The organism is Burkholderia puraquae (assembly GCF_002099195.1).
In the GTDB taxonomy this organism is placed as follows: domain Bacteria; phylum Pseudomonadota; class Gammaproteobacteria; order Burkholderiales; family Burkholderiaceae; genus Burkholderia; species Burkholderia puraquae.
Genome location: NZ_NBYX01000013.1, coordinates 114,017 through 228,985, shown reverse-complemented (window position 1 = coordinate 228,985; position 114,969 = coordinate 114,017). Strand labels below are relative to the sequence as shown.

The 114,969-nt window shown below is 66.1% G+C and carries 102 protein-coding genes, 2 tRNA genes, 1 pseudogene and 3 riboswitches (2 of these 108 only partly in view); of the genes and pseudogenes, 39 read left to right on the top strand and 66 right to left on the bottom strand.

Annotation, left to right across the window (positions count from 1 at the left end; translation table 11 throughout):
- Positions 1-750, bottom strand: the beginning of a protein-coding gene (locus B7G54_RS24345; protein ID WP_165765611.1) for a hemagglutinin repeat-containing protein. Its footprint begins 9,708 nt before the window's first position; 750 of the gene's 10,458 nt are visible here — the first part of the coding sequence; it begins with the start codon at positions 748-750; its stop codon lies beyond the left edge, outside the window.
- A gap of 385 nt (positions 751-1,135) precedes the next feature.
- Between B7G54_RS24345 and B7G54_RS39815 the strand changes: the two genes are divergently transcribed.
- The gene (locus B7G54_RS39815; RefSeq protein ID WP_244289407.1) at positions 1,136-2,011 is read left to right on the top strand and encodes a hypothetical protein; all 876 of its coding nucleotides are present in this window, start codon (positions 1,136-1,138) and stop codon (positions 2,009-2,011) included.
- Between the two features lie 144 nt (positions 2,012-2,155).
- Here the strand turns inward: B7G54_RS39815 and B7G54_RS24335 are convergent, their stop codons facing one another.
- The gene (locus tag B7G54_RS24335) at positions 2,156-3,217 is read right to left on the bottom strand and encodes a GIY-YIG nuclease family protein (RefSeq protein WP_085041382.1); all 1,062 of its coding nucleotides are present in this window, start codon (positions 3,215-3,217) and stop codon (positions 2,156-2,158) included.
- Positions 3,218-3,304: 87 nt separating this feature from the next.
- Here B7G54_RS24335 and B7G54_RS24330 point away from each other — a divergent pair, with 87 nt between their 5' ends.
- The 4 genes from B7G54_RS24330 to B7G54_RS38735 all read left to right on the top strand — a co-directional run bounded on the left by B7G54_RS24330 (position 3,305) and on the right by B7G54_RS38735 (position 10,499).
- Positions 3,305-5,656, top strand: a complete 2,352-nt coding sequence (locus B7G54_RS24330) for an ATP-dependent nuclease (protein WP_085041381.1) — start codon at positions 3,305-3,307, stop codon at positions 5,654-5,656.
- Entirely contained in the window at positions 5,653-7,548 is a 1,896-nt protein-coding gene (locus B7G54_RS24325) for a UvrD-helicase domain-containing protein (RefSeq protein ID WP_085041380.1), read from the top strand. The genes B7G54_RS24330 and B7G54_RS24325 overlap by 4 nt, the downstream gene beginning before the upstream one ends.
- A 528-nt stretch (positions 7,549-8,076) precedes the next feature.
- Positions 8,077-9,627 carry an AAA family ATPase gene (locus B7G54_RS24320; protein WP_085041379.1) on the top strand — a complete coding sequence of 517 codons (1,551 nt, stop codon included), beginning with the start codon at positions 8,077-8,079 and terminating at the stop codon, positions 9,625-9,627.
- Positions 9,624-10,499, top strand: coding sequence for an HNH endonuclease (locus tag B7G54_RS38735; RefSeq protein WP_133059206.1), 876 nt, complete (start codon positions 9,624-9,626; stop codon positions 10,497-10,499). Before B7G54_RS24320 ends, B7G54_RS38735 begins: the two co-directional genes overlap by 4 nt.
- Positions 10,500-10,731: 232 nt before the next feature.
- Here B7G54_RS38735 and B7G54_RS24315 read toward each other — a convergent pair whose 3' ends face one another.
- The 4 genes from B7G54_RS24315 to B7G54_RS24300 all read right to left on the bottom strand — a co-directional run bounded on the left by B7G54_RS24315 (position 10,732) and on the right by B7G54_RS24300 (position 14,082).
- Complete coding sequence (locus tag B7G54_RS24315) at positions 10,732-11,700, bottom strand: tyrosine-type recombinase/integrase (protein WP_085041378.1); 969 nt, start codon at positions 11,698-11,700, stop codon at positions 10,732-10,734.
- On the bottom strand, positions 11,687-12,091 hold the full coding sequence (locus B7G54_RS24310; RefSeq protein WP_085041377.1) for a DUF2513 domain-containing protein: 405 nt from the start codon (positions 12,089-12,091) through the stop codon (positions 11,687-11,689). The genes B7G54_RS24315 and B7G54_RS24310 overlap by 14 nt, the downstream gene beginning before the upstream one ends.
- Positions 12,088-12,393, bottom strand: coding sequence for a hypothetical protein (locus B7G54_RS24305; protein ID WP_085041405.1), 306 nt, complete (start codon positions 12,391-12,393; stop codon positions 12,088-12,090). Before B7G54_RS24305 ends, B7G54_RS24310 begins: the two co-directional genes overlap by 4 nt.
- A 486-nt stretch (positions 12,394-12,879) precedes the next feature.
- Positions 12,880-14,082 (bottom strand): hypothetical protein, encoded by a 1,203-nt coding sequence (locus tag B7G54_RS24300; RefSeq protein WP_244289406.1) that lies wholly within the window; start codon positions 14,080-14,082, stop codon positions 12,880-12,882.
- Between the two features lie 443 nt (positions 14,083-14,525).
- Here B7G54_RS24300 and B7G54_RS24295 point away from each other — a divergent pair, with 443 nt between their 5' ends.
- Together B7G54_RS24295 and B7G54_RS24290 are read left to right on the top strand one after the other, a co-directional pair.
- Entirely contained in the window at positions 14,526-14,753 is a 228-nt protein-coding gene (locus tag B7G54_RS24295) for a hypothetical protein (protein WP_085041376.1), read from the top strand.
- Between the two features lie 56 nt (positions 14,754-14,809).
- A complete protein-coding gene (locus B7G54_RS24290) occupies positions 14,810-15,037 on the top strand; it encodes a ribbon-helix-helix protein, CopG family (protein ID WP_244289405.1) in 228 nt (75 codons plus the stop codon).
- 238 nt (positions 15,038-15,275) lie between these two features.
- Here B7G54_RS24290 and B7G54_RS24285 read toward each other — a convergent pair.
- The 5 genes from B7G54_RS24285 to B7G54_RS24265 all read right to left on the bottom strand — a co-directional run bounded on the left by B7G54_RS24285 (position 15,276) and on the right by B7G54_RS24265 (position 17,734).
- Positions 15,276-15,351: transfer RNA gene (locus B7G54_RS24285), tRNA-Ala, on the bottom strand.
- Positions 15,352-15,417: 66 nt separating this feature from the next.
- Positions 15,418-15,765 carry a c-type cytochrome gene (locus tag B7G54_RS24280; protein WP_425266518.1) on the bottom strand — a complete coding sequence of 116 codons (348 nt, stop codon included), beginning with the start codon at positions 15,763-15,765 and terminating at the stop codon, positions 15,418-15,420.
- Between the two features lie 11 nt (positions 15,766-15,776).
- Positions 15,777-16,577, bottom strand: coding sequence for a BON domain-containing protein (locus B7G54_RS24275; RefSeq protein WP_085041373.1), 801 nt, complete (start codon positions 16,575-16,577; stop codon positions 15,777-15,779).
- Between the two features lie 17 nt (positions 16,578-16,594).
- Positions 16,595-17,179, bottom strand: a complete 585-nt coding sequence (locus tag B7G54_RS24270) for an SIS domain-containing protein (protein ID WP_085041372.1) — start codon at positions 17,177-17,179, stop codon at positions 16,595-16,597.
- Between the two features lie 126 nt (positions 17,180-17,305).
- On the bottom strand, positions 17,306-17,734 hold the full coding sequence (locus tag B7G54_RS24265; RefSeq protein WP_175130501.1) for a YraN family protein: 429 nt from the start codon (positions 17,732-17,734) through the stop codon (positions 17,306-17,308).
- A gap of 46 nt (positions 17,735-17,780) precedes the next feature.
- On the opposite strand from B7G54_RS24265, the gene rsmI reads away from it, so the two are divergent.
- Positions 17,781-18,662 (top strand): 16S rRNA (cytidine(1402)-2'-O)-methyltransferase, encoded by an 882-nt coding sequence (gene rsmI, locus B7G54_RS24260; RefSeq protein WP_085041370.1) that lies wholly within the window; start codon positions 17,781-17,783, stop codon positions 18,660-18,662.
- Between the two features lie 108 nt (positions 18,663-18,770).
- Here rsmI and B7G54_RS24255 read toward each other — a convergent pair whose 3' ends face one another.
- Positions 18,771-19,379 carry a septal ring lytic transglycosylase RlpA family protein gene (locus B7G54_RS24255; protein ID WP_085041369.1) on the bottom strand — a complete coding sequence of 203 codons (609 nt, stop codon included), beginning with the start codon at positions 19,377-19,379 and terminating at the stop codon, positions 18,771-18,773.
- A gap of 656 nt (positions 19,380-20,035) precedes the next feature.
- Between B7G54_RS24255 and B7G54_RS24250 the strand changes: the two genes are divergently transcribed.
- The 3 genes from B7G54_RS24250 (at position 20,036) to B7G54_RS24240 (ending at position 21,886) form a co-directional block, all read left to right on the top strand.
- Entirely contained in the window at positions 20,036-20,680 is a 645-nt protein-coding gene (locus B7G54_RS24250) for an MBL fold metallo-hydrolase (RefSeq protein ID WP_085041368.1), read from the top strand.
- Positions 20,677-21,336 (top strand): 3'-5' exonuclease family protein, encoded by a 660-nt coding sequence (locus B7G54_RS24245; RefSeq protein ID WP_085041367.1) that lies wholly within the window; start codon positions 20,677-20,679, stop codon positions 21,334-21,336. The genes B7G54_RS24250 and B7G54_RS24245 overlap by 4 nt, the downstream gene beginning before the upstream one ends.
- Before the next feature lie 79 nt (positions 21,337-21,415).
- Positions 21,416-21,886, top strand: a complete 471-nt coding sequence (locus B7G54_RS24240; protein WP_006477376.1) for an Lrp/AsnC family transcriptional regulator — start codon at positions 21,416-21,418, stop codon at positions 21,884-21,886.
- Between the two features lie 48 nt (positions 21,887-21,934).
- Here B7G54_RS24240 and B7G54_RS24235 read toward each other — a convergent pair whose 3' ends face one another.
- The 3 genes from B7G54_RS24235 to B7G54_RS24225 all read right to left on the bottom strand — a co-directional run bounded on the left by B7G54_RS24235 (position 21,935) and on the right by B7G54_RS24225 (position 24,653).
- Positions 21,935-23,092 carry a cation diffusion facilitator family transporter gene (locus B7G54_RS24235; protein ID WP_085041366.1) on the bottom strand — a complete coding sequence of 386 codons (1,158 nt, stop codon included), beginning with the start codon at positions 23,090-23,092 and terminating at the stop codon, positions 21,935-21,937.
- Between the two features lie 241 nt (positions 23,093-23,333).
- Positions 23,334-23,627 (bottom strand): H-NS histone family protein, encoded by a 294-nt coding sequence (locus tag B7G54_RS24230; RefSeq protein WP_006491875.1) that lies wholly within the window; start codon positions 23,625-23,627, stop codon positions 23,334-23,336.
- 366 nt (positions 23,628-23,993) lie between these two features.
- Positions 23,994-24,653 carry a HugZ family pyridoxamine 5'-phosphate oxidase gene (locus tag B7G54_RS24225; protein ID WP_085041365.1) on the bottom strand — a complete coding sequence of 220 codons (660 nt, stop codon included), beginning with the start codon at positions 24,651-24,653 and terminating at the stop codon, positions 23,994-23,996.
- 237 nt (positions 24,654-24,890) lie between these two features.
- Between B7G54_RS24225 and B7G54_RS24220 the strand changes: the two genes are divergently transcribed.
- Positions 24,891-26,120 carry an MFS transporter gene (locus tag B7G54_RS24220; protein WP_279628084.1) on the top strand — a complete coding sequence of 410 codons (1,230 nt, stop codon included), beginning with the start codon at positions 24,891-24,893 and terminating at the stop codon, positions 26,118-26,120.
- An 86-nt stretch (positions 26,121-26,206) separates the two neighbouring features.
- Here the strand turns inward: B7G54_RS24220 and B7G54_RS24215 are convergent, their stop codons facing one another.
- Entirely contained in the window at positions 26,207-27,349 is a 1,143-nt protein-coding gene (locus B7G54_RS24215) for a branched-chain amino acid ABC transporter substrate-binding protein (protein WP_085041364.1), read from the bottom strand.
- A 417-nt stretch (positions 27,350-27,766) separates the two neighbouring features.
- The gene (locus tag B7G54_RS24210; protein ID WP_085041363.1) at positions 27,767-28,846 is read right to left on the bottom strand and encodes an NAD(P)H-dependent flavin oxidoreductase; all 1,080 of its coding nucleotides are present in this window, start codon (positions 28,844-28,846) and stop codon (positions 27,767-27,769) included.
- Positions 28,847-29,069: 223 nt separating this feature from the next.
- Here B7G54_RS24210 and B7G54_RS24205 point away from each other — a divergent pair, with 223 nt between their 5' ends.
- Together B7G54_RS24205 and B7G54_RS24200 are read left to right on the top strand one after the other, a co-directional pair.
- Positions 29,070-29,762 carry a dienelactone hydrolase family protein gene (locus B7G54_RS24205; protein ID WP_085041362.1) on the top strand — a complete coding sequence of 231 codons (693 nt, stop codon included), beginning with the start codon at positions 29,070-29,072 and terminating at the stop codon, positions 29,760-29,762.
- An 81-nt stretch (positions 29,763-29,843) separates the two neighbouring features.
- Positions 29,844-31,322 (top strand): amidase, encoded by a 1,479-nt coding sequence (locus B7G54_RS24200; protein ID WP_085041361.1) that lies wholly within the window; start codon positions 29,844-29,846, stop codon positions 31,320-31,322.
- A gap of 89 nt (positions 31,323-31,411) precedes the next feature.
- On the opposite strand, the gene metF is transcribed toward B7G54_RS24200, so the two are convergent.
- The 9 genes from metF to B7G54_RS24155 form a co-directional block, all read right to left on the bottom strand.
- The gene (gene metF, locus B7G54_RS24195; protein WP_085041360.1) at positions 31,412-32,242 is read right to left on the bottom strand and encodes a methylenetetrahydrofolate reductase [NAD(P)H]; all 831 of its coding nucleotides are present in this window, start codon (positions 32,240-32,242) and stop codon (positions 31,412-31,414) included.
- A gap of 24 nt (positions 32,243-32,266) precedes the next feature.
- Positions 32,267-32,620: a phage holin family protein gene (locus tag B7G54_RS24190; protein WP_006477367.1), complete on the bottom strand. Its 354-nt coding sequence runs from the start codon at positions 32,618-32,620 to the stop codon at positions 32,267-32,269.
- Between the two features lie 162 nt (positions 32,621-32,782).
- Positions 32,783-34,201: an adenosylhomocysteinase gene (gene ahcY, locus B7G54_RS24185; RefSeq protein WP_085041359.1), complete on the bottom strand. Its 1,419-nt coding sequence runs from the start codon at positions 34,199-34,201 to the stop codon at positions 32,783-32,785.
- Between the two features lie 32 nt (positions 34,202-34,233).
- Positions 34,234-34,349, bottom strand: a riboswitch (S-adenosyl-L-homocysteine riboswitch).
- Between the two features lie 109 nt (positions 34,350-34,458).
- Positions 34,459-35,193, bottom strand: coding sequence for an RNA polymerase sigma factor FliA (locus B7G54_RS24180; RefSeq protein WP_085041358.1), 735 nt, complete (start codon positions 35,191-35,193; stop codon positions 34,459-34,461).
- 22 nt (positions 35,194-35,215) lie between these two features.
- A complete protein-coding gene (locus B7G54_RS24175; protein ID WP_085041357.1) occupies positions 35,216-36,034 on the bottom strand; it encodes a nucleotide-binding protein in 819 nt (272 codons plus the stop codon).
- On the bottom strand, positions 36,027-37,787 hold the full coding sequence (flhF, locus tag B7G54_RS24170; RefSeq protein WP_085041356.1) for a flagellar biosynthesis GTPase FlhF: 1,761 nt from the start codon (positions 37,785-37,787) through the stop codon (positions 36,027-36,029). Before flhF ends, B7G54_RS24175 begins: the two co-directional genes overlap by 8 nt.
- Positions 37,784-39,883 (bottom strand): flagellar biosynthesis protein FlhA, encoded by a 2,100-nt coding sequence (gene flhA / locus B7G54_RS24165; protein WP_085041355.1) that lies wholly within the window; start codon positions 39,881-39,883, stop codon positions 37,784-37,786. Before flhA ends, flhF begins: the two co-directional genes overlap by 4 nt.
- A complete protein-coding gene (gene flhB / locus B7G54_RS24160) occupies positions 39,880-41,076 on the bottom strand; it encodes a flagellar biosynthesis protein FlhB (RefSeq protein WP_085041354.1) in 1,197 nt (398 codons plus the stop codon). Before flhB ends, flhA begins: the two co-directional genes overlap by 4 nt.
- A 340-nt stretch (positions 41,077-41,416) precedes the next feature.
- Positions 41,417-41,797 carry a DUF805 domain-containing protein gene (locus B7G54_RS24155; protein WP_085041353.1) on the bottom strand — a complete coding sequence of 127 codons (381 nt, stop codon included), beginning with the start codon at positions 41,795-41,797 and terminating at the stop codon, positions 41,417-41,419.
- Between the two features lie 375 nt (positions 41,798-42,172).
- On the opposite strand from B7G54_RS24155, the gene B7G54_RS24150 reads away from it, so the two are divergent.
- The gene (locus B7G54_RS24150; RefSeq protein ID WP_085041352.1) at positions 42,173-42,577 is read left to right on the top strand and encodes a hypothetical protein; all 405 of its coding nucleotides are present in this window, start codon (positions 42,173-42,175) and stop codon (positions 42,575-42,577) included.
- 72 nt (positions 42,578-42,649) lie between these two features.
- Here B7G54_RS24150 and B7G54_RS24145 read toward each other — a convergent pair whose 3' ends face one another.
- From B7G54_RS24145 to flhD, 16 genes are all read right to left on the bottom strand, one after another.
- A complete protein-coding gene (locus B7G54_RS24145; protein ID WP_085041351.1) occupies positions 42,650-43,147 on the bottom strand; it encodes a VOC family protein in 498 nt (165 codons plus the stop codon).
- Positions 43,148-43,314: 167 nt separating this feature from the next.
- A complete protein-coding gene (locus B7G54_RS24140) occupies positions 43,315-44,553 on the bottom strand; it encodes a DUF3443 family protein (RefSeq protein WP_085041350.1) in 1,239 nt (412 codons plus the stop codon).
- Between the two features lie 16 nt (positions 44,554-44,569).
- Positions 44,570-45,073 (bottom strand): DUF2844 domain-containing protein, encoded by a 504-nt coding sequence (locus B7G54_RS24135; RefSeq protein ID WP_085041402.1) that lies wholly within the window; start codon positions 45,071-45,073, stop codon positions 44,570-44,572.
- 265 nt (positions 45,074-45,338) lie between these two features.
- Positions 45,339-46,070, bottom strand: a complete 732-nt coding sequence (gene cheZ / locus B7G54_RS24130; RefSeq protein WP_085041349.1) for a protein phosphatase CheZ — start codon at positions 46,068-46,070, stop codon at positions 45,339-45,341.
- Between the two features lies 1 nt (position 46,071).
- On the bottom strand, positions 46,072-46,467 hold the full coding sequence (cheY, locus tag B7G54_RS24125) for a chemotaxis response regulator CheY (protein WP_006485893.1): 396 nt from the start codon (positions 46,465-46,467) through the stop codon (positions 46,072-46,074).
- Positions 46,468-46,534: 67 nt separating this feature from the next.
- On the bottom strand, positions 46,535-47,626 hold the full coding sequence (locus B7G54_RS24120; RefSeq protein ID WP_085041348.1) for a protein-glutamate methylesterase/protein-glutamine glutaminase: 1,092 nt from the start codon (positions 47,624-47,626) through the stop codon (positions 46,535-46,537).
- Positions 47,623-48,348 (bottom strand): chemoreceptor glutamine deamidase CheD, encoded by a 726-nt coding sequence (gene cheD / locus B7G54_RS24115; RefSeq protein ID WP_085041347.1) that lies wholly within the window; start codon positions 48,346-48,348, stop codon positions 47,623-47,625. The genes B7G54_RS24120 and cheD overlap by 4 nt, the downstream gene beginning before the upstream one ends.
- A complete protein-coding gene (locus tag B7G54_RS24110; RefSeq protein WP_085041346.1) occupies positions 48,345-49,328 on the bottom strand; it encodes a CheR family methyltransferase in 984 nt (327 codons plus the stop codon). The genes cheD and B7G54_RS24110 overlap by 4 nt, the downstream gene beginning before the upstream one ends.
- Positions 49,329-49,331: 3 nt before the next feature.
- Complete coding sequence (locus B7G54_RS24105) at positions 49,332-51,311, bottom strand: methyl-accepting chemotaxis protein (protein WP_085041345.1); 1,980 nt, start codon at positions 51,309-51,311, stop codon at positions 49,332-49,334.
- A 37-nt stretch (positions 51,312-51,348) separates the two neighbouring features.
- Positions 51,349-51,864 carry a chemotaxis protein CheW gene (cheW, locus tag B7G54_RS24100; RefSeq protein WP_085041344.1) on the bottom strand — a complete coding sequence of 172 codons (516 nt, stop codon included), beginning with the start codon at positions 51,862-51,864 and terminating at the stop codon, positions 51,349-51,351.
- Between the two features lie 51 nt (positions 51,865-51,915).
- Positions 51,916-54,171: a chemotaxis protein CheA gene (gene cheA / locus B7G54_RS24095; protein WP_085041343.1), complete on the bottom strand. Its 2,256-nt coding sequence runs from the start codon at positions 54,169-54,171 to the stop codon at positions 51,916-51,918.
- A 33-nt stretch (positions 54,172-54,204) separates the two neighbouring features.
- Positions 54,205-54,582 (bottom strand): response regulator, encoded by a 378-nt coding sequence (locus tag B7G54_RS24090; protein ID WP_021164383.1) that lies wholly within the window; start codon positions 54,580-54,582, stop codon positions 54,205-54,207.
- Between the two features lie 24 nt (positions 54,583-54,606).
- On the bottom strand, positions 54,607-55,635 hold the full coding sequence (motB, locus tag B7G54_RS24085) for a flagellar motor protein MotB (RefSeq protein WP_085041342.1): 1,029 nt from the start codon (positions 55,633-55,635) through the stop codon (positions 54,607-54,609).
- Positions 55,636-55,648: 13 nt separating this feature from the next.
- The gene (gene motA / locus B7G54_RS24080; RefSeq protein ID WP_011350592.1) at positions 55,649-56,509 is read right to left on the bottom strand and encodes a flagellar motor stator protein MotA; all 861 of its coding nucleotides are present in this window, start codon (positions 56,507-56,509) and stop codon (positions 55,649-55,651) included.
- A gap of 180 nt (positions 56,510-56,689) precedes the next feature.
- On the bottom strand, positions 56,690-57,244 hold the full coding sequence (gene flhC, locus B7G54_RS24075; protein WP_085041341.1) for a flagellar transcriptional regulator FlhC: 555 nt from the start codon (positions 57,242-57,244) through the stop codon (positions 56,690-56,692).
- 92 nt (positions 57,245-57,336) lie between these two features.
- Positions 57,337-57,657, bottom strand: coding sequence for a flagellar transcriptional regulator FlhD (gene flhD / locus B7G54_RS24070; protein WP_069746442.1), 321 nt, complete (start codon positions 57,655-57,657; stop codon positions 57,337-57,339).
- Positions 57,658-58,322: 665 nt separating this feature from the next.
- On the opposite strand from flhD, the gene B7G54_RS24060 reads away from it, so the two are divergent.
- Entirely contained in the window at positions 58,323-59,387 is a 1,065-nt protein-coding gene (locus B7G54_RS24060; RefSeq protein WP_085041339.1) for a glycosyltransferase family 4 protein, read from the top strand.
- A gap of 105 nt (positions 59,388-59,492) precedes the next feature.
- Here the strand turns inward: B7G54_RS24060 and B7G54_RS24055 are convergent, their stop codons facing one another.
- Positions 59,493-59,789, bottom strand: coding sequence for an H-NS histone family protein (locus B7G54_RS24055; protein ID WP_021162849.1), 297 nt, complete (start codon positions 59,787-59,789; stop codon positions 59,493-59,495).
- Between the two features lie 299 nt (positions 59,790-60,088).
- Between B7G54_RS24055 and aqpZ the strand changes: the two genes are divergently transcribed.
- On the top strand, positions 60,089-60,829 hold the full coding sequence (aqpZ, locus tag B7G54_RS24050) for an aquaporin Z (RefSeq protein WP_085041338.1): 741 nt from the start codon (positions 60,089-60,091) through the stop codon (positions 60,827-60,829).
- Between the two features lie 117 nt (positions 60,830-60,946).
- On the opposite strand, the gene B7G54_RS24045 is transcribed toward aqpZ, so the two are convergent.
- Together B7G54_RS24045 and B7G54_RS24040 are read right to left on the bottom strand one after the other, a co-directional pair.
- On the bottom strand, positions 60,947-61,771 hold the full coding sequence (locus B7G54_RS24045; protein WP_085041337.1) for a Cof-type HAD-IIB family hydrolase: 825 nt from the start codon (positions 61,769-61,771) through the stop codon (positions 60,947-60,949).
- Positions 61,772-61,907: 136 nt separating this feature from the next.
- The gene (locus B7G54_RS24040; protein ID WP_085041336.1) at positions 61,908-62,789 is read right to left on the bottom strand and encodes a glucosamine kinase nucleotide-binding domain-containing protein; all 882 of its coding nucleotides are present in this window, start codon (positions 62,787-62,789) and stop codon (positions 61,908-61,910) included.
- 142 nt (positions 62,790-62,931) lie between these two features.
- Between B7G54_RS24040 and B7G54_RS24035 the strand changes: the two genes are divergently transcribed.
- Positions 62,932-63,534, top strand: coding sequence for a DNA-3-methyladenine glycosylase I (locus B7G54_RS24035; RefSeq protein ID WP_085041335.1), 603 nt, complete (start codon positions 62,932-62,934; stop codon positions 63,532-63,534).
- A gap of 121 nt (positions 63,535-63,655) precedes the next feature.
- Here B7G54_RS24035 and rpsU read toward each other — a convergent pair whose 3' ends face one another.
- Entirely contained in the window at positions 63,656-63,868 is a 213-nt protein-coding gene (rpsU, locus tag B7G54_RS24030; protein WP_006401410.1) for a 30S ribosomal protein S21, read from the bottom strand.
- A 519-nt stretch (positions 63,869-64,387) separates the two neighbouring features.
- Between rpsU and B7G54_RS24025 the strand changes: the two genes are divergently transcribed.
- From B7G54_RS24025 to vioA, 5 genes are all read left to right on the top strand, one after another.
- A complete protein-coding gene (locus B7G54_RS24025; RefSeq protein ID WP_085041334.1) occupies positions 64,388-65,542 on the top strand; it encodes a flagellin in 1,155 nt (384 codons plus the stop codon).
- A 132-nt stretch (positions 65,543-65,674) separates the two neighbouring features.
- Positions 65,675-67,177, top strand: coding sequence for a flagellar filament capping protein FliD (gene fliD / locus B7G54_RS24020; RefSeq protein ID WP_085041333.1), 1,503 nt, complete (start codon positions 65,675-65,677; stop codon positions 67,175-67,177).
- Positions 67,178-67,201: 24 nt separating this feature from the next.
- Entirely contained in the window at positions 67,202-67,501 is a 300-nt protein-coding gene (fliT, locus tag B7G54_RS24015) for a flagellar protein FliT (protein WP_085041332.1), read from the top strand.
- Between the two features lie 266 nt (positions 67,502-67,767).
- Entirely contained in the window at positions 67,768-70,110 is a 2,343-nt protein-coding gene (locus B7G54_RS24010) for a tetratricopeptide repeat protein (protein ID WP_085041331.1), read from the top strand.
- A gap of 29 nt (positions 70,111-70,139) precedes the next feature.
- Positions 70,140-71,282, top strand: coding sequence for a dTDP-4-amino-4,6-dideoxy-D-glucose aminotransferase VioA (vioA, locus tag B7G54_RS24005; protein WP_085041330.1), 1,143 nt, complete (start codon positions 70,140-70,142; stop codon positions 71,280-71,282).
- A 10-nt stretch (positions 71,283-71,292) separates the two neighbouring features.
- On the opposite strand, the gene B7G54_RS24000 is transcribed toward vioA, so the two are convergent.
- The 6 genes from B7G54_RS24000 to B7G54_RS23975 all read right to left on the bottom strand — a co-directional run bounded on the left by B7G54_RS24000 (position 71,293) and on the right by B7G54_RS23975 (position 77,553).
- Positions 71,293-71,997, bottom strand: coding sequence for an acetyltransferase (locus B7G54_RS24000; RefSeq protein ID WP_244289404.1), 705 nt, complete (start codon positions 71,995-71,997; stop codon positions 71,293-71,295).
- 57 nt (positions 71,998-72,054) lie between these two features.
- Positions 72,055-73,995 carry a tetratricopeptide repeat protein gene (locus tag B7G54_RS23995; RefSeq protein WP_085041328.1) on the bottom strand — a complete coding sequence of 647 codons (1,941 nt, stop codon included), beginning with the start codon at positions 73,993-73,995 and terminating at the stop codon, positions 72,055-72,057.
- A 39-nt stretch (positions 73,996-74,034) separates the two neighbouring features.
- The gene (locus B7G54_RS23990; protein WP_085041327.1) at positions 74,035-74,778 is read right to left on the bottom strand and encodes an LbetaH domain-containing protein; all 744 of its coding nucleotides are present in this window, start codon (positions 74,776-74,778) and stop codon (positions 74,035-74,037) included.
- A 351-nt stretch (positions 74,779-75,129) separates the two neighbouring features.
- Positions 75,130-76,773, bottom strand: coding sequence for a TIGR04222 domain-containing membrane protein (locus B7G54_RS23985; RefSeq protein WP_085041326.1), 1,644 nt, complete (start codon positions 76,771-76,773; stop codon positions 75,130-75,132).
- 153 nt (positions 76,774-76,926) lie between these two features.
- Positions 76,927-77,256: a helix-turn-helix domain-containing protein gene (locus B7G54_RS23980; protein WP_085041325.1), complete on the bottom strand. Its 330-nt coding sequence runs from the start codon at positions 77,254-77,256 to the stop codon at positions 76,927-76,929.
- Positions 77,257-77,477: 221 nt separating this feature from the next.
- Positions 77,478-77,553, bottom strand: a tRNA-Arg gene (locus B7G54_RS23975).
- Positions 77,554-77,805: 252 nt separating this feature from the next.
- Between B7G54_RS23975 and B7G54_RS23970 the strand changes: the two genes are divergently transcribed.
- Positions 77,806-78,699 (top strand): c-type cytochrome, encoded by an 894-nt coding sequence (locus tag B7G54_RS23970; RefSeq protein ID WP_085041324.1) that lies wholly within the window; start codon positions 77,806-77,808, stop codon positions 78,697-78,699.
- A 106-nt stretch (positions 78,700-78,805) separates the two neighbouring features.
- Here B7G54_RS23970 and B7G54_RS23965 read toward each other — a convergent pair whose 3' ends face one another.
- On the bottom strand, positions 78,806-80,893 hold the full coding sequence (locus B7G54_RS23965) for a UvrD-helicase domain-containing protein (RefSeq protein ID WP_085041323.1): 2,088 nt from the start codon (positions 80,891-80,893) through the stop codon (positions 78,806-78,808).
- 287 nt (positions 80,894-81,180) lie between these two features.
- Here B7G54_RS23965 and B7G54_RS23960 point away from each other — a divergent pair, with 287 nt between their 5' ends.
- From B7G54_RS23960 to B7G54_RS23915, 10 genes are all read left to right on the top strand, one after another.
- Complete coding sequence (locus B7G54_RS23960) at positions 81,181-81,888, top strand: SGNH/GDSL hydrolase family protein (RefSeq protein WP_085041322.1); 708 nt, start codon at positions 81,181-81,183, stop codon at positions 81,886-81,888.
- A 212-nt stretch (positions 81,889-82,100) separates the two neighbouring features.
- Positions 82,101-83,153, top strand: coding sequence for an oxidoreductase (locus B7G54_RS23955; RefSeq protein ID WP_085041321.1), 1,053 nt, complete (start codon positions 82,101-82,103; stop codon positions 83,151-83,153).
- 158 nt (positions 83,154-83,311) lie between these two features.
- On the top strand, positions 83,312-83,674 hold the full coding sequence (locus tag B7G54_RS23950) for a hypothetical protein (RefSeq protein WP_027788671.1): 363 nt from the start codon (positions 83,312-83,314) through the stop codon (positions 83,672-83,674).
- A gap of 112 nt (positions 83,675-83,786) precedes the next feature.
- Positions 83,787-83,889: riboswitch (glycine riboswitch) on the top strand.
- A 35-nt stretch (positions 83,890-83,924) separates the two neighbouring features.
- Positions 83,925-84,058, top strand: a riboswitch (glycine riboswitch).
- 84 nt (positions 84,059-84,142) lie between these two features.
- Complete coding sequence (gene gcvT / locus B7G54_RS23945; RefSeq protein ID WP_085041320.1) at positions 84,143-85,261, top strand: glycine cleavage system aminomethyltransferase GcvT; 1,119 nt, start codon at positions 84,143-84,145, stop codon at positions 85,259-85,261.
- Between the two features lie 114 nt (positions 85,262-85,375).
- Positions 85,376-85,756, top strand: coding sequence for a glycine cleavage system protein GcvH (gene gcvH / locus B7G54_RS23940; RefSeq protein WP_006754103.1), 381 nt, complete (start codon positions 85,376-85,378; stop codon positions 85,754-85,756).
- Positions 85,757-85,817: 61 nt separating this feature from the next.
- Positions 85,818-88,745 carry an aminomethyl-transferring glycine dehydrogenase gene (gcvP, locus tag B7G54_RS23935; RefSeq protein WP_085041319.1) on the top strand — a complete coding sequence of 976 codons (2,928 nt, stop codon included), beginning with the start codon at positions 85,818-85,820 and terminating at the stop codon, positions 88,743-88,745.
- Positions 88,746-88,896: 151 nt separating this feature from the next.
- The gene (locus tag B7G54_RS23930; RefSeq protein WP_085041401.1) at positions 88,897-90,033 is read left to right on the top strand and encodes an alginate lyase family protein; all 1,137 of its coding nucleotides are present in this window, start codon (positions 88,897-88,899) and stop codon (positions 90,031-90,033) included.
- A gap of 30 nt (positions 90,034-90,063) precedes the next feature.
- The gene (locus B7G54_RS23925; protein WP_085041318.1) at positions 90,064-91,452 is read left to right on the top strand and encodes an L-serine ammonia-lyase; all 1,389 of its coding nucleotides are present in this window, start codon (positions 90,064-90,066) and stop codon (positions 91,450-91,452) included.
- 123 nt (positions 91,453-91,575) lie between these two features.
- The gene (locus tag B7G54_RS23920; protein WP_085041317.1) at positions 91,576-93,279 is read left to right on the top strand and encodes a thiamine pyrophosphate-binding protein; all 1,704 of its coding nucleotides are present in this window, start codon (positions 91,576-91,578) and stop codon (positions 93,277-93,279) included.
- Positions 93,276-94,373, top strand: a complete 1,098-nt coding sequence (locus tag B7G54_RS23915; protein ID WP_085041316.1) for a glycosyltransferase family protein — start codon at positions 93,276-93,278, stop codon at positions 94,371-94,373. The genes B7G54_RS23920 and B7G54_RS23915 overlap by 4 nt, the downstream gene beginning before the upstream one ends.
- A 130-nt stretch (positions 94,374-94,503) precedes the next feature.
- Here the strand turns inward: B7G54_RS23915 and B7G54_RS23910 are convergent, their stop codons facing one another.
- The 3 genes from B7G54_RS23910 to exaC form a co-directional block, all read right to left on the bottom strand.
- Positions 94,504-95,538: a helix-turn-helix domain-containing protein gene (locus B7G54_RS23910; RefSeq protein WP_085041315.1), complete on the bottom strand. Its 1,035-nt coding sequence runs from the start codon at positions 95,536-95,538 to the stop codon at positions 94,504-94,506.
- Positions 95,539-95,737: 199 nt separating this feature from the next.
- Positions 95,738-96,280, bottom strand: a complete 543-nt coding sequence (locus tag B7G54_RS23905) for a hypothetical protein (protein ID WP_085041314.1) — start codon at positions 96,278-96,280, stop codon at positions 95,738-95,740.
- A 258-nt stretch (positions 96,281-96,538) separates the two neighbouring features.
- Entirely contained in the window at positions 96,539-98,065 is a 1,527-nt protein-coding gene (gene exaC, locus B7G54_RS23900) for an acetaldehyde dehydrogenase ExaC (protein WP_085041313.1), read from the bottom strand.
- 272 nt (positions 98,066-98,337) lie between these two features.
- Between exaC and B7G54_RS23895 the strand changes: the two genes are divergently transcribed.
- Positions 98,338-98,814 (top strand): pyridoxamine 5'-phosphate oxidase family protein, encoded by a 477-nt coding sequence (locus B7G54_RS23895; RefSeq protein ID WP_341866389.1) that lies wholly within the window; start codon positions 98,338-98,340, stop codon positions 98,812-98,814.
- A gap of 99 nt (positions 98,815-98,913) precedes the next feature.
- Here B7G54_RS23895 and B7G54_RS23890 read toward each other — a convergent pair whose 3' ends face one another.
- Complete coding sequence (locus B7G54_RS23890) at positions 98,914-100,512, bottom strand: MFS transporter (protein ID WP_085041311.1); 1,599 nt, start codon at positions 100,510-100,512, stop codon at positions 98,914-98,916.
- A gap of 155 nt (positions 100,513-100,667) precedes the next feature.
- Between B7G54_RS23890 and B7G54_RS23885 the strand changes: the two genes are divergently transcribed.
- The gene (locus tag B7G54_RS23885) at positions 100,668-101,552 is read left to right on the top strand and encodes a LysR family transcriptional regulator (RefSeq protein WP_085041310.1); all 885 of its coding nucleotides are present in this window, start codon (positions 100,668-100,670) and stop codon (positions 101,550-101,552) included.
- 89 nt (positions 101,553-101,641) lie between these two features.
- Here the strand turns inward: B7G54_RS23885 and eutC are convergent, their stop codons facing one another.
- The 4 genes from eutC to B7G54_RS23865 form a co-directional block, all read right to left on the bottom strand.
- Complete coding sequence (gene eutC / locus B7G54_RS23880) at positions 101,642-102,436, bottom strand: ethanolamine ammonia-lyase subunit EutC (protein ID WP_085041309.1); 795 nt, start codon at positions 102,434-102,436, stop codon at positions 101,642-101,644.
- Positions 102,433-103,830, bottom strand: coding sequence for an ethanolamine ammonia-lyase subunit EutB (locus tag B7G54_RS23875; protein ID WP_085041308.1), 1,398 nt, complete (start codon positions 103,828-103,830; stop codon positions 102,433-102,435). The genes eutC and B7G54_RS23875 overlap by 4 nt, the downstream gene beginning before the upstream one ends.
- 106 nt (positions 103,831-103,936) lie before the next feature.
- Positions 103,937-105,349, bottom strand: coding sequence for an ethanolamine permease (gene eat / locus B7G54_RS23870; protein ID WP_085041307.1), 1,413 nt, complete (start codon positions 105,347-105,349; stop codon positions 103,937-103,939).
- 186 nt (positions 105,350-105,535) lie between these two features.
- Positions 105,536-106,999 (bottom strand): mechanosensitive ion channel, encoded by a 1,464-nt coding sequence (locus B7G54_RS23865; protein ID WP_085041306.1) that lies wholly within the window; start codon positions 106,997-106,999, stop codon positions 105,536-105,538.
- Between the two features lie 253 nt (positions 107,000-107,252).
- Here B7G54_RS23865 and B7G54_RS23860 point away from each other — a divergent pair.
- Positions 107,253-107,477: pseudogene (locus tag B7G54_RS23860) on the top strand (AraC family transcriptional regulator); the annotation flags it as partial.
- Positions 107,478-107,559: 82 nt separating this feature from the next.
- Here B7G54_RS23860 and B7G54_RS23855 read toward each other — a convergent pair.
- Together B7G54_RS23855 and B7G54_RS23850 are read right to left on the bottom strand one after the other, a co-directional pair.
- Positions 107,560-107,928: a zinc ribbon domain-containing protein gene (locus B7G54_RS23855; protein WP_085041305.1), complete on the bottom strand. Its 369-nt coding sequence runs from the start codon at positions 107,926-107,928 to the stop codon at positions 107,560-107,562.
- Between the two features lie 10 nt (positions 107,929-107,938).
- Complete coding sequence (locus B7G54_RS23850; protein WP_085041304.1) at positions 107,939-110,497, bottom strand: heavy metal translocating P-type ATPase; 2,559 nt, start codon at positions 110,495-110,497, stop codon at positions 107,939-107,941.
- Positions 110,498-110,579: 82 nt separating this feature from the next.
- Between B7G54_RS23850 and cadR the strand changes: the two genes are divergently transcribed.
- A complete protein-coding gene (gene cadR, locus B7G54_RS23845; protein WP_085041303.1) occupies positions 110,580-111,011 on the top strand; it encodes a Cd(II)/Pb(II)-responsive transcriptional regulator in 432 nt (143 codons plus the stop codon).
- Positions 111,012-111,080: 69 nt separating this feature from the next.
- Positions 111,081-111,653: a PadR family transcriptional regulator gene (locus B7G54_RS23840; protein ID WP_085041302.1), complete on the top strand. Its 573-nt coding sequence runs from the start codon at positions 111,081-111,083 to the stop codon at positions 111,651-111,653.
- Between the two features lie 45 nt (positions 111,654-111,698).
- Here the strand turns inward: B7G54_RS23840 and B7G54_RS23835 are convergent, their stop codons facing one another.
- The 3 genes from B7G54_RS23835 to B7G54_RS23825 form a co-directional block, all read right to left on the bottom strand.
- Entirely contained in the window at positions 111,699-113,129 is a 1,431-nt protein-coding gene (locus B7G54_RS23835; RefSeq protein ID WP_085041301.1) for an FAD-binding oxidoreductase, read from the bottom strand.
- Positions 113,130-113,144: 15 nt separating this feature from the next.
- On the bottom strand, positions 113,145-113,933 hold the full coding sequence (locus B7G54_RS23830; protein WP_085041300.1) for an ABC transporter substrate-binding protein: 789 nt from the start codon (positions 113,931-113,933) through the stop codon (positions 113,145-113,147).
- Positions 113,934-114,004: 71 nt separating this feature from the next.
- Positions 114,005-114,969, bottom strand: partial view of a pyridoxal phosphate-dependent aminotransferase gene (locus B7G54_RS23825; RefSeq protein ID WP_085041299.1) — the 3' portion only. It continues 190 nt past the right edge of the window; only the last 965 of its 1,155 coding nucleotides appear in the window; its start codon lies off the right edge, out of view — the gene reads right to left on this strand; its stop codon occupies positions 114,005-114,007.

Here is a 114,969-nt window from a genome sequence, read left to right as displayed (position 1 = left end):
CGCACCGGTCACGACGTTGAGCTGATTCGCGTAAAGCGCCGCGTTCAGTTGTACCGCACGTGCGAGCACGTCGACCCGTTCGACGTTCGAGGCGTTCATGCCCGAACCGGTGAATGAGACCGTGCCGCCCGTCACGCGGAAAGACGAGAGATTACCGGCCGAATCGATGACCGGCGTACCGGTCGTCAAGACTGCCTTGTTCGTGTTGATGAATCCGCAACCCGAACAGGTGATGCCATTTCCGTTTGCGATCACCACCTGTGCCCTGGCACCCGCCACCTCCAGGGGACCGCCGAGCATGCTGGGCGACGTACCCGTCACCTGATTGAGAATAATCTTTGCGCCCGACGTGAGATTCGCATTGCCGGGCACCCAACCAGCGAGTTGGGTTTGAGCCGATGTCGGCGAGTTGTTGAGGATGGCCCCAGCGGATCCTGTGGAGAATTGCGAGTAATGGTTGTCGGATACGCCCGCAGCGGACGGTCGATTGATCTGGACGAGGGGAACACCCGATGGGGTAGTCGAGACCGACGGCCCCTTGCCGTCAGCGGCCGGATTAATCTGTGCCGCGGCGGGTATGGACATGGTGGCGAGGACGACTGCCAAGACGAAGGCCGTCATACGCATCCACAGTGGCCGCGAATGCTTCGCGAGCAGCGGCACGGTTGAATCGCAACGCATCCAATTTTCAGGGCGCACGATTACGCCCAGGACGTCGCGCGTGGCCGACGTCCGTCGTGTGGTCTTCACTCGCATTCTTATTCGCTTGGTATTCTTTTCGGGATTTTCTAGCGCGGACGGCAGGAACGATACTCGAAAGATCTCGGCCAGAAAAACGTTTGCGACGACGTTAGCATGACGCAACTTCGTTGCGACACCACGTTGATAAAATTTGACAATAGTTGATAGTAGTCAGACGCAAAATTCCAACGTTTTGCTGACCATTCATACAAATGTCTTTCTGCTTTTATGGGGGCCGCCCATTCATCCTGACACAATTGACAGTCCCATTTCCGGACGCACAACCTGAATCGCTATCGCGAGGCCACCTCCAACCGACTGAAGCCGCGCGATACCTGAGAAGGTGTGAGACTATCGCAGCGTACGGCATGTTGTAGTTTTTGGAGATGGAACATTGCGCGACGAATTGATGACTGAAGCTTTGTGTTGGCAGCTCGATTCAAAAGTCACAGCGGAGTATGCGTATGCGGCCAGGACGACGTATGAGTTCACCTGTTATTGTCCGCACGAAGCCTGCCTCGTGAGGGTGTACCCAAAGCAGAGGGTGAACACATACTTCTATGCTCCCGATAGACATGCCGAAGGCTGCCCCGATGAGGCTCGCTCTACAGAATCTTCGCTCCACCCAAGCTTGCCTAAAGCAAGACCCGCAGACGTACCGGCAAAGCCGATCCCGAATGTTCTCGGTCCGGGACCTACGATAAAACAAAAATCACATGTTCCGACAAAAGACGAACTGCTACAGCTAGCTGTAGCAGTTCGGGCGCGCCCCGCACTGCATCCGGGGACACTCGAAGAAGTGATTGATGCCTGGAGGCGCATGACGCCCGACGAACGTGCCGCGCAACCGTTAGCTGTCGCTAACAGCAACTTGACGTACGCAACCGCGTTTACATTCCTAGGTAACGCACCCGACGATATCGACGCACTGAATGTGAATGAGCGAATCATCTTCGGCGCAGCCACTGTCGTCGAACTTGAATTTTGCTATCTCATCGACAGCAGAAAGAGGTTTCAACACGAAGCAAAAAAATTCCCTCTGCGCACTGTGTTGAACAAACGGCATTTGACACCTGACTATCTCTCGGGAATGGTCGACAAGACAGCGACTTTTTTTTGGCATGGTGTAGCTGCCAAGTTCGACAGCAAAGGACGCATGTTCCGCGCCACCGTTGATTCCGGTTCGCCTTACACTGGAATCGTCTTGAAAGAGGGTGAACTCGCACCTGGGACAACAGCCGTATCCAAGAACGCGTCTACCGACCGATAGGCGCCGCACGCGAGTCCTCTGCGTCTTTCGGAACTGAGATCGCGTAGCTCGTTGAGCAAGTGCATGCACTGGTCATGACAGGGCCGCTCTCCTTACGGTTAAACGCAAAGGTCAACGGCCTAGCCGACACGACAGAGAGCCATCTCACTCTCTTAGCAAATTTCTTGTTTCCGGGAGCAAAACAGACACGAAATCATCGTACCTGCGATCGTACTCTTCATCCTCGGCGAGGTATTCCATGAATCGCTCAACTGTCTCGGCCTGCTTGTCGGTTGTCGGAGGTTGGTATGCCTTCCAAGCCAAGAGAAACAACCGTCGCAACGGATGATTTCCGCCTCGCCCTCGGTTTAGCGCGGCGGCTAGCACGTCATATGACGAGGGTAACCCACTGGACACTGGGCGCTGGTATTTGAACGATAGCAGCACTGGCAGTACACCCTTGGGATTCCAAAAATCCCAAGCCAGTCCGGGAGCCAACTCCTCTCGCCAAAAGCGGTATCGCGTCAAACGATAGGCCGCGCCAAACACGCCGTCACGCAAGGCTCCCGGAGCGCCAGCATCGTAATATTGCACGGCGATATTCAAAAACTCATCGAGTGCGTCACTCCAAGATGCGTCCACGTTCCAAGCAATTTTCGGTGCTTGAGCTTGTTTGATGCGATCCCATGCCCCTGTTGCTCGTAGGGCCGTCTCGGTATTTACTTGATCGGATTGGCAATAATGCCCGCCGCGCACTCGTTCAATGCCGTGTTCCGACATCAACGCTATGGTGGCCTCGTCCTCCATTGCCTCAGCTGTACGTGTGTCTTGTGTGCCGGTGTTGATGGTAAAAATACGTCGCAGTGGCCGGTATCGCTTGGTCCACTCTGCGCCAGCACCGGACTTGTGCTCTTCCCATCGACGGTCTAGGTCGTCGCTCAGGCCAACATAAAGTCGTCCTTCCTCAAGTTCGAGGACATAAAGATAGATATCCCTCGGTGTGGCAGCCCCGCACCAGTTGACTGGCCCGACTCCGAGTTTTTCTTTCTTGCTACCTGAGCCGACGAGATCTCTGAACTCCTGTGCAGCTTCATCGGAAATTTCGGTGCCTATTACCGCCTTCTTCCATCCCGCCACCTGCTTCACCCCGAGCAACTCCAATTGTCGGCGTGTGTAGCCCCCACCCGCACTTGCCCCGGCTACTAGCAATTCTTCCGTGATCAGCATATGGTTTCATTCGTTCGAGTTGGAATCGCGGCAGTAAAAGCACGTCCTATGCACAATACAATATGAAGAAAAAGATCGGGGAAAGTGATGCACATTGAGACCGTTTGGATCCGCAACTTCCGGCGCCTTAAAGACGCCCGCATAGACCTAGCATCAGATATTTCTATCTTTGTTGGGTCAAACAATAGTGGCAAAACTTCAGCTGGGCATGCTCTTCAACTTTTCACTGCGGCGTCGAGAGACCGATTTTCGCTGCATGACTTCAGTTCGGACTGTTGGGACGATATAAACGCCTTCGGTGAAGGAGCGGAAGGCTCAGAGTTGCCAAGCATCTCGATCGACATCTGGCTGTGCGTGGGCGCCATTGATTTGCACCGCGTCGTGGACCTCTTGCCGAGCCTGGCATGGGAAGGAACCCGTGTCGGAATTCGCGTCGAGTTCGCGGCGATCGATGCACCAGCGCTAAGAACGAGTTTCCGGGAAGCTCGAAATCGTGCCGGGCGTGCGCCGGCGCCCCCGAATCAGGCAAACGCGCTACAGCAAGCGGTTCCGCGCCCCCAGGCAGCCGAAGCGCCCCCAGAACAACGGCAAGCCAATGGTGAGTACCTGCCACAACCTCGCACACTCTGCGACTATTTAGCTGACAGCATTGGCGATCATTTAAGGCGTAATTTTGAGCTACGTTACTACGTTCTCGATAGCGCTCAGTTCGGTCCCGATCTCCGCCCCGCTGCTGGCTATACACCTTTGCGTATGACGCACGACAAAGGTCGCGGCGGCCGAGAGATACTGTCCAGTTTGATCAAGGTCGATTTCCTGCATGCACAGCGACATCTGTCGGACTCTAGTGGTGGAGCTCGATCCGAAGATTTGTCGCGGTGCTTGAGTCGTTTCTATGAAAGAAACCTCGAGAAACACGAGGAGGACTATGACGCCCAACGCGCGCTCTATCAGTCGGAGGCACTGCTCAACGACCATCTCGAACGTGTTTTCGGCCCGACACTCGAGCGGCTCTCGCATCTCGGCTATCCAGGCCTCAATAATCCCAAGCTGTTGATCAAGACCGCACTGAATCCTGCAACGATTTTGAGCAGCCATGATGGTGCTCGGGTGCATTACGCGGTTGGACCAGAAGTAGGCATAGACACGCAGACGACACTGCCGGACCGCTACAACGGCCTGGGGTTCAAGAACCTTATCTATATGGTGGTAGAGCTTCTAGACGCGCATGCCAGATGGCTAGATATAGAAGAGAACCGTCCGCCTTTGCATCTGATCTTCATCGAAGAACCCGAAGCACATCTGCACGCTCAGTTGCAGCAGGTGTTCATTCGGAAAGTTCTGGACATCCTCGAAATTCCCGATGAAGATGCACCGCACTGCACCAGTCAGATTGTTGTTTCGACACATTCCCCGCACGTGCTCTTCGAGCGTGGCTTCCAACCGATTCGCTATTTCCGCCGCGTTCGCGAGGCCGGAGTTCAGCGATCGGAGGTTCTCAGCATGGCTTCGTTCTATGAAACAGCTAACGACCCGAACGACCCTACTGACCGTACCCGGGATTTCCTCGAGCGCTATCTAAGACTCACGCATTGCGATCTATTTTTCGCAGATGCTGCCATTCTGGTAGAAGGTAACGTTGAACGCTTGCTGATGCCGCAGATGATTGCCAAGGTTGCGCCCGGCCTTCTGTCCACCTATGTGAGCATTCTAGAAGTCGGAGGAGCATTCGGCCATCGATTCAAAGGTCTTATCGAGTTCCTGGGGCTCACGACCCTGATCGTCACCGACATCGATAGTGTTATGGCGCCGGCGGCAGCCGATCCAGCAGCACCCGACGATGAAGATGATCCCGATGCCGATCCCGACCTTGAAGAAGCAGCCGAAGATCGAGCCGCAGTTCGAGGCGGACGCAAAGCATGCATGGTCAATGAGCCCGGAGCATTGACGTCAAATCAAACGCTAATCCAATGGCTTCCCGGCCGCAGCACCATCGCCGATTTGCTCAACGCGACCGTCGAACAGCGCATTCAAGCCCGCACTGTTGCTAGCGATGCGTTGATCCGCGTCTCATATCAGACATCGGTGAACGCAAGTTGGGGTGGGACGGCAGCGGCCATGGTCGGTCGAACATTGGAGGAAGCCTTCGCGCTAGAGAATCTCGCCTGGTGTCAGGATGCGGCACGCGCTGAAATCCGCCTGCGCGTTCGAGGCTGCAACAGATTGTCCCTTGAACAGATCGCACAAAGTCTGCATCGCAAAATCAAGAGCGCGAATTTCCGCAAGACCGACTTTGCATTGGCGCTTCTCTCACAGGACCCATCCGCGTGGACGGTGCCAGCCTACATCTCGGAAGGTCTTCTCTGGCTCGAGCATGAGGTGGTTCCACATCCTCCCGAAATCGCGGCTCCTCCGATCAACGCAGGAGCAGTAGCATGACACTCCGTGCTAGCCAACCTGATACACCGGCAGATCTGGAACTGAGAGCGTGTCTGGATGAACGTCCTCAACGAAGCTTTGTCATGGTCGCAGGAGCTGGATCAGGAAAGACGACGTCGCTCGTCAAAGCCCTCACTCATCTTGCGCAGACACGGCGACGCGAACTCAAGATGCGCGGTCAGCGGATTGCCTGCATTACGTACACCGAGGTTGCGACCAGGGAAATTAGCGGAGATGTCGGAGATGACGAGTTATTCCATGTCTCGACCATACATAGCTTTATGTGGTCGGTTGTACGCCCGTTCCAAATCGACCTCAAGACGTGGGTGATATCGCGCATTCACGAACAGATCGCTGAGGCACGAGAACACTACAACAGACCGCGCACACGCCCCGCCACTCGGCAACGTTTGGAGAGAGAAGTTGCTCGCCATGAGCGCCACCTAGAGGAGGTAGCACACCGAACGCACTTTTCGTATGGGGCGGGACGCGACTTCGCGCGAGGCGTCTTGGGCCATCCAGACGTCATTGCGGTTGCGGTGGAATTAATCGAGCAAAGCCAGTTACTACGCGACCTCATCGCCAGTCACTATCCGGTTCTCTTTGTCGACGAGAGCCAAGATACCCGTGCGGATGTTGTGGCCGCATTTCGCCTCATCGCCGAAACTACTCCTCTTGAGTTTTGCCTAGGCTTCTTTGGCGACCCAATGCAGAAGATCTATGCCGATGGTGCTGGCGCGATAGATGCCCCTGCTACGTGGAGCCAAATCACCAAGCCGGAGAACTTCCGGTGCCCGCAACAAGTACTCAGGATAGTGAATGGAATCCGCAGAGCCGGTGATGGATTGGAGCAGACGCGCGGCAGGATGACGCGCGTTGATGATGTTTTGATCCCAGTCGCCGGGACTGCGAGATTGTTCCTACTGCTGGCAGATGAGCGTCGGTCGGCGAAGCTATCCAGGGTTCGCGAATGGCTCCGACGGACGAACAATGATGAGCTCTGGGTTAGCGAGGATCGCGCCGCAGACGTTCGAACATTGGTTGTCGTTCATCGTATGGCCGCGTCGCGCCTAAACTTTCCCAACTTGTATGCGGCCTTGAACGACAACTCTCCGCAGAATTTCAAAGAGGGTTTGAAAGATGGTAGTGCTTGGCCACTCCGTCCATTCTTGACATACCTACTACCGCTAGCAATGGCTGTCCGAGATCGCCGCGACTTTGACGCAATGACGTTGTTGCGTTCACAGTGTTTGCTGTTGAGCTCGGTGGGCCTGGCTGGCAATGATGCGCCCGAAGTACTAAGAAATCTACGAGCGGCCACCGAGGGCCTTACAACGCTCATGTACTCAAACGATGCGACGCTCAGGATCGCGCTGATTTTCGCATCCAACACGGGGGTGCTGCAGCTTGACGAGGCCTGGTCCAAGTATCTTGATGACGATGCAGAGGCCCTCGCTGCCGACGACGACCCCGAAGTGCCTTCCATCATCGCCTTCCTGAACTGCCAAGTTAGCGAGCTGAGAGGATATCGTCACTACCTCGAGGACCTTTCTCCATTTGCCACTCAGCAGGGTGTCAAGGGCGCTGAATTCGAACGTGTCCTTGTGTTGATCGACGACGACGAAGGAAGAGGCCAACGTCTCTTCTCATACGAAAAATACTTCAACATTGCTCCGCTCTCGGAGACGGATCAAGAGAACATCGATGCAGGCGACGACAACGTGATCGATCGGACCAGGCGCCTCTTTTATGTCTGCTGTTCACGCGCGAAACGGGATCTGGCGGTTGTAATGTTCGTTGGCGATCTCGCGGCCGCCCGGGGGAAGATAGAGGAAAGCGGGATTTTTATGCCGGACGACATCGTGGATGAGGCCGCCCTAGAACTCGACTGACTTATGCAAAGGCATGCGACTCGCAGATCAACTATACCGGCCGCACGTTGCCGGCTGGCCAAGAGGACAACCGAAAAAGCACAGGTGAAAACTTGTGTTGGATATCAATCTGCTCACATCCTATATGGTGTACAAGTCTGGACTAGACCAAACAGACAGCGTCAGATCGTCTAGCTGAGGTCGGCCATCATGGGACGCTTGATGGGCGTTCGCGCCAGACATTCGACCGTCAGTGAGTGCCCGTCAGCAGACGTTCTCAGTTGTCGACTAAAGTTTCTGGCTCTCTTGTCGTAGTATGACGGATATGTTCCTGCGGCCGGACAAAAGAGACTGCCCAAAATGAAGCGATCGCTGCTCGTATCTTCGTGCGCTTTCATTTTCCGTCAGTGGAGCAAATTTCGGGGAATGCATTTGACAAGAACTCTTCCTCCAGGAAAGATCCCAAATAAATGATGCTGCAATGGGATATATTCACTACACAGACGACTCAAATCCCGATTTCGCCAATTGAAAAATAAAAAGTGAATCATGGAAATCCAGTTTAAGATAATCAGCAGAAGCGAGCATCCGAAAAGCGGCCATCCAAATACCGTCTACCTGAAAGTAGATCATTGGAATGATTACTCTTTTGTTACGATGTTCGAGGTTTATGCCAACGATGAAAATGGGCAGGAGCACATTTTACCAAACATAAAAATAGGCTTTGTTGGTCAAACGACGGAAGTAAGCACCTATAGCACCCTAGGCAAAGGATTCTCTGAGCTCCCCCTCAATTACTTTTCCGTTGCCACGGATGTCGAATTCTACAGGAAGCTATGGAAAGATTTCTCACCTCAATGGCGGGATACATTTTTGGGGAAATTGAGGGACGTTGTAAAAAATCCCACAATACTTGACATTGCCAAAGATGAGGATGTTTTCAAAATATCCCATCTTCGCGGCGTTAGTATCAACGCAATTAAAACTCAGTTCACAAGAGTATTAAATGGCAACGTTCCCGCAACTGACTTTCATTTTCACTTTTTACTTCCAGCATCCACAACCTTTGCCGGATTTGATCTCGAATTTAAAGTTGAAGCCGGATCACTACCAAGCACCAACATTCACGCAATCATTGGCAGAAATGGAGTCGGCAAAACAACACTTTTGAAAAATATGGTGAAAGCCATCTCCGGCCACTCAAATGACGGCGCGGAATTTTACGCAAAACACAGCCTCTTTTCCACAAGAATAAACTTGGGAAAGGGTTTTTTTTCCAATCTTGTCTCTGTAGCCTTCAGTGCTTTTGACCCATTCGATCTTCCGGCATCCGACGAAAATCCGGCAGATGGAACTCCTTACAGCTATATTGGATTAACTGACTATTCCGGCGACGATGGGGCAATCCTAAAGTCACGCACGCAACTCCATGAGGAGTTTATCGAAGCATTGAAGTTCTGTCTAAGCGAATCGCCACGGAAACAACGCTGGCGTGATGCGATTTCCATTCTGGAAAGCGATAGCAATTTCGCTGAAATGAAGCTCCTTGATCTGCTCCAATATGACTTAGGCAATGACCCTGAGCCAGCCAGGCGCATTATCGCAAGAATGAGCTCTGGACATGCAATCACGATTCTTACGGTAACACAACTGGTTGCAAAGGTAGAGGAGAAAACTCTCGTGCTGATTGATGAGCCTGAGAGCCACCTCCATCCACCGCTTCTGTCAGCTCTGGTTAGAAGCCTAAGTCAGCTCTTACACAGACAAAATGGGGTTGCAATTATTGCCACGCATTCGCCCGTCGTTCTTCAAGAGATTCCCAAATCTTGCGTATGGAAGCTCTATCGGGAAAGAATATCATCTGAAAAGTTCAGACCAGAGATAGAAACATTTGGCGAAAACGTTGGAACTCTTACCAGAGAAGTCTTTCGGCTCGAGGTAGAGAAATCGGGATTTCATACTCTATTACGTGAGGCAGTTGCCTCCGGTGGAACATATGAGGAGATTCTGTCTCAATTTCAAGGGAACCTCGGATTTGAGGCGCGGGGCATCCTGCGTGCAATGACTATTAACCGTGATTCTGATTCGGCTAATAAATGAAGAGACTGCCAACTCCCGCTTTCGACGACCTAGAACTATTTGATGCCTGCATCGGCGAAATGGATGAAGCTGCGGAGAATACATTCACCAAAAATCGACCTCATATTCAGGCGGCCGCAAATGATTTTAGAGCTCAATCAGTCGCACGGACGTGGTGTCACCTTCCGAGGTCACGGCATGGCCACAGAGAAGACCTGATCGCAGGAGACCTGTCGAAGGGGGAATTAATGGATTTATATGACAAAGGTGTCGTAAAATCTAATGGGCGCCCGCGTGACATTTATGACAAGCTTCTGGTTGCTGCACAGAGGCGATGTCCTTACTGCGCGGAAATCGGTACTGCTCGAACACTTGACCACTATTTACCAAAGGCCAGGTTCCCGGCGCTCTCAGTTCTTCCGAGCAACCTTATTCCGGCCTGTCGAGATTGCAATACCGATGCTGGGGCTGGCTTCCCAACATCACTTCACTTGCAGCCTATTCACCCTTATTTGGATAATGATTGTTTCTTCGTAGAACGCTGGGTACGCGCGAAAGTTGTTCGCTGTGATCCCGTTGTGATAACGTTTTTCGCGAGCCCCCCTGTTCATTGGTCGGCTGTTGATCAGCAGCGGGCGACGCAGCACTTTGTGGATTGCGGGCTGAGTGATCGATTTTCTAATCAGGTCGCTGGTGAGCTGGCGCCGTTGATTCAACAACGCAAATCAAGTTTGTCAGTATTCTCATCGGCGCAATTCGAAGCGCATTTGCGTGTCATTGCGGATAACGATAATCTTCTACTCAATGGCTGGAAGCGGACGATGTATCTCGCCTTATGCGAGAGCAAGTGGTTCTGTTCAGCAGATTTCAATGGTGATTGGCTCGGCCAATAATTGGAAAGTAGCTTACCACCAGATCGAGATTCACCGGGTGGACTGTAGTTCGGTTTTGAAGAGGGGCATGGATGATAACGCCCCACCGATTCAGTGATCGCAGTCCGACAGACACGCGGCCGGCGGTTTTTCCTAGGCAAACGGCTGTTCGGGGTCGATCACGGCCCTTACTGCGAGCACGGTGAGGAATCTTGGTCCTGATCTGACGCTGACTGGGAGTCTAGGTCTTGACTCACTCATATAAGGATATGCGCTCGATCTCCTCAATCTCGATTGCCCTTGAGGGATCGCCATAACGCTGCGTAGTGCGTGTCGATGCGTGATTCGCTATTGCCGCAGCGTTCTCAAGCCTGCCGCCGTTCCGCAAGTACGTGGTTATGCCCGTCGCACGGAGCGCGTGACTGCCAATCTTCGTCGCAATGCCTGCGGCCGCTGCCCGACGCCGCACCATCGCGTAGGCATTGGCCTGTGCCAATGTGGTCTCGCTCAGTTGTCCAGTGCCACGCGCGATCGTGCGGAACAGTGCTCCCCTCGGATCAAACGCTATGCCGGTACCGTCCAAATAAGCGCGCAGGGCCATCTCAAGTGTGTGGTGGCACGGCATCGCATGTGCCTTGCCACCTTTTTCGCGCAGACGTATCCAAAGCCGTCGTTGCTGCACATAGACGTCATCGACCCGCATCGCAAGCGCCGCGCCGATCCGCGCGAACGAAAACACCATCAGCGCGATTAGCGCGCGGTCACGCAGACCCACGGGCGTGCTCACGTCGATACTGTCGAGCAGCTGCCGCGCCTCGGCCGCCTCGAGTACCGGTGTCTTGCCGATGCGGACCGTATGGCTGGGCCCCCGTACCGACGCGGCGGGGTTCACGGGCACGACCTGGCTCATCACCAGCCAGTCGAACAGGTGACGGATCGCCGCCAAGCGCTGCTTGGCAGTCGGTGCCGCGTGCGCAGTCGTTTGAAGCTCGATCCACGCGGCAACGTGCCGCGGCTGCACGGCCGAGAGCGAGGTCACGCCGGCGCCAGCGCACCAGGTTAGGAAATCGCCGGCCGCGTGCGAATACGCGCGCCGGGTGTGCAAGTTGTGGATCTGCGACGCGAACAACTCGACGATACGCACGCTGGCACGCTCGCCGGCGGCCGTGACCAGCGCCGGCACCGCGATACCGATCGGAACGATCAGGTCAGTGTGGGCCACTCAAGAACTCCGTGAACTTTCGCTGCACATAGGCCTTGGCCGCCGTGACCAGAATATCGACCGTAAATCCGCCGACCTTGGCCGCCGCTACCTTGGTCTGATCCCAGACATCTTTGCTTCTCACGGAGTCAATGAAGTCGTGGCCGGCCCAAGTCAGGCCGCGAAAGGCAGTACCTCCGATGTCAATCCCCATGCCGAAATCGAGCCCGCCCGCGTGAATGAAGCCCGCCTGGTCCAGCAACGACAGGTGATAGTCGATCTCCTCGACTGTATAGCCGTCGATCCGCACCTCGTCCTCGTGGCCGTGAATCATGCGAAAGGTCGTCGTCGGCACAGGCAATACCTCGAGCTTCAGCATCAGCTCGCGAAGCAAATCCATGTTGCGCTTCATGTTCGCCTCGTTATGACAGCCCCGTGCGCAATCACGGTCCGGGACGACGGCGCGGTATCCACGACAGCGCCGACCATGCCATGAATCTCGACATGCCCGCCCTGATTGATCACCGTTCCGTTGACCATGCCGTGAACCGCCGCGTATGCACCCGGCTCGATTACCAGATCGCTTGTCACCGTTCCACGCAGTACAAGCCTACAGCCAGATCGCACCGTTGCCTGACCGGCAACCATTCCGTGTATCGTCAAATCCCGGTCGACCGCAAAAGGCCCCTCGATCTTCCCACCATGCGATTCCATAGATCTTCCTTTATATATGATAAAGAACATTATCATATATAACGAAGCCACCGAGAGCTGGTGACAGGTCAGTGGCCAAAAAATCACCGACCCGTCACGAACTGCAGGGTGACGGTAAGACTGCTCGGGATTTGGCGCTTAGCTGGAATGCGGATGGGTGATCAAGGCCACGATGATCGCAGCGATCGCACGAATCGCCGCGACTACGACCTTGGTCCAATCGATCTTCTTCATTTGCTGAGGCCATAAAAAAACCCGCCTCGATGGGCGGGTCAGAAATGCAAAAGGCCGCACGAGGCGGCCTTTTGCGCAAAGCGGGGGCGCACGAAGGCCCCATGCGAGATCCTACACTAAGGCCAGCCCAAGCGCCGGCCGAGAAAGCCCAGGAATCACAATCCTAGGCCCTACATATAAGGTGGTACTTTTTTTTGGGTGCAAAGACCACACCATAACGACAGAATAATACCACCACGCCACGAAATACCACTACTCCCAAAATTTTTTACGACCACTTAGCGTAGTGGGCGGATTTTTTTCTCTATCGATCGCCTTCAGCGCAAGCGCCATCTTTAAAGTTCGATAACAAGGGAGGCAATATCTTCTAGGAATCCCCCCTAAATTGAGTCGCTTGCTCGCATCGGAGAACACCCAGTTCTGGCAATGCTCACATTGGAGCGTCCGCGGGGTTCGAAGTAGGCCCTTGCCTGTCTTGGTTTCCTTCCGGATCCGCCATGCTTGGCAAGTTTTCCCGAAGTCATCCCATTCGTACGCCTGCGGTTGCGGCAGCACATCCGCTAAGGTCAAAAACGTTCGAGCTCGTGGCCAGTGACAACTCATGGCCACGCGCCATTGAAAACCGTTTCTGAGGCGCCATCCGTCCGGACTCCAAAGGCGCTCATAGGTGAGCACCATGCCACGCCACGGGAAAGTGCCAAGCAGCAACAGCTGCCTTTTGCGCTCCGTCGTCAGTGTCCCGTCCGGTTGGTGGTGCGCTGACGCCGGCACCCCTATCAATTCAATCAGATCCGGAAAAAAATGACGCTGGCGTAACCGCTCAAACGCTCGGCGATGTGCGTCAAGTCCAACAATATGCCGATACCCCGACTGGGCGCCCCATACGGCCTCCACGAACGCGTCGATCCGTTCTCTTTCGTTCTTAGGATCCTCCGCTGGCTCGGCCGACCATGACAGGAATTTACTCACTTGCTGCTGCCGCATCAGGAGCTCGCTCGCGCGATCGGTTGTAGGCAGGCAGTCGAGCATCAGCTGCGTCGACACTTTTTGTCCAAGGGATCGCCCTCGCTCCCTTTGCCGTTGCATGTAGTTACTACCGCCCCAGTTCCCCTTCCGCCAGGCCTCCTGATCCTTCTGCCACTCGTATTCGTCAAGCAGCCCTCGATGGGTCCACTTGCGGCTGCTTTTCCTCAGCAGATAGCGCTCGTCATCGGAAAATGAATCCAAGTAGGCGAAAATTCGCCTTTCGAGCGAGTCGATCAATCCGTCGTCGCCCAAGGCCAAGACCGGGACGCTTTCCACGTCCATCGGCTTTAGAAAACCCATATGTGCGGCGTCCTCATCCAAGCGTGCTCGCTGCTGCCGCCGAGCCTTTTCCAGCCGATCCAGCGCCTCAATCGCAAGAAAATAGCCGTTCGTGGACCTGATCCGTCCTCGAGGTACTTTTTTCGCCATCGCACCCTCATATGCACCGAAGCCCCAAACAGTATGCCTCACGGGGAGTTATGGCCCGACTACCTCTTCTCCCACTACGTCTTTGCAACCCCCGCTTTTTATGTGTATATTATGAACACGCCTCCCGACAGGGCGAGAAGTTTCATCTGTCGAGTCAGAGTCAAAGCAATATTGAAAGTGTTCGCGGCGTGGGCGCGAGGTCATGCGTCCTCTTACTACCCACTAGCGAGCCAGTAACAAAGCATGTCTGTTGTCGCAGTACGCAGTACGGCCCCGTAGATTCTCCACCTGACCGGAAACCAAGCTATCAACGCAGTTTCCGAGGACGCACCGGAGACGCGGAGCGCAATGCCTCATGAGCCCTGCGATGCCTCGCCGGGGCCTGCTCATGTGCGCGTGCGCTCCGTTGTTCTCCGAGGCAGCAAATGCCTTGGAGAACAACGATGGATCCGCAAAAAGACTTCGAACGATTTCTTGAGAAATACGCAGATCTCGACGTTCAAGAGTCTGCACGCTGGCCGGCCTTGGTGGCTTGCCTTCTAGCCCGGCTCAAGAGGCCCAACCTGGCAATCGTTGCCGTTGCCTACAAGAGCCTACCGGCACCGATCATGCTCGCATTCCTCGGTGCCATCACATTGCTAGGCGTTGTCGGTGGGCTTCGCGACGGCTAGCAGCGGACAGCACACTTGCTGCGACGGCCACGTTCCGTCCAGCTATTGGAAATGAAATGCGCCCAGCTCGAAAGCAACCGAAGGTCCGTCTCAATCTGGATATGTCCGTCGAGGTCAAAGAACAGATCGAGGCGCTTCGTGATCGGATGCACGCTGACAGCATGTCTGAAGTCATCCGGCGGGCGCTCGCTGTCTGCGATTTCGTGATGACACAACAGGAGCACGGCGCTACCGTGGTTCTCCGCTCCGTGGACGGTACCGATACGCGACTGCCCCTTTTTTGAGCCACGCTCCGGCTTGAGCCGACGCCCAAAACTCAATCTGAGATTCGCACGCTCGCCTGTGCCATTCGCTGAAGCGCCACGGCGCCCCCTCTAGTCGCGCCCAAACAACAAAGCCGGCACAAGGCCGGCTTTGTTGTTCGAGAAGCATAACGTTGCACTTTGTCAGGGAAGCATATCTTTGCACTTGGGGCAAAAATATGCTTCCTGTCTCAAGTGACCGGTTTTAAAGGAATTCCGTTGGTGGAGCGGAGGAGGATCGAACTCCCGACCTTCGCATTGCGAACGCGACGCTCTCCCAGCTGAGCTACCGCCCCATCAGTCGACCATCATACACACGCGTTTCCGCGCTTGGCAATAGGGGTTGAGTCACCCCTGAGCCGTTACTTTGACGGCGCGCCGGCCAGCACCCATTCGACCACCGAACGCACGTCGGCGTCGCTCATGCGCGGATGCGCGGGCATCGGAATCGCGCCCCAGACGCCCGAACCACCCTCCTTCACCTTCTTCGACAACTTCGCGACGGCTTGCGGATCGGACTTGTAGCGCGCGGCGATGTCCTTGAACGACGGGCCGACGAGCTTGCGGTCGACCGCGTGGCAGCCCATGCAGGCGTTGCTGCGCGCCACCTTCAGGCCGTCGCCGACGTCCGCGTGCGCGGCGCCCAGCGTTCCAGCCACGACCGCCGCGGCCGCGGCACCCTGCACCATCCAGCGCTTCATCTGCTTCATCCGCACGCTCATCATTGCTTCGGCGCCTTCGGGTTGCCCGGGTGCACGCTCGACGAATTCGAAATCGGGGCCGGCGACTGCAGCGGCGCGGACTGCACCGACGCGTCGGGCACGGCGCCGACCGTCGCGCTGTCGGCCGGCGCGGCGGCAGCCGGCACGCCGGACGCGCCGCTCGCGGGCGACGCATCCTGCAGCGCCTGCGCGTCCTGCGGCTTCACGTACTGGAACACCTTCACGACCTTCTCGACGCCCGGCACCTGGCTCGCGGCTTCCGCGCCGCGATTGCCTTCGTCCACCGTCACGAGGCCCATCAGGTAAAGGTTGCCGCGTTCGCTGACGACCTTGTAGTAGTTCGCCGAGATGCCCTTCGTCGCGATCAGCTCGGACTTCACGCGCCCTTCGAGGTACGAGTCGTTCGCGCGCGACGACAGCGACGACGCCGGCTCGACCGACAGCTCGTTGACGATGCCGTTCACGTTGTTGATGCCGCGCACGATTTCCTCGGCGCGCTGCTTCGATGCATCGTTCGGCACTTCGCCCGTCAGCAACACGCGGCGGTTGTACACCGTCACGTTCACGTGCGACTGGTCGGGCAGCCCGTTGTTGATCTGCGTGAGCGACTTGACCTGGATCTCGCGATCCTCCGTCTGCGCACCGAGCGTACGGCGATCGGTCGCGATCAGCGCGCCACCGCCGGCCGCTGCGCCCACGACCCCGAGCACACAACCCTGCAGCGACACGGCGAGGCCCGCCGTCAGCGCAGCGAGCAGCGTGGTTCTGACGAGCGTCTGTTTGACGCGGCTTTGATTCATCGACGGCTCTCCTTCGTTCAATCCTCACCCAGCAGCATCGCGTCGATGCCGTCGCACAGGCAGTGGATGGTCAGCAGATGGACTTCGTGGATGCGCGCCGCGCGAACGGCGGGCACGCTGATCGGTATATCGGTATCGGACAGCGCGGCCGCGACCTTATGGCCGTCGCCGCCTGTCAGCGCGACGACAGTCATCTCGCGCTCGTGTGCTTCGTCGATCGCCGCCAGCACGCGCGGCGACGCGCCGCCCGGATCGAGCACCAGCAGGATGTCGCCGGTCTGGCCGAGTACGCGCACCTGCTGCGCGAACAGTTGCTCGGCGGACACTGCGCCCGCGAGGCCGCCCTGCGACGCATCGGTGGCCAGCGCGATCGCGGGCAGGCCCGGGCGCTCGCGCTCGAAGCCGCCGACGAGCGACACGGCGAGGTAGTGCGCGGCGGCGGCCGACGGGCCGTCACCGCAGGCAACGATCTTGTTGCCGTTCGCCAGCGCGGCGAACATCGCATCGACCGCGGCTGCGATCGGCAGCGACAGTGCGCCGGCCGCTTCGGCGTGAAGCGCGGCGCTGTCGCGAAAATGTTGCTGAATACGTTCGACTGACATCGATTCCTGGTGAACTGGGCGCGTGGCACGCATCGCGCGACATCGTGGGTGCGGCGAGTTTACCGTACTCCGGCACCCTCTCCGGGGGTCCGGCAAGAACTCTTTACATCTCGTCACAGCTCGCCGCTACGCATCGTCGGCGCGAAATGCGTCGCGCAGCCACACGAGCCGCCCGGCCTCGAACGCGACGACATCGAAGCGGCACGCGGCACCGGCACCGTGCCGCGCCCAGAACTGGAGCGCGGCCGCCACCAGGCGACGCCGCTTGCGCCAGCCGACGCTCGCGGCCGCGCCGCCATGCCGGACGCTGCGCCGCGCGCGCACCTCGACGAACACGAGCATGCCGTCGGGCTCGCGCATCACGAGATCGAGCTCGCCGCCGCGCATCGTCACGTTCGCCGCGACGAACACGAGGCCGCGGCGCTCGAGAAACTGCCGCGCACGCTGCTCGAACGCCGCGCCGACCGGTTTGGATCGCGCCGCGCCGGAAAAGTTGTCGCCCGCGCACGGCAAACCGCGGCCGTCGCCCGGCCCCGCCGGCGCCGCGTGGCACAATGCCGTCCTTGTTCCGTTTGCGCCGCGATTGCGTGCATTGCCTGCCATGACTGCCCTCCTCGAACTCGCGCACACGCAGCACTACCCGAACGCCGCGCTCTACGTGGTCGCCACGCCGATCGGCAACACCGCCGACATCACGCTGCGCGCGCTGCACGTGCTCGGCCTCGCCGACCGCATCGCGGCCGAAGACACCCGCAACACGGGCCAGCTGCTCGCCCGCTACGGGATCTCGAAGCCGCTCGTCGCCGTGCACGAGCACAACGAACGCGAAGCCGCGCAGCGCGTGATCGAACTGCTGCGCGGCGGCGAACGCGTGGCGTACGTATCGGACGCCGGCACGCCCGGCATCTCGGACCCCGGCGCGCGGCTCGTCGACGCGGTGCGCGCCGCCGGCTTCGCCGTGATTCCGCTGCCCGGCGCGAGCGCGGCCGTGACCGCGCTGAGCGTGGCCGGCGACTGGGCCGGCGCGTTCACGTTCGCGGGCTTCCTGCCGCCGAAAACGAAGCAGCGCGCGACCGCGCTGCAGGCGCTGGTGTCGCACCCGTATGCACTGGTGTTCTACGAGGCACCGCACCGGATCGTCGAAACCGTCGCCGCGCTCGCCGATGCATTCGGCCCCGCGCGCCGGCTGCTGATCGCGCGCGAGCTCACCAAGCTACACGAGCAGTTGTTCCAGGGCACCCTGGCCGAAGGACAGACCTGGCTCGCCGGCGATGCGAACCGGCAGCGCGGCGAATTCGTGCTGGTCGTCGAAGGCGCGCCGGCGGCGAGCGGCGAAGCCGACGACACCGCGCACGACGCACTGCTCAGGCTGCTGCTGGAAGAGGTGCCGGTGAAGAGCGCGGCAAAGCTCGCGGCAGCGCTGACGGGCGCGTCGCGCAACACGCTGTATGCGCGCGCACTTGCGCTGAAGGATGAAAGCTGACGCGCGAGCCGGCCGGCACCGGGAAGCCGGCGCCGGCATCGTGCCGTGCAGGAAAGACAAAGGGCTGCCCGAGGGCAGCCCTTTTGCATGAGCGGTCGATCCGCTGCGTTACTTCGTCGAGATCGACGCGAACATTTCGTCGCGTGCCTCGCGCGCTTCCTGCGGCGAGAGCCCTTCGATCTTCACGCGGCCCGTGCCGGCGTGCACGAGGCCGATCAACTTCGCGGCGGCATACGACAGGTCGAGCACGCGGCCGCGCTTGAACGGCCCGCGATCGTTGACCTTCACGACGACCCACTTGCCGGTCGACGCGTTCGTCACCTTGATGTACGACGACAGCGGCAGCGTGCGGTGCGCGGCGGTGAGCGCGTTCATGTTGAAGCGCTCGCCGTTCGCGGTGCGGCGGCCGTGGAAATCCCGCCCGTACCACGATGCGCGGCCCGTCTGGCGGAAATCGGACACATCCTTGCCGTCGATCGGCTCGGCATCCGCCAGCGACGACTTCTTCGCGTCCTTGTTGTCCGCAGCCGGCATCGACGCCAGCGCGGAATCGAAATTCAACTGCTTGTCGCTATCCGCTTTCGCGGCGGCAGCCGTCTTGTCGACGGCGTTCTTCTGGTTCGCGCTACCGGTAGTCTGGCTGGGTGGCACCGCACAGCCCGTCAGCGCAAAAAACAATGCAATGGTCCCGAATCGACTCGGAAAACGTAAATTCATCGACGTGTCGCCTTCTGGTTCGGGCCGCTCCGTTACAACGCTGCTTCGCAAAGCAGACACGCGGCCCGGACGGCAAATGCGTGCACGCCCCGCTCGGATGCGAGCAGGCGGCTAGCATGGGCGCGGCTTTCGTCTATGCCGCAACCGTCCTGATTAGTTTTCACGTCTGGCGCAACCTGTCCCCAACAGCCTGACCAGACCCCACATGCCGCCATCGAACATGGCTTCACGTTCGCGCGCGTCGAATACGACCGACGCACAGGAACGGCGGCACAGGCCTCATCCGGCGGCGCGGCAGCAGGGCCGCAGGCGGGCGCGCAGCGCCCGGCCGGACAAGACGTGAGCACCGAATATCGGTGCTGGATACACCGCCGGACTCCCCGGCGGCTGATGCTTGACGGTGCTTCCAACACCCCTTTTCAACGGGGCCGAAACACCAGCGAATTGCGTGAAATTCACGCGCAATGGGGCGCATTATACATAAATCAAAACGCCATCTCGAAAAGGCGCCCCTGCGGACCATTGATTCTCACTATGGCCGTAACAATCGGCATGCTCCGGGAATGCCCGCAGCTGTGCGCGGCGGCGTGCGTCGCGCGACCGGCAAGCGGCCCGCGCGACCGGTACAATCGCTCCTTTTAGCCGCCGGTGCCTCCATGAAAGTCACGCTCATCCCGGTCACGCCGTTCCAGCAGAACTGCTCGCTGCTCGTCTGCGAGAAGACGGGCCGCGCCGCCGTCGTCGATCCGGGCGGCGATCTCGACCGGATCGAACAGGAAGTCGCGCGGCAGAACGTGCAGGTCGAGAAGGTGCTGCTCACGCACGGGCACATCGATCACTGTGCGGGCGCGAAGACGCTCGCGACGCACTACGGCGTGCCGATCGAGGGGCCGCAGGAAGAAGAACGCTTCTGGATCGAGAAGCTGCCGATGCAGAGCGAACGCTTCGGCTTTCCGGCCGCCGAAACCTTCGAGCCGGACCGCTGGCTGAACGACGGCGACACCGTGCAGTTCGGCGACGAGACGCTCGAGGTGTATCACTGCCCGGGCCACACGCCCGGCCACGTCGTGTTCTTCAGCCGCGCGCATCGCGTCGCGATCGTCGGCGACGTGCTGTTCGCGGGCTCGATCGGCCGTACCGACTTCCCGCGCGGCAATCACGAGGATCTCGTCCGGTCGATCAAGGAGAAGCTGTGGCCGCTTGGCGACGACGTGACGTTCGTGCCGGGCCACGGCCCCGTATCGACGTTCGGCGACGAGCGCCGCACGAACCCCTTTGTGTCCGACAAGGTATTCGGATGAACCAGACCGCCATCCCGGAAATCTACGTCAGCACCGATGTCGAGGCCGACGGCCCGATTCCCGGCCCGCACTCGATGCTGAGCTTTGCGTCGGCCGCCTATACCGAGGACAAGCAGCTGATCGCGACGTTCTCGGCCAACCTCGAAACGCTGCCGGGCGCGCAGGCGCACCCGGTGCAGGAAGCGTGGTGGAAGACCGAGCCCGAAGCATGGGCCGCGTGCCGGCGCGACCTGCAGGCGCCCGAGGCGGCACTGATTGCGTACGTCGACTGGGTCGAGGCGCTGCCCGGCAAGCCGGTGTTCGTCGCGATGCCGGCCGGCTTCGACTTCACGTTCATGTTCTGGTACATGATGCGCTTTGCGGGGCGCTGCCCGTTCTCGTGGTCGGCGCTCGACATCAAGACGCTCGCGTTCGCGATGACGGGCCTGCCGTACCGCAAGGCAATCAAGCCGCGTTTTCCGAAGCATTGGTTCGACGACCATCCGCACACGCACGTCGCGCTCGACGACGCGATCGAGCAAGGCGCCCTGTTCTGCAACATGCTCGCCGACCTGCGCCGCCAGCAGGCTGCGCTCGCGGGCCTCGCGGTGTCGGACACCGATCGGTCGGAAAACGCAGGGGCGGGACAAAACCCCACAGATCCGCGAGCAAATTAGCGAATCTCGCTCAATAACGCGACGCCAGATTGCCTTTCCTTTCCCGGCCCTCTAACATTCAGCGTGTTGTTGCTGCCACATGGAGGCGCAGGTGACGCTCGATTCCTTTTCGCAAAAAATCCTTCGCCTGTTGCAGCTCGACGCGCGCCGTTCGGTACAGGAAATCTCCGACCAGGTCGGCCTGTCGAGCACGCCGTGCTGGCGCCGCATCAAGGACATGGAACAGTCCGGCGTGATCCAGCGCTACACGGCGCTGCTCGATCGCGAGAAGCTCGGGCTGCACGTCTGCGCGCTCGCGCACGTGCACCTGACCCGCCACAACGAAGGCGGCGTCGAACAGTTCGAGCGCGAGATCGCGACCTGTCCGGAAGTCACCGAGTGCTACAGCACGACCGGCGAAGCCGATTACATCCTCAAGATCGTCGCGCCGGACATCAAGGCCTACGACGTGTTCCTGCACGAACGCATCTTCAAGATCCCCGCTGTGTCGCAGGTGCGCACGAGCGTCGTGCTGCGCGAGATCAAGTTCGACACGCAACTGCCGCTGTAGCGCGCAGGCACGCGCGGACGGCCTGACGGCGCGGCGAGCGGCGGCGGGTCACGCCTGCGCAGGCATCGTGCGCGTGAAGCCGATCCGGCGTGCGCCGAACTCGCGCTTCAGCGCGTCGGCGTCGAGCCGGCCGACCAGCGCCGCATCGGTGTCGTGCGGATCGCAGGCAAGCGTCACGTCGATCTCGAGCCCCGTACTCAGGTAATGCAGGTTGATGGCCGCCGCTTGCAGCCCGCGCTGCGCGAGCGCGGCCTCGAGCCGTGCCGCGATCTCGCCGCGTGGCGGCAGCGCGAGCGCCGGACGGCGCGCCGCGTCGTTCTCGGGGTCGACGTGGATCAGCGCGTCGAGCACGCGCGGGTCGGTCAGCACGCGCGCACGCGCGGTCTCGGCGATGTAGTGCCCTTCGGAGACGGAGATCTTCGGGTCGACGAGGATGTGCGCGTCGACGAGCGCGGCATCGCCCATCTTGCGCGTGCGCAGGTCGTGCACGTCGCGCACGCCGGGCGTCTCCGCAAGCAGCGCGCGGATCTCGGCCGTATCGGTCGTATCGAGCGCGCGGTCGGAGAGGTCCTGCAGCGCGTCATAGCCGAACGTCCAGCCCATGCGCGCGACCATGAAGCCGACGATCGCCGCCGCGATCGGGTCGAGCAGCCGCACGCCGGCCAGGCTGCCGACGATGCCGATCGCGACGACGAGCGACGATGCGGCATCCGAACGGGCATGCCATGCGTTCGCGACGAGCATCGCCGAGCGGACGCGCCGCGCTTCGCGCAGCATGTAGCGAAACAGCGCCTCTTTCGACACGAGCACCGTCAGCGCGACGACCAGCGCGGAAAAATGTACCGCCGGAATGTTTTCGAGATTAACGAGACGGTCGCCGGCCCGCCAGAGCATGCCGACGCCGACCGCAATCAGGATCGCGCCGAGAAACAGCGATGCGACGGTCTCGTAGCGGCTGTGTCCGTAATTGTGGTCGGCATCCGGCGATGCGCCGCTATGCCGATTCGCAACCAGCACGACAAAATCCGAGATCAAATCGGAAATCGAATGCACCCCGTCGGCAATCAATGCCTGCGAATGCGCAATCGTGCCGACGACGATCTGAAATGTCGCAAGCACGACATTCAGCACAATACTGACGAATGTGCTCTTGCGCGCAACCGCGTGTTTATCTGCGCTCTGCGCGTCGCCGGAAAACGTGGACATGAAATATGAGATATCGATGTGCGATGCCCAATTCTATCAAGGGCGCCGAGCGAATCCCGCCAATACCCACAAATTTCTTATTTAAATCAACCGCTTATGCGAACAGGTCGCATTTCCATTCACACCGGATTATTACATTTCCATGACAGGACAGTGTGCGTGGTGAGCGCCGAATACAAAAAAGCCGCGCTCCTTAACGGACACGCGGCTCTTTTGAACGGCAGGCAACTTAAACGAACGCTTAAATCGCAAACTGCTCGCGGTTCTTGCCTGCGATCCAGCGCGGCGGCTTGCCGCGGCCCGACCACGTCGCGCCCGTTTCCGGATCGCGGTATTTTGCGGCAACGCCTGCGCGCGGACGGCCAACCTTGCCTGCCTTCGCGCGGCTGAGACCGAGTTCGGCGAGCGAAAAGCCGTAGTCGGCAATTTTCTGCTTCACGTCATTCAGCACTTCAGCGTATTCACGCGACTTCGCTTCTTCGATTTGCTTCTCCAGCTTCTCCCGCTGGGCCAGCAGGTCCTTGTAAGAAGACATAGTTTCCCTTTCGATCTGACTAATGGCGCCGGTCTGTAGCCAGCTCACCATTCATGAAATATATGTGCCTCGGATTTTCGAAGGCAGAGATTAGCACAAAAAAGATTTGATAGAAGCGAGATTCATGAAAATCCCGAGATCAATTGAAATTCACTCGTGTCACTTTGACCGGTCACGGCCTTTTCTCAATTTTTTACCTTCTTGTACAGAGATTAGGACATTAGCCATTGCCTATTAGGTCTATCAACATACGCAATTACCCTGCATTCAGAAAAATCAAAGCTTTCATCGGACGACAGTTTTACGAAAATCGGATGGCGCGGATCGCTAAACGGACAAACTGCGGACAAGCCGGCATCCGCGACGTCACGTCACATCCCGCGCACACGCAATCAGCCGCTCGCGCAGCGCGCCCGCATCGGCCAATGGCGTATCGAACGGCGTGCGCACGCGGCGGCCGTCATGTCGCCAGTCGGCGCCGTGCCGATCGACGCCGAGCAGTTCGAGCCCGTCGCGGCGCGCATCGCCGGCTTCGTACGCGTCCCACAACGCCTGTTCCTCGTCGAACGCGAGCGGCGGCAGCGCATCGAGAAGCGCGCCGTCGACCCAGCCCATGCGCCCGAAACCGCCGATATAGCGCAGCCGCTCGACGTCGAGCGCCCAGAACGTGAAATCGCCGAGCGCGAGATAGCGCGCGGCGTCCGGCTCGTAGCGCCGGTAGCGCGCGGTGACGTGCGGATCGGCGCCGAGCGGTACGAACCGGCCGAGCAGCGTCGCGCGTTCCGCGTTCAGCACGTCGCCGTCGGGCGCGTCGACGACGAGGAAGCCCGCGCGCGGATCGGCGGCGAGATTGCGCGTGTGCTCCGCGAGGCCGCTCACGAGGATCACGGGACGATGGCTTGCATCGGGTGCAAACGGGACGACCGTCGGATACGGGAAGCCCTGCGGATCGCGCGCATGGGTGGCGAGCGTGCCGAGCGCGCAGCGGTGCAGCAGATGCAGGGCGAAAGCGGGATCGATGTTCAAGAGGACTCCTGCGGTCGAAGGGCGGCGCGCCGGGCACGCCATGCGCTTCGATGTTACCCGCGGGCGCGTTGCGCCGCGCATCGGCCGAACGGCCTATGCCGTCGATGCGGCCGAACGCGGGGCACCGGGTAATCGCCGGACCATCGGCCGAACGGCCATCGCCCGGCACGATCGTAAGCGGTTCGATAGAATCGGACGGATCCGACGGGCGCCGCGTGCGTCCGCGCATTTCCTTTGATGAGCCTTTCCGTGTCCGAATCCTCCTCCCCCGAATCGTCGTCCCCGTTCGCCGCGCCGCCCGACGCGCATCGCGTGCTGTCGCTGCCGGCCCGCCAGCGGGCGCGCGTGGCGTCGATGGCGCTGTTCTTCGTCGCCGGCATGATGTTCGCGTCGTGGGGCGTGCACGTGCCGACCGTGCGCGACAAGTTCGCGCTGAGCCCCGGGCTGCTGTCGATCGCGCTGTTCGCGGTCGCCGTCGGCTCGATCGCCGCGATGCTGACCATCGCGCGCTGGATCGCACGCGTCGGCTCGCGCACCGCGTGCCTCGCGGGCGGGCTCGTGATGTCGGCCTGCGCGGCGCTGATCCTCGTCGTGCCCGACTTTCCCGTGCTGCTCGCCGTGCTCGCGCTGTTCGGCTTCTCGATGGCGACGCTCGACGTCGCGATGAACGCCGAGGCCAGCGCGGTCGAGATCGCGCTCGGCAAGCCGATCATGTCGTCGCTGCACGGCATGTTCAGTGTCGGCGGGATGGCAGGCGCGGCCGCCGGTGGCGCGCTGCTGTCGGCCGGCATGGCGCCGGCCGTGCATCTCGCGCTCGCGGCGGCGACGAGCGCGACGGTGCTCGTGGTCGCGAGCCCATCCGTGCTGCCGCACGTGCCGCACCACGAACACGCGCACGGCGGCGGCAACCGCTGGCGCTCGCCCGCCCTGTGGATGCTCGGCGGCATCGCGCTCGTCGCGCTGATCGCCGAAGGCGCGATGTACGACTGGGCGACGGTCTACATGCGCGACGTCGTCGCGGCGAGCCCCGCGCTCGCGAGCGCCGCCTATGCCGCGTTCTCGGGCGGGATGGCCATCGCGCGCTTCGCGGGCGACGCCGTGCGCGCCCGCTTCGGCGCGCCGCAGCTCGTGTTCGCAAGCGCGTCGCTTGCCTGCGCGGGCATGATCGGCGCGCTGCTGCTGCCGTATCCGGCCGCGGTGCTGACCGGTTTCACGCTGATGGGCCTCGGCCTCGCGAACATGATGCCGGTGCTGTTCGCGGCCGCCGCGCGCGTGAAAGGCATCCATGCGGCCGAAGGGCTCGCGCATGTGGCCGGGCTCGCATATTTCGGCATGCTGTTCGGGCCGGTCGCGATCGGCGCGGTCGCGCAGGCCGCGAACCTGACGATCGGCCTGTCCGTCGTCGCGCTGTGCGCGGCGCTCGTCGCGGCCGTCGCGCCGAAGGTGCTCGCACGGCTGAAGATCTGACGGCGCGGCAGGCGTTCGCCCAAAAAGAAAGCGCGCATGCGTTGCCGCATGCGCGCTTCCACCCCTTCTGTTGACCGCTTGATGCGTTACATCTTCACTTCGTCGAGCAGCGACTTCTTGCCGTTCTTGTAGTTGTACAGCGAGATCACGCCGTGCTGCAGGTCGCCCTTCGAGTCGAAGGTCGTCGTGCCGATCACGCCCGAGTAGTTCGTCGTCGGCATCGCGGCGAGGATCTTCGCCGGATCCGTCGAGTTCGCGCGCTTCATCGCATCGGCGATGATGTACACGGCGTCATACGTGAACGGTGCGTAGATCTGGATCGGCTGGCCGAAGCGCTTCTCGTACTTCGCCTTGAACGCTGCGCCGCCCGCCATCTTCTCGAGCGAAGCACCGGCTTCCGAGCACACCACGTTGTCGGTCGCGTCGCCGGCCAGGTCGGCCAGCTTTTCCGTGCACACGCCGTCGCCCGCGAGGATCTTCGCGCGCAGGCCGAGCTGCTTCGCCTGTTTCGCGAACGGGCCGCCGGTCGCGTCCATGCCGCCGTACATGATCGCGTCCGGATTCTCACCCTTGATCTTGGTCAGAATCGCGCGGAAGTCGACCGCCTTGTCGTTCGTCGCGTCATGCGACATCACCTTCAGGCCGAGCGCCTTGGCTTTCTTCTCGAACTCATTCGCGAGACCCTGGCCGTACGCGGTCGAATCGTCGACCACCGCCACGCTCTTGATGCCCTTCGAGTGCGCGTAGTTCGCGAGCGCCGGACCCTGCTGCGCATCGGTGGCCACCACGCGGTACGTGGTCTTGAAGCCCTGCTGCGTGTAGGCCGGGTTGGTCGCCGACGGCGAGATCTGCACGATGCCCGCATCGCTGTAGATCTTCGAGGCCGGGATCGACGTGCCCGAGTTCAGGTGGCCGACCACCGCGACGACCTTGTCGTCGACGAGCTTCTGCGCAACCTGCGTGGCCTGCCGCGGGTCGGCCGCGTCATCCTGCGGATCGAGTTGCAGCGTGATTTTCTGGCCGCCGACCGTGAGACCCTTGGCGTTGATCTCCTCGACTGCGAGACGCGCACCGTTTTCGTTGTCCTTGCCCAGGTGTGCAATGCCGCCCGTCAAGGGCGCGACGTGGCCGATCTTGACGACTTGATCGGCCGCTGCGTTGCCTGCAGCTGCAGCGCACAGCATCGCGGCCGCGGTGATCGGCAACAGCTTTTGCATCTTGATATTCATGTAAGTCTCCAGTTTCGGTCCCAATAAACGCCATCGCCCGGTGCCCCGCTGCCATCCCTGTGTTTGCAATCACTGGACGATTCGCCGGTTGCATCGTTCATGCACTTGGCCTCAAGCACGTGAAAACCGCCGCTTTTAGCAGCTGCCCCGTCCGTACTTGCGCGCAAGTGTAGGTGATCAAATTAATTTGTGGGACTTTTTTGGGGTAGTGGTAACACTACCGATATGCGCACTTTGGAATGACTACTCGAATATCGCTGCAAGCCCCGCCGGATAAGGGTTTCCGCTAATTCCTGACGACTTGATGAAAGGTCGTTTCAAAACATTCCCGGGGCATTTCGATTCGGTATTTTGTGCCCGCGATCGTTGAATGAAACGCGCGTGACAACGCGCGTTTCGTCGTTCGACAAGCACCGTTCAGGCAGCCGCCGCACGCCATTCGGCATCGAGCGCCGCAACGAGCTGCGACGTCGTCAGCGCATCGCCGCGCCGCCGCGCGAGCGGCGCGCCCTGCCCGGCCCACAGCGACAGGTAGTCGCCATTGTTCGCGCGCGCGGCGGCCTGGCGCAGCGGCTGCGTCAGCGCGTTCTGCACCGGATACGGCGCGGCGTCGGCCACGCGCTCGCCGAGCCGGGCCATCAACGTGTTGCGCAGCCCGCGCGCGTGGCGGCCAGTGATCGCGCGCGTGACCTGCGTCGACGTATCGGTGCTCGCAAGCAGGCGCGCCTTCCAGTCCGCCGCGATCGCGCTTTCCGTGCAGGTGAGGAACGCGGTGCCCAGCTGCGCGCCCTGCGCGCCGAGCGCCAGCGCGGCCGCGATCCCGCGGCCGTCCATGATGCCGCCTGCGGCAAGCACGGGCAGGCCCGTCGCATCGACCAGTTGCGGCACGAGCGCGAGCGTGCCGATCAGCGCGTCGTCGGCGGAACCGATGAACGTGCCGCGATGGCCGCCCGCCTCGGCGCCCTGCGCGGACAGCGCGTCGGCGCCGGCCGCCTGCCAGGCGAGCCCCTCGGCCACGTGCGTCGCCGTGCCGATCACGTAGGTGCCGGCGGCCTTCAGGCGGGCGACGTCGGCCGCATCGAGCACGCCGAACGTGAAACTCGCAACGGGCACCCGCAACGCCACCAGCGCATCGAGTTGCGCTCGGAAGTCGGGGGCATAGCGCGCGGGCGCAGTGCCCGGCGGCAACCCGAGTGTGGCGTTCAGCGGGTCGATCGCGGCCAGCGCGCGGGTGATGGTCGCCGCGTCGGGTGTGGCGTCCGGCAGCACGAACAGGTTGATCGCGAATGGGCGATCGGTCGCCGCACGGATGGCTTCGACTTCCGCCGCGAGGCGCTCGGGTGCGAACGCGGCGGCGCCGAGACTGCCGAGCGCGCCGGCATTCGATGCGGCGGCGACCATCGCGGTCGTGGTCGCGCCGACCATCGGCGCCTGCACGAGCGGCAGGCGCAGGCCGAAGCGTTCGGAAAAGGGCGTGGAAAACAGACGGGCAGACATGGCGAATCCTTCGATGACGATGCGCGAAAGCGCTTTGTAAAGGCCGGCACGTCGACTCTATCGAAGCGGCACAGCGCCGAAAAATGAATAATCGAGATCGAAACGATCGCTGCGCGAGAAGCGGGCGTGTGCGCTGCAGCGCCACACGATCGATGGCACACTAGGCCGCCCTCTTCCACCCCGGGGCGCGCATCGCGCACCCCGTTCGCCAGGAGTTCAGAACATGACTGCCCAATGGATCGACATCCCGACCGGTAACGACAGCTTCGGCGGCTATCTCGCGCTGCCCAAGGGCGGCAAAGGCCCTGCCGTCATCATCATCCAGGAGATCTTCGGCGTGAACTCGCACATCCGCGCGGTCGCCGACCAGTACGCGTCCGACGGCTTCGTCGCGCTCGCACCGGATGTGTTCTGGCGCACGCAGCCGCGCGTCGAGCTGACCTACGAAGGCGCGGATCGCGACAAGGGCATCGAGCTGATGAAAAAGACCGACGTGGGTCTCGCGGTCGCGGACATCGGCGCGGCAGCCGATGCACTGCGCGCGCGCCCCGAAGTGGCCGGCAAGATCGCCGCGATCGGCTACTGCTTCGGCGGCCAGCTTGCGTACCGCGCGGCCGCGACCGGCAAGATCGACGCGGCAGTGGCCTACTACGGCGGTGGCATCCAGAACGCGCTCGACCTCGCCGGCAAGGTCACGAAGCCGATCCTGTTCCACTACGCGGAAAACGACCACGGCATCCCGCTCACGGCTGTCGACCAGGTGAAGGCCGCATTCGCCGGCCACGGCCATGCGTCGTTCCACGTGTACCCGGGCGCCGAGCACGGCTTCAACTGCACGGACCGCGCGTCGTACAACCAGCGCGCGTCGGCGCTTGCGCACGGCCGCACGCTGACCTTCCTCGCCGAGCACCTCTAAATACGGCCGGCCGCGGGCCCGTCGCACCGGGCCCGCGTTATGCTCCCACCATCGCCACGCGTCACAACGGGGGTGACTGCGATGCACTCGGACTATCTCGCGCATGACGCGATCGGCCTCGCCGCACTGGTACGCGAACGCAAGGCGAGCCCGCGCGAACTGCTCGACGCCGCGATCGGCCAGGCCGAAGCGGTCAACGGCGCGATCAACGCGATCGTGCTGCAGGACTACGAAGCCGCCCGCGAGCGTGCGGCTGCCACACCCGGCGGCAGCGCCGACGCGCCGTTCGCCGGCGTTCCGTATCTCGTCAAGGATCTCGGCGCGGCGGTCGCCGGGCTGCCGCTGTCGATGGGCAGCCGGCACTACCGTTATTTCGTGCCCGCCGACGATTCGCCGGTGATCGCGCGAAGCCGCGCGGCCGGCCTCAACGTGTTCGGCAAGACCAACACGTCGGAAATCGGCCAGATGCCATACACGGAACCCGAGCTGTTCGGCGCGTGCCGCAACCCGTGGAATCTCGACCATACGCCCGGCGGCTCGAGCGGCGGCGCGGCGGCGGCCGTCGCGGCCGGCATCGTGCCGCTCGCGCATGCGTCCGACGGCGGCGGCTCGATCCGCATTCCGGCGTCGTGCTGCGGGCTGTTCGGCCTGAAGCCGAGCCGCAACCCGGTACTCGTCGACCTGCCGTCGAACGGCGACCTGGTCGTCCAGCATGCGGTCACGCGCAGCGTGCGCGACAGCGCGCTGCTGCTCGACGTGACGACCGGCCAGACCTTGCCGGCCGGCGCGCCCGGCACGTTCCTCGGCGAGCTCGACACACCGCCCGGCCCGCTGCGGATCGGCCTCGTGCTCGACCCGATGCTCGCGCCGGCGCTCGCCGACGACACGCGCGCAGCGCTCGACGACGCCGCCGCGCTGCTCGAATCGCTCGGCCACCATGTCGAGCCGGCGACGCTGCACGTCGACTACGCGCGCGTGGCCGAGACCTTCCTGACGCTATGGGCGACGATCGCCGAGGAGATGGTGCTCGGTGCGCGCGCGCTGACCGGCCGCACGCCGAAGCGCGGCGAATTCGAAGCCGCGAGCTGGGCGATGGCCGTGGTCGGCCGTCGCCTCGCGCGCACGCGCCTGCCGGACGTGCTCGAATGGCAGCGCCAGCTCACCGTGCAGGTGGCCGGCCTCGTGTCGCGCTACGACGCGATCCTGTGCGCATCGCTCGCGGGGCCGCCGGTGAAGATCGGCGAATTGCAGCCGACGCCGTTCGAATCGGCGCAGATGAAGGTGCTCGCCGCACTGCCGGTGAAGCCGCTGCTGAAGGAAATGCTCGCGAGATCGTCGGAAAAGGCGTTCACGTGGGCCGGCTGCACCGAGCTGTTCAACCTGACCGGCCAGCCGGCGATGTCGGTGCCGCTCTACTGGAACGCGCGCGGGCTGCCGATCGGCGTGCAGTTCGTCGCGCGCCACACCGACGACGGTCTGCTGCTCAGGCTCGCACGGCAGCTCGAACAGGCGCGGCCGTGGTTCGACCGCCGCCCGCCGCTGATGCAGGCGCAGCGCTGACGCAAGCGGCCCCGCTCCGCAGGCGTCGAAAAAAAGCCCCGCCGGCAAGAACCGGCAGGGCTTTTACGCATGCAATCGCGTGACCGCGCTTACATGACGAGCCGTTCACAGATCGTCCGCGTCGCGGCCGCCGTGTTCAGCGTGTAGAAGTGCAGACCCGGCACGCCCGCGTCGACCAGACGCTGGCACAGGCTCGTGACGACGTCCGCGCCGAACGCGCGGATCGACTCGCGATCGTCGCCGAAGCTCTCGAGCCGGCGCGCCACCCAGCGCGGCACTTCGGCGCCGCACATCTCGGAGAAGCGCATCAGCTGCGAGAAATTCGTGATCGGCATGATGCCCGGCACGATCGGCACGTCCACGCCCAGCTTGCGCGCATCGTCGACGAAGCGGAAATACGCGTCGGCGTTGAAGAAGTACTGCGTGATCGCGGAATTCGCGCCGGCTTTCACCTTGCGCGCGAAATTCTCGAGATCGGCCTTCGGCGAGCGCGATTGCGGGTGGTACTCCGGATAGCCGGCGACCTCGATGTGGAACCAGTCGCCATGCTCGGCGCGGATGAAGCTGACGAGCTCGGACGCGTAGCGCAGCTCGCCGACCGCGCCCATCCCGGACGGCAGGTCGCCGCGCAGCGCGACGATGTGCCGGATGCCGTACGAGCGGTACTGGTCGAGGATCGCGCGCAGGCTGTCGCGCGACGAGCCGATGCACGACAGGTGAGGCGCGGCCTCGAGGCCGTCCTTCTGCATGTCGAGCACGGTATCGAGCGTGCCCTGCTGCGTCGAGCCGCCGGCGCCGAACGTCACGGAGACGAATTTCGGCTTCAGCGGCATCAGCTGCGCACGCGTGGCGCGCAGCTTCTCGACGCCTTCCGCCGTCTTCGGCGGGAAGAATTCAAACGAGAGTTCGATCGGTTTCATGATTCGGTGAGAACAGGCCAGGCCTCAGCCGATGTCGCGCTGACCGAAGATCAGTGCGGACAGCAGCCACGACACGATGCTGTACAGGATCGAACCGAAGAACGCGGACCAGAAGCCCGACACCTCGAAGCCCTTCAGCAGCGACGATGCGAACCAGAAGCACAACGCGTTCACGACGAGGATGAACACCCCGAGCGTGACGATCGTGACGGGCAGCGTCAGCAGGATCAGCACCGGGCGGATCACCGTGTTGATCAGGCCGAGCACGACCGCGATGATCAGCGCCGTGCCGAAGCTCTTGATGTGGATCGACGGCACGAGGTACGTGATGATCAGCAGCGCGAGCGCGTTGATGACCCAGGTGAGGATGACGCTCATGGAGTGCTCCGGTTCGGTTGTCGATCGGTACGATCAATGGCCGCCGCCGGCCGCCGCGGGTGCCCGAGGGCGCGCCGCGAAGGCCGGCGATCCGGCGCCGGGCCGCAGTACCGTGTGCGCGTCGTCGACGCGCGCACGGCACCGCGGCGGCGGCGCTTCGGATCAGTAGCGGTAGTGGTTGGGCTTGAACGGGCCGTCCTTCTGCACGCCGATGTACGAAGCCTGCTCGTCCGACAGCACGGACAGGTTCGCGCCGATGCGCGCGAGGTGCAGGCGCGCGACCTTTTCATCGAGGTGCTTCGGCAGCACGTACACCTTGTTCTCGTACTCGGCGCCGCGCACGAACAGCTCGATCTGCGCGAGCGTCTGGTTCGCGAACGAGTTCGACATCACGAACGACGGGTGGCCGGTCGCGCAGCCGAGGTTCACGAGGCGGCCTTCCGCCAGCAGGATCACGCGCTTGCCGTCCGGGAAGATGATGTGGTCGACCTGCGGCTTGATGTTTTCCCACTGGTACTGGCGGGTCGACGCGACGTCGATTTCCGAGTCGAAGTGACCGATGTTGCAGACGATCGCGTTGTGGCGCATGGCCTTCATGTGATCGTGGTTGATCACGTGGTAGTTGCCGGTCGCCGTCACGAAGATGTCGGCCTTGTCGGCCGCGTATTCCATCGTCACGACGCGGTAACCTTCCATCGCTGCCTGCAGCGCGCAGATCGGGTCGATTTCGGTGACCCACACGGTCGCACCGAGGCCGCGCAGCGATTGCGCGCAGCCCTTGCCCACGTCGCCGTAGCCCGCGACGACCGCAACCTTGCCCGCGATCATCACGTCGGTCGCGCGCTTGATGCCGTCGACCAGCGATTCACGGCAGCCGTACAGGTTGTCGAATTTCGACTTCGTGACCGAATCGTTCACGTTGAACGCCGGGAACGGCAGGCGGCCGTCCTTTTCCATCTGGTACAGGCGGTGCACGCCGGTCGTGGTTTCTTCGGTCACGCCCTTGATGTGCGCGAGGCGCGTCGAGTACCAGGTCGGGTCCGCGTCGAGGTGCTTCGCGATCGACTTGTACAGCGCGACTTCTTCCTCGTTGGTCGGCTTCGCGATCACCGAACGGTCCTTCTCGGCCTTCGCGCCGAGGATCAGCAGCAGCGTTGCGTCGCCGCCGTCGTCCAGGATCATGTTCGCGAATTCGCCGTTCGGCCATTCGAAGATGCGGTGCGAGAACTCCCAGTATTCGTCGAGCGATTCGCCCTTGAACGCAAATACCGGCGTGCCGGCTTCGACGATCGCGGCGGCCGCGTGGTCCTGCGTCGAGAAGATGTTGCACGACGCCCAGCGGACGTCCGCGCCGAGCGCCTTCAGCGTCTCGATCAGCACGCCCGTCTGGATCGTCATGTGCAGCGAACCGGCAATGCGCGCGCCCTTCAGCGGCTGCTGCGCCTTGTATTCGTCGCGGATCTGCACGAGGCCCGGCATTTCGGTCTCGGCGATGTTCAGTTCCTTGCGGCCCCAGCCGGCCAGCGCCATGTCGGCGACGACGTAATCGTGGGAAGCTTTGGAATCGATAATGGCGTTCATCACGCCCTCCTTTCTAAAAAGTTTCTAGATTGGTGACGTGAGCGCCGTTCAGGAAGCGGGGCCGGTGCGGTTTTGCCGCACGGCTGCTTGGTGAAGCCTTCCGAGCCTGGCGGACGCAGAATGGTCCGTCGCAACGCTCCTCGGAAAACGGAGGGGATTGTAGCAAATCGGCGCGCGAAATGCGCAAGCACGGCGCACACACTGCGCACGCACGGCACCCGCGCGCGGCGTCGACGCGCGCGGCCGTCAGGAAAGGGTCAGGATTCCGCGCCGACCCACGCCTGTTCGCGCAGCCGCGCGCGCAGCCGTGCGACGGCCTGGCTGTGCAGCTGGCACACGCGCGATTCGCTCACTTCGAGCACCGCGCCGATCTCGCGCAGATTCAGACCCCGTTCGTAATACAGCGACATCAGCAGCTTCTCGCGCTCCGGCAGCCGCTCGATTGCCTCGACGAGCGCTTCGCGCAGGTGCTCGTCGAGCAGCGACGACAGCGGATCGGCGTGATCGACGCGGTAGCGGTCGAGGAACGGCTCGTCGTCGGCCGCGCGATCGAAATCCTCGTAGTAGATCAGCTGGCTGCCGTGCAGGTCCTGCAGCATCCCCTGATATTCGTCGAGCGGCATGTTCAGGTGCTGCGCGATCTCGGTCTCGCTCGCCGAGCGGCCGAGATGCTGCTCGACCTGGTGCACCGCGTGCTCGACCTCGCGCGACGTCTTGCGCAGGCTGCGCGGCAGCCAGTCATTGCTGCGCAGCTCGTCGAGCATCGCGCCGCGGATGCGCTGCGTCGCGTAGGTCTCGAACTGCGCGCCCTGGTCTTCCTTGTAGCGGCCGGCCGCGTCCATCAGGCCGATCATGCCGGCCTGGATCAGGTCGTCGAGGTCGACGCTCGCCGGCATCTTCGCGACGAGCTGCAGCCCGAGGCGTCGCACGAGCGGCGCATATTGCGCGAGCACGTCGGCCTGGGACATCTTTCCTTGAGCGTTGTACATCATGGCTCTCTCCTTCCGATGGCGCTCACGCGGCGTGTGCCGCGCCCGCCTCATACGACGGCTTGCCGCCCGCGTGCACGGCGCGGCCCGCACCCGAACGCGGGCGCATCGGCCAGTACAGCAGGTCGGCGGCAATCTGCCGGTAGTCGCGTGCGGCAGCCGACGACGGGAACGCGTCGACCGCGGCACGCATCAGCTCGCGCGCATGCTCGACGAGCGGATCGGCGCTCACGCAGCCCGCGTCGGCAATCGACACCGTCAGGTAGCGGCTCGCGACGCCCGCGAGGTTGTCGAACGCGACCTTCGCGTCCGCGTGGCTGCCGACGTGATTGGTCAGCACGCGGAACTGCGCGAGCGCATGCGCGAAATGCAGCCGCTTCATGCACGCGTACGCCTCGGTGATCGCCTGTGCGGCGACCCGCGTGACGACCAGCACGTCGTGCGCTTCGCGTGCGAGCGCCGAGAACGAACCGTCGGCGCCGAGCTGCGCGTCGACGAGGACGATATCGGCCGGCCCGTCGATGAAATCGCTCAGTTGCGCGTCGGTGTAGCCGGTGCGCGCGAGCCGCGCGGCGCCGCACAGGCCGAAGCCGGCCGCAACCCGCGTGCGTTCGCCGTCGCGCAGCCACGCGCCCGCAAGCGTCGCGCTGGCCGAATGCACGTCGGCGCGCTCGTCGACGACGAGCACATCCTTGCCGAGCGACGCGAGCGCCGCCGCCAGGTTCACGACGGTGGACGTGCAGCCGACACCCGCCGGCCCGCCCGTCACCGCGACGATGCGCGACGCGCGCCCGGCCAGCAGGCGCCGCAGCCCTTCGGCCTGGTCGATGATTCGTTTATCCAAATCGCACCTCGTGCAGCTCGGCGGTGGAACGTGCGGTCAGTGCGGAGAGCAGCGTCGGCATGTCCTCGTCTTGCGGCACGAAGGGCGAGCCGTCGCGCGGTACACAGAACGCGCTCTTCAGCAGGAATTTGGTCGAGGCGACGTACAGGTTCTCCGGCACCTTCTGGCCGGTCGACACGTAATGGATCGGCAGCTTGTAGCGGATCACCGTGTCGAGCACGCCGCCGAGGTGGGTCGCCTCGTCGAGCTTCGTGAGGATGCAGCCGGCAAGATCCGGATGCTCGCCCGCGCTGCGGTACGCCTGCACGACTTCGTTGAGCGTGTCGCCATGGCTCGTCGCGTTGAGCAGCAGCAGGCGCTGCACCGGCGCGTTCGCGCCGTGCAGCATCGCGATCTGGTCGGATACCGCGCGGTCGCGCTGGCTCATGCCGATCGTGTCGATCAGCACGATGTGCTTGTTGCGCAGCTCGGACAGCGCCAGCGCGAGATCGCCCGCGTCCTTCACCGCGTGCACGGGCACGCCGAGGATCTTGCCGAAGATGCGCAGCTGCTCGTGGCCGCCGATCCGGTAGCTGTCGGTGGTCAGCAGCGCGACCTTGCTCGCGCCGAAGCGCATCACGCAGCGTGCGGCCAGCTTCGCGGTGGTGGTCGTCTTGCCGACGCCCGTCGGCCCCATCAGCGCGAACACGCCGCCGCGCTCCATCAGCGCGTCCTCGCTGTCGAGCACCGGCAGGTTCGCCGCGAGCACCGACTGCGCCCATTCGGCGGCCTGCTCGAAAGTCTGCGCGCCGTCGCCGGACGGCAGGTTGTCGACCAGCATCCGCACGAGCTGCGCGGAGAAACCGGCCGCGAACAGGTGCTTCGTCAGCGCGCCGTGCACGGCGCTGCGACGCTGGCGGTCGTGCCACATCAGGCTGTCGAACTGCTCTTCCATCATCCCGCGCAGCTCGCCGAGTTCCTGCATCACCGTATCGTTGACGATCCGCTCAATGCGCGACTTCACCGCGTCGGCCACTGCGGCGGCGGCGTCGGCGGACAGGCGCGTGCGCTCGGCCGCCTTCGCGGCATGCATGGCGCTCGTGTCCGGCGCGCGGGTGGCGGCGGCCGGCATCCGGCGTTCGGCATCGCGCACGATGTCGCGCGCCCAGTCGGGCGGCGTCGCGCTCGCGCCGGCCTGCGGGGCAGGCGCGCTCGCCTGCGGCGCGGCGCGCGTTGCCTGCGCACGCGCCATCAGCGCATCGCGCTGCTGCGTCAGGCGCTTCGCGTGCTCGACCAGCCACGGTGCGGGTTCGGAGGCGGCGGCCGGCGCACCGGCGGCGGCGGCGGAAGGCTGCGCTGCCACGGCCTGCGGTACGCCGTCCGGCGCGTCCGCATCGATCGCAGAGGATTGCGCCGGCGTGTCGTCTGCGTCAGCACTTGCGCCGAACACCGACGAGAACACGTCCGGCAGCCCGCCTTCGCCTGCCGCATACGGATTGGCGGCCGGGCGGGCCAGCGCCGCGCCCGGGCGCGACACGATGCCCGGCACCGCGGCCGCCGGCACGGATTCCGGCGCGCGCGATGCGGCGATGCGCGGCCGCGCGGCAGCCGGCGGCGCCACGGCGGCCAGGTCCGAATCGGCGAGTGCAACGATTTCCACGCTGCCGTCATCGAGCGTGCGGTTCGACAGCACGACCGCGTCGGCGCCAAGTGCCTCGCGCACGAGACGAAGTGCGTCGCGGCTCGTTGCGCCGGTAAATTTGCGAATGTTCAAGCGGAACCCCCGATGACGTTAACGACTTTGATCGTGCGTGTGTCCGGCACTTCGGCATACGACAGCACTTTCAATTGCGGCAGGCTGCGGCGCAGGAAACGCGCGAGCATCGCGCGCAGCGCGTGCTGCACGAGCAGCACGGGCGGCAGCCCGAGATTCTGTTGACGCAGCATCGCCTGTTGCGTGCCGGTCAGAAGGTTGTGCGCGAGGCCGGGTTCGAGGCCCGGGTTCGCGCCGGTGGCGAGCGCCTGCGACAGCACGCGCTCGAGATTCGAGTCGAGGCCCATCACCTGCATCTCGCCCGCGCCCGGATACCACTGCTGCGTGATCGCGCGACCGAGCGAGAGCCGCACCGCGGCCGTGATCTCGAACGCGTCGCCGCGGCCTGCGTGTTCGGACACGGCCTCGAGGATCGTGCGCATGTCGCGGATCGGCACGCCTTCCTCGAGCAGGTTCTGCAGCACCTTCTGCAGCGTCGTCAGCGAGATCGTCTTCGGCACGAGGTCCTCGACGAGCGACGGCGCATCCTTGCCGGTGCGCTCGACGAGCGCCTGCACTTCCTGGCGGCCGAGCAGCTCGGCCGCATGCTGGACGACCAGATGGTTCAGGTGCGTCGCGACCACCGTGCTCGCGTCGACCACCGTGTAGCCGTACACCTGCGCCTGTTCGCGCATCGCGACGTCGATCCACACGGCCGGCAGCCCGAACGCGGGATCCTGCGTGACGGCGCCCGGCAGCGCGGCCGTCACCTGGCCGGGGTTGATCGCGAGCCACTGGCCCGGGAACACCTCGCCGACGCCGATCTCGACGCCCTTCAGCGCGATCCGGTATGCGTTCGGCCGCAATTCGAGGTTGTCGCGGATATGGATCACCGGCGGCAGGAAGCCGATTTCCTGCGCGAATTTCTTGCGGATGCTCTTGATGCGCTTGAGCAGTTCGCCGTCGCTGTTCTTGTCGACGAGCGGAATCAGCCGGTAGCCGACTTCGAGGCCGAGCGGGTCGATCAGCTGCACGTCGTCCCACGTCGCCTCGTGGCTGTCGGACGGCAGCACGGCGGGCGGTGCGATGTCGGTCAGGTCGCCGGCCGCCTTGCGGGCCGCCGCGCGCTTGGTCTGCGTGCGGGCCAGCCAGATCGCGCCGCCGCCGAGCGCGAGGAACGCGAAGTGCGGCATCCCCGGGATCAGCCCCATCAGCACGATGATCGCGCCGGTGATGTTCAGCACGCGCGGGTTCGTGAACAGCTGGCCGGTGATCTGCGTGCCGATGTCCTCGTCGGTCGCCACGCGCGACACGATCACGCCGGCCGCGGTCGAGATCACGAGCGACGGGATCTGCGCGACGAGGCCGTCGCCGATCGTCAGCAGCGTGTAGTTCGTGCCGGCCGCGGCGAACGTCATGTCGTGCTGGACCATCCCGACGATCAGCCCGCCGATCACGTTGATCGCCATGATGATCAGGCCGGCGATCGCGTCGCCGCGCACGAACTTCGACGCGCCGTCCATCGACCCGTAGAACTCGGCCTCCTGCGACACGGCCAGGCGGCGCTTGCGCGCCTGCTCTTCGTTGATGAGGCCCGCGTTCAGATCGGCGTCGATCGCCATCTGCTTGCCGGGCATCGCGTCGAGCGTGAAGCGCGCGGACACTTCGGCGATCCGCCCCGCGCCCTTCGTGATCACCATGAAGTTGATGATCATCAGGATCACGAACACGACGATGCCGACCGCGAAGTTGCCGCCGACGAGGAAGTGGCCGAACGCCTCGATCACCTGGCCGGCCGCGTCGGGGCCCGTGTGGCCTTCGAGCAGCACGACGCGCGTCGACGCGACGTTCAGCGACAGGCGCAACAGCGTCGAGAACAGCAGCACGCTCGGGAACGCCGCGAAGTCGAGCGGCTTCATCGTGTACATGCTGACGAGCAGCACCATCACGGACAGCGCGATGTTGAACGTGAACAGCAGATCCAGCAGCATCGGCGGCAGCGGCAGGATCATCATCCCCAAGATCATGCAGATGAGGATCGGGCCCGCGAGCGCACGCAGGTTGGTGCCCGCGAGCATGTTCGGGCGCTTCGCGAACAGGCCGGTCGGGGTGCTCATGCCGTGCCTCCCTTACCGAGCGTGTCTTCGACTTCCTCGCGCTCGTCGTCGGCGGACACCGACGCGCCCTTGTCGAGGTCGGCCGGCACCTCCAGGTCGACCGGCACCGCCGGGAACGCACCGCCTTCCGAACGGAAGCGCTTGAGCTGGTAGACCCACGCGAGCACTTCGGCGACGGCCGAGTACAGCGAGCCGGGAATCTCGCGTTCGATTTCGACGTTGTGATACAGCGCACGCGCGAGCGGCGGCGCTTCGAGCAGCGGCACGTTGTGTTCGGCCGCGAGTTCGCGGATGCGCGCGGCGACGAGGTTCACGCCCTTCGCGACGACCTTCGGCGCGCGCATCTCGCCGTCCGTGTATTGCAGCGCAACGGCGAAGTGCGTCGGGTTCGTCACGACCACGTCGGCCTTCGGCACGGCCGCCATCATCCGGCGGCGCGCGATCGCGCGCTGCTGCTGGCGGATCCGCCCCTTCACGTGCGGATCGCCTTCGTTCTCGCGATGCTCGCGCTTCACTTCTTCCTTCGTCATGCGCAACTTCTTGTTGTACTGCCAGATTTGGTAAGGCACATCGAGCGCGGCGACCACCAGCATCCCGGCGACCGTCGTGCCGCAGCACACGGCAACCAGGTGCAGCGCATCGGGCAGCGCCACGCCGAGCGGCTGCGTCGCGAGGCCAAGCAGCTCGTCCTTGCTGCGCCAGATCGCGATGCCGCCGATTCCGCCGACGACCAGCGTCTTCGCGAGCGACATCAGGAGCTGGATCGGCCCCTGGATCGAGAAGATCCGGCCGAGGCCCGAGATCGGGTTCAGCCGGTCGAACTTCAGCTCGAACGTCTTCTGCGAGATCAGCCAGCCGCCGAGCGCCATCGGCGCGAGCAGCGCGGCGATGCCGGTGAGCGCGAGGATCGGCAGCAGTGCGGCGAAGCCTTCGAGGCTCGCGCTGCCGGCCGCCGACAGCATCCGGTTCGTGTCGAAGGCGGTCGCGCGATCGAACGTGAACGCGCCGCGCAGCATCGCCTGCAGATGTCCGCCCGACGGGCCCGCGAGCAGCCAGGCGCCGTAGAACCCGGCCGCGAGCAGCGCGAACGAAGCCAGTTCGCGCGAACGCGCGACCTGCCCCTCCTCGCGCGCCTTCTCGCGGCGCCTGGGAGTGGCGGCTTCGGTCTTGTCGAGATCGCTCTCGTCTGCCACGGGGCCTCCAGTCGGGTACGGCGGAATGCCGCTTTCCAGTGACACCGATTATTCATGGACGCGTCAAACGCCGATCGGTCGAGCAAAGCCGGGAAAGGGGGGTATTTCGGGGAATCGGGCAAGCCGGTGCGAACGGGGCTGGACGGGGGACGGAACGGTGTGCGGCGCGGCGGAAAAACCTGCCGGTGCGCGCGATGGCGGGTGTCGGCTCCGGACGGAGCGGCGACGGCGTGAAGCGAGGAAAAAAGCGCGGAGAGGGTGAAGCAGTGAAACGGCGCAGCGGGCGCGACGCGAAATCAGGCCCCGACGCGACGGCTTCGCGCGTCGGGGCGGGTGCCGGTCAGGCCGCCGGGATCGGATCCGCGCCGAAGCGATTCGGCCCTTCGGTGCCGCGCGAGCACATCCACACGAGCAGCAGGATGCCGCCGACGATCGGAATCAGCGCGAGCAGCAGGAACCAGCCCGAGCGGCCCGTGTCGTGCAGCCGGCGCACGCTGACCGCGATGCTCGGAATGATCAGCGCGAGCGAAATCAGGCCGATCACGACGAGCAGCAGCAGCGTGATCAGGCCCGAGTCGTGGCCCGCCGCGCCGATGATCTGCGCAGCGATCGACAGCGCACAGGTCAACAGCGCGAAATACCAGTATTCGGCACGACGCGCACGGCCTTCGAATGTCGCGTATTTATTGAGTGCGGAACGAACGGCTTCTGAAAAATTCATCTTATTACCCTCCTGTTTTATATTGACGACCCCGGAAACAACGCCGGCATTATATGTTTGAATTTCGACGGGCTCCATCTATTTTCACATGCCGGGTAGTGCACGAACCTGGCCGCATCGCCCGCCAGCACGGCGCGGGAACGGCTGCAACAGCGGAATGCGGCGCCATCGGCTTGCATGCCGCGTCACTTTGATAATCTTGAATTCCTGACAGAAACTACAGCCCCGGATAATCCAGCATTTGATTACAACCGAATGAAATCGGGTGCGATCGATAATCGGCGAGAGTGTGTCGCATTCGATTAACCGGCCGGCATTACGCAGGCGCGCAAAGCGCGTTACCCTTCGCCATTTCCGATTCCGGTCGAACCGATCATGCTCCGTCATCCGCTCGTCCCGTCGCTGTTGCTTGCCTGCGCACTGGCCGCCGGCTGCGCGGGCACGCCGGTCCTGCCGCCCGGTGCGCAGGCGCCTGACGCGCCGCACCCCGGCACGATCTCCGTGCACCATGCGTGGAACGGATCGACGCAAACCCTGCGCGCGCAGGATTTCCCCGCGAGCTTCATATTCCGCTGCGTCGACACGCGCGGCGAACCGGCGGAACGTGCCCGCGCGGCCTGGTGCGTGCCGGTCGTCGAGATCGAATCGGTGTCGGTCGATGGCGCCGGGCGCCCGATCGCACCGGCCGCCGCCGTACGGATCGAAAGCACCACGTACGGGCCCGGCCACCGCTTCCTCGACCATACGCGCCTGATGCGCGACGGCGGGCCACCGGTCTAGCGCCCGTTCCGGCCGCTGACGGGCTTGCGCGGCCCCTAGCCCGTTCCCGCCGCTGACGGGCTTGCGCGGCCCCTAGCCCGCCGCCGCCCGCTGCAGCGCGCCGAGGTCGAGCTTTTTCATCGTCATCACCTGCGCCATCACACGATCCGCACGGGCCGGGTCGCCTGCCATCAGTTCCGGCAACTGCACCGGCACGACCTGCCACGACACGCCGAACCGGTCGCGCAGCCAGCCGCACTGCTGCGCACGCTCGTCGCCGCCTTCGGACAGGCGCGCCCAGTAGCGGTCGATTTCGTCCTGGTCGCGGCAGTTGACGACGAACGACACGGCCGGCGTGATCTGGAACACGGGGCCGCCGTTCAGCGCGACGAACGCCTGCCCGTCGAGCTCGAACGCGACGGTCATCACCGCGCCCTCCGCGCTGCGGGAGGCGTGCGCGCCAGCCTTGCCGTAGCGTGCGACGTGCACGATGCGCGCGTTGTCGAACACCGACACGTAGAAACCGGCGGCCGCCTCGGCGTCGCGGTCGAACCACAGGAACGGCGTGATGCGTTGGATGCGCGGGCTCATGGCGCTGTCTCCTCGATCTCGTGCCGGCACGAGTGCCGGTATTACATCGTAGGCGCTGGGCCTGCGCGCGGCGGCGCGCCGGTCCGACCCGTCGTGCCACGCGCGGCCGTCGAATAAAAAAGGGGGCGATCGCTCGCCCCCTCGCTTCAGCCTACTGCCGCGCCGTGTCAGAACGCGACGAAAGGCTGCGCGCCGCCGCTTGCGGTCTTGTCCATCCCGAAGTAGATCGTCCGGTTGTAGAAGTGCGGCATGCCGAGGTCGAGCCAGCTGGACGAACCGAACGGGCCCGCGATGTCGTTGAACGCGAACGTCGACGGGTTCGAGAACAGCGCATCCGCGTTCGCGACGGACATCGACACGGTGGCGGCCACGCCGTTCTGGCCGGTCAGCGTCGCCGAGTAGCTGGCCGGCGGCGATGCCGGGCAGTAGAACTGCGTGTTCTTCGAGCAGGCCGTCGATGTGGTCGTCGAATCGTTGAAGAAATACGCGTTCGAGCCCGTATCGAAGAACGCCATCACGTTGCGCCCCTGGAACGTCGCGCTGACGTCGCCCGTCGTGGTCGACGTCATCACGGTCTTCCCGGTCATGTCGGGCAACCCGAACGTCAGCGTCCCGGTAGCGCTGGCCTGCCCGTTGTCCGAAATGCCCGGCATCGTCACGCTCACGCCGCTGCTGTCGGCGAAACGATGCACCGGGTTGGTCACCTGCTGCGCCACCGGCACGAGCGCAACCGCGCAATTCGCGTTGTCGCCGTTCGGACAGGCGTAGTAGTTGTTGTTCGACGACGTCGACGTCGCGCAGGTCGTACCGCAATCGACCGGCGCCGGCCCGACACCGAGGATCCCGTTCGCGCCGAGCGCGCTCGCCGAGTTGGCCGACGCGCCGCCGTTCGTGCATGAACTCGGCACGTTCGCCGTGCCGAGGTCGCCGATGATCTGCACGGGCAGCGCGCTCGCCTGCTCGGAACCGATCGACAGGTCGACCGTGCGCACCGAACCCCATGTATAGCTCGACACGAACTTGCCGCATTCGGCGACCGGCGCGCCGCCGCTCGTCACCTGCGGGAGGCTGCCGAGCACGCCCGACACCGCGCTGCCGACGAGCCGCAGCCCGTAGGACGCGGTATCGACGAGCACGTTGTTGACCACCTGGCAGTTCGACGTGCCCGGCGCGCAGATCTTCACGCTGACGGTCGGGATGTTGATCACGTTCGCGACGCCGGAGCTGACCGTGATGACGGCCTTGTTCCCGGAATTGCCGTCCGAGCCGCCGTTGCCGTTGCCGTTGTTGCCCGAGTTGCTGCCGCCACCGCCGTCGCCGCCGCCGCATGCCGTCACGAGTACGGCCGTTGCCGCCGCAAGGCCCAGCACGCCGAGCCAGCGCTTGAATGTACGAGGAATTCTCAAGATCGCTCTCCCGCTGTCACTGGATGTCGGTGCCGGCCAGGCCGGCAGGCAGCGCCGCCGGCAGCCACGCCTGGCCCGAGAAGGCGCCCATGTGGCCGCCTGTCCGGATCACGAGGCCGCTCGTATCGACGGACACGGGCGCGCGCCAGCCGCGCGCCTTGTGCGCCGCCTGGACGCCAGCGGTGTACTGCGGGAAATAGCTGCCGAGCAGCGACGCGAGATCCGGCATCGTCGGCCCTTGCCACGCCAGGCCGAACACGCTGCCGGCGGCCGACGTGTATTCGTGGATAACGGTGCCCGATCCGAGCGTGATCTCGCGGACGGTGTAGGCGGCCGTGCTCGTCTGCATGCCGTCTGCCGAACGCATCGCGCGCTGCAACGCGCGCACGGTCGCGGCCTGATCGTCCGCCGGCGGCGACATCGGCGCGCCGCCCAGTTCCGCGTGTGCGCAGACGCTCCACAGCACACCCATTGCAGCCGTCGCGTGCGCGACAGCCCAGCCCAAGCGTTTCAGCTTCACGTTCCCCCCCAAGGGACTGGCTTCGTTGCGGGCGGCGCGGCCATCCATCGGGCCCGCGCCACCTGGCAACATATGAAATCGTACGAATGACGCTACGTTGCTGCTGACGCGTAGTATGCCTGCTGAGTGTGTCGAAGTGTCAATTTGACGCAGGATCGCCGTGGGCCGTACGTGTGCAGCAGGTGGGGGGAAACGGTACGGACGCAGCATGACGCGTGCATCGGGCGCCCTCGCGAAACACGGCGCGCCGATGCATGCGGCTGGGTCAGAAGCCCAGGCTGGCGAGCAGGTCGTCCACCTGCCCCTGGTCCTGGACCACGTCGGATTTGCCTTCCGGTGCGATCTGCGGGCCGTTCAGCAGCGACTCGGGGCTGCCGGTCGGGCTGATCTGCTCGGCCGCGAGCGCGGCTGCGGTGGCTGCGAACTGCTCCCGCCGCTCGGGCGCGATGTTCTCGACGAGCACGGTGAGGAGCTGCTGCTCGATCAGGTAGACCATGTCCATGATCTTCTTGATCACCTGCCCGGTCAGGTCCTGGAAATCCTGCGCGAGCATGATCTCGAGCAGTTGCGCGCTGGTCGCCGACGTCGATTCGGGCAGCGTGCGCAGGAACGTGCGCGTGTCGTCCATCAGCTCGCGCACTTCAGCGTGCTCGATCGGCGTCGCGTACCACTGCGCCCAGCGCGCGTCGAGCGCCTCGGCCTCGTTCTGGACGCGCGCCTGTATCGGCTTCGCGACCTCGATCGCATTCAGCACGCGCACGGCGGCCTGCTCGGTCATCGTCGCGACGTAGCGCAGCCGGTCGCGCGCATCGGGCACGGCTTCCGCCGCCCGCTCGACATGCTTGTCGAGCCCGAGCTCGCGCATCGAATCGCGCAGCGTGCGCGTGACATGCCCGATGCGCGCGAGGATGCGGTCGCTCGCGTAATCGGCGCCTTCGGCGTGGCCGTCGGCGCTGAACCCGGCGCCCGTCAGCGCGGCATGGATCGGCTCGTTCACGTCAGCTCCCGGCCTTCGCCATCTTGTCGATGATCTTGTTCAGCTTCTCGTCGAGCGTCGCGGCCGTGAACGGTTTCACGACGTAGCCGCTCGCGCCGGCCTGCGCCGCCGCGATGATGTTCTCCTTCTTCGACTCGGCCGTGACCATCAGCACCGGCAGGTGCGTGAGCGTCGCATCCGCGCGGATTTCCTTCAGCATCGCGAGGCCGTCGAGGTTCGGCATGTTCCAGTCCGAGATCACGAAGTCGTAGCCGCCGCCGCGCAGCCGCGCGAGGCCGGCGAGACCGTCCTCTGCTTCGTCGACGTTCGAGTAGCCCAGTTCCTTGAGCAGGTTGCGGACGATCCGGCGCATCGTCGGGAAATCGTCCACCACCAGGATTTTCATGCTCTTGTCCATCGTCGTTCCTTTCCAGATTCGTTTCCGTCGGGACGCATATCGTGGCACGCGCCCCGTGACATTCCATTCAAACGCGCTGCACGCGGTCGCCCATCGTCGCCAGGCGCGCCATCACGCGTCGGCTCATCTCGGCGAGCGGCACGATCTCGTCCGCGCCGCCGAGCGCAATCGCCTCGCGCGGCATCCCGAACACGATGCAGCTTGCTTCATCCTGCGCGAACGTGTGGGCGCCCGCGCGTTTCATTTCCAGCAGGCCGGCCGCGCCGTCGCGGCCCATCCCGGTCAGGATCACCCCGATCGCGTTCTTGCCCGCGTGCGTCGCCGCCGAGCGGAACAGCACGTCGACCGACGGGCGGTGCCGGTTCACCGGCGGCTCGTCCGACAGTTGCGCAATATAGTTCGCCCCGCTTCTCGCAAGCAACAGGTGCGCGTGGCCCGGCGCGATATACGCGTGGCCCGGCAGCACGCGCTCGCCGTGCTCCGCTTCCTTCACCGCGATCCGGCACAGGCCGTTCAGCCGCTGCGCGAACGACTTCGTGAAGCCGGGCGGCATGTGCTGCGCGATCAGCACGGCCGGCGCATCCGGCGGCAGCGGCGTCAGCACTTCGCGGATCGCCTCGGTGCCGCCCGTCGATGCGCCGATGATGATCAGCTTCTCGGTACTGACGAGCGGGTTGTTGATCATCGGCGCGGCCGGATGGCTGTCCGCCGCGCGCGCGACGGCCTGCGGCTGCGGCGCCTGGCGCACGCGCGCACGGGATGCCGCGCGGATCTTGTCGGCGAGCTTTTCCGCGTAGTCGAGCATCCCGTCGCGAATCCCGACGCGCGGCTTCGTGACGAAATCGACCGCGCCGAGTTCGAGCGCGCGCAGCGTGATCTCCGAGCCGCGCTCGGTCAGCGACGACACCATCACGACCGGCATCGGCCGCAGGCGCATCAGCTTCTCGAGGAAGTCGAGCCCGTCCATGCGCGGCATTTCGACGTCGAGCGTGAGCACGTCGGGGTTGTGCTGCTTGATGAGCTCGCGCGCGACGAGCGGATCGGGCGCGGTCGCGCACACCGTCATGTCGGGCTGCGTGTTGATGATCTCCGTCATCAGGCTGCGGATCAGCGCCGAATCGTCGACGCACAATACTTTGATCTTCTGCACTGCGGTCATGCCTCCTGCTTTCTTGATAGATTCGCCGCCCGCACGCCGCCGGCCGGCGCCGCGCTGCGCGCGCCGAACAGCTCGATGCGCGGCCGAGCCGGCTGCGGCGGGGCCGGACGCTTCGCCGCGAACAGCTCGACCTGCGGACGCGGCCGTGCGGCGCGGGCGCGATCGGCCTCGCGGGCGAGCGCGGCTTCGCGCTCGGTGACGCCCGGCACCTGCAGCCGCAGCTTCTTCACCATCGCGCGCCCGCTGTTCGGCATGAACGCGACCTTGCGCGGGTGCACGCCCTGCAGGTCTTCCGCCGTGATGCGGATGCGTTCGAGCGCCAGGTAGCGGCGCACGAAATCCGCGTTGCGGTCGCCGATGTTGATCGTCGTCATCCCGGCCAGCACGGCAGCGCCCCCGAACACCTTCGCCTCGAAGCGTTCGCGGCGCCCGCCGGCCTTGATCATCTCGTTGATCAGCACTTCCATCGCATACGCGCCGTAGCGCATCGATTCCGACGCGGCCGCGCCCGGATCGGCGCCGTCGTCCGGCAGCATGAAATGGTTCATCCCGCCGATGCCCGCGTACGGGTCGTGCAGGCACGCGGCGACGCACGAGCCGAGCACGGTCATCAGCACCATGTCCTCGGACGTCGTGTAGAACTCGTTCGGCAACAGCTTCACGCCGGGACGGCCGAAGTGGTTGTCGAAGTAGCGATTGGTTGCGATCGGCAGGGCGCTCATCTGCGCGCTCCAGGAGCTGATGCGGCGCCCGCGGCATGCACGCGCACGGGAGACGGCATCGCGGGCGCCTGCGCGCCACGCAGCCGCGTGCCCTGCGCGGCGTCGCGCGTCAGTTCGTACACCGTCTGCCCGCGCAGCCGGAACGCCTGCGTGACATACGTGAAGTTTTCCGAATGGCCGGCGAACAGCAGCCCGCCCGGCTTCACGAGCGGCTCGAAGCGCGACAGCACCTGCCCCTGCGTCGGCTTGTCGAAATAGATCATCACGTTGCGGCAGAAGATCGCGTCGAACGGCTTCGCGATCCCGTAATCCGCATCGGTCAGGTTCAGCTGCTCGAAGCGGATCATCGCGCGCAGCTCGGGGCGCACCTTCACGCGGCCGGCCTGCGCGCCCGTGCCCTTCAGGAAGAAGCGCTTCAGCCGCTCGGGTGCCAGGTGCTTGACCTGGTCATACGTGTAGATGCCGGCTTCCGCCTTCGCGAGCACCTGCGTGTCGAGGTCGGTCGCGAGGATCGACGCGCCGCGCGCGGCCGATTCGCCGAGCGCCTCGATCAGCGTGATCGCGATCGAGTAAGGCTCCTCGCCGGTCGACGCCGCCGAGCACCAGACCGATACCGGTGCCGGGCGCCCCTTCACGAAATCCGACAGGATCGGGAAGTGGTGCGACTCGCGGAAGAACGCGGTCAGGTTCGTCGTCAGCGCATTGGTGAACGCTTCCCACTCGAGCGGATCGTTTTCCTGCTCGAGCAGGTCGAGGTAGTCGCGGAACGTGTCGAGGCCGCGTGCCCGCAAGCGCCGCGCGAGACGGCTGTACGCCATGTCGCGCTTGTGCTCGGACAGCGAGATCCCCGCGCGTTGGTGGATCAGCGCGCGAATGCGTGCGAAATCCGCGCCCGTGAACGCGAAGTCGCGCCCCGGCTCGCCCGCGCGAGGCGAGGCATCCGGTGCATCGGGTCGAAACTGCGCGCGCGCGTGCGGCATGGTTTAGAAGGTCTCCCAGTCGTCGTCGGACGTGCCGGCCGTGGCCGCCGCCGGCTTCTCGCCGTTCAGCGCCGGGCGCACGAGCGCAGGCTTCGCGGCCGGCTTGTCGGCCGGTGCGGCGGTTTTCGCGAGACGCGGCCCGTAGCCGCCCGCAGCCGTGCCGCGGGAAGCCGGTGCATCCTTCTGCGCGTGCGCGCCGGCATCGGCCGCGCGCTTCGGTTCGTGACCCGTGCCCGATGCAGCGGCAGCCGCAGCGGCGGTACGCGGCGCCGGCGCGGCGCGCCGTGCCGGTTGTGCGGCGGCCTGCGGGGACGGCAGCGCGGCGGCCGGCGCTGCGTCGAAACGCGGCTCGGACGTCAGCGCCGGCACGGCCGCCGGCTCACGCGCAACCGGCCGCGCCACACCGCGCGACGGCGCGAGCACGATGCCGCCCATCACGCGCCAGCCCGACACGATCGCCTTCATCTGGCGCGTCTGCTCCTCGAGCGACGCGGCCGCGGCGGCCGCCTGCTCGACGAGCGCCGCGTTCTGCTGCGTGACCGAATCCATCTGGCCGACCGCGCGGTTGACCTGCTCGATGCCGGTCGACTGCTCGTCCGACGCGGCGCTGATCTCGCCCATGATGTCGGTCACGCGGCGCACGGCCTGCACGATCTCGTCCATCGTCGAGCCGGCGCGCGACACGAGCGCCGACCCGCTTTCGACCTTCTCGGCCGAATCGCCGATCAGCTGCTTGATTTCCTTCGCGGCACTCGCGCTGCGCTGCGCAAGCGAGCGCACTTCACCCGCGACCACCGCGAAGCCGCGGCCCTGTTCGCCCGCGCGGGCGGCTTCGACCGCCGCGTTCAGCGCGAGGATGTTGGTCTGGAACGCGATGCCTTCGATCGTGCCGATGATGTCGACGACCTTGCCCGAGCTCGCCGCGATGTCCTGCATCGTCGACACGACCTGGCCGACCACGTCGCCGCCCTGCGTCGCGATGTCCGATGCGTTCACCGCGAGCTGGCTGGCCTGCCGCGCGTTCTCCGCGTTCTGGCGCACGGTGCCCGTCAGCTGCTCCATGCTCGACGCGGTTTCCTGCAGCGACGCGGCCTGCTCCTCGGTACGCTGCGACAGGTCGATGTTGCCGGTCGCGATCTCGCGCGCGCCGACGTCGATCGACTCGGTGCCGCGATGGACGGCCTGCACCATCGTCGTGACGGCGTCCTGCATCCGCTTGATGCCGCCGAACAGGCGGCCGATCTCGTTCGTGCTGAACACGTTGACCGGCTGCGTGAGGTCGCCGCCGGCGATGCGCTCGAAGTGCGCGATTGCGTCTTCCAGCGGCTGCACGATCAGCCCGCGCATCGCGAAGCGGATCGCGATCACGACGACGAACGCGATCGCGATGCCGGCCGCGATCAGCCCGATCATCAGCGAGATCTGCGATTGCGTCGCGGCCTGGCGATCTTCCGCGCGCTTCTGCAGCGACGCGACCACGGCTGCCGCGGCCTGGTCGTACGCGACGAACATCGGGCTGATCTTGGTATCGGCCACCGCGTGGTACGCGGCCATGTCGCCCGCGCGCGCGGCCGCGAACTCGGGCTCGACGCCTTCCTTCACGATCGTCGTGTAGCGAGCGGCCAGTTCGTCGACGAGCGCCTGCTCGACGCCGAACTTCGGCGTCGACTGGAACGCCTGCCAGTTCTGGTTCGACTTCGCATACAGCTCCTGCGCACGGTCGAGCACCTTGGCCGCGTCGGCCGTGTTGCCCGCTTCCGTCAGCGAACGGAAGCGGTCGAGCGACACGCGCGCGCGCAGCAGGTACGACGACGTGTCGTCGAGCGTATGGATCGCCGGCAGGTCGACGTGCGCGATCTCGTCGAGCGAGCGGCTCGCGTGATTCAGCGCGTACAGGCCGAGCCCGCCGACGGCTGCGGCCAGCGCCACGAGAATGAGTCCGACCGCCGTGAGCGTCGTGCGGATCGACCAGTTATGCAACATTGCAGATTCTCCCGAAATTCCTGCGCGCGCGGCGCACTTACCCGCCGAGCGTCTCGATCAGCGCCATTTCACGGCTCGACATCAGCTTCTCGATGTCCATCAGGATCAGCATCCGGCCGTCGACCGTGCCGAGGCCCGTCAGGTACTCGGTCGTCAGCGTCGCGCCGAATTCCGGCGCCGGCATGATCTGGTCGGTCTGCAGCGTCAGCACGTCCGACACGCCGTCGACCACCATCCCGACCACGCGATGCGCGACGTTCAGGATGATCACGACGGTCTGGTGGTCGTACTCGACGCGGCCGAGATGGAACTTGATCCGCATGTCGACGATCGGCACGATGATCCCGCGCAGGTTGATCACGCCCTTGATGAATTCCGGCGCGTTCGCGATGCGCGTGACGCTGTCGTAGCCGCGGATTTCCTGCACCTTCAGGATGTCGATCCCGTATTCCTCGTCGCCGAGCGTGAACACGAGGAATTCCTGTCCCGCCGCATCGCCTTGCGCCGCGTCGCGGCGGCTCGTCGCCGCGTTCGCCGCGGCCGGATTGATCATTTGGACTTCAGCAGACACGTTTGCCCCCAATCGGTTGAATGGCGAGAGACATCAGAACATCGCGAGCTCGGCGCCGGCACGGGCGCCGTGCGTCGCACGGGTTTCGCGGTTCAGCGCCGCGACGTCGACGATCAGCGCGACGCTGCCGTCGCCGAGGATGGTTGCCGCCGAGATGCCGTGCACCTTGCGGTAGTTGGTTTCGAGGTTCTTCACGACCACCTGCTGCTGGCCGACCAGTTCGTCGATCAGCATCGCGAAGCGGCGCCCCTCGGTTTCCATGATCGTGACGATCCCCTGGGTCGGGTCGGTGCGCGCGTCCTCGACCGAGAACACTTCGTGCAATGCGACGAGCGGCAGGTATTCGCCGCGCACGCGCACCACGCGTTCGCCGTTGCCGACCGTGTAGATGTCGTCGTTCGACGGCTGCAGCGACTCCATCACGAAGTTCAGCGGCAGGATGAAGATCTCGTTGCCGACCTTCACCGACATCCCGTCGAGGATCGCGAGCGTCAGCGGCAGCACGATCCGCGTGGTCGTGCCGCGGCCGGCCTGCGACGTGATCTCGACATGGCCGCCCATCGACTGGATGTTGCGCTTCACGACGTCCATCCCGACGCCGCGGCCCGACACGTCGGTCACCGTCTCGGCAGTCGAGAAGCCCGGCGCGAAGATCAGCTGCCAGACTTCGTCGTCGCTGATGTTGTCGGACACCTGCATGCCCTGCTTCGCGGCCTTCGCGAGGATCCGCTCGCGGTTCAGGCCCGCGCCGTCGTCGCTCACCTCGATCACGATGTTGCCGCCGTGATGCGCGGCCGACAGCACCAACTGGCCGACCGCGTCCTTGCCGGCGGCGACGCGCTTGTCGACGGTTTCGATCCCGTGGTCGAGGCTGTTGCGCACGAGGTGCGTGAGCGGATCGATGATCCGTTCGATCAGGCTCTTGTCGAGCTCGGTCGCCTGGCCGAACGTGACGAGCTCGACCTGCTTGCCGAGCTTGCCGGCGAGGTCTCGCACGAGCCGCGGGAAGCGGCTGAACACGTAGTCCATCGGCATCATGCGGATCGACATCACGGCTTCCTGCAGGTCGCGCGCGTTGCGCTCGAGCTGCGCCATCCCGTTGAACAGGCGGTCGTGCAGCGCCGGATCGAACGCGCTCGCGGTTTCCGCGAGCATTGCCTGCGTGATCACGAGCTCGCCGACCAGGTTGATCAGCTGGTCGACCTTCTCGACGCCGACACGGATCGAGCTGCCTTCGGCGCCCGATGCGGCCGCGGCGGCCGGGCGCGCGCGCTTGTCGTCGTGATGCGCGGCGGCCTGCGGTGCGTGGTCGGTGTGTGCTTGGGCGGGCTGCGGTTGCTGCGGTTGCGTGGCGGCGGCTGCCGGCTCGGCGGGCGCCGGCGCCGGTGCGGCCGGTTGCGGTGCCGCGGCCTGCGGCGCGAATACCTCGGCGCGCACCGGTTGCGCAGCGGCGGCCGGTGCTGCAGCCGGTGCTGCGGCGTCCTGCGCGGCAGCCGGCGCGGCCGGCGCCGTGCCACGCCCGACGCGGATCTGACTTTCGTCGATCACGAAGCAGCACACGGCGACGATGTCGTCGGACGGCACGTCCGATTCGACCCACAGCGTCAGGTCGGCGCCGACTTCCTCGCGGCCCACGATCCGGCCGAGGTTGCCGAGTTCTTCGGTGAGCAGTTCGCGATCCTTCGCATCGACGCCCACGAGCGTGATCTTCAGGTGCGGGCCGCCTTCGCCATCGCCTGCGTCGGCCGCCGGATGCGCAGCCGCGACGGCCTGCTCGACCACGTGGTCGGGCGCGCGATCGTCGCTGGCAGCCGGTTCCGCGACCAAAGCAGCCGGTGCGACGACGGCAGCGACCGGCGCCGCGGGCGCAGCCGCGGCGGCCGCCGGCGTACCCGCACCGCTCTCGACCTTCAGCCGCTCGAGCTTCGCGCAGATCGTCGCGGCGGCTGCCGCGTCCGGTTCGGCGCTCGCGCGGTAGTCGACGAGCTGGTCGGACAGCACGTCCTTGGTCTCGAGGAACGCGTCGACCATTTCCTTGGTCAGCGTCAGCTCATGGTTGCGCGCGCGGTCGAGCAGCGATTCGAGGATGTGCGTCGTATCGGTCAGCGCGGAAAAGCCGAACGTCGCCGCGCCGCCCTTGATCGAATGCGCGGCGCGGAAGATCGCGGCCAGATCCTCGGGGTCGGGCGAGCCGACGTCGAGGTTCAGCAGCAACTGCTCCATCTGCGCGAGCAGCTCGTCCGCTTCGTCGAAAAATGTCTGGTAGAACTGAGTGATGTCGAGAGTCATGCCCGGTCCCGGGTTGAATGCGTCGCGTGAATGTCAGGAAGCGGCCGGCTCGGACAGCGTCGCGACCAGGTCGACCAGCACGGCGGGGTCGATCGGCTTCTCGATCCAGCCGGTCGCGCCCGCGTCGCGCGCGGCGTCCTTGAATGCGTCGCTGCCTTCCGTCGTCAGCACGAGGATCGGCGTTTCCGTGTAGGCGGTCAGCTTGCGCAGCGCGGCGATCACTTCGAGCCCGCTCTTGCGCGGCATGTTCTGGTCGGTCAGCACCAGGTCGTACGGCACGGTGGCCGCCAGGTCGAAGCCGGCCTCGCCGTCCGGCGCCACCGTCACGTCGTACCCGGCCTGCGCCAGCGTTGCCTGGAGCAGCGCACGCATGGTCGCGGAGTCGTCGATGGCGAGAATGGTTCGGATCATGTCTGTCTCGGAATCTCGTAAACGTCAGGGTTTCGGCACGGCGACGGCGGACGCGGCGAGCGCCGGGCGCACGGCCGGCGCCGGGCCGGCCAGCTGCTGCGCGAGCTGCTGCGAGCCGGCCGCATCGGCCGACAGCGTCGTGGTCGTCGCATCGTCGCGCATCAGCGCCTCTTCGGATTTGCGGTTCAGCACGATCACGCTGATCCGGCGGTTTTCCGGATCGAGCGGGTCGGCCTTGTTCAGGTTCTGCGTCGACGCGAGGCCGAGCACGCGCAGCACCTTCGCCTCGCCCATGCCGCCCGCGATCAGCTCGCGGCGCGACGCGTTCGCGCGGTCGGCCGACAGCTCCCAGTTGCTGTAACCGCCCTCGCCGCCCGCGTACGGCACGGCGTCGGTGTGGCCCTGGACGATGATCCGGTTCGGCACGTCGTTCAGCGTCTTGCCGATCTCGCGCAGGATGTCGCGCATGTACGGCTCGACGTGGTCGCTCGACATCGCGAACATCGGCCGCTTCTGCGAATCGACGATCTCGATGCGCAGCCCCATCAGCGTGGAGTCGATGCGGATCTGCTGCTTGAACTGGCGCAGCGTCGGGTTGGCCTCGATCGCGGCCATCAGCTTGATCTGCAGGTCGTGCAGGCGCGCCTGCTCGAGCCGGTCCTGAGCGGCCTGCGCGGTCTGCGCCTGCGACCGGGAATGCTCGTCGCCCATCTTCGCGAGGCGTTCGGCGAGCTGCGTCGTGCCGTCGGTGCGGCGCAGCGTGCCGGCGTCGACGCTCGACAGGTCGCGGCCGCCGCCGTTGATGATGCTGGAATCCTGCGAGCTGCGGTCGCCGCTGCCGAACAGCGCGGCCTTCAGCGGCGTGTTGAAGTATTCGGCGATCCCCTTCAGCTGCACCGGCGTGACCGAGCTCAGCAGCCACATCAGCAGGAAGAACGCCATCATCGCGGTCATGAAGTCCGCATACGCGAGCTTCCATGCGCCGCCGTGGTGGCCCTTCTTCGCCGGGGCCACCCGCTTGACGACGATTGCGCGGTCCTTGCTCTTGCTCATCGGTCGCTCCGCGTCACTTCGCCTTCACGCGGCGCACGTGCTCTTCGAGCTCGGAAAACGACGGCCGCTCGGTCGAGAACAGCACCTTGCGGCCGAACTCGACCGCAATGGCCGGCGCATAACCGTTCAGCGTCGCGAGGATCGTCACCTTGATGCACTGGAACATCTTGGTCGATTCGGCGACGCGCTGCTCCGCGAGGCTCGCGAGCGGCCCGATCAGCCCGTACGACAGCAGGATCCCGAGGAACGTGCCGACCAGCGCCTGCGCGATCATCGCGCCGAGCACCGCGGGCGGCTTGTCGGCGGATGCCATCGTGTGCACGACGCCCATCACGGCCGCGACGATGCCGAACGCCGGCATCGCGTCGCCGACCCGCATCAGCGCGTGCGCGGGGCCTTCGCCTTCCGCGTGGTGCGTCTCGATCTCCTCGTCCATCAGGCTTTCGATCTCGAACGCGTTCATGTTGCCGCCCACCATCAGGCGCAGGTAGTCGGTCAGGAATTCGACGATGTGGTGATCGGCGAGGATCTTCGGGTATTGCGTGAAGATCGGGCTCTTTTCCGGATCGTCGATGTCGGCCTCGAGCGTGAGCGTGCCTTCCTTGCGTGCCTTCGCGAGCAGCACGTAAAGAAGCGCCATCAGCTCCATGTAGACATCCTTCGTGTATTTCGAGCCCTTGAAGAGCGTCGGCAGCACGCGCAGCGTGGCCTTGATGGTCTTGCCGCCATTGCCGAGGATGAACGCGCCGACACCGGCGCCCACGATCATCAGGATCTCGACGGGCTGGATCAAGGCGCCCAGATGCCCGCCTGCCAGCGCATAACCGCCGAAGACGGACAACAGCGTCACGAGTGTTCCCACGATAATCAGCACTGCCTGTCCCTCACGAATGACCGGCGGGGAGACCGCCGTTAAACAGGTTTACGGCAGTCGGCAGGAAAACTTTCGCGGCCGCCCGGCGGCGGCCCGACGGTGTTTACCAGCAATTCGCAGACGATTCGGGCCGCCCGGCGCGGCTGCTCGCGCCCTGCCCGGCCCTGCCCGACCCGGCGCTCAGGCCGCGGCGGCGGCCAGTTCGGCGCGCGCGGCGGCGGCCTTGCGGGTCTTGCCCGCGCGCGACGGCGGCTGGCAGAGGCCGCAGACGAAACCTTGATGTGGATCATGCGCATGCGCGACGAAATGGCCGCCGCAGCGCGTGCACGAGGTCATCTGCAGCATCCCCGAATCGAAGAAGCGCACGAGCGTCCATGCACGGGTGAGGCTCAGCGCGGCCTCGTCGCCGGACAGGTTCACGTGCTCCTGGTAGAGCCGATACGCCTTCACGATCGACTGGATCGGCTCGCAGCGGCCGTGGTCCTGCATGAACCGGTAGATGTTGTAGAACAGCGACGAATGGATGTTCGGCTGCCACGTCATGAACCAGTCGGTCGAGAACGGCAGCATCCCCTTCGGCGGCGACACGCCCTTCAGTTCCTTGTACAGCTTGATCAGACGATCCCGCGACAGGCTCGTCTCCGCTTCCAGCAGCTGCAGCCGGGCGCCCAGTTCGATCAGTTCGATGGCGAGGGTGATTTCCTTCACCTCGATCACGACGCTTTTGCTTGCCATGGTGATAACCGTCCGCGTGACGTTATTCGGATGGATGGCCAATACGCTGCCGGCCGGCGCGGCACGCCGGGACAGTCGCAAGGCGGGATGGATCAGCGGACGCTTTCGACCTGCTGCCCGGCCATCAGGATGGCCGAGTGGGCATGCGCGACGACATCGCTGCGGCCCTTGTCGGCGAGCGACGACAGCAGCGCGTGATCATCGAAGCGGAAGCGGCACAGCATCTGGTTCGACGCGGCCAGCTTCACGGTCTGTGCGAGCGTGAGGTTGGCGAGCACGTCGGCAAGTTCCTGGGAAATACCCATGCGGAACATGCCCATCGCCTTGTCTTCCCGCAGCAGGCGTTGCGCGAGGAGGAGGTACGACAGGTTGACCTCTTTGATCTCACTGAGCATTTCGCTGGTAGCGCTCATGATTCCCCCGTTAAAGAGCTTTGCTTTGGCCATTCATGTTATGAAAACGTTTGCTCGATCAGGGCGCTGTTGGCGCGCAGTCGGCTCGTTTATAGTCTTACAGGGCGAATTTTGGCCAAACGGCATTTATGCCGGTATCAGCGAAGTGGCGTATGCCGCGCAGGATTTGTCTGTAAACCGTGTAGGAATTTTTCCGACAAGGCGAATTGAAAGCGGCAATTGGGGAAGCGAGCGGCAGCGCGGATTCGGCTGCGACGGATCCGATGGCCTCCGCGCGATAGCGGAAGGCTTGCCGGCAAAGGCCGCCGACAATCGGATCGGTAAAAATTATAGTGGTTTTTCACGATAGCGCAACAATAGTTGCGGCTATCTCGATTCATGATTCCGTACCCTTTTTATCGGGGTTTTCGCGTATTTCAGCGTGTAACAAGCCTTAAGTGTTTGAAAAAACACTCGAACCCCGCAGGGCGATATCGATAATGGACTCCAATGGGCGGCGGCGCGAGCCGTGCCGGCCCGCCCCGCAGCTTGCCGTCCGGCGCCCCGCGCACCCCGCCCAGGGCCCGGCCACGTACCGCCAACCGCGTACGTCGGCGAGTTCCGCAACGTTGCACGGAATCCGCATCGGCGCCACCGCGCCCTCGGATCGAAACAGGAGAACACCCATGCGAATTGCCCAGATCGCGCCGCTTTACGAAGCCGTTCCGCCGAAACTCTACGGCGGCACCGAGCGTGTCGTGTCCTACCTCACCGAGGCGCTCGTCGAACTCGGCCACGACGTGACGCTGTTCGCCAGCGGCGACTCCGTCACGTCGGCCCGTCTCGAGGCGGCGTGGCCGCGCGCGCTGCGGCTCGACCCGTCGATCCGCGATTCGATGGCGCCCCATATGCGCCTCCTCGAACAGGTCGCCCGGGTCGCGCATGAATTCGACGTGCTGCACTTCCACCTCGACTACCTGCCGTTCCCGCTGATGTCGCGCCTCGACACGCCGTACGTGACCACGCTGCACGGCCGCCTCGACCTGCCGGAGCTGCAGCCTGTGTTCGATGCATTTCCGGACGCGCCGGTCGTGTCGATCTCGAACAACCAGCGCAAGCCGCTGCCGCAGGCCGCATGGGCCGGCACCGTGTACCACGGGCTGCCCGACACGCTGCTCACGCCGCAGCCGGGCGTGAAGCCCGAATACCTTGCGTTCCTCGGCCGGATCTGCCCGGAAAAGCGCGTCGACACCGCGATCCGGATCGCCGCGCAAAGCGGGCTGCCGCTGAAGATCGCCGCGAAGGTCGACAAGGCCGACGCCGACTATTTCAAGGAAGTGATCGAGCCGCTGCTCGACCAGGCGCACGTCGAATTCATCGGCGAGATCAACGAGGCGCAAAAGCCCGCGTTCCTGTCCGGCGCGAAGGCGCTGCTGTTCCCGATCGACTGGCCGGAGCCGTTCGGCCTCGTGATGATCGAGGCGATGGCCTGCGGCACGCCGGTCGTCGCGTTCAACCGCGGCTCCGTGCCGGAAGTGATCGAGGACGGTGTGACCGGCTTCATCGTCGAGGACGTGCAGGGCGCGGTCGGCGCGCTGCACCGGATCGACAGCCTGTCGCGCACCGCCATCCGCGAACGTTTCGACACGCGCTTCAGCTCGAAGGCCATGGCGCAGCGTTATGTCGAAACTTACGAATCGCTTTGCACGAGAACCCGGCAGCCGGCATTGCGCCGGGTCGCCGGCGCCTGATACGGAAATCCGCGAGGAAATATTCCGTAATCAAAGTCGCGCCGAAATCGGCGCGCAAAACAAAAGAGCCGCATCTCGATGCGGCTCTTTTGCTTGGGTTTCCGGTCATTCGATCAGGAAACGATCGCGATTTTTACCGACGATCCAATTCGGCGGTTTGCCGCGCCCGCTCCAGGTCGCGCCCGACTTCGGATCGCGGTATTTCGGCGGCAGTGGCGCCTTCTTCGGCGGGCGCCCGCGCTTCGCTCGCTCCGCGAAGCCCAGATCCTGGGCAGTCAGCCCATATTCGGCAATCTTTTGCTGGACTTCGGCAATCACCGCCGCCACTTCCTGGCGGCGCACATCGTCCGCCTGGGCCTGCAGATCGGCGATCTGCGCCTTGAGCTTCGCGTATTGAGACATTTTTCGACTCCCCTTTTCGATGATGCGGCCCCGGCGAATCCGGCCGGGACACCAACATCCGTTACGCCATCCGCACTGCCGCCCTACCCTTCGTAATAAATGCTGTCATCTTTAACCAATTCGACTATATCGAGAATGCGGACTTATTCTAATAAAAGGCATTCGTCAGCCATTCAAATTTAACAATCGTTGACCCTCCCCGACCCGATTCATTTCCTATAATCCAGACCAATTCCGGTGATGGTTTAAATCCGTCGTGTCGTCCGGTTGTCTTCAATCCACTTGAACGAGGTCCTTACATGAATCTTTCTCAGCGTCTCGCTGCAGAGGTATTCGGCACGTTCTGGCTGGTGCTCGGCGGGTGCGGAAGCGCCGTGCTGGCCGCCGCCTTTCCGGGCCTCGGCATCGGCTTTGCCGGCGTCGCACTTGCCTTCGGCCTGACTGTGCTGACGATGGCATTCGCAATTGGCCATATTTCGGGCTGCCACCTGAATCCGGCGGTGAGCGTCGGCCTGACGGTCGCCGGCCGCTTCCCCGTACGCGATCTCGTGCCGTACATCGTCGCGCAGGTGGTCGGTGCGACGCTCGGCGCATTCGTGCTGTACCTGATCGCGACCGGCAAGCCGGGCTTCGACGTCGTTGGCAGCGGCTTTGCGACGAACGGCTTCGACGAGCGCTCGCCCGGCCACTACGCACTCGGCGCGGCGTTCATTTGCGAAGTCGTGATGACAGGCTTCTTCCTGTTCGTGATCCTGGGCGCCACCGACAAGCGCGCACCGGCCGGCTTTGCGCCGATCGCGATCGGCCTCTGCCTGACGCTGATTCACCTGATCTCGATCCCGGTCACCAATACGTCGGTGAACCCGGCCCGCTCGACCGGCCCCGCCCTGTTCGTGGGCGGCGAAGCAATCGGCCAGCTCTGGCTGTTCTGGGTGGCGCCGATCATCGGCGCGGCACTCGCCGGGATCATCTACCCGCTGGTCGCGGGGCGTGACAACGCCGTCGACCTGCTGCCGGTATCAGCTCGCACAATCGAATAAATCACTACGGGGTCAAGCGAGCAGAGCAGCGAGCCTCACGCTGTCCAAGAAGACGAGGCAGGCAATTTCGACGGGCGCCACTGGCGCCCGTTTTTCATTTCCGCCCCGGCAGGATGCTCAGGATGCGGCGACGTTGCCTTCGAGCGAGAACAGCGTGCGCAGGTGGCGGGCGACGCCCGCGTCGAAGTTGTTGCCGATCCGCGGGATGTGCGGCAGCCGCGCGATAAGGTCGGGGTTCGCGTTGTTCATCATGAACGCGTGGCCGGCGGTTTCGAGCAGATCGATATCGTTCATGTTGTCGCCGAACGCGATGCAGTGGCCGGTGTCGACGCCGAGCCGCGCGAGCACCGAGCGCAGCGCGCGGCCCTTCGACACGTTCGCGGTCATCACTTCGAGGCAGTCGGGCAGCGAGTACGTGACGTAAAGCGCATCGCCGAAACGCACGCGCATCTGCTCGGCGACGACCGCCAGATCGGCCGGATCGCCGATGTACAGCACCTTCGCGATATCCGTGCCGTCGTGCGCGGCCATGTCGATCACGTCGTAGCGGAAGCCCGAATCCTGGTGGAATTCGAGCAGGTGCGGCGCATCGCGGTCGATCAGCCAGCCCTCGTCGGTGAACAGGTTGACGATCACGCGGCCATGCGCGCCGACGACGCCTGGCTGCACGAGGCCGCGGACGATCGCCGGATCGATGTCCTGCGCGTGGATCGTCGTGTCGTCCGGCGCATGCACGCGTGCCCCGTTCGACGTGATCAGGTACGGCCGGATGCCGAGCACGTCGCGAATGCCGGCGACGTCCGCGTAATGGCGCCCGGTGGCGATCACGAACTGCAGGCCGTCGCGGTCGAGCCGGCGGACGGTGTCGATCGTGTACGGATCGAGCTGGTGGTCGCTGTTCAGCAGGGTACCGTCGAGATCGGTGGCGATGACTTTGTACATGGGACGGAAGAATGGCGCTCAGGGCTCAGCGGAACGGCCATTTTAACGTCGTGCCCGGTTGCCCGCCGGACGGTTCCCGGTCGATCGCCGCCAGCAGCCCGCTTTCGGTGCGCCTTCAACCACCCTTGAAACGCCATCAGTTCCCTTCCGCCGCCCGCAGTGCCTGCAGCGCGAGCCGCAGCGCACCGTGTGCCGAATCGTCGAGCGGCGCGCGCAGCCGGGCTGCATGGCGCGCCGGCACGGCCGGGGCAAGTGCGTCCGCCAATCCGCCGCACAGCGCGACCGGCAGCGCCTGCTGCGGATCGAGCGCGTCGATCATCTTGCCGATCTCGTCACCCGCCTGTGCGATCAGCGTGCCCGCGACCGGATGCGAACGGTGCGCGAGCACGATCGGCGCAAGCCGCGCATAGATCGTCTGGTTCGCGTCGCACGACCACTGGACGAGCGCGTCGCGATCCTGTGCGCCCGTTTCCGCGAGCAGCGCATTGGCGAACGCATCGCGCGGCACACGGCCGTCGAGCGCCTGCTGCGCATACGCGAGCGCGCGCACGCCGAGCCATGCGCCGCTCGCCTCGTCACCGGACGGAAAGCCGAAGCCGCCCGCGATCCGGCAGGCGCCGGCCGCATCGAGCGCCGCCGCGATGCTGCCGGTGCCGAGCGCGACGATGAGCCCCGGCGCGCCGCCGTGGGCGCCGACGACGGTCGTATACGCATCGCTCTCGACCGCCAGCGCGCCGAGCGGCGCCTGCGCGCGGAACGCGGCCAGCCACGCCGCATTGTTGACGCCCGCAAGCCCGCAGCCGAGCGCGCACTGCGACCAGTCGAATGCGAGACCGGCCTGTGTGAACGCGTCCGCGCAGGCCGCGCCGATCGATGCCCACGCGCGCTCGATGCCGAGCCCGAGCCCCGACGGGCCGCCGCGCCCCTGCGCGAGCTCGCGCCCGTGCCGGTCGGCCAGCACCGCGCGCGTGCCCGTGCCGCCGCCGTCGATGCCGATCGCAAAAAGTAATGCCGCCATGCCTTCATCCCGCTGATTCGAACAGGCGCCAAGCTTAACCGGATCGGCGCCGCGCGCCCATCTGCCGTTCGGCCGGCTGTTCCGTGAAAAGCGCTTCCGCTATGCTGACGCGATCGAATCGATACGGAAAGCGAGGCAGACGATGTCGCAGCGGTGCAACTGGGTGAAGACGGAAGCGGATGCTCACTATCACGATACCGAGTGGGGCGTGCCGTCGCACGACGATCGCCACCTGTTCGAAATGCTGATCCTGGAAGGGGCGCAGGCCGGGCTGTCATGGTCGACGATCCTGAACAAGCGTGCGGGCTATCGCGACGCCTTTGCGGATTTCGACGTCGATGCCGTCGCGCGCTTCACGCCGAAGCGCATCGAGAAGCTGCTGGAGAATCCCGGCATCGTACGCAACCGTGCGAAGGTCGAATCCGCCGTCACCAATGCGCGCGCCGTGCAGCGCATCCGCGAAGAGCACGGGTCGCTCGCCGCGTTCCTGTGGTCGTTCGTCGGCGACACGCCGGTCCAGAACGCGTGGCAGTCGTACCGCGACGCGCCCGCGTCGACCGAACAGTCCGACGCGCTCAGCAAGGCGCTGAAGTCGTACGGCTGCAAGTTCGTCGGTTCGACGATCTGCTATGCGCTGATGCAGGCCACCGGCATGGTCAACGATCACGAGGTTGGCTGCCCGTGCCACGCGCAATGCGCGACGCTCGGCGGCAAGCAGCCGGCACGCCGGCGCAAGGCGGGTTGACGGCGCGGGGCGCACTGGAGCCGCCACGGCCTCGGGATTTTCCCGAACCCCAAAAGCAAAACGGCGGAGCGGCTTCTTTCGAAGCACGCTCCGCCGTTTCGCGGCGAACCGTCAGACGCTCTTAGTGGAGCTTCTTCGGCAGCATCTGGCTGCGCAGGCGCTTGTGCAGGCGCTTGACGGCTGCTGCCTTCTTGCGCTTGCGGACTGCGGTCGGCTTTTCGTAGGACTGGCGTTCGCGCAGTTCAGCGATCAGGCCATTTTTTTCGATAGCGCGGCGAAAGCGGCGAATCGCCACTTCGAACGGCTCGTTTTCTTTCAGAAGAATCGTCGTCATGTCGTTCCTAAATTGCTTAAACGGTCAAAAACGTAGCGGCCAAGCGCCACGCACCGGCCATCCGAGCGTCCCCACAAACAGGCGAAACGAGCGGAAATACGGCCTCGGAGGCCGGAAAAGAGAGGCGGAAAGCACCGCGAGTACGCTTCACAAGCCGCGTGCAGCGCCGCGTTTGACTGCCAGCAGACATGCCGAAAACGGCAGAGCCTTGACAGAAATCTCAATTCAGCCCGCCATCATAGCAGAGAATCACAGACAAAACCACCCTTTTGTCGATCGCGTATGCACAGGCGAACGACTGCGTGGTTGGGCCGCTCTCTGGGCCATCCATCTGAAGTCGCGCCGGAGCCCGTCCGAAATGACAAAGAAGGATAAAAAATCGGGCCGAATCTCAACGCACCCCTCAAGTTTTGTTTTGGTGCGCCGAAATCCTGCTCTGAGGCGGCCAGCAATGAACGAGTGCTTCCGCCGACGCCAAAACGGCTTTCCAGGGCTTTCGGCTTAAACAGGAGATTTTCCATGCTCGGAATTAACAGCAACATCAACTCGCTGGTTGCACAGCAGAACCTCAACGGCTCGCAGAACGCCCTGTCGCAGGCAATCACCCGCCTGTCGTCGGGCAAGCGCATCAACAGCGCAGCAGACGACGCAGCAGGCCTCGCGATCTCGACCCGGATGCAGACCCAGATCAACGGTCTGAACCAGGGCGTGTCGAACGCGAACGACGGCGTGTCGATGATTCAAACGGCATCGAGCGCACTGTCGTCGCTGACGAACAGCCTGCAGCGTATCCGCCAGCTGGCCGTTCAGGCGTCGACGGGCACGATGTCCTCGACCGACCAGGCAGCACTGCAACAGGAAGTTGCACAACAGATCCAGGAAGTGAACCGTATCGCGTCGCAAACGACGTACAACGGCACGAACATCCTGAACGGCAACGCAGGCATCGTGTCGTTCCAGGTTGGCGCAAACGTCGGCCAGACGATCTCGCTGGACCTGAGCCAAAGCATGTCGGCTGCGAAGATCGGCGGCGGCCTGGTGCAGAAGGGCCAGACGGTTGGCACGGTGACGGGCCTGAGCCTCGACAACGCCGGCGCGTACACGTCGTCGGGCGCAGCGATTACCGCGATCAACGTGCTGTCGGACGGTCAAGGTGGCTACACGTTCACCGACCAGAACGGCGGTGCCATCACGCAAACCGTTGCCCAGTCTGTGTTCGGCGCAAGCGCAACGACCGGCACGGGCACGGCAGTCGGCGCGCTGTCGATCCAAACGAGCGCAACCAGCTCGAGCATGTCGGCAGCGTCGCTCACCGCGATCACGAACGCCGTCGCGCAGATCAACGCCGTCAACAAGCCGGCAACCGTGTCGGGCCTCGACATCAGCACCGTCAGCGGTGCGAACGTCGCGATGGTGTCGATCGACAACGCGCTGCAAACGGTGAACAACGTCCAGGCACAACTGGGCGCGGCACAAAACCGTTTCACGGCAATCGCAACGGCGCAGCAGGCAGAATCGACCGACCTGTCGTCGGCACAGTCGCAGATCACCGACGCGAACTTCGCGCAGGAGACCGCGAACATGTCGAAGAACCAGGTGCTGCAACAAGCTGGCATCTCGGTGCTCGCACAGGCAAACTCGCTGCCGCAGCAGGTCCTGAAGCTCCTGCAGTAATCGCGTAGCAACCCACGGCCGGGCCCCGCGTAACGCGCGGCCCGGCCGCAAGCGCTTGGCACGCGGGGCTTCGCCCCGCTGCCAGGTCTTCACCCCGCATTTCACGGATCACCCGCCGCACGGAGCACTACGATGTCGACGATCAATCCCGCCGTCACCGCCGCCAACAACTCGGCCAACAGCGCGCTGCAGCAAGCTGCCCAATCGATCATCAGCGGTTCGACCGGCAACTCGTCGATGGACGTCAACTCGCTCGTGACGGCACTCGTCAATGCGAAGACCGCCGGTCAGGCCGCGGCGCTCACCGCGCAGCAGACCAGCGACAACACCCAGATTTCCGCGTACGGCGCCCTTTCGGCGGCGCTGAGCGCACTCCAGGCCGGCGTCACGACGCTGTCGAACGGCTCGCTGCAGAACACCTTCACCGCCACCGCGAGCGGCACCGGCCTGACCGCGACCGCGGGTGCCGGCGCCGTCGCCGGCAGCTATTCGGTCGGCGTCACGCAGATCGCGACGTCGCAATCGTTGTCGTCGGCCGCGTTCGGCGCGTCGACGGCGCTCGGCACCGGCACGATGACGCTGTCGCTCGGCAGCAAGTCGTTCACGGTCGACGTGAACGGCGCCAACAACACGCTGTCCGGCATCGCCGCCGCGATCAACAACACGACCGGCAACCCGGGCATCGTCGCGTCGGTCGTCAACGGCAGCGACGGCGCGCACCTCGTGCTCAGCTCGACGCCGACCGGCGCGGCGAACGCGATCAGCGTCGCGGTCAGCAACGTGTCCGGCGACAACGGCCTGTCCAGCCTCGGCGTCACGTCGACGGCCAGCACGACGGGCGGCCAGTCGACCTTTACGTCCGCGAACGGCAGCGCCGCCTGGAAGCAGAGCACGGCTGCGCAGGACGCCACGTTCACGATCAACGGCATCGCCGCGACGAGCGCAAGCAACACCGTGTCGAGCGCGATCACCGGCGTCACGCTGAACCTGACCTCGGCCGCAGTCGGCTCGACGCAAACGCTGACGGTCGCCACCGACACGAAGAGCCAGGCCTCCGCAATCAACAACTTCGTGACGCTCTACAACACGCTCGTCACGACGATGGGCTCGCTGTCGAGCTTCACGTCCGGCGCGTCGTCGCAAGGCCCGCTGCTCGGCGACTCGACGCTGAACACGATTCGCAACGCGCTCGCATCGGTCGTCGCGAGCGGCGTGAAAGGCAGCGGCTCGACGGTCAACCTCGCGTCGATCGGCGTCACGCTGCAGGCCGACGGCACGTTGCAGGTCGACAATACGGCGCTCAACACCGCGCTGCAGAGCAACCCGACGGGCGTCGCGTCGTTGTTCAATTCGACGAACGGGATCGGCCAGCAGCTGACGGCCGACATCACAAACTACACGCAGACGAACGGGCTGATCTCTGCCCGCACGACGGCGCTCAACAACGACCTGAAGAGCGTCACCACGCAGCAGACGAACCTATCGAACTACGCGGCGCAGCTGACCAGCCAGTACCAAGCGCAGTTCACCGCGCTCAACTCGCTGATGGCGACGATGAACAGCAACTCGCAGTACCTGACGCAACTGTTCGGCGGCACGAACAGCGCCGGCGCGCTGTCGAACAACAAGGGCTAACCGGCAGCCGACAGGAGAGCCACGATGCAACAGACCGAACTGATCGCCCAGCTCGACGCGCTCACCGACGCGATCGAGCATGCGGCCACGATGGCCGACTGGATCGAGGCGGCCCGCCTCGTCGACATACGCGAGCCGCTCGTCGCGTCGCTCGCGGCCGACCAGCCGCCGGCCGGCATCGCCGCGATCCGCCGGATCCAGGCCAGCAACGAACGCATCTTCGCCGACGCGCAACGCGCGCAGCAGGAGCTGACCGACGCATACCAGGCGGCGATGGGCCGCGTGCAGGCCGTCGGCCAGTACCAGAGCGTCGCGAGCCGCTGACGCGCGCCTGGCGCCGCGCCACTGCCGGCGCCAGCGCCAGCGCACCAACCTGACAACAAGAACTACACGCTGATGTGAGGGCGTGCTCGTTCGCCTCCGCCCGCCTCGTGCGGGCGTTTTTTTTGGGATGCCACCAACCGCGCCTCCCCTGCTTCGGCCGACCGTTCAATCGGCCAAACTAACCCGGCTTTTCCCGTCACCTCGCGGCATCGGCGCGGCGGCACGCTACCCATAATGGTATCGACCGACTTTCCGCAGATTTCATCATGTTCTCGACCGAACTGCCCGCTTCCACCGCGCTCACGCCTGAACAGCAGCTTGCGCAGGACATTGCGCTCGTCATGGACAACGCGCTCGAGCGCCAGCGCAGCGGCGCGTTCGACGACGCCCGGGCGCTGTACGAGGCCATCCTCGACGCGGTGCCCACGCATGCAGATGCACACTACAACCTCGCGGTGCTGATGGTCGATACAGACCAATCGGCTGACGCGGTGCCGCATTTCGAAGCCGCCATCGGCGCAAGTCCGGACAACGGCTACTACTGGGTCAGCTACATTCACGCGCTGCATCGCAGCGGGCAAACGGCCGCCGCGTGGATCGCGGTCGAAATCGCGCAGCAGCGCGGCGTGCACGGCCCGGCGCTCAACGGGCTGATCGCGCAACTGGCGTCGCCCGACATCGTGCTCGCGACTGCAGCGGTCGCCCCGAGCGGCATCGACACGGCGATCGTCCTGGAAACCGCAGCCGGCCCGGCCGGGCAGAGCGACTCCGGCAAGCCTGTCCGTCGCCCCAATCAGGCTCTGCTGCAAAAGCATGCGGCGCTGTTCGACAAGAACAAGCACGCTGAAGCCACCGCGCTTGCGCGGCAACTGGTCGCCGACTACCCGGAAGACGGCGCATGCTGGCGCGCGCTGTCCGCATCGCATCACCGGGAAGGCCGCTTCGCGGAGATGATCGAGGCCGGCTTTCGCACGGTCGAATTGCTGCCGGATGAAGTGCTCGTGCGCATCCTGCTCGCCGATACGCTGCGGGTGATGAACCGTCTCGCGGAAGCCGACGAGCAGTGCAAGCGCCTGCTCCAGCTTCAGCCCGATCACCCGGAGGCAATGCGGATTTGCGGTCTCGTGCTACTCGCGCTGCGCCGCACGGATGAAGCGATCGCAGCCTGCCGACGCGCGGTCGAGCTCGCACCCGGCGTCGCCGCGCCATGCGGCACGCTCGGCTTCGTGCTGCTCGAGCTGGGAGCAACACAGGAAGCGATAGGCTGGCTGAAACGCGCGATCGAAATCAACCCGACCGACAGCGTCACCCACAGCAGCATGCTGTTCTGTATCGCGCACAGCAGCGACTTCGGTCCGCAAACGCTCGTTGAGGAACACCGCAAGTTCGGCCAGCGTTACGACAACCACAAGCGCAAGCGCGCGGCCGTGTTCTCGAACCCGCGCGACCCGGCGCGCAAGCTGCAGGTCGGCTTCGTGTCGGGCGACCTGTTCAGCCACGCGGTCGCCTCCTACGCGGTGCCCGTGATCGAGCATCTCGCGACCGATCCCGGCATTGCGATGCACTTCTATCACAATCACTTCGAGGAAGATCACACGACCGATCGCTTCAAGGCCCACGCCACGACCTGGCGCAACGTCACCGGCATGAGCGACCAGGCCTTCCTCGAACGCGTACGCAACGACGGCATCGACATCGTGATCGACCTGTCGGGCCATACCGGCCGCAACCGGCTCGTCGCACTGGCGCAGCGCGCGGCGCCGGTTCAGGCGTCGTGGATCGGCTATCCGGCCACGACCGGCCTCAGTCAGATGGACTACTACCTGACGGACCGTTTCGTCGCGCCGCACGGCGCATTCGACGACCAGTTCGTCGAGCAGATCGTGCGGCTGCCCGCGATCGCACCGTTCATGCCGCCGCCGAACTGTCCGCCCGTCAACGTGCTGCCGGCGCTGCACAACGGCTATACGACGTACGCCAGCTTCAACCGCCTGAACAAGCTGAGCCCGCACGTGATCGAGGTCTGGGCGCGCGTGCTGCACGCGGCCCCGACCGCTCGCATGGCGCTCGGCGCGATCGGCAGCAACGGCGACCAGCAGACGCTGACCGAATGGTTCGCAGCCTCCGGCATCGATGCCAGCCGCCTGACGTTCCACCGGCGCTCGAACATCCCCGTCTACATGCAGCAACATCACGGCGTCGACCTCTGTCTCGACGCGTTCCCGTACACCGGTTCGACGACTACGCTGAATGCGCTGTGGATGGGCGTGCCTACCGTGACGATCCCCGGCGCGACGATGGCCGGGCGCGGGAGCGCGGGCTGGCTGCAGCACGTCGGGCTCGACGCGTACATCGCGACGGACGAGGACGATTTCGTCGCGAAGGCGCTGGCGCTCAGCCGCGACACCGCCGCGTTGCAGGCGCTTCGCGCCGGCCTGCGAGCGCGCTGCGGGGAATCCGCCGCGTTCCGGCCGGCTGTCGTCGCGGCCGGGCTGTCGTCGGCGCTGCGCACGATGTGGACTCGCTGGTGCGCGGGAGAGCCTGCCACCGCATTCGACACGCCGCTATTCGACGACATGGCTACCGCACAGGCCGCGGCCAAGGCCTGAACCTCACGTCAAGATCGAGAGAGACCATCATGACCGCCAGCCTGCCCGCGTCGTCCGTCGCGCAACTGCCGCACGAACGCATCTATGTCACGCAGCCGCACCTGCCGCCGCTCGATGAATTCCTGCCGTACCTCGAGAAGATCTGGGAGAGCCGCACGCTGACCAACGGCGGCCCGTTCCACCAGCAGTTCGAGCGCGCGCTGTGCGAGTATCTCGGCGTGCCGCATCTGTCGCTGTTCGCGAACGGCACCCTCGCACTCGTCACCGCGCTGCAGGCGCTGCGCATCAACGGCGAAGTGATCACGACGCCGTATTCGTTCGTCGCCACCGCGCATTCGCTGCTGTGGAACGGCATCAAGCCTGTATTCGTCGACGTCACGCCCGGCACGCTCAACCTGGACCCCGCGCGCATCGAGGCGGCGATCACGCCGCAGACCACCGCGATCATGCCCGTGCACTGCTACGGCAATCCGTGCGACGTCGACGCGATCCAGAAGATCGCCGACAACTACAACCTGCGCGTCATCTATGACGCCGCGCATGCGTTCGGCGTGCAGAACGCCGGCGGCAGCGTGCTCACCCACGGCGACCTGTCGGTGCTGAGCTTCCACGCGACGAAGGTGTTCAACACGTTCGAAGGCGGTGCGATCATCTGCCCGGACGCGAAGACCAAGCAGCGGATCGACCACCTGAAGAACTTCGGCTTCGTCGACGAAGTCACGGTCGTCGCGCCCGGCATCAACGGCAAGATGAGCGAGATCAATGCCGCCTTCGGGATGCTGCAGTTGCAGCACATCGACGGCGCACTCGCGCGCCGCTGCGAAATCGACACGCTGTACCGCACGCTGCTGAGCGACGTGCGCGGCATCCGCTGCGTGCCGCTCGGCGACCAGACCGTCGCGAACCACGCGTATTTCGCGATCCTCGTCGACGAAGACTATCCGATCGACCGCGATGCGCTGTACCAGAAGCTGCGCAGCTTCGACGTGTATGCGCGCCGCTACTTCCATCCGCTGATTTCGGAATTCCCGATGTACCGTGGGCTGCCGTCCGCCAACCGCGACAACCTGCCGGTCGCCACCGAAGCCGCGCGCAAGGTGCTGTGCCTGCCGATCTACCCGGCACTCACCGACGACATGGTCCGCCGTATCGTCGAGCTGATCGCGCGCTGACGCGCGACGTCTACAGGTAACGCTCGCCGGCCGCGCGCGCGCGGACCCGGCGGGCCGGATTGCCGTACGCGACCGTGTACGGCTCGATGTCGTGCAATACGACCGAGCCCACCCCGACGACGCTGTGCTCGCCCACCGCGATCCGGTGCCGCAGCATCGCGCCGAGGCCGATCGCCGCGCCATGGCCGATCCGGCAGTTTCCGCCGGTGACCACGCCCGGCGCGAGACTCGAGAAATCCGCCATCACGCCATCGTGGTCGAGCGACGCATTCGTGTTGACGATGCATCCGCTGCCGATCGTGCAGCACGGATTGATCACCGCGCCGGCCATCACGACCGTGCCCGCGCCGATCGTCGACGCTTTGCCGACGCACGCGGCCGGATGCACCGCCGACACAAATGGCAAGCCGGGCACGAGGGCCGCGAGATCGGTCGTCACTTTCTCGCGTGCGTGGTTGTCGCCGATCGCAACCAGCAGCCCGGCGACCCCGTGCAAGTCGATCAGATGCGGCAGGTCCTGCTCGGTGCCCAGCACCGGATAGCCGAGCGTCTCCTCGCCGCGTGACCGGAACGAATCGATCAGCCCGGCGATCCGGTACCGGCCGGCCTGTTCGACGATGTCGATCACAACCTTTGCGTGACCGGACGAGCCGACGATGACAATGTTTTCCACGAGGGCCTCGATTGATCTGAAAAGCAGGGGCGGCGTTGCCATTGCCGCGCTTCCCGCAGTATGACGCGCTGTCATGCGCACGCGGCGCGCGCCGTCACTTCAGGCGGTATGTACAGTCTCGTCCGCCGTCATGCGACCGGCCGCGAAATACGCGGCAAACGCCTCGCGCAGGCGCTCCGCCACCTGGATCCAGTTGTCGTCGCGTCCTCTGCGGAACAACCGCACCGTGCCCGGATACCACGGCGAATCGTCGCGGTCGTGCATCCAGCGCCAGTCCACGTCCTGATTCGGCAGCAACACCCAGCAAGGCTTGCCGAGCGATGCGGCCAGATGCGCGATCGACGTATCAACGCACACGACGAGATCGAGTTGCGCGACGATCGCGGCCGTATCCGCGAAATCGTCGAGCTCCGAGCCCAGGTGCAGCAACGGCAGGCCGCCCGGCGGCCGACGCGCCTCGTCCTCGCCCTGCCCCTTCTGCAGGCTCACGAAATTCACGCCCGGCACGCTCCATAGCGGCGTCAGCAACGCGAGCGACGGCAGCGAGCGGTGCGCATCGTTGTGATGCTTCGGGTTGCCTTTCCACACGAGGCCGACGCGCGGGCCGGCCGGCAGCGCATCGAGACGCGCGCGCCAGTGCGCGACGCGAGCCGGATCGGGCGCGAGCCGCACCGGAGGCGGAATCGTGTCGAGCGTCGTGCCCGCGTGCATCGGTGCGCTCAACAGGCTCGTCCAGTAATCGAACTGCGCCGCCTGTGCGGTCGCCGCCTCATGATCGAGCACCACGTCGACGCCGTCGACCGTCTCCATCAGCCGATGCAGCGCGGGCTGGCACGCGAACACCACGCGCGCCGCGTGCCGCGCCCTGAATTCCGCGAAATAGCGGCTGAACTGCAGCATGTCGCCCAGGCCATCTTCCTGCCAGACGAGCAGCGTCTTGCCAGCGAGCGGCTCGCCCTGCCATTGCGCGCACAGCAACACCTCGCGGGTCCGGCGATGCACGAAAGCCGATTGCTCGTAGCGCGACTCGTAGCGCCGCCAGCCTTCGTCGAACCGACCAAGGCCGAGCAGCAGCGTCGCCAGGCCGAAACGCGCGTCGCCATAGTCCGCACGCAGCTCGAGCGCGCGGCGGTACGCGCGTTCGGCGTCGTCGTGGCGGCCGGCATGCGCGAACGTGGTGCCAAGGTTGTAGTGCACTTCGGCCATGTCCGGTGCGAGCGACAGCGCATCGGCGAAGACGGCCATCGCTTCGTCGTGGCGGCCCTGCGCGCGCAGCACGCAACCGAGATTGTTGTGCGGCTGCGGCAGGCCGGGGCGGCAACGTATCGCGTCGCGATAGGCCGCTTCCGCTTCCGGCAGGCGATCGAGATTCTGCAGCGCGACGCCGAGGTTGTAATGCGCCTCCGCGTGATCCGGGCACAGCGCGAGCGTCTGGCGGCTGGCGGCTTCCGCTTCCGGCAGCCGCTGCATGTCGACGAGGATCGCACCGAGATTGGCGTGCGCGAGCACGTAGTCGGCGCGCACGGCGATCGCGAGCCGGTATGCGAGTTCCGCCTCGGCCTGCCTGCCGAGGATGCGCAACAGGTTGCCGAGATCGGTCAGCACCTCGGCCGACTGCGGCTCGATCAGCAGCGCCTGCCCGAGCGCCTGTTCGGCTTCGTCGAGCCGGCCGAGCGCTTCGAGCACCTTGCCGAACCGGTGATGATGCGACGCCCGCAACGGCGTGACGGACGCGAGCTGCCGGCGCAGGAGCGCCTCGGCGTCGGACAGGCGCCCTTGCGACACGAGCAGCGCGCCGAGGCCGTCGTACGGCGGCTCGAATGCCGGCATCGCGTCGATCGCGCGCCGCCACCACGCCTCCGCGTCGGCCAGCCGGTTCAGGCCGAGCGCGCAGACAGCCGCGATGTGCAGCGCCGCGACGGCCGGTGCCGGCCGGTCGAGCAGCGGCGCGACGAGCGACAGTGCATCGGCAAACTGCCCGTTCTGGCACAGGGTCGCGGCGTGTTGAACCGATGTGGGTTCGTCGAAAGCAGGTGTCATGTCATTCGGTGCTGCGCGGAGCGCGGCGCGAACGGGCGGTCAGGCGGGCGTCGCTACGGTGGCCGATTGGCCGGACTGGCTGACGGAACGGTCCTTGGCCTCCTGGAGCGCTTCGAGCGTGTCGAGCGCCCGCCCTTCGTCGGCGGTGAGGTCGACCAGAAATGCGTCGTTGTGCTGCTTGATCCAGTCGAGCGGCATATCCCACCACGCGAGCTGCAGCAGCCGTTCGCGCACTTTCTCCGTGAAGCGGAAGCGCACCAGACGGGCCGGCGAACCGGCATAGATTCCGTACGCCTCGGTGCGGAAATTGGGCGGAATGACGGCCCGCGCGCCGATTACGCAGCCGCTCTCGATCTGGCTGCCGCCGAGAAACAGCGCTTCGTCGCCGATCCAGACGTCGTTGTGGATCACGGTGTCCGCGTATTGCGGCATCGGCGCATGGATGAGGCCGTTACCGTAGATGCTGAACATGCTCGTCGAAATCGTGCGCATCTCGTGCTGGCCGTTCAACAGGAATCGCAGGCGCAGTCCGCCGGCCACGTGCTTGCCGATCACGAGTTTCTGATGGCCCAGGTCGTACTTTGCGATCGAGCCCACACCGATCGACGAGCACCGGCCGATATGAAACGTACCGACCGGCGCTTCTTCATCGACCCAGTTGCGGAAGAAATTGTTCGGAATCGCCGAAAAGGCTCCATCCCGGTAGCCCAGTACGATGAAATGCTTCGCCCACGCATGGTCGGACAGCACGCCAATACAATCGTCGGAAGTCGTAACGTTCATTCGCGGTCGCAAGTGTGCCGGCGCGGCGGCTCGATGCCGGGCCGCTCGATACGGCGGTGGGAAACGTCGCAGCACATCGGCCGCGAGCTTGGACGATGCAGTATAGGAAGCCGGCGACGGCAACCGACGACGGAGAAGAACGGCGTTCTGGCTTCTGTTCCGGCGATGGGGTTTGGTGCGGCCCCGCGTCCGCCCGCTTGAGTGCGCCAGACGTCGACGTTGACTTGCCGTCAGCGGCCCATCGCTGGCGCGCGAATCATTCGGCGATCGAGTGTTGGCGTGCGACTTTTCATCGTGACATTCGGGCGGCGTGTTGCCCACCCTCGCTCCCCCGCGCCGAACCGTACGCGCTCAATTACTCGACGAACACCCGCCGCAACTGCTCGAACTGCACGAGCTGGAACTGCACGAACTCGACGAACTGCAGCTCGACGACGAGCAACTGCTGTCCGACGCATCGAACGAACCGCCGCTGCCGGCTTTCGCGGCGGCGAGCGTCGACATCCGCGACGCGGTCTGCACGGTTTGCGAATACACCGACCATGCGGTGCCGGCCAGCGCGGCCGTGCCGAACAGCGCGGCAGTCCACAGCAACGGATCCGGATCGCCGCGTTCGTGGTCCTGCGCCTGTTGCGCTGCCTGCGTATCGGGCGCAGATTGCGGATTTCGCGCGGCCCGCGGATCGTGCGAGATCCGGCGCGCGAGCAGCGCGGCCCGCCCGGCCGCCGTCGCCCCGCCGCGCCCGAAGCCGGTCAGCCGCCGCGTGACGATCCGATACGCGACCGCGAACACCACCATGCAGACGGCAAGCAGCAGCACGGGCCGCCCGCGGCTCAGGCCGACCGCGAGTTTCGCGGCACCGGTGCCCAGCATGAGCAGCACGATCGCGCGCGCGGCCAGTCGCGACGCGCGCATCTCGCCGGGCGCCCAGAGCCAGCCTTGCGCACGCATCCCGTCGACGACCTCCTGCGCATACCCGGCGAGCCGCTCGCGAAACACGTCGTAGCGCACGGTGCCGGACGGCCGCTCCTTGAGCCACGCGCAGTGGTCGTCATGCCGGCCCGCTCGGTCCAGGTCGGCGATCTGCACGTAGCCGCCCTGTCCGGGGACCGTCCGCAGGTCGACCGCGCCCGCATGCGCGAGCGACATCGTCACGACTTGTGCGACCCGTGCCTCGCCGCCGGTGAGATAGGCGACTTCGTCGGTGCTCAGGTCGTCCGACGCCTTGCGCGTGTGTGCGCCCCAGCGGCGGTGCCGGAACTCGATCGCCTGAAGCACGACGATCAGCAACAACGCGACCACGCACGCCGGTACATAGAACGCGAGAAACTGCGGCCCCGTGTAATTCAGCACGTTGAAGTCCTGCGCCGACGCGCAGGTCGCGGCGACGCTCGCGGCGGCGGCCGGCCATGCGAACTTCGGCAGCCGGTCGCGCCAGCTCCTGCCCGCCGATGGAGCAGCCGACGAATCCGCGCGCCCCGCCCCGTTCAAGGCCGACGGCCCCAACTGCTTCGATCCGGGTGCGACGCGCGAGCCGGGCGGCGGCGGCCAGATCGACTCAGGCGGCTCGCAGCCGAACAACCGGCGATAGCTGTCCAGCGTGTCGCGGTAATGTTGCGCGTACACGGCTGCTTCGTCCGGCGCGCCCGTGCCGGGCATGTGATGCAGCCGCGCGCGCAGCACGCCGGCGCAGAAGACGTCCCAGTATTCAAGCGTGTATTGCAGGTGGAAATGCCACGCGGCATCGACCGCGACCGACGGCGTGACCGGGTGTCCGGCCACTTGCGCGAGAAACGCGAAGCGCTTGTATTCGTCGATCACCGCCAGCGCATGCGCATGCGACCAGCCTTCGGCTTCGGCAAGGCGCCGGCTGTAGGGCAGCGGCACGTTCGGGTCGTCGGGGGAATAGGCGCGCAGACGCGCGAGCAGCGCCTGCTGCGCATCGGTCAGCGCGCGGGCATCGACTGCGGTCGAGGTAGACGGGATGGCAGCCATCGGGAGTCGGCGCGATGCGCGGACGGCCGCCGCGATCGTCGCTTGGAGTTGTCGTTGCGGGCGATTCTCGCACAACGGCGAGGCAACACGACACCGGCACGCCGGCTGCGCTCGGGATACCCGGCGCGTCCGGCGCGTTCGCTGGCCCGAGCGTCAGAAATCGAGCTGCGCCAGCGTGATGCCGAGCGCCGCCGCGATCTTCCTGCGCACCGACTTGCGCAGTTTCTCGCGCTTCTCGCGTTTCGCGTAGTCCGAACGACTGATGCCGATCCGCTGCGCGACCTCGGCCCGCGTCAGCCCGAGATACTCGCGCCAAGCGCGCGCAGGCGAACTGCCGTCGAACACGGCGCGCGTCACGACTTCATGCGGAACAGGATCGGGCGTGACCCGCTGCTGCGCGACATAGTCGGCGTACGGAATCACGACGAAGGCCGGTGTGCCGTCCGGCCCGTTGATGAACTGCACTTGGGGGGACTTGCTCATGCGGTGATCGCCGCCTGTGGTGGGACGCGGCTATTTCCCGTTTGGGTCGACACTTTCAACCAGTGCTTTCAGATGGGCTTCGCGCACGTCGAACCGGATCGACGAACGACTGAGCCGGATCGGATGCGCACGCGATCGAAACCCGCCAATCGGCCGGGTATTACTGCAAACGGGAAAACGACGAAGCGGCGAAACCGCGGAGTGCCTGAACTGGCATGTTTTGGCGCGCCCGGCTGGGATCGAACCAGCAACCCCTGCCTTCGGAGGGCAGTACTCTATCCATTGAGCTACGGGCGCCTGTGACAGTGAAGCGACCCCAATATACAGGCCGCCCACGATTGGCAAGACGGCAAGGATACCCGGTTTCCCATGACGCGTCCACCTTGCCCGACGAATCCCCGCCGGGCCGTGCTGCGTGCGGGTAAACACGCGCCATCGCGCCGCTCGCCGTGATGTAAACGTTCCGTCTATAATCGACCGGGCTTCATTGGACTGCCATTTTGCCGTTGCACCGCGCTCACAATTCCTATTCACGGAGACGAGGCAAGCATGAGCGAAGCACCCCACGAATCTCCCGTCAAAACTCCCGGGCAGCTGATTGCCGTCATCGTCGCGTCGTTTGCGATCCCGATCATCCTGATCGTCCTGTTCGCCAACTACGCGAACCATGCGTTCCGTTACGGCGCCGGCACGGACGCGCTGTCCGACGAACAGGTCGCCGCGCGTGTCGCCCCGCTCGCCAAGGTCGAAGTGAAGGACGCCAACGCGCCCCGCACGTACAAGACCGGCGAGGAAGTCTACAAGGCCGTCTGCGTGACCTGTCACGGCACGGGCGCCGCCGGCGCGCCGAAGTTCGGCAACAAGGACGACTGGGCGCCGCGCATCTCGCAAGGCTTCGACACGCTGCTGAAGACGGCCCTCGCCGGCAAGGGCGCAATGCCGCCGCGCGGCGGCACGAACCCCGACGACGTCAGCGACTATGAAATCGCCCGTGCGATCGTCTACATGGCGAACAACGACGGCGCGAACTTCCCCGAACCGGCCGCGCCGGCCGCCAACGCAGCACCGGCCGCCAGCGGCGCCGCAGCCGCATCGGGCGCAGCCGACGCCGCGAGTGCGCAAGTCGCCGCGGCACAGGCCGCGATCGCCGCGATCCCGAAGGCCGGTGAAACGCCCGCGGCCGCCCCGGCCAGCGCCGATGCGGCCACCGCCGGCAAGGCGCTGTACACGTCGACCTGCCAGGCCTGCCACGCGGCGGGCGTGCTCGGCGCACCGAAGTTCGGCAGCAAGGAAGACTGGGCACCGCGCCTGAAGGACTCGATGGATACGGTCTACAACTACGCGCTGCATGGCAAGGGCGCGATGCCGCCGAAGGGCGGGTCGAGCGCGTCGGACGCCGACGTGAAGGCCGCCGTCGACTACATGGTCAACGCGTCGAAGTAACCCCGGCCCGGCCGTCCAGTAAAAAACCCCCGCGACACACACATCGCGGGGGTTTTGTTTTGGTGACGTTCCGCCGGAACGCCGTGCGCCCGGCGGCAGTGCCGCGTCACTTCTGCAGCAATGCCTTCAGGCTCGCGAGCCGATCCTTCGGCGACATCGGCGCCTCTTCCGGCGTGGGCGGCGGCGCCTCGTCGAGCCCCATCTCAGGGATGAAGCGCGACGGCTCGCACACGACCGTCTCGCGCGCCCGCTTGCGCTTCTTGCACCAGTTCAGGTGCAGGCTGCGCTGCGCGCGCGTGATCGCGACGTACATCAGCCGGCGCTCCTCCTCGATCCGCTCGCTGTCGATCGGGCCGTCGTCCTCGGAGCCGCCGCGGTGCGGCATGATGCCCTCCTCGACGCCGACCAGGAACACGTGCGGATACTCGAGCCCCTTCGACGCATGGACGGTCGACAGCCGCACCGCGTCGGGATCCTCGTCCTTGCCCTCGAGCATCGACATCAGCGCGACGGTCTGGATCAGGCCGAGCAGGTTCTTGCCCGTATCGGCGAGGCCGTCCGCGTTGTGGAAGCCTTCCGCCTCACCGTCGACAGCCTCCGTCTCGGGCTTGGTGCCCTTGCGCTTCAGCCACTCGAGGAATTCGAGTACGTTCTGCCACTTCGACTGCGCCTGCCGCTCGTCGAACGCGTCGTACAGGTACGCCTCGTAGTGGATCGCCTCCATCATGTCGTCGAGCACGGCGGTGGCAGGATCCTTGTCCGCGCGCTCGGTCAGGCGCTGGATGAAGTCGCAGAACATCCGCAGCGGCTCGACCTGCCGCGCCGACAGCCGCGCCTCGATCCCGCCCATGTACACGGCCTCGAACAGCGACACCTTCGCCTGGCCCGCGAACGAGCCGAGCGCCTCGAGCGTCGTGTTGCCGATCCCGCGGCGCGGCGTGGTGACCGCGCGGATGAACGCGGGATCGTCGTCGGCGTTCGCGATCAGCCGCAGATACGCGCACAGATCCTTGATCTCGGCCTTGTCGAAGAACGACTGGCCGCCCGACAGCACGTACGGAATCCGCTCGCGCCGCAGCACCTGCTCGAAGATCCGCGCCTGGAAGTTGCCGCGATAAAGAATCGCGTAGTCGCGGAACTGCGCGCGCCGCTCGAACTTGTGTGCGGACAGCCGGAACACGACCGATTCGGCTTCATGCTCCTCGTCATTGCACGGCGTGACGGTAATCGAATCGCCCATCCCGTGCTCGGACCACAGCTTCTTCTCGAACAGTTTCGGGTTGTTCTCGATCACGTTGTTCGCGGCGGTAAGGATGCGCACCGTCGACCGGTAGTTCTGTTCGAGCTTGACCAGGTGCAGCTTCGGGAAATCCTTGCCGAGCTGCGCGAGGTTCTCGAGCGTCGCGCCGCGCCAGCCGTAGATCGCCTGGTCGTCGTCGCCCACCGCGGTGAACGCCGCGCGCGGGCCGGCGAGCAGCTTCAGCAGCTCGTACTGGCACGCGTTGGTGTCCTGGTACTCGTCGATCAGCAGGTAGCGCAGCTTGTTCTGCCAGCGGTCGCGCACCTGCTCGTTCTTCGCGAACAGCTCGGCGGGCAGGCGGATCAGGTCGTCGAAGTCGACCGCCTGGTACGCATGCAGCGTCGCGACGTAGTTGCGGTAGACCAGCGCGGCCTGGTGCTCGTCCTCGTTGGCCGCGATCGTCATCGCCTCCTCGGGCATGATCAGGCCGTTCTTCCACAGCGAGATGGTGCTCTGGATCTTGCGGATCAGGCCCTTGTCGGTGGTGCCGATCTGCTCCTGGATCATCCCGAAGCAATCGTCCGAATCCATGATCGAGAACTGCGGCTTCAGGCCGACGTGCTCGGCCTCCTGGCGCAGGATCTGTACGCCGAGCGAGTGGAACGTGCAGACGGTGAGCTGGTTGACGGGCACCTTGCGGCCTTCCTTGCCGGGCGTGGTGAGCGTCTTGCCCTCGAGCAGCTTCGACACGCGCTCGCGCATTTCGGCGGCCGCCTTGTTCGTGAACGTGACGGCGGCGATGTGGCGCGGCTCGAAGCCTTTCGCTTCGATCAGGTGCGCGATCTTCTGCGTGATCACGCGGGTCTTGCCGCTGCCCGCACCGGCGAGCACGAGACAGGGACCGTCGAGGTAGCGCACCGCTTCGTTCTGGGCGGGATTGAGGCCTGCGGACATGATGGCGGATGGTGTTGCGGTTGACGGCGGAACGCCGGGAGGATGCCGTGCGCAGCAGGCTGGCGAAGCAGGCGGACACGCAGGCAGGACGCGCATGTTAACACGTCGGCGGCATACTTTTCGGGAGCGCCGCCGGACGGGGCCGTGCGGGCCGGATTGGCCGGCCGCCCCCCTGTCCGTCCGGCCAATCCGGCCCCGTTCGCGCCCCGATCGGCCACAATATGTCCACCCGGCACCGCCCCGCGCCAGCCCGTTTGCCCCACCTGAACCGCTACCGGATCGACATCATGGGATACCCGTTCGCCACCGCCGCCCTCGGCCCGCTGCTATTCGCACAGGGGCGCTACGTGCGCCGCGTCACGCCGCGGCTGCCTGAGGCGGCCGGCCCGCGCGACGGCGTGGCGGGCGACGGCCCGCCGCTGCGCGTACTGGTGGTCGGCGATTCGGCCGCCGCGGGCGTCGGCGTCGCGACGCAGCGCGACGCGCTGTCCGGGCAACTGGCGAACGCGCTCGCAGCCACCCACCGCGTGAGCTGGAAGCTGCTCGCGCGCACGGGCCTGACCACGCGGGAACTCGTCGACTGGCTCGCCGCCGAGCCGGCCGAGCCGTTCGACGTGGCCGTCACGTCGCTCGGCGTCAACGACGTGACGGGCGGCGTGCCGCCAGCCCGCTGGCAGACGCAGCAGGCCGAGCTCGTCCGGCTGCTCGCCACGCGCTTCCAGGTCGGGCACGCGATCCTGTCGGCGGTGCCGCCGATGGAGCGCTTTCCGGCGCTGCCGCAACCGCTCGCGTGGTATCTCGGGCTGCGCGCGAAGCGGCTCAACACGGCGCTCGCCGGGTGGGCCGCCACGCAGCCGCACTGCACGTTCCTGCGCGTCGAGCTGCCGCTCCAGCGCCACCTGATGGCCACCGACGGCTTCCACCCCGGCGAAGCCGCCTGCGCCGTGTGGGCCGCGCAGGTCGCCGCCGCCGTGCGGCAGCGGGCGGCCGCTTGACGCGACATGGCCCCCGTGTGCCGGCGGCTCACTGCGCGCGCGGCACGCAGGCCCGCGCAAAATGCCGGCGTTCCTTGCGCAAGCGCCGCATCGCACCGCGCGTTTCGCCCAAACGCGCCGGTGCAACGGGCGACGCCATGCCAAAATAGCCGATCGTCTTCGCGCCGTCTCGGCGCACCGTCCTTTAGTTTCCTTCGCAGCCAGGGATTGCCATGTCGTCATTGCTCAGGATTGGTTTGATGGGTTTCGGTTTCGCCGGCGCGACGTTTCACGCGCCCGTGATCGCCACGAGCGGCCGCACTGAAGTCGCCGCGATCGCGACGGGTCAGCCCGATCGCGCGCAGGCTGCGTATCCGGGCGCACGCGTCGTCCCCGATCTCGACACGCTGCTCGGCCTCGACGACATCGAGTGCGTGGTGATCGCCACGCCGAACGACACACACTTCGCGCTCGCGCGCCAAGTGCTCGAAGCCGGCCGCCACGTGGTGGTCGACAAGCCCGTCACGCTCACCGCCGACGAAGCGCTCGCGCTCGCGCGGCTCGCGAACGCACGCAGCCGGCTGTTCGCACCGTTTCACAACCGCCGCTGGGACGGCGATTTCCTCACCGTGCGCCGCATCGTCGAATCGGGCGAGCTCGGCCGGCTGACCTGTTTCGCGTCGCACTTCGACCGCTTCCGGCCGACGCCGCGCACGCGCTGGCGCGAGGAGCCCGCCCGCGGCGGCGGCCTCCTGCTCGACCTCGGCCCGCACCTGATCGACCAGGCGCTCGCGCTGTTCGGCCTGCCGGAAACGGTCGGCGCGACCGTCAAGACGCGCCGCGACAACGGCACGGCGCCGGATTTCGTGCATCTGCAGCTCGGCTATCCGGACAAGGATGTCATGCTGCACGCGAGCGCGCTGTCGGCGATCGAGCCCGCGCGCTTCACGCTGCACGGCACGCGCGGCAGCTACCAGAAGTTCGGGCTCGACACGCAGGAGGACCAGCTCAAGGCCGGCCTCACCGCGGACGACGTCGAATTCGGCGGCGGCAACCCGCCCGGCCTGCTGCGCGTGCTCGACGGCGAAGTCGAGGTCGAGCGCCCGGTGCCGACGCTCGACGGCCAGTACGCGGAGTTCTATCGCGCGCTCGCCGCGTCGATCCGCGACGGCGCGCCGTTCCCGGTCACGCCGCAGGACGCCGTCGACGTGATGACGATCATCGAGCTCGCCGCACAGAGCGAGCACGACGGCCGCCGGCTGCCGTTCGTGCGTCGCACGATCTGACACCGCGCGCCGGCCGGTGGCGGCCGGCTGGCGCACGTGCCCCCGGATCAACCGGAACATTCGGTTACAAATGCCGAGGGAACGAAAGTCAGCGTCCGACCGGTCTGACGCGTTTCTCAAAAAAGTCGATCCGACACCAATCCGTCAGGAGAATGTTGATGCAACGGTTGATTCGCGCGGCAGCGTGCTGCGTCCTGGTTTCCTCGCTTGCGGCCTGTATCGTGCAGCCGCAGCAGCCGGTCCGCCCGGCGCCCCCGCCGCGGCCAAATCCGCAGGTCGTCGCAAACGAGCGGATGCAGCAGATCCAGGGCCGGATCGACAACCTGCACCGCCGCATCGACGCGCGCGTGAACGGCGGCTACTACCCGCCGCCGTACGGCGCGCAGCTTCACCACCGCCTCGACGTGATCCGCCAGGAAGCGAACGACATGTCCGCGCAGCACAGCGGCGGCCTGTCGGGCGACGAGCAGCGCGTGCTGAACCAGGAACTCGACACGGCCGCACGCGCGATCGGCGAGTAACGCACCGGCACCCGCCGGAGCGGACAAGCGGCGGCACCGGTTGCCGCCGCTTGTCGCGAAGCGACATTTTTTTGCCCAAATTGACAAGGCCCACCCGCTCGCGTACAGTCGCCCGCACGCGTCGGGAGAGCGTGTAGCCGTGCTGTTTCAGCACCGGTTGCGCCGCCGAAGGGGCACACCCGCAAACTCTCAGGCAAAAGGACCGACCGCGTCGGGGAATCCCGTCCGCGCATTGCGCGGGCCACACGACTCCCCGCACTCTGGAGAGCGGCAGTAGCCCGCAGCGCATCGGCTGCGCGGGCAAGCTGCCCACCGAAGGGGCGCGCGTTCGCCAGGCTTTGCCGGCAGCGCAATCTCTCAGGTATCGAGGACAGAGGGGCATGTACCGGATCGCTCGCAGGCCGTCGGCCGCGGTGGTCGGCACATGGCCGTTCTGATCCGCGCGCAAGCGCCTTGCCTGAGGCCTCGATGACTGCACTGAATCACACCCCGCTCAACGCCGCGCACCGCGCGCTCAATGCCCGCATGGTCGACTTCGGCGGCTGGGACATGCCCGTCAACTACGGCTCGCAGATCGAAGAACATGAAGCCGTGCGCACCGACGCCGGCATGTTCGACGTGTCGCACATGTGCGTGGTCGATTTCACCGGCAGCCGCGTGCGCGCATTCTTCGAGCATGCGATCGCGAACAACGTCGGCAAGCTCAAGACGCCCGGCAAGGCACTCTACTCGTGCCTGCTCAATCCGCAGGGCGGCGTCATCGACGACCTGATCGTCTACTACTTCACCGAAGAATTCTTCCGCGTCGTCGTCAACGCCGGCACGGCCGAGAAAGACATCGCGTGGTTCAACCAGCTGAACGAGCAAGGCGGCTTCGGCGTCACGATCGCACCGCGCCGCGATTTCGCGATCGTCGCCGTACAGGGCCCGAACGCTCGCGAAAAGGCCTGGTCGACCGTGCCCGCCGCGCGTGCCGCGACGAGCGAGCTGAAGCCGTTCAACGCCGCGCAGGTCGCCGGCACGCCGTTCGGCGATCTCACCGTCGCGCGCACCGGCTATACCGGTGAAGACGGTTTCGAAGTGATCGTCCCGGCCGTGCACGTCGAAGCGCTGTGGAACGCGCTGCAGCAAAACGGCGTGCGCCCGTGCGGGCTCGGCGCGCGCGACACGCTGCGCCTCGAGGCCGGCATGAACCTGTACGGCCAGGACATGGACGACACCGTCTCGCCGCTCGACGCGGGCCTCGCGTGGACGGTCGACCTCTCCGCGCCGCGCGACTTCGTCGGCCGCGCCGCACTGGAAGCCAACGGCACCCGCGCCGCGTTCGTCGGCCTGATCCTGCAGAAGGAAAACGGCAAGGCGGGCGGCGTGCTGCGCGCGCACCAGAAGGTCGTCACGCCGCACGGCGAAGGCGAGATCACGAGCGGCACGTTCTCGCCGTCGATGCAGGAATCGATCGCGTTCGCGCGCGTGCCGGCGGCCGTCCAGATCGGCGACCTGGTCCAGGTGCAAATTCGAGACAAGAATCTTCCCGCGCGCGTGGTAAAACTGCCGTTCGTGCGCAACGGCAAGGTCCTCGCTGCGTAACGACCGGGGGACCACCTCCCGGCAAGCCGGGAAATGGCGCCCGGCGCAACCCCATCCGGCGCGCCCAGGCGGCGCGCCAGCATAACGAACATACCTTTTATCCAGGAGCATCCGATGAGCAACGTCCCGGCCGATCTGAAGTACACCGACGAACACGAGTGGATCCGCACCGAAGCCGACGGCACGCTGACGGTCGGCATCACCGATCACGCGCAGAGCACGCTCGGCGACATCGTCTTCCTCGAGCTGCCGGCAGTCGGCAAGTCGGTGAGCGCAGGCGACGCAGTCGGCGTCGTCGAATCGGTGAAGGCGGCATCCGACATCTACTCGCCGGTGTCCGGCGAGATCATCGCCATCAACGAAGAAGCCGCCGACTCGCCGGAAGAAGTGAACAGCGACGCATACGGCGTGTGGCTCTTCAAGATCAAGCTCGCGGACGGCGCATCGACCGACAAGCTGATCGACGCCGACGCATACGGCAAGCTGATCGACTAATTTTCCTTACCCGAACCGCGCGCGGCCGGCCAGCCGGCCCGTGCGGGACCAGAGTCACGCCATGAAGCTCGAACACCCGGACCGTCTGATGAACCGCACGCCCCTCTCGCTCGCCGCGCTCGAAACGCACGACGCGTTCGCCGAACGCCACATCGGCCCCGATGCCGCCAGCCAGCAGGCCATGCTCGACACGCTCGGCTTCGCGTCGCGCGCCGCCCTGATCGACGCCGTGATCCCGGCCTCGATCCGCCGCGCCGAAACGCTGCCGCTCGGCCCGTTCGCGCAGCCGAAGAGCGAGGCCGAAGCCCTCGCCGCGCTGCGTGCCCTCGCGGACAAGAACCAGGTGTTCCGCTCGTATATCGGCCAGGGCTATCACGACACGCACACGCCGGCCGTGATCCTGCGCAACGTGCTCGAAAACCCGGCGTGGTACACGGCCTACACGCCGTACCAGCCCGAAATTTCCCAGGGCCGCCTCGAAGCGCTCCTGAACTTCCAGCAGATGGTCGCCGACCTCACGGGCCTCGCGATCTCGAACGCGTCGCTGCTCGATGAAGCCACCGCCGCCGCCGAAGCGATGACGCTGCTGCAGCGCACCGGCAAGCCGGCGTCGAACGTGTTCTACGTCGCCGATGACGTGCTGCCGCAAACGCTCGAAGTGATCCGCACGCGCGCGCTGCCGGTCGGCATCGAGGTCAAGACCGGCCCGGCGGCCGATGCTGCCCAATCGAATGCGTTCGGCGTGCTGCTGCAATACCCGGGCGTGAACGGCGACGTGCGCGACTACCGCGCGCTCACCGAAGCGATCCACGCGGCCGGCGGCCACGTGGTCGTCGCGGCCGACCTGCTCGCGCTGACCGTGCTCACGCCGCCCGGCGACTGGGGTGCGGACGTCGCGATCGGCAACACGCAGCGCTTCGGCGTGCCGATGGGCTTCGGCGGCCCGCACGCCGCGTATCTCGCGGTGCGTGACGAATTCAAGCGCCAGATGCCGGGCCGCCTCGTCGGCGTGACGGTCGACGCGCAAGGCAAGCCCGCGCTGCGCCTCGCGCTGCAGACGCGCGAACAGCACATCCGCCGCGAGAAGGCGACGTCGAACGTGTGTACCGCGCAGGCGCTGCTCGCGATCATGGCCAGCATGTACGCGGTCTACCACGGCCCGCACGGCCTGAAGACGATCGCGCTGCGCGTGAATCGCATCGCGGCGCTGTTCGCCGCCGGCGTGAAGCAGCTCGGCTTCGCGACCGTCAACGACACGTTCTTCGACACGCTGACGATCGACACCGGCGCACGCACCGCGCAGGTTCACGAATTCGCGAAGGCGAAGCGCATCAACCTGCGCCGCGTGAGCGACACGCGGGTCGGCGTATCGGTCGACGAAACGACGACGCGCGACGACCTCGCCGATCTCCTCGCCGTGTTCGCGCAAGCCGCGGGCGGCACCGCGCCGGCCGTCGACGCGCTGGACGCGGGCCTCGCCGGCGTCGCCGCGCTGCCGGCCGGCCTCGAGCGCACGAGTGCGTACCTGACGCACCACGTGTTCAACCGCCACCATTCCGAAACCGAAATGCTGCGCTACCTGCGCAGCCTGTCGGACAAGGATCTCGCGCTCGACCGCTCGATGATCCCGCTCGGTTCGTGCACGATGAAGCTGAACGCAACGTCGGAAATGCTGCCCGTCACGTGGCCCGAATTCGGCGGCATCCACCCGTTCGCGCCGGCCGACCAGACCGTCGGCTACCGCGAGATGATCGACCAGCTCGAACAGATGCTCGTCGCGGCCACCGGCTACGCGGCCGTGTCGCTGCAGCCGAACGCGGGCTCGCAGGGCGAGTACGCGGGCCTGCTGATCATTCACGCCTACCACGCATCGCGCGGCGAAGCCCACCGCGACGTGTGCCTGATCCCGGCGTCCGCGCACGGCACGAACCCGGCATCCGCGCACATGGCCGGCATGAAGGTCGTGGTCGTTGCATGCGACGCGCAGGGCAACGTCGATATCGCTGATCTCAAGGCGAAGGCCGACGAGCACGCGAAGGACCTCGCGGCAATCATGATCACGTATCCGTCGACGCACGGCGTGTTCGAGCAGAACGTCCGCGAGATCTGCGAGATCGTCCATGCGCACGGCGGCCAGGTGTACGTCGACGGCGCGAACATGAATGCGATGGTCGGCCTGACCGCGCCGGGCCAGTTCGGCGGCGACGTGTCGCACCTGAACCTGCACAAGACCTTCTGCATCCCGCACGGCGGCGGCGGCCCGGGCGTCGGCCCGGTCGCGGTCGGCGCGCACCTCGCGAAGTTCCTGCCGAACCAGCGTTCGACCGGCTACACGCGCGAAGAAGACGGCATCGGCGCGGTATCGGCCGCCCCGTACGGCTCGGCGTCGATCCTGCCGATCTCGTGGATGTACATCGCGATGATGGGCGCGAAGAACCTGACCGCCGCGACGGAAACCGCGATCCTCAACGCGAACTACATCGCGAAGCGCCTCGCGCCGCACTACCCGGTGCTGTATTCGGGCCCGGGCGGGCTGGTCGCGCACGAGTGCATTCTCGACCTGCGTCCGATCAAGGAATCGAGCGGCATCACCGTCGACGACGTCGCGAAGCGCCTGATGGACTACGGCTTCCACGCGCCGACGATGAGCTTCCCGGTGCCGGGCACGCTGATGGTCGAGCCGACCGAATCGGAATCGCAGGAGGAACTCGACCGCTTCATCGCCGCGATGATCGCAATCCGCGACGAAATCCGCGCGGTCGAGGAAGGCCGCGCCGACCGCGAGGACAACCCGCTGCGTCACGCCCCGCACACGGCGGCCGTCGTCACCGCGAACGAATGGCCGCACGCGTACTCGCGCGAGCAGGCCGCGTACCCGGTCGCGTCGCTCGGCACGAACAAGTACTGGCCGCCGGTCGGCCGCGCGGACAACGTCTACGGCGACCGCAACCTGTTCTGCTCGTGCGTGCCGATGTCGGAATACGCATAACGCGCGCCAGGCCAGGAGCCGATCGATTGTGAGCACACCGCACGCAACCCGGGGTTGCGTGCGGTTTTTTTGTTCGCCGCTCGAACCGGTTCACGTTCGTCCGCCAATCCGGCTAACATCACACGCGATCCAGCCAATGAAGGAGTTCCGCATGGTGCGTCCGATGTTTCCGGGCCATGGTGCAATGCAAAGGCGGCCGCGCACGCGCCGCTTCGTGCCGATGCTCGTTGCGTCGCTGTCGTTTGCCGCCGCCGGCCTCGGCGCGTCCGGCAGCGCGCGCGCGGCGATGAATTTCTGCGCGGCGCCGGCACTGCAGGCGAGCGAGACGACGCAGGCCGAGCCGGGCGTCCAGGCACTGATCCGCAGCGTCGACGCGCGCATCGGCGAGCAGCCGAAGGCGATGGCGCGCGTGCATACCGAGGGCACGCTGCCGCACGAAGGCATCTACGACCAGAGCGCCGACGCGCTGAAGGATCTCGACCTGATGCGCGATGCCGCGCTCGCGTGGCGCGTGACGAACGCGCCGCGCTACCTGCAGCTCGTCGACCGCTTCCTGTCCGCGTGGGTCTCGACCTACCAGCCGAGTTTCAACCCGATCGACGAGACGCGCTTCGACAGCCTGATCGTCGCGTACGACATGACGGCGAGCGCGCTGCCGGTGAAGACCCGCAATGCGACGGCCGCGTTCATCGCGAAGCTCGGCGCCGGCTATGTCGCGCAGATCGACGCGCAGAAGCGCCCGCTCACCGGCACGTGGCGCAACAACTGGCAGAGCCACCGGATCAAGCTGATCGCGCTGTCCGCGTTCACGCTCGGCGATCGCAAGATGATGAACGCCGCGCAGCGGCTGTTCGTCGAGCATCTCGCCGACAACATCGGCCCGGACGGCAAGACCTGGGACTTCGAGGAACGCGATGCGCTGCACTATGCGGTCTACGACCTGCAGCCGCTGGTGACGGCCGCGCTCGCCGCGCGCCGCTTCAACCGCAACTGGCTGCGCGAACGGGGCGCGAACGGCGCAACGCTCGCGGCCGCGCTCGACTGGCTCGTGCCGTACGCGCTCGGCGAGAAGACGCACGAGGAATTCGTGAATTCGCCGGTGCCGTTCGACGCGAAGCGCCGCGAGGCAGGCCTGCCGGGCTACACGGGGCAGTGGGACCCGAAAAACGCCACCGAACTCTTTCATCTGGCCGCGCGGCTCGACGGGCGCTATGCCCGCGTCGCGCAGCAGCTTTCCCCAACGCCGCCCGCATGGCTCGCCGCGTGCCTGCCGTTGCAGGCGCGCTAGCATCATTCTTATAGCAAGGCAGGAATCAACATGGCAGTCAGCGTCTTTGACCTCTTCAAGATCGGTATCGGTCCGTCCAGTTCGCATACGGTCGGGCCGATGCGCGCGGCGCTGATGTTCGTCCAGGGCCTCGAGCGCGACGGGCAGCTCGACGCGACGGCCCACGTGAAGGTCGAACTGTACGGCTCGCTCGGCGCGACCGGCAAGGGCCACGGCACCGACCGCGGCGTGATGCTCGGCCTGCTCGGCGACGCACCCGACACCGTCGATCCCGACACGATCGACGCGCGGCTGGAAGACGTCCGCAAGTCGAAGAAGCTCGCGCTGCTCGGCACGCATCCGGTGCCGTTCGTGCTGAAGGAGAACATCGCGTTCTACCGCCAGGCGCTGCCCGAGCATCCGAACGGGATGAAGCTGCGCGCGAGCGACGCAAACGGCAACGTGCTGGTCGAACGGACCTACCTGTCGGTCGGCGGCGGCTTCGTCGTGACGGCCGGCGCACCGAACACGAAGGTGCTGAGCGCGGCCGAGCAGATGACGCACCCGTTCCGCACCGGCGCCGAGCTGCTCGCGCTGACCGAGTCGACCGGCAAGTCGATCGCGCAGCTGATGTGGGAAAACGAGCGCGCGTGGCACACCGAGGAAGAAACGCGCGACGGCCTGCTGAAGATCTGGGCCGTGATGCAGTCGTGCGTGTCGCGCGGCTGCGGGATCGGCAACCCCGATGCCGACGGCAACCTGCCCGGCCCGTTCCAGGTCAAGCGCCGCGCGCCGCAGTTGTACCGCACGCTGACGGGCAGCCCGGAGCGGGCGCTGCAGGATCCGCTGTCGATGATCGACTGGATCAACCTGTACGCGATCGCGGTCAACGAGGAAAACGCGGCCGGCGGCCGGGTCGTCACCGCGCCGACCAATGGCGCGGCCGGCATCATCCCGGCCGTGCTGCACTACTACACGCGCTTCACGCCCGGCGCAAACGAGCAGGGCGTGATCGACTTCCTGCTGACGGCCGCCGCGATCGGTATTCTTTACAAGCTCAATGCGTCGATCTCGGGTGCGGAAGTCGGCTGCCAGGGTGAAGTGGGCGTCGCGTGCTCGATGGCGGCCGGCGCGCTCGCCGCCGTGCTCGGCGGCACGCCGCAGCAGGTCGAGAACGCGGCCGAGATCGGGATGGAACACAACCTCGGCCTCACCTGCGACCCGGTCGGCGGGATGGTGCAGATCCCGTGCATCGAGCGCAACGCGATGGCATCGGTGAAGGCGGTCAACGCGGCGCGCATGGCGCTGCGCGGCGACGGCTCGCACTACGTGTCGCTCGACTCCGTGATCAAGACGATGCGCGAGACGGGCGCCGACATGAAGACCAAGTACAAGGAGACCTCGCGCGGCGGGCTCGCGGTCAATATCGTCGAGTGCTGATGCCGTAACGGCGGCGCGTGCGCATCGCTGCGCGCCGCCGTTACCCTGTTCGTTCCGACACTTTTCAGCGCCCGGTCAACGGGCGTAAGCTGTACGTCCCGCTACCCAGGGAGACGGCAGCCCATGTCGCATTCCAAGGATCTCGAGCAGCCCGCCACCACCGGCGCGCGACTGCTCGTCGATGCGTTGCTCGCCAATCACGTCGAACGCGTGTTCTGCGTGCCGGGCGAGAGCTTCCTCGCCGTACTCGATGCGCTGGCGGACGACACCGCGCGCATCCAGACGGTCGTCTGCCGCCACGAGGCCGCCGCCGCGAACATGGCCGAGGCCGTCGGCAAGCTGACCGGCCGCCCCGGCATCGCGTTCGTCACGCGCGGGCCCGGCGCGACCCATGCGTCGATCGGCGTGCACACCGCGTTCCAGGATTCGACGCCGATGATCCTGTTCGTCGGCCAGTGCGCGCGCGAGCACCTCGACCGCGAAGCCTTCCAGGAAATCGACTACCGGCGGATGTTCGGCCAGATGGCGAAATGGGTCGCGCAGATCGACGACCCGCGCCGCCTCCCCGAATACCTGAGCCATGCGTTCCACGTCGCGACGTCCGGCCGCCCGGGCCCGGTCGTGCTCGCGCTGCCGGAAGACGTGCTGTCGGAAGCGTGCGCGCCGCAGCCCGTCGTGCCGGCTGCGAAACGCGTCGCGGCCGCGCCGTCGGCCGCGCAGCTCGACGAACTGCGCGAGCGGCTCGTGCGCGCGGAACGGCCGTTCGCGATCGTCGGCGGCAGCGGCTGGACACCCGACGCGTGCGCGAACCTGCGCACCTTCGTCGAGCGCTGGCAGTTGCCGGTGGCCTGTGCGTTCCGCTACCAGGACACGATCGACAACGCACACCCGAACTACGCGGGCGACGTCGGGCTCGGGATCAACCCCGCGCTCGCGAAGCGCATCCGCGACGCCGACCTGCTACTTGTGATCGGGCCACGCCTCGGCGAGGCGACGACCGGCGGCTACACGCTGCTCGACATCCCGAAGACACGCCAGACGCTGATCCACGTGCACCAGGGCGCGGACGAGCTCGGCCGCGTGTATGCGGCCGACCTGCCGATCGTGTCCGGCATGCCCGAGATCGCCGCGCCGCTCGCCGCGCTCGAGCCGCCCGAGCGGCCCGCCTGGGCCGGCACGGCCGCCGATGCGCACCGCGCGTATCGCGAATGGCATGCGCCGCTGCCGATGCCCGGCGACGTCCAGCTCGGCGACGTGATGGTGCAGCTGCGCGAGCGCCTGCCGCACGACGCAATCCTCACCAACGGCGCCGGCAACTATGCGATCTGGCTGCATCGCCACTTCGCGTACCGGCACTTCCGCTCGCAACTCGCGCCGACGAGCGGCGCGATGGGCTACGGCGTGCCCGCCGCGCTCGCGGCGAAGTCGCTGTACCCGTCGCGCGCCGTCGTCGCGCTCGCGGGCGACGGCTGCTTCATGATGGCCGGCAACGAGCTCGCCACTGCGATGCAGTACGGGCTGAACATCGTCGTGATCGTCGTCAACAACGGGCATTTCGGTACGATCCGCATGCATCAGGAGCGTAACTATCCAGGGCGCGTGCACGGCACCGGGCTCACGAATCCCGATTTCGCCGCGTATGCGCGCGCGTTCGGCGCGCATGGCGAGACCGTCGAGCGCACCGCCGATTTCGCGCCCGCGCTCGAACGCGCGCTGACCTGCGGGCTACCCGCGCTGATCGAGATCCGCATCCCGCAGGACGCCAGCACGCCGGCCGCGACACTCGAACAGATCCGCGAACAGGGCCGCCGCGCGCGCGGCGGATGACGGTGGACACGCACGCCGCGCCGCTCGCCGTCGCGCTGTCGCACGACGACGCGCTCACGCTTCCCGGTACGCTGCTCGCACCGGACGGCACGCTCGTCGCGCCGTACGACCTGGAGCACGGCGGCGCGCGTGCCGTCGGCCATGTGCCGGCCGCGCCCGCGCGCGGCCTGCTGCACGCCGCGCACCGGCCGTTCCGGCTCGACTATGACGGCGTACGGCACGTGCACGTGATCAACGCGATGGGCGTCACGCTCGGCGATTCGGTGATCGGGCTCACCGCCCTCGCCGCGCTGCGCGCAGCGCACCCGGGCCTGCGCTTCACGCTGTACCGGCCGGCCCGCGCGCCGCGCTATGTCGACGCGCTGTATGCGCTCGCGGCCGACCTCGTCGCACCGTCGCGGGCGCTGCCGTACCCCGCCGACGCGCTGCCGGCGGACGCGCCGTGCATCGACGTCGGCAATCACCTGTACTGGCCCGCGTTCGCGCGGCTGCCGATGATCGATTTCTTCCTCGATGCGCTCGGCGTGGACCCCGCATCGGTACCGGCGTCGGCCAAGCGCAACCGCTGGCTCGCACGGCTGCCGCTGCCGGCGTTGCCTGCGGCATGGCAGCGCCCGTACGTACTGTTCTGCCCGACCGCGAGCACCGCGTTGCGCAGCGTGCCGCCTGCGCTGCGGGCAGCGTTCGTCGAGCAGCTCGCGCAACGCTACGGATTGCCGGTGGCCGGGTTCGGGCCCGTCGCGCATCCCGCCTATGTCGACGTAAGCGCCGATGCGGCCGGCGATACGGCCCGGTTCATTGCATGGGTCAAGGGTGCCGGCCTGCTGTTCGCGCCCGACACGGCCGCGCTGCATCTCGCCGACGGTTTCGACGTGCCGACGCTCGCGTGCTTCACGACGATCGGGCCGGCGCTGCGCGTGCGCGACTATCCGCATTGCGTGCCGGTCGCGCTCGACCTGCCGGCCGAACTGCACGGGCTGCATCGCAGCGAACGGCCGGCCGATCTCGCGGCGGTCGAAGCCGCCTACCGGGCGATCGACTGGGACGCGCTGGCCTGGCCCGCGCCGCGCAACGCCACGGCCACCGCCGCATAGGAAAACCGGCAGCGAACGCCAGCCGCGAGGCCGAAGGCGCCGTGGCACGCACGCGCAGGCCGCGCCGGAGCCGGAGCCGGAGCCGGAGCCGGAGCCGGAGCCAAACGGGCTTCGACTGCTGCCCCCGCGTTCACCCCGCCGTGACCATTGCCGCGCGATCGCGCAGCGTCTCCGACGGCCGCTTGCCGAACAAGCGCCGGTAATCGGTCGCGAACTGGCTGAGATGCCAGAAACCCCACGCCTCCGCCACGTCCTGCACCGAACCGGCCGCGCGGCCGCACAAATCGCGCCTCGCACCGTTCAGCCGCAGCGTGCGTAAATAGGTGGCGGGCGCCATGCCGAGCACGTCCTGGAAGCAGTACTGCAGCGTGCGCCGGCTCACGTGCAGCTGCTCGCACAGCTCGGGCACGCCGACCGGGCGCGTGCGGTGCGCGAGCACGTAGTCGCGCGCCTGGTCGACGATCCAGCGGCGCGTCGACGGCGCCCCGCCGCTGCCGTCGTCGGCCGGTTGTGCGCATACATCGAACAATGCAGCCAGCACCTCGGCCTGCAGGTCGTCGCGCTGCGCGTCGGCCAGCGGGCCGGCCATCGCCACCGCCCCGTCGAGCCGGCGGCCGAGCAGCGCGCACAGGCGCGCGAGCCGCGCGGCGCCGACCTGCATCACGCGCTGTGTGAACACCCGCTCGTCGAGCGCACGGCGCTCGACCTCTTCCGCATAGCGGCGCAGCACGTCGCCGCGCACGACGACGCCGTAGATCGAAAACTGCGCGGGCGTCACCAGCTCGAATTCGACGTTGCCGGGCCGGAACGCGAGCGCGCCGGGCCCGATGCGGCACGCATCGACGCGCGCGGTGCCGTCGCACACGAGCGGGATGCCGAACCAGTACGCATCGCCGCGCACCTCGCACGCCTGGCGCAGCAGGTGGCTCGTCGATTCGCGAAACAGCTTCATCGTGTCGAGCGGCAGCTCGGTCAGCGTGCCGACGAAGCGGCCGGCCGCGAGCTGGTCGTAGGTCTGCCGCCAGCCGATCAGGTTGCGCGCCTGCTCGTCGGCGTCATGCGCGACGCTGACGACCGCCTGCCCGGCCAGCGCATCGTCGCCCTGCGCATTACGCCGCGTGTCCTCGGCCGTCGGTTCTTCGCTGCACGCCACGTGTTGGTCCATCCTGTCCTCCCTCACCTACCCGGAACCGTGCCTGTCACGCAAGTCCCGTGCCGAACCGCACGGTTCGGCGAACGGCCCGTCATTCCACGTTGCCCGGCCGGTGCGCGCCATCCGGGCGCACCCGAAGGCAGCGTGCCGCGCACGCTGCCGGTGCGATCCGCGCGACGACCGCGCATGCCGGATGCCCCGCCTTTGCCGGCTACCCGGCCGGCTTCAGCCGCGCGACCCGCGTGCCGCAGTTGCCGTACGCCTGCGCAACCGCCAGCTCGACGATCGCGCTGCCGGCCGGCCAGGGCGCGGCGTCCGCGGCCGGCAGATCGGCGCGCAGCGTCGCGCGGCCGTTGATCCGGTAGCGGATGCCGCGCACGAAGTCGACGAACAGCAACCCGACGCCGCTGCCGTCGCATGCTGCCGCGTCGATCCGGCCACCGTCGCCGGGCACGGGCAACGCGAACCGCAGCGTCTTCGTATCGATCACGCGGACGACCGGCAGCAGATCGCCGTTCGCGTCACGCATGCTCTGCACGATGTCGCAAGTCACCGATGGGCCCGCGCCGCATGCGGTACCGACGAACATGAACGGCTGCGACTCGACGAACTGCCGCACGCCGATGCTCACGCGCGTCGTCACCACGTCGCTCATCCGCTCGGCTTCGTCGGCCACGCCGAAGCGATGCTGCGCGTCGAGTTCGCCCGCGTGGAACACGGGGTGGCGCGGAAAGGATCGGGACAGTTCTGCCATGCTGGATTCTGTCGCACGTATCGGCGCACCCTGCCGCCGCATGCATGCAACTGCCGGTATCGTTTCCGGCGCGGGATGCGACGATGCGCGGCCCGCGCCGGGGGTCGAATGTCGAAATCGAAAATGGCGAAGTGCCGGATGACCGGCGTCGGCGCATCGCATCCACGCGCACACCGCGCCCGTCACCGTCGGCAACCGGTCCGGCCGGCGCTGCGCTGCCGACCGGCCGTCCCCGGCGCTTCGCCACCGTTCTGGCGATCAGAAGAACCCGAGCGCCTCGGCCTGGTAGCTCACCAGCAAGCACTTCGTCTGCTGATAGTTCGACAGCGCCATCTTGTGCGTCTCGCGGCCGATCCCCGATTGCTTGTAGCCGCCGAACGCCGCGTGCGCGGGGTACAGGTGGTAGCAGTTGGTCCACACGCGGCCGGCCTCGACCTCGCGGCCCATCCGGTACGCGCGCGTGCCGTTGCGCGTCCACACGCCCGCGCCGAGCCCGTAGAACGTGTCGTTCGCGAGTTCGATCGCGTCCTGCTCGTCCTTGAACGTCATCACCGACGCGACCGGCCCGAAGATCTCTTCCTGGAACACGCGCATCTTGTTGTTGCCGAGCAGCATCGTCGGCTTCACGTAGTAGCCCGTGCCGAGTTCGGCGCCCGGCGCCATGCGCTCGCCGCCCGTCAGGCATTGCGCGCCTTCGCCGCGACCGATGTCGATGTACGACAGGATCTTGTCGAGCTGCTGCTGCGACGCCTGCGCGCCGATCATCGTCTGCAGGTCGAGCGGGTGGCCGGCCTTGATGCGCTCGACACGCGCGACGGCCTTCTCGATGAACTTCTCGTAGATCGATTCCTGGATCAGGATCCGCGACGGGCACGTGCACACTTCGCCCTGGTTCAGCGCGAACATCGCGAGCCCTTCGAGCGCCTTGTCGAGGAACGCGTCGTCCTGGTCGAGCACGTCGGCGAAGAAGATGTTCGGGCTCTTGCCGCCCAGTTCGACCGTCGACGGGATGAGGCTGTCGGCCGCCGCGCGCAGGATGTGCTTGCCGACCGGCGTCGAGCCGGTGAACGCGATCTTCGCGATCCGCTTGCTGGTCGCGAGCGCTTCGCCCGCTTCCTTGCCGAAGCCGTTCACGATGTTGATCGTGCCGGCCGGGAACAGGTCGCCGATCAGCTCCATCAGCACCAGCACCGACGCGGGCGTCTGCTCGGCCGGCTTCATCACCACGCAGCAGCCGGCCGCGAGCGCCGGCGCGAGCTTCCACGCGGCCATCAGCAGCGGGAAGTTCCACGGGATGATCTGGCCGACGACGCCGAGCGGCTCGTGGAAGTGGTACGCGACGGTGTTGTCGTCGATTTCGGAGATGCCGCCTTCCTGCGCGCGGATGCAGCCCGCAAAGTAGCGGAAGTGGTCGACCGCGAGCGGCAGGTCGGCCGCCATCGTCTCGCGCAGCGGCTTGCCGTTGTCGATCGTCTCGGCCACGGCCAGCAGCTTCAGGTTCTTTTCCATCCGGTCGGCGGCGGCGAGCAGCAGGTTCGCGCGCTCGGCTACCGACGTCTTGCCCCACTTGCGGCGCGCGGCATGCGCGGCGTCGAGCGCCAGCTCGATGTCGTCGGCACCGGAGCGCGGTACGCGGCAGAACGGCTGGCCGTTGATCGGCGACACGTTCTCGAAGTACTCGCCCTTCACCGGCGGAACCCACTTGCCGCCGATGTAGTTGTCGTACTGCTGACGGTACGGGTATTCGACGTCGAGGCCCAGTTGCTTCAGGTCAAACGGGTTCATACATGTCTCCTGTTCATCGTGCTTGTGTGAGTACAGCGCCGGTTGGATTGCGCTGCACCCGTTTACGCAACATGCGTGCCAAACCGGACGGGAGCACCGCGACGACGGCCAGTCCGCGCGCGCACCATGCCGTGTTCACCGACGCAGCACGGCGGGTGTACCGATTCTGAACAGCGCGACTGCGCAGCAGCCGGGCCGGTGTTCGAAATTTCCACAGTACGCAGGCACGCCGCCGCGCGGATGCCGGCCGCGATGCGTGGCATGTCGCTTGCGTGCGCATCGCGCATTCCCATGCAACGGCGTGTGCGCCGACCGACACCATGAACGACCGCGGCCCCCTGACCGACGACGCCATCGCGTTCATCCGCGAGCAGGCATTCCTGATCGTCGCGACCGCCGACGCGGCAGGCAACAGCGACTGCTCGTACCGCGGCCGCCAGCCCCGCGCCGACGGCTCGTTCGAGCCGCTCGTCGACATGCCCGACCGCTGCACGCTCGTGCTGCCCGACTTCGCGGGCAACAACCTGTTCAACACGATCGGCAACCTGCTCGTGAATCCGGCCATCGCGCTGCTATTCGTCGATTTCGTACGCCAGACGACCTGGCTCGTGCAGGGCCGCGCGACGATCGACGAGGATGCGGAACGACTCGCGCATCTGTGGCCGGATGCGCGGCGCTATGTGATGGTGGAAGTGGAACGGGCACAGGCACGGGCGGATGCGGCGCTGCCGCCGCTCGTGCTGGCGTGACGCCCGTGGCGGATCGTCAGCGTGCGAATGCAGCGATGACGCAATACGAAGGCGCCCCGGCCGCCGTGGCCGAAGCGCCCGCGCGCGATGACGCGACGCTCAACGCCCGTGCGTCTCCGCACAAGCCGTTTCGATCCGTCTGCGCACCGGCAGCCCGTCGGTGTCGTCGTCCGCTTCGGCAGCCACCCGGCGCCCGCCGAGAAACGCGAACACCACCGCCGCGCAGAGCACCGTCACGACCGCCAACCCGATCAGCAACCGATCGAACGCATGCGTGTAGCTCGCGAGCAGCGCCGCATGCCCGGCGCCCGGCAGCACAGCCGCCGCACCCGCGAGATCGCCGGTCGCGAGCCGCGCGGCCGCACGCAGCGTTGCGTCGGGCGTGCCGGTGGCACCCGCCGCCTGCGTCAACCCCGTCCGCGCAAGCGCCGCCAGCACCGCGCCGACGATCGCGAGCGCAATCCCCTCGCCGGCCACGCGCGTCGTGCTGAAAATCCCCGTCGCCATCCCCGCGCGCTCCTTCGGCACGACGCTCACCGACAGTCCGTCCATCAGCCCCCATGGCATGCCGGCTCCGACGCCGATCGCCAGCATCGGCGCGATCGCCGCGGGCCCCGCGCCGCCGCGCAGCGCGACGCCCAGCCACACGAGCCCGGCCGCCGCGATCAGGAGCCCGAGCCCCGAGATCATGCCGGCCGACAGCCAGCGCGTGAGCGTCGCCGCGACGAGCGGCACGACCAGCATCGGCGCGGAAATCGCGAGCATCAGCCAGCCGGCATCGATCTCGCTGAAACCGTCGATGCCAATGAAGCGCAGCGGCAGCACGACGAGCAGCACGATGTAGCAGCAGCAGGTCGACACCGGCAGCACCTGCACGCCGACGAAGCGCGCGATCCGGAACAGCGACAGGTCGAGCATCGGCCGTGCGACCCGCGTCTCGATCGAGACGAACGCGCAGGCGCCGAGCGCAGCGCCTGCCAGCAGCGCGATCACCAGCGGGCTCGTCCAGCCGCGCGCGGGCGCCTCGATCACGCCGAACGTGAACAGCGTCAGCGCGGTAGTGAACGCAGCCGTGCCGGGCCAGTCGAGCCCCGTCGCGTGCGGGTCGCGCGACTCGTGCATGCGCGGCAGCCCGACGCCGAGCGACAGCCCGCCGGCCACAGCGCTCGTCACGAAGATCGCGCGCCAGCCGAAATGCCCGATCAGCGCGCCGGCGAGCACGGGCCCGAACGCGAGCCCGATGCCGAAGGTCGTGCCGAGCAGGCTGAATGCGCGCGTGCGCGCCGCGCCGTCGAACTCCTGCGCGAGCGCAGCCGTGCCGCCCGCGAGCGCGGCGGCCGCCGCGAGCCCTTGCGCGGCGCGCAGCAGGTCGACCGCGAGCATCGACGGCGCGAACGCGAGCGCGACCGACATCAGCGTGAAGCCGCCGACGCCGATCGCGAACAGGCGCTTGCGGCCGAACTGGTCGGCCAGCGCGCCGGCCGCCATCAGGAAGCTGCCGAACGCGAGCATGAACGCGTTGGTGATCCAGTTCATCGCGACCGTATCGCCGTGCAGGTCGCGGCCGATCGCGGGCGTCGCGACCGCGCCGCCCGAAAACGACAGCGGCAGCGCGACGGCGGCCATGCACACGGCGGCCAGCACCCATGCGCGCCGGCGTGCCGACGGGTCCGAAGCGGCTGAAAAAGGGTGATCCATCATCGCTCCTCGAAAAGCCGGCGCGAATGCGCCGTCAGAGCGACAGAAGATAAATCCGATTCAATCTGCGAAAAACTACGCGAAGCTCCGCATATAACGGACTAAAATTCCGCAATTCACCCGACTACGCGTATCGACGCGTGCCCTTCGATTCGATGGAAAACCTGACCGGCATCGTCGCCTTCGTCCGCACCGCCGAAGCGCTGAGCTTCGTCGCGGCCGGCCGCGCGCTCGGCATCTCGGCATCGGCGGTCGGCAAGACGATCGCGAAACTCGAACAGTCGCTCGGCGTGCGCCTGTTCAACCGCACGACGCGGCGCGTCACGCTCACCGAAGAAGGTCGGCACTTCTACGAGCGCTGCCAGCGGATCCTCGAGGATTTCCGCGACGCGGAAGCGACCGTGACGGCGTCGGCGCAGCGCCCGCGCGGCAGGCTGCGCGTGAGCCTGCCGGTGATCGGCTACCGGTTCCTGCTGCCGGTGCTGCCCGAATTCCGGCAGCGCTACCCGGACATCGAGCTCGATCTCGATTTCAACGACCGGATGGTGGATGTGGTCGAAGGCGGCTTCGACGCGGTGATCCGCAGCGGCCCGCTGTCGGATTCGAGCCTGATGTCGCGGCGGCTCGGCCCGTTCGCATTCGTGCTGTGCGCGACGCCCGCGTATCTCGCGCAGGCCGGCACGCCGCGCACGCCGCGCGATCTCGAAGCGCACGAATGCGTGCGCTACTGCTTCCCGACCACCGGCAAGCTGCAGGACTGGGCGCTCGCGGCCGCCGACGGCACGCCCCTGAAGCTGCGCTCCGCGCTGACCTGCAACAACATGGAAGCACTGCGCGGCACCGTGCTCGCGGGGCTCGGCATCGGCTACATGCCCGACTTCCTCGCGCGCGACGCGCTCGAACACGGCGCACTCGTCACCGTGCTCGACGATTACCGGATCGCGCCGGGGCAATTCTCGATCGTATGGCCGTCGAGCCGGCAGTTGTCGCCGAAGCTACGCGTGTTCGTCGATTTTCTGTGCGAGCGGCTGTTCAGGTAGAGCCAGGCAGCAAACGCCCCGGCAGAGCCGCCCGCAGGCCGCTTGAATGGCACGAATGCCGTCACGCGGCGGCGGCCCGCGCGGCCCTCTCAGTCCGCCCCGATCCGCTCCGCTTCCGCCTGCGGCAACAACGCGTCGCTGTCGTCCTTCAGCCCGACGCCCGTCAATCCGAGCCGGCGCGCATGCGTCATCAGGTAATGCAGCTTGTGCGCGGCTGCCGCATGCGGCAGCCCTTCGGGCCGCACGTTCGAGATGCAGTTGCGCAGCGCATCGTGGCAGCCGACCTTCGGCGCCCACGTCAGGTACACGCCCAGGCTGTCCGGCGAGCTGAGCCCCGGCCGTTCGCCGATCAGCATCGCGACGACCTTCGCGCGCAGCAGCTCGCCGATCTCGTCGCCGAGCGCGACGCGCGCCTGCGTCGCGACCACCACCGGGCCGATCCGCCAGCCGTCCGCGTCGAGCCGCGGCCGCATGGCTTGCAGCAACGGCAGCGCCTGTTTCGCGGCCGCGAACGCCGACAGCCCGTCGCCGATCACGAACACGACGTCGGGCGCGTCGTCGAGCGCCGCGCCGTAGCCGGCCAGCAGCCCGCGGCTGTCATCCGACAGCTTGCGGCCGAGATCGGGCCGGCGCAGATAGTGGCCGCGGTCCGGCGCGGCGCTCTGCACACCGAGCGTCGGCAGCAGGCCGGCCGCCTCGATCTCGCGCCGCAGCGCGTCCGCATCGAGCGGCTGGTGCACCGCATCGCGCGCCTGCGCATGCGACAGGTTGAAGGCCAGCAGCGGCGCGGTCGGCAGGCTGTTGCCCGCGCGGCCGAGCGCGATCCGCGCATTCGTGAACGACTTCAGTTGCGCCCACGGGTTCTTTTCGACGGCGTCGCTCATGCCGAAATCCCCATCCAGTCGTTCGCACCCGCGAGCAGCGGCACGCGCGACGTTGCCGCGCGCAGCACGCCGTGCGCGTCGGCGATCTCCATCGTCTCCAGCCACTCCTCGAATTCCGGCGCGCGGCGCAGGCCGAGCACTTCACGCACGTACAGCTGGTCGTGGAACGACGTGCTCTGGTAGTTCAGCATCACGTCGTCCGCGCCCGGAATCCCCATGATGAAGTTGATCCCGGCCGCGCCGAGCAGCGTCAGCAGCGTGTCCATGTCGTCCTGGTCGGCTTCCGCGTGGTTCGTGTAGCAGATGTCGCAGCCCATCGGCACGCCGAGCAGCTTCCCGCAGAAGTGATCCTCGAGCCCCGCGCGGATGATCTGCTTGCCGTCGTACAGGTATTCGGGCCCGATGAAGCCGACCACCGTGTTCACGAGGAACGGCTCGAACTTGCGCGCCACCGCATAGGCGCGCACTTCGCAGGTCTGCTGGTCGACGCCGAAATGCGCGTTCGCCGACAGCGCGCTGCCCTGGCCCGTCTCGAAGTACATGAGATTGTTGCCGACGGTGCCGCGCTTGAGCGACAACGCGGCCTCGCGCGCCTCGCCGAGCAGCGCGAGCGAGATGCCGAAGCTCGCGTTCGCCTTCTCGGTGCCCGCGATCGACTGGAACACGAGATCGACCGGCGCGCCCTTCTCGATCGCCGCGATCGTATTGGTCACGTGCGTGAGCACGCACGACTGCGTCGGCACGCCGTAGCGTTCGCGGAACCCGTCGATCATCGCCAGCAGCTTCACGATCGCCGCGAGGCTGTCGGTGGCCGGGTTGATGCCGATCATCGCGTCGCCGCAGCCGTACATCAGCCCGTCGAGCATCGATGCGGCAATGCCCTTCACGTCGTCGGTCGGGTGGTTCGGCTGCAGCCGCACCGACATCCGGCCGGCCAGCCCGACCGTATTGCGAAAGCGCGTGACGACGCGGCGCTTCCTGGCCGCCGCGATCAGGTCCTGGTTGCGCATCAGCTTCGACACGGCCGCGACCATCTCGGGCGTGAGGCCCGGCGCGATCCGTTCGAGCGCCGCGCCGTCGGCGGCCGGCGACAGCAGCCAGTTGCGGAAATCGCCGACGGTCAGGTGCGAGATTTCCGCGAATGCCTGCGCATCGTGATCGTCGACGATGAGGCGCGTGACCTCGTCGTCTTCGTACGGGATCACCGCTTCGTTCAGGAATGCCTTCAGCGGCACGCCCGCGAGCGCGATCTTCGCGGCGACGCGCTCCTCCTCGCTCGCCGCCGCGACACCGGCGAGCTGGTCGCCGGAACGCAACGGGCTCGCCTTCGCGAGCAGCGTCTTCAGGTCCGCGAAGCGGTACGTGCGCGGACCGATCGTCTCCGTGTAGGACATCTGCGAGTCTCCTTGCCCATCCTTGCCAAAAGCCGACGGCGCGCCCGTTCGACGGGGCGCGCCGGACGCCGTCAGGAACGGCCTTTCACGTGCATCCTCATCCTGCTCACTCCTCCAGCAGTGCGTCGCCGGGCGCACTCGCACGCTGCGAACGGGTCGCGAGGAAGTACGCGTAGCCGAGCGCGAGGAAGCCGACGAACACCAGCGCGACCAGCCCGTTGAAAACCACCATCGTACCGAGACAGACGAGCGCTGCAAGGATCGCGAAGGCCGGGAAGATCGGGTACAGCGGCGCGCGGAACGGCCGTTCGAGATTCGGCTGCGAGCGGCGCAGCTTGAACAGCGACGCCATGCTCACGATATACATCACGATCGCACCGAATACCGACATCGTCACGATATTCGCGGTCAGCGTCTGGCCGCCGAACTGGATCAGCTCGTCGCTGTAGATCGCCGCGATGCCGACCACGCCGCCCGCGAGAATGGCGCGATGCGGCGTCTTGAAGCGGGGATGCACCTTGCCGAGCCATTCGGGCAGGTAGCCTTCGCGGGCCAGCGCGAAGATCTGGCGCGAATAACCGAGGATGATCCCGTGGAACGACGCGACCAGCCCGAACAGCCCGAGCCACACGAGCATGTGCATCCAGCCGCTGTTCGCGCCGACGATGTACTTCATCGCCTGCGGCAGCGGGTCGTTGATGTTCGCGAGCTTGGTCCAGTCGCCCGCGCCGCCGGCGAACACCATCACGCCGATCGCGAGCGCGACGAGGGTCAGGATCCCGGCCACGTAGGCGATCGGAATCGAGCGCTTCGGGTTCTTCGCTTCCTCGGCGGCCATCGCGACGCCTTCGATCGCGAGGAAGAACCAGATCGCGAACGGGATCGCCGCGAACATCCCGTGGAACGCGCCGACGCTGAAATGATCGGCGCCCGACCAGCCGCCTTTCATGAAGTTGCTCCACGCGAAGCCCGGCGACACGACACCCATGAACACCAGCAGCTCGAAGATCGCGAACAGCGTGACGACCAGTTCGAAGGTCGCCGCGATCTGCACGCCGACGATGTTCAGCGCCATGAACACGAGATACGCGCCCATCGCCGCATGCTTCGGCTCTAGGCCCGGGAACTGCACGTGCAGGTACGCGCCGATCGCGAGCGCGATCGCGGGCGGCGCGAACACGAACTCGACGAGCGTCGCGGCACCGGCGAGATAGCCGCCGGTCGGGCCGAACGCACGGCGCGCGTAGGCAAACGGGCCGCCCGCGTGCGGGATCGACGTCGTCAGCTCGGTGAAACTGAAGATGAAGGTCGTGTACATCGCCGCGACAAACAGTGCGGTGACGACGAAACCCAGCGTGCCGGCGCTCGCCCAGCCATAACTCCAGCCGAAGTATTCGCCGGAAATCACGAGGCCGACCGCGATGCCCCACAGTTGCCAGGTTCCGAGCGTCTGCTGCAGCGCGGGCTGGCCGGACGACTTGGCGCCGGCGGCGGGCCGGCCATTCGACTCTGCTTTCATCGGACTCTCTCCTCAAAGGCGCCGGGCCTGGCGGCCTGCGCGACTGAGAATCGATGCTAGAGAGTCATTAAACGACGTGTTATCGAAATTCGGCAAAGATCGCGGCTGACATTTCGCTTGCAGAAATGCCGGCCGCATTCATTGCGACTGTGCGCCGGCCGCGCAACGCGGCCGGATCGCCCACGCTTACTGCCCGCCGCCGCGCTGGTTGAACCAGCGGTCGAGCAGCTTGCCGGCCGCTTCGCGGCCACCGAGGCCGAACGACAGCGCCACCGCCACCGCGATCGCGCCGAGCACGAGGCCGAACGCGAGCTGGACGATCTCGTTCGCGATGCCCATCGCGCGCAGCCCCATCGCGAACACGAGGCCGAGGATCGCGAATTGCGCGATGCGCGCGAACAGCACGCTGTGCTCGCGGTCGGCCTGCTCGATCACGCGGCGCGCGAGGCCCGCGAGCCACACGCCGATCACGAGGATCACGCCGCCCATCAGCACGTGGCCGCCGAATTCGATGAACAGCGTGACGACGTCGCGCACCTGCGAGAAACCGAGCCGGTTCGCGGCTTCGACCGACGCGAACAGCATCGCGAAGAACACGATCAGGCGCGCCACCAGCACCGACGGCTGCAGGATCCCCGAGAACACGCGCTCGACGCCGAGCACGGCCGGCAGCCCGTCGGCGCCCGCGGCTTCCAGCAGCTTCTGCGCAAGCGACGCGACGAAGCGCGCGAAGTAGAACGTCACCAGTACGATCACGATCGCCGCGACGATGTCCGGCACCGCGCCGAGGAACTGGTTCAGCATGTTGGTGGCCGGCACCGAGATCGCGTCGATCTTCAGCGCGTCGAGCGCGGAAATCAGCGTCGGCACGAACACGAACACGTAGACGATCGTGCCGATCAGGCTCGACACGCGCACGGGCGTCGGGCTGTCGAGACGCTGCGTGAGGCGGTCGGCGCCGGCGGCGACGAGCAGGTTCGTCACGAGGCCGCGCAGCACGCGCGCGACGATCCAGCCGACGATGCCGATCACCGCGGCTGCGAACAGGTTCGGCACGATCGCGAGCAGCTTGTCGACCATCCCCTGCACCGGCGACAGCAGCCCCGACAGCGCGAACGACGCGAGGATCGCCGGCAGGAACATCAGGATCACGAGCCAGAACAGCACGTCGCCCAGATAGCCGCTCATCGGCTGCATGCCAGCGCCTTCGGACAGCTTGTCGTCGATCTTGCTCGCCTTCAGCGCGCGGTTCGCGAGGCTGCGCAGCAGCGACGCGATGAGCCACGCGATCAGCGTCAGCGCCGCGCCGCCGATCAGGTTCGGCAGGTAGTTGACGATATGCGTGACGAGCAGCGAGAACGGGTTGGAGACCGCGTACAGGTTGAGCACGTTGAAGATGCCCACCGCGGTGACGAGCAGCACGAGCCAGAACAGGCCGCCCGCGATGATGCGTTCGACGTACGCGCCCTGGCCGGTGCTTTCGTTGATCCGCTGATCGACCTTCAGCGCGCCGAGCAGGCGCATCGCGCCGGCCCGCACGACGACGGCGATCAGCCAGCCGATCACCAGGATGCCGATCGCGCCGGCGATCTTTGGCAGATACCCCCCTAGCGTGGTCTGCAGCGACGTGATGAAGCTGGAAGCATCCATTTCTTCTTCTCCCGAAAACGTGGTGTTGCGATTGAACATCGACGAACTACCTGCGTACTTCGAAAAGCGTGCTGCCCCGACGGAGCAACTTACCCGAGAAAAATGACGCGATCACCCGATTTCACCGTCTTTAACTTTAGTCATAGATCGCAGAGGGGCAAGACCCCATTTCATTGAAATAAAAAAGGGCCTGATTTGTCGGCCTCCTACGCATTTCCGCAAGATCGATCAATTCGGGCCGTGCTACCGCGGCATGGGGTCCTGCCCGGACACGCCGACGACCGTCGAAACGAAACCCGACCCGGCCGCCTGGATCCGCTACGCGGCCAGCGTGGCGCGCGTCCGCGAGACCATCCGCGCGTGCCTCGACGGCCCGCTCGACCTGAACCGGCTCGCCGAAGTCGCATGCCTGTCGCCGTATCGCTGGCAGCGTGTCTATCGTGCGCGGTATGGCGAATCGATCGTGCTGACGGTGCGCTGATCGAAAGGCCGGTTCGCCGGCGCTGAAACGAAGCGCGCCGGCCGGCGTTCACACGCCGCCGGCGCGAATGACCGATGCGCTATGCTGCCTGCGTCCCGCACCCGGGACAGAACCGTGCGTCGGCCGCCAGCGCCGAGTGGCAACGGCTGCAGGACTTGCCGCGTTGCGCGGCACCGCACTGCGCGCAAAAGCGCGCATCCGACGCATTGAGCGCGCCGCAGCCCGCACAGGCGAGCTGGCTCAGCGGCAGGTTGCCGCCGCCCTGACCGCTTCGACTGTCGGCTGGCGCCTGCCAGCCCCAGCCGTGGCGGTCGCGGCCGCGCGCGTCATGGCCGCCATGCCCGTCCTGGCGCTGCCCGACGTGATGCCCGCCACCGTGGCCGCTGTTGCCGTGCCCGCCGCCATGGCCACGGCCGTGGCCGCCCAGGATTCGTTTCAGAAAGCTCATCGCCTGCTCCTCAACGCCTGGCGTGCGCGCCGCCGAACGCCCCGGAGGACGACAGCAGCCGCAAACCGTTGGCCACGACGATCAGGCTTGCGCCCGCGTCGGCGAAGACCGCCATCCACATCGTGCCGAGCCCCGCGACCGTCAGGCCGAGGAACACGATCTTCACGCCGAGCGCGAAGCCGATGTTCTGCACCAGGACGCGATGCGTCGCACGCGACAGCCGCACGAACGCGGGAATCTTGCGCAGATCGTCGTCCATCAGCGCGACGTCGGCCGTCTCGATCGCCGTGTCGGTACCCATCGCGCCCATCGCGAAGCCGATGTCGGCGCGCGCGAGCGCCGGCGCATCGTTGATCCCGTCGCCGACCATCCCGACCGCGCCCGCGCCGCCGGCCGCCAGCTCCTCGACCGCCGCGAGCTTGTCTTCCGGCAACTGGTTGCCGCGCGCATCGTCGATGCCGGCCTGCTGTGCGATTGCCTGCGCGGTATGCGGGTTGTCGCCCGTCAGCATCGCGGTGCGGATGCCGAGCGCATGCAGATCGGCGATCGCGTCGCGGCTCGTGTCCTTGATCGTGTCGGCCACCGCGAAGATGCCGAGCACGCGCGCTTCGTCGACCAGCACCACGACGCTCTTGCCCTGCCGCTCGAGCACATCGAGCTTCGCTTCGAGGGCCGTCGAGCAGCGCTCGAGCTCCTCGACGAGCCGGTGGTTGCCGAGCCAGTAACGCGTGCCGTCGATCGTGCCGCGCACGCCGCGCCCGACGATCGCTTCGAAGTCCTGCACATCGGCGAATGCCGTCGTGCCGGCATCGCGTGCTGCAACTGCGATCGCCTGCGATACCGGGTGATCGGAGCGCGCCGCGAGGCTCGCACCGAGGTGCCGGACACGCGCTGCATCGGCGTTGTCCGCATGCAGGTCGAAGTCGGTCTGCACCGGCTTGCCGTGCGTGATCGTGCCGGTCTTGTCGAGCGCGAGCCAGACGAGCTTGCGCCCTTCTTCCAGATAGACGCCGCCCTTCACGAGAATCCCGCGCCGCGCCGCGGCCGCGAGCCCCGACACGATCGTCACCGGCGTCGAGATCACCAGCGCGCACGGGCATGCGATCACGAGCAGCACCAGCGCGCGGTAGATCCAGTCGTGCCACGCACCGCCCATGACGATTGGCGGCACCACTGCGACCAGCAGCGCGACCGCGAACACGATCGGCGTGTAGACGCGTGCGAACTGGTCGACGAAGCGCTGCGTCGGCGCCTTCGCGCCCTGGGCTTCTTCAACCGCGTGGATGATCCGTGCAAGCGTCGAATTGGCCGCGACGGCCGTCACGCGGTATTCGAACGAGCCCGATTCGTTGATCGTGCCCGCATACACGGCATCGCCGGTCGTCTTTTCGACGGGCAGGCTCTCGCCGGTGATCGGCGCCTGGTTCACCGTCGAGCGGCCCGCGACGACTTCACCGTCCAGCCCGATCCGCTCGCCCGGCTTCACGCGCACGACCGCGCCGAGTACCACCTGTGCTGCCTCGATCGTGCGCCACGACCCGTCGGCGTCCTGCACGGTCGCGGTGTCCGGCGCGAGCTGCATCAGGCCCTGGATCGCATTGCGCGCCCGGTCGAGCGACTTCGCTTCGATCAGCTCGGCAATCGTGAAGAGCACCATCACCATCGCGGCTTCAGGCCACTGGCCGATCGCCATCGCGCCCGTCACCGCAATGCTCATCAGCGCATTGATGTTCAGGTTGCCGTTGCGGATCGCGATCCAGCCCTTCTTGTACGTGGTGAGCCCGCACGCGAGCACCGCCGCGAGCGCGAGCGCCGCCGACAGCCACACGGGCAGCCCCGCCCAGGTCGCGCCTTCGGACGCGATCGCGGCGACGCCGGCCAGCGCCAGCGGCCACCACGGCTTTGCGGGCGCATCGGCGACGCGCGCCGCCGGCGCGCCGGCCGTCGCGGCCTCGGGCGTCATCCCGAGCGTGCGGATCGCACTTTCGATCGCCGGCTGCGCGCCCGGCACGTGCTCGACGGTCAGCATCCGCTGCATCAGGTTGAATTCGAGCGTCGACACTTCGCTCATCCCGCCGAGCTTCTTGCGGATCAGCGTTTCCTCCGTCGGGCAGTCCATCTGCATGATCCGGAACGCGGAGCGCACGTGGCCCGACGCCGTCGCCTGCGCGACCGGCAGCGGCGCGAGCGTCAGCGCCGCAGGCGCGCAGCAATCGCCGGCCGCGTGGTCGTGGTCGTGGTCGTGGTCGTGGTCGGTATGGTCGTGCGCGGTGTGATCATGCGAGCACGCCGCGCCATGTACATGTGCGTCGCCGGATGCATGGTCGTGATCGTGCCCCGCGCCGTGCCGATGCGTGTCGCCGTGTGAATGATCGTGATCGTGCGCGGGGCCGTGATCGTGGTCATGGTCGTGGCCGCGCGATGCGGCCTCGCCGTGGGCGTGCTCGCCGGCCGCCGGCGCCGCATCGGCAACGGTCGCCAGCTGCGTGTCGCGCGCGTCGGCGCAGCATGCATCGGCGCCGCCGGCATGACGGTGTCGTGGGTCGTGGGTACGCTTGGCGTCGGTCATGACAACCTCCTTTGTGGCTTGACGGTGTAGAGTTAACACCCTGAAGCCACTACAAGGTCAAGCCTTACACGGGAGAAAGGTCATGAAGATCGGCGAACTGGCCAAAGCGGCCCGCTGCACACCCGAGACGATCCGCTTCTACGAGAAAGAGGGGTTGATGCCGGATGCGGAGCGCACCGACTCGAACTACCGCAACTACACCGACGTGCATGTCGAACGGCTGCGCTTCATCCGCAACTGCCGCGCACTCGACATGGCGCACGACGAAATCCGCGCGCTGCTGCGGCTCACGGACACGCCGGCGGATCCGTGCGATTCGATCAATTCGCTGCTCGACGAACACATCGGACACGTCGACGCGCGCCTCGCGGAACTCACCCATCTGCGCAACCAGCTCACCGAATTGCGTCGCCAGTGCGTCGGCGAGCATTCGGTCGAGGATTGCGGCATCGTGCACGGTCTCGCGACGATGGAAACCGTCGCACCGGCCGCGAAGCGCTCGCATCTCGGCTGAAAACCCTTGTGGAATATGATAGTCTGATTGAGAATAGTTATGTTATTACTAGATATACTGTAACTATTCATGTCTACTAGCCGCCCGTCCCCGCTCGCGCTGGCCGTCCTCGCGACGCTCACCGAAACGCCGATGCATCCGTACGGGATGCTGCAGCAACTGAAGGCCCGCGGGTACGACGAAGTCGTCAACGTGCGGCAGCGCACGAGCCTCTACCAGACGATCGACCGGCTGCTGCGCGACGGGCTGATTGCCGTGCACGACACCGAGCGCGACGGCGCATTTCCGGAACGCACGCTGTATGCGCTGACCGAGGCTGGGCACACGGCCGGGCAGGCGTGGCTGCATGCGCTGCTCGCGGAGCCCGCGCGTGAATTTCCGGTGTTCGGCGCCGGTCTCGCGTTCCTCCCGCTGCTCGACGCCGAAGATGCACGCCACCAGCTCGAGTTGCGGATTGCGCGGCTCGACGCCGAACGCAAACGGCTGGAAGCGCTGCGCGCCACCGCGCAGGCCGACCAGGTGCCACGCCTGTTCCTGCTGCAGAACGAATACGCGCTCGTGCTGCTCAATGCCGAGCTCGAATGGGCGCGCAGCGTCGTCGAACACCTGAAGATCGGCGCGCTGCGCTGGGTGGACGGCTGACGCGTCACGCAGGCCGGCTCCCGCCGGCAACGGGCATCGCCCCGATCAAAGCACCTTGCCGGGATTCAGGATGCCGAGTGGGTCGAGCGCGGCCTTCAGGCGTCGCATCAGCCCGATTTCCGCATCGCTGCGCGTATGCGCGAGATAAGGACGCTTGAGCACGCCGATCCCGTGCTCGGCCGACACCGAGCCGCCCATGTCCCGCACCACCGCGTACACGCAGTGATCGAGCGCATCGAGGTCCGCGTCGGTCATCCCGGCCAGCGACACGCCGATATGCACGTTGCCGTCGCCGACATGGCCGAAGAACAGGCACGTGACATCCCGCCAGCGTGCCCGCAACGACGCCTCGCAGCGCTCGGCGAACGCGCCGAGTTCGCCCGTCGGCAGACTTACGTCGAAGTTGACGAGATGCGGCAGCGCATCGATCGCGAGGCCTTCGCGCAACGTCCACAGGTCGCGCGCCTGCCGCTCCGACGTCGCGAGCACCGCGTCGTCCACGAGTCCTGCGTCGAACCCCGCCGCGAGACCGGTTTCCAGCGCGTGATGCGCGTCGCCGCCCGGTGCGCTCGTCGCGCATTCGACCAGGACCGCGAAACCATCGTCACCGACGAACGGCGCCGAAACACCCGGCGTCTGACGCGCGACGTAGTCGTAGAACGCCGGCCACATCGCCTCGAAGCTGACGACTTCCGGCAGCGTGCGCACGCGGTTCCACAGCGCGAGCACCGCATCGTAGTCACGCACGCGGCAAAGCGCGGTGGCCGGCGCGGCGAGCAACGGATGCAGCCGCAGCACGGCGCGCGTGACGACACCGAGCGTCCCCTCGCTGCCGATGAACAGCTGCTTCAGGTCGTAGCCGGCGTTGTTCTTCAGCATCCGGTTCATCGACGACACGACCGTGCCGTCCGCGAGCACCGCCTCGAGCCCGAGCACCTGCTCGCGCATCATCCCGTAACGGATCGCGCGCGTGCCGCCCGCATTGGTCGCGAGCATGCCGCCGATCTGGCATGAGCCGCGCGCGCCGAGATCGACGCCGAACGTGAAACCCGCCGCTTCCGCGGCTTCCTGCACCGTCTGCAGCGGCGTTCCGGCGCGGACCGTCATCGTGCCGGCCGCCGCGTCGAGCGCCTCGATGCCCACGAAGCGCTCCATCGACAGCACGACCTCGCCGCCGAGCGCGACCGCGCCGCGCGCGAGCCCCGTCAGGCCGCCTTGCGGCACGACCGGCTGGCCGAGCCGCGTACACAGCGCGAGCGCGCGCGACACGTCGTCGACGCTGCGCGGGCGCACCAGCGCACGCGGCCGCACGCCGGCCGGCTCGTTGTACGCGGTGAAGTAACGCGGATCGATGTCGGCTGCGCGCGTGACGAGCGCATCGCCCAGTTCGGTGACGAGCACGGTTTCGAGCGCATCGCCCGACCGCGCCGCGCCGCCCTGTTCGCCACCCGCGGCGGCCGTGTTCCGGTTCTGCATCGCGCGCGGCCCGGCTTACTTCGCCGAGATGTCGATATCGCCGAAATACTTCAGGCCGAGCGACCTCACCGTGCCGTCCGCCTTCAGCTTGTCGATCGCCGCATCGAGTTTCGCCTTCAGCGCGCTGTCGCCTTTACGCAGCCCGAAGGCGATGCCGCTGCCGAGGATCCGGTCGTCGTGCACGGGCTGGCCGACGAACGAGAAACCCTTGCCGTCCGGACGCGACAGGAAGCCGCGCTGGCCGGACGGCGCGAGCACGAGCGTCGCATCGAGACGGCCCGACACGAGGTCCGCGTACGCCTGGTTCTGGTCCTGGTACGCGACGACCGCGACGCCGGCCGGCTCCCAGTGCGCCTTCGCGAAGGTTTCCTGGATCGACGCCTGCAGCACGCCGACGCGCTTGCCCTTCAGCGATTCCGGCGTCGGCAGCAGGCCGCTGCCGGTGCGCGCGATCAGTTGGGTCGGCACGCGATAGATGATCGTCGTGAAGTCGATCGCCTGGCGGCGCTGCTCGGTCGCGTTCATGGCCGAGTTGATCGCGTCGAACTTGCGGCCCTGCAGCGCGGGAATCAGGCCGTCGAACGACGTCTCGACCCATTTGCACGACAGCTTCGCCGTCTGGCAGACGGCATTGCCGACATCGATGTCGAAGCCCTGCAGGTCGCCGTTCGGCGCTTTCGATTCGAACGGCGGGTATTGCGCCTCGAGGCCGAAGCGCAGCGTCTGCGCATCGGCGAGCGCAGCGCCGGAGCCGATTGCGCACGCGAGTGCGAACGCGAGTTTCAGGGTGGCCGTGTGCTTCATCGTGATCTCCTGTGTCTGGTCGATGCGACGCGCCCGTCGCCGGGTGCCCGTCGCCGGTTTCCGTACGGGCCTTACAGCGAACGCAGCCGCCGCGCGCCTTCAACCAGCGTCGCGTCGTCCTTCGAAAAACTGAGCCGGATCACGCCGGCGTCGGTGCCGTCGGTATAGAACGCCGACAGCGGAATCGTCGCGACGCGCGCGTCGCGGATCAGGCGCAGCACGAAGTCACTGTCGCTCTCGTCCGAGAAGTGCCGGAAGCGCGCGAGCATGAAGAACGAGCCTTCGCTCGGCAGCAGCTCGAAACGCGAATCGGCCAGCTCGCGCGCGAGCAGGTCACGCTTGGCCTGGTAGAACGCCGACAGGCCGAGATAGCTGTCCGGCCGCGCGAGGATCTCCGCGAACGCGACCTGCATCGGCGTGTCGGCCGCGAACACCATGAACTGGTGCACCTTGCGGATCTCGTCCATCAGCTCGGCCGGCGCGAGGCAATAGCCGACCCGCCAGCCCGTCACGTGGAACGACTTGCCGAACGACGACACGATCACGCTGCGCTCGGCCAGCTCGCGATGGCGCGCCATGCTCTGGTGCTGCGCGCCGTCGAACACGACGTGCTCGTAGACCTCGTCGGACAGGATCACGATGCCGGTATCGCGGGTGAGCTGCGCGAGCCGCGCGAGATCGTCGGCCGAGAACACGGTCGCGGTCGGGTTGTGCGGCGTGTTGACGATGATCATCCGCGTGCGCGGCGTGATCGCTGCGGCCACCTCGTCCCAGTTCACGCGGAAATGCTCGGGCGACAGCTTGATCGCCACGGGCGTCGCGCCCTGCAGCCGCACGATCGGCGCATAGCTGTCGAACGACGGCTCGAAGTAGATCACCTCGTCGCCCGGATGCACGAGCGCGCTGATCGCCGCGTAGAGGCCTTCGCTCGCGCTCGCGATCACCGTGATCTCGGTGGCCGGGTCGTAGCACGCGCCGTACAGCGCCTCGGTCTTTTCGGCGAGCCGCTCGCGCAGCGCCATGACGCCGGCCATCG

Bases quoted from the DNA above. Each gene is read 5' to 3' on its own strand.
- B7G54_RS23995 (WP_085041328.1), bottom strand. From the start codon at position 73,995: ATGACACCTGCTTTCGACGAACCCACATCGGTTCAACACGCCGCGACC.
- metF (WP_085041360.1), bottom strand. From the start codon at position 32,242: ATGAAACCGATCGAACTCTCGTTTGAATTCTTCCCGCCGAAGACGGCG.
- B7G54_RS24305 (WP_085041405.1), bottom strand. From the start codon at position 12,393: ATGGAATCGCATGGTGGGAAGATCGAGGGGCCTTTTGCGGTCGACCGG.
- B7G54_RS23915 (WP_085041316.1), top strand. From the start codon at position 93,276: ATGACGGTGGACACGCACGCCGCGCCGCTCGCCGTCGCGCTGTCGCAC.
- B7G54_RS24145 (WP_085041351.1), bottom strand. From the start codon at position 43,147: ATGAGCCCGCGCATCCAACGCATCACGCCGTTCCTGTGGTTCGACCGC.
- B7G54_RS24325 (WP_085041380.1), top strand. From the start codon at position 5,653: ATGACACTCCGTGCTAGCCAACCTGATACACCGGCAGATCTGGAACTG.
- B7G54_RS24300 (WP_244289406.1), bottom strand. From the start codon at position 14,082: ATGGCGAAAAAAGTACCTCGAGGACGGATCAGGTCCACGAACGGCTAT.
- B7G54_RS24230 (WP_006491875.1), bottom strand. From the start codon at position 23,627: ATGTCTTCTTACAAGGACCTGCTGGCCCAGCGGGAGAAGCTGGAGAAG.
- B7G54_RS24090 (WP_021164383.1), bottom strand. From the start codon at position 54,582: ATGATCCGAACCATTCTCGCCATCGACGACTCCGCGACCATGCGTGCG.
- B7G54_RS24240 (WP_006477376.1), top strand. From the start codon at position 21,416: ATGGAGGCGCAGGTGACGCTCGATTCCTTTTCGCAAAAAATCCTTCGC.
- fliD (WP_085041333.1), top strand. From the start codon at position 65,675: ATGTCGACGATCAATCCCGCCGTCACCGCCGCCAACAACTCGGCCAAC.
- vioA (WP_085041330.1), top strand. From the start codon at position 70,140: ATGACCGCCAGCCTGCCCGCGTCGTCCGTCGCGCAACTGCCGCACGAA.
- motB (WP_085041342.1), bottom strand. From the start codon at position 55,635: ATGAGCAAGAGCAAGGACCGCGCAATCGTCGTCAAGCGGGTGGCCCCG.
- exaC (WP_085041313.1), bottom strand. From the start codon at position 98,065: ATGAACCCGTTTGACCTGAAGCAACTGGGCCTCGACGTCGAATACCCG.
- B7G54_RS24280 (WP_425266518.1), bottom strand. From the start codon at position 15,765: ATGAAGCAGATGAAGCGCTGGATGGTGCAGGGTGCCGCGGCCGCGGCG.
- B7G54_RS23990 (WP_085041327.1), bottom strand. From the start codon at position 74,778: ATGAACGTTACGACTTCCGACGATTGTATTGGCGTGCTGTCCGACCAT.
- flhD (WP_069746442.1), bottom strand. From the start codon at position 57,657: ATGAGCGCTACCAGCGAAATGCTCAGTGAGATCAAAGAGGTCAACCTG.
- B7G54_RS24210 (WP_085041363.1), bottom strand. From the start codon at position 28,846: ATGTCTGCCCGTCTGTTTTCCACGCCCTTTTCCGAACGCTTCGGCCTG.
- ahcY (WP_085041359.1), bottom strand. From the start codon at position 34,201: ATGAACGCCATTATCGATTCCAAAGCTTCCCACGATTACGTCGTCGCC.
- B7G54_RS24245 (WP_085041367.1), top strand. From the start codon at position 20,677: ATGAACCAGACCGCCATCCCGGAAATCTACGTCAGCACCGATGTCGAG.
- B7G54_RS23875 (WP_085041308.1), bottom strand. From the start codon at position 103,830: ATGTCCTACACGGAGACGATCGGTCCGCGCACGTACCGCTTCGCGGAC.
- B7G54_RS24235 (WP_085041366.1), bottom strand. From the start codon at position 23,092: ATGTCCACGTTTTCCGGCGACGCGCAGAGCGCAGATAAACACGCGGTT.
- B7G54_RS24010 (WP_085041331.1), top strand. From the start codon at position 67,768: ATGTTCTCGACCGAACTGCCCGCTTCCACCGCGCTCACGCCTGAACAG.
- B7G54_RS23965 (WP_085041323.1), bottom strand. From the start codon at position 80,893: ATGTCCGCAGGCCTCAATCCCGCCCAGAACGAAGCGGTGCGCTACCTC.
- cheY (WP_006485893.1), bottom strand. From the start codon at position 46,467: ATGGACAAGAGCATGAAAATCCTGGTGGTGGACGATTTCCCGACGATG.
- eat (WP_085041307.1), bottom strand. From the start codon at position 105,349: ATGAAAGCAGAGTCGAATGGCCGGCCCGCCGCCGGCGCCAAGTCGTCC.
- B7G54_RS23910 (WP_085041315.1), bottom strand. From the start codon at position 95,538: ATGGACCAACACGTGGCGTGCAGCGAAGAACCGACGGCCGAGGACACG.
- B7G54_RS24290 (WP_244289405.1), top strand. From the start codon at position 14,810: ATGCGCCCAGCTCGAAAGCAACCGAAGGTCCGTCTCAATCTGGATATG.
- B7G54_RS23970 (WP_085041324.1), top strand. From the start codon at position 77,806: ATGAGCGAAGCACCCCACGAATCTCCCGTCAAAACTCCCGGGCAGCTG.
- rpsU (WP_006401410.1), bottom strand. From the start codon at position 63,868: ATGACGACGATTCTTCTGAAAGAAAACGAGCCGTTCGAAGTGGCGATT.
- B7G54_RS24105 (WP_085041345.1), bottom strand. From the start codon at position 51,311: ATGTTGCATAACTGGTCGATCCGCACGACGCTCACGGCGGTCGGACTC.
- B7G54_RS24110 (WP_085041346.1), bottom strand. From the start codon at position 49,328: ATGCCGCACGCGCGCGCGCAGTTTCGACCCGATGCACCGGATGCCTCG.
- B7G54_RS24295 (WP_085041376.1), top strand. From the start codon at position 14,526: ATGGATCCGCAAAAAGACTTCGAACGATTTCTTGAGAAATACGCAGAT.
- gcvT (WP_085041320.1), top strand. From the start codon at position 84,143: ATGACTGCACTGAATCACACCCCGCTCAACGCCGCGCACCGCGCGCTC.
- B7G54_RS24200 (WP_085041361.1), top strand. From the start codon at position 29,844: ATGCACTCGGACTATCTCGCGCATGACGCGATCGGCCTCGCCGCACTG.
- B7G54_RS24055 (WP_021162849.1), bottom strand. From the start codon at position 59,789: ATGTCTCAATACGCGAAGCTCAAGGCGCAGATCGCCGATCTGCAGGCC.
- cadR (WP_085041303.1), top strand. From the start codon at position 110,580: ATGAAGATCGGCGAACTGGCCAAAGCGGCCCGCTGCACACCCGAGACG.
- B7G54_RS24060 (WP_085041339.1), top strand. From the start codon at position 58,323: ATGCGAATTGCCCAGATCGCGCCGCTTTACGAAGCCGTTCCGCCGAAA.
- B7G54_RS23950 (WP_027788671.1), top strand. From the start codon at position 83,312: ATGCAACGGTTGATTCGCGCGGCAGCGTGCTGCGTCCTGGTTTCCTCG.
- B7G54_RS24035 (WP_085041335.1), top strand. From the start codon at position 62,932: ATGTCGCAGCGGTGCAACTGGGTGAAGACGGAAGCGGATGCTCACTAT.
- cheW (WP_085041344.1), bottom strand. From the start codon at position 51,864: ATGATCAATCCGGCCGCGGCGAACGCGGCGACGAGCCGCCGCGACGCG.
- aqpZ (WP_085041338.1), top strand. From the start codon at position 60,089: ATGAATCTTTCTCAGCGTCTCGCTGCAGAGGTATTCGGCACGTTCTGG.
- B7G54_RS23985 (WP_085041326.1), bottom strand. From the start codon at position 76,773: ATGGCTGCCATCCCGTCTACCTCGACCGCAGTCGATGCCCGCGCGCTG.
- B7G54_RS23920 (WP_085041317.1), top strand. From the start codon at position 91,576: ATGTCGCATTCCAAGGATCTCGAGCAGCCCGCCACCACCGGCGCGCGA.
- B7G54_RS24190 (WP_006477367.1), bottom strand. From the start codon at position 32,620: ATGAGCGTCATCCTCACCTGGGTCATCAACGCGCTCGCGCTGCTGATC.
- B7G54_RS23835 (WP_085041301.1), bottom strand. From the start codon at position 113,129: ATGCAGAACCGGAACACGGCCGCCGCGGGTGGCGAACAGGGCGGCGCG.
- B7G54_RS38735 (WP_133059206.1), top strand. From the start codon at position 9,624: ATGAAGAGACTGCCAACTCCCGCTTTCGACGACCTAGAACTATTTGAT.
- B7G54_RS24255 (WP_085041369.1), bottom strand. From the start codon at position 19,379: ATGAATTTACGTTTTCCGAGTCGATTCGGGACCATTGCATTGTTTTTT.
- B7G54_RS24180 (WP_085041358.1), bottom strand. From the start codon at position 35,193: ATGATGTACAACGCTCAAGGAAAGATGTCCCAGGCCGACGTGCTCGCG.
- B7G54_RS24150 (WP_085041352.1), top strand. From the start codon at position 42,173: ATGCTCCGTCATCCGCTCGTCCCGTCGCTGTTGCTTGCCTGCGCACTG.
- B7G54_RS24330 (WP_085041381.1), top strand. From the start codon at position 3,305: ATGCACATTGAGACCGTTTGGATCCGCAACTTCCGGCGCCTTAAAGAC.
- B7G54_RS24250 (WP_085041368.1), top strand. From the start codon at position 20,036: ATGAAAGTCACGCTCATCCCGGTCACGCCGTTCCAGCAGAACTGCTCG.
- B7G54_RS24335 (WP_085041382.1), bottom strand. From the start codon at position 3,217: ATGCTGATCACGGAAGAATTGCTAGTAGCCGGGGCAAGTGCGGGTGGG.
- B7G54_RS23980 (WP_085041325.1), bottom strand. From the start codon at position 77,256: ATGAGCAAGTCCCCCCAAGTGCAGTTCATCAACGGGCCGGACGGCACA.
- B7G54_RS24040 (WP_085041336.1), bottom strand. From the start codon at position 62,789: ATGGCGGCATTACTTTTTGCGATCGGCATCGACGGCGGCGGCACGGGC.
- B7G54_RS24275 (WP_085041373.1), bottom strand. From the start codon at position 16,577: ATGAATCAAAGCCGCGTCAAACAGACGCTCGTCAGAACCACGCTGCTC.
- B7G54_RS23905 (WP_085041314.1), bottom strand. From the start codon at position 96,280: ATGGCAGAACTGTCCCGATCCTTTCCGCGCCACCCCGTGTTCCACGCG.
- B7G54_RS23930 (WP_085041401.1), top strand. From the start codon at position 88,897: ATGGTGCGTCCGATGTTTCCGGGCCATGGTGCAATGCAAAGGCGGCCG.
- cheD (WP_085041347.1), bottom strand. From the start codon at position 48,348: ATGAGCGCCCTGCCGATCGCAACCAATCGCTACTTCGACAACCACTTC.
- B7G54_RS23855 (WP_085041305.1), bottom strand. From the start codon at position 107,928: ATGAGCTTTCTGAAACGAATCCTGGGCGGCCACGGCCGTGGCCATGGC.
- fliT (WP_085041332.1), top strand. From the start codon at position 67,202: ATGCAACAGACCGAACTGATCGCCCAGCTCGACGCGCTCACCGACGCG.
- B7G54_RS23840 (WP_085041302.1), top strand. From the start codon at position 111,081: ATGTCTACTAGCCGCCCGTCCCCGCTCGCGCTGGCCGTCCTCGCGACG.
- B7G54_RS24000 (WP_244289404.1), bottom strand. From the start codon at position 71,997: ATGGCAACGCCGCCCCTGCTTTTCAGATCAATCGAGGCCCTCGTGGAA.
- B7G54_RS24270 (WP_085041372.1), bottom strand. From the start codon at position 17,179: ATGTCAGTCGAACGTATTCAGCAACATTTTCGCGACAGCGCCGCGCTT.
- cheA (WP_085041343.1), bottom strand. From the start codon at position 54,171: ATGACTCTCGACATCACTCAGTTCTACCAGACATTTTTCGACGAAGCG.
- B7G54_RS23830 (WP_085041300.1), bottom strand. From the start codon at position 113,933: ATGAAGCACACGGCCACCCTGAAACTCGCGTTCGCACTCGCGTGCGCA.
- rsmI (WP_085041370.1), top strand. From the start codon at position 17,781: ATGACTGCCCTCCTCGAACTCGCGCACACGCAGCACTACCCGAACGCC.
- B7G54_RS24120 (WP_085041348.1), bottom strand. From the start codon at position 47,626: ATGACCGCAGTGCAGAAGATCAAAGTATTGTGCGTCGACGATTCGGCG.
- flhC (WP_085041341.1), bottom strand. From the start codon at position 57,244: ATGGCAAGCAAAAGCGTCGTGATCGAGGTGAAGGAAATCACCCTCGCC.
- B7G54_RS24155 (WP_085041353.1), bottom strand. From the start codon at position 41,797: ATGAATTTTTCAGAAGCCGTTCGTTCCGCACTCAATAAATACGCGACA.
- B7G54_RS24310 (WP_085041377.1), bottom strand. From the start codon at position 12,091: ATGAAGCGCAACATGGATTTGCTTCGCGAGCTGATGCTGAAGCTCGAG.
- gcvP (WP_085041319.1), top strand. From the start codon at position 85,818: ATGAAGCTCGAACACCCGGACCGTCTGATGAACCGCACGCCCCTCTCG.
- B7G54_RS24215 (WP_085041364.1), bottom strand. From the start codon at position 27,349: ATGAATATCAAGATGCAAAAGCTGTTGCCGATCACCGCGGCCGCGATG.
- B7G54_RS23865 (WP_085041306.1), bottom strand. From the start codon at position 106,999: ATGGATGCTTCCAGCTTCATCACGTCGCTGCAGACCACGCTAGGGGGG.
- B7G54_RS24205 (WP_085041362.1), top strand. From the start codon at position 29,070: ATGACTGCCCAATGGATCGACATCCCGACCGGTAACGACAGCTTCGGC.
- flhA (WP_085041355.1), bottom strand. From the start codon at position 39,883: ATGAGCACCCCGACCGGCCTGTTCGCGAAGCGCCCGAACATGCTCGCG.
- B7G54_RS24320 (WP_085041379.1), top strand. From the start codon at position 8,077: ATGGAAATCCAGTTTAAGATAATCAGCAGAAGCGAGCATCCGAAAAGC.
- B7G54_RS24025 (WP_085041334.1), top strand. From the start codon at position 64,388: ATGCTCGGAATTAACAGCAACATCAACTCGCTGGTTGCACAGCAGAAC.
- B7G54_RS24045 (WP_085041337.1), bottom strand. From the start codon at position 61,771: ATGTACAAAGTCATCGCCACCGATCTCGACGGTACCCTGCTGAACAGC.
- B7G54_RS23955 (WP_085041321.1), top strand. From the start codon at position 82,101: ATGTCGTCATTGCTCAGGATTGGTTTGATGGGTTTCGGTTTCGCCGGC.
- B7G54_RS23885 (WP_085041310.1), top strand. From the start codon at position 100,668: ATGGAAAACCTGACCGGCATCGTCGCCTTCGTCCGCACCGCCGAAGCG.
- eutC (WP_085041309.1), bottom strand. From the start codon at position 102,436: ATGAGCGACGCCGTCGAAAAGAACCCGTGGGCGCAACTGAAGTCGTTC.
- B7G54_RS23890 (WP_085041311.1), bottom strand. From the start codon at position 100,512: ATGGATCACCCTTTTTCAGCCGCTTCGGACCCGTCGGCACGCCGGCGC.
- B7G54_RS23850 (WP_085041304.1), bottom strand. From the start codon at position 110,497: ATGACCGACGCCAAGCGTACCCACGACCCACGACACCGTCATGCCGGC.
- B7G54_RS23960 (WP_085041322.1), top strand. From the start codon at position 81,181: ATGGGATACCCGTTCGCCACCGCCGCCCTCGGCCCGCTGCTATTCGCA.
- B7G54_RS24220 (WP_279628084.1), top strand. From the start codon at position 24,891: ATGAGCCTTTCCGTGTCCGAATCCTCCTCCCCCGAATCGTCGTCCCCG.
- gcvH (WP_006754103.1), top strand. From the start codon at position 85,376: ATGAGCAACGTCCCGGCCGATCTGAAGTACACCGACGAACACGAGTGG.
- B7G54_RS23925 (WP_085041318.1), top strand. From the start codon at position 90,064: ATGGCAGTCAGCGTCTTTGACCTCTTCAAGATCGGTATCGGTCCGTCC.